This window comes from Williamsia sp. CHRR-6 (assembly GCF_018474015.1).
Taxonomy (GTDB): domain Bacteria; phylum Actinomycetota; class Actinomycetes; order Mycobacteriales; family Mycobacteriaceae; genus Williamsia_A.
This window is the reverse complement of sequence record NZ_JAHCSG010000003.1, coordinates 1-115,343: the sequence shown is the minus strand read 5'-3', so window position 1 is coordinate 115,343 and position 115,343 is coordinate 1. Positions and strand designations below refer to the sequence as shown.

Here is a 115,343-nt window from a genome sequence, read left to right as displayed (position 1 = left end):
AAGCAGGCGCAGAAGATCGCGGTCGACACCGCCAAGAAGGGCCTCATCGCCGAGGCCAAGCGTCGCGTGTCCTGATCGGTCGACGATGGCCTGCGTGGGGTTGCCGTCGTGGGCTGCTCGCGGGGAGTACCCTCGGCGGTGTTCGACGCTGATCGGCGTCGCATTCGCCGCTCTCACGCACTGGGGTTCATCATGATTCGCCGTCCTCGGCTTGTTTCCCGTTCTGTCGCTGCACTTCTCGCCGGAGTGGGGGCGGTGACGGTGATGTCGTTGTCGGGTGTGGGGGGCGCCTCGGCGGCCCCGGTGGTCTGTGACTCGACCAACGGCAAGGCGGCGTTTCGCACCACGCCGGATCAGGCGTGTGGGGCGCGCGGCGAGGGTGCGGCGCGTGCACATGCCGAGGAGCGCACCGGGGTCGGTACCGCCATCGCCTCGGCTCGCACCAACGGCAAGGCCAACGCCTACAACCTCGGCGCCAAGTCCACGGCGCTGGCCGGCGCGGCCACGCGGGGCACCAGTTACTCGGTGACCGCTGGGCCGGGCGGATATGCGTTGGCCCAGGCCCGTCGCGGTGGACTGACCGTGGCGATCGCCGGCATCGGGGGCACGGCGTTGGCCGGCGATCCCGGGGTCAAGTGCAGCGGTGGCTTCGCCATCGCCTACGACAGCACCACCGGAAAGTACTGCTTTGGCACCGGTCGCACCTACATCACCAACATGCGCTGAGGCGTCGCCCGCTGTTCACCCGGCAGACATGTCGGGGTCGCGGGTCGGTTCTAGCGTGAGCGGGTGAGTGAACTCAGTGATCGGCCCGCCACCACCGACCATTCCGACCTGCACGACGTGTTCGGGTCTGGTCTGCCGGTCGACCGTTTGGCCGACCTGAGCACAACCGTCGGACGGGAGAATTTGGCGCAGATGGTGTCGCTGCTGGACACCTCCGCGTTCACCGTCGACGACTCCGATGACGACGATCCGCGGCTGATCCTGCTGCCTGATCGCGCTGTGGTGGACACCTGGCGTGAGGACTATCCCTACGACGAGCGGATGACGCGGCACCGCTACGAGCTCGAAAAGCGGCTGCTGCAAATCGAATTGCTCAAGTTGCAGAAGTGGTCGAAGGAGACCGGAGCCCGGCACATCATCCTGTTCGAGGGTCGCGACGCTGCAGGAAAGGGTGGAACCATCAAGCGGTTCACCGAGCACCTCAACCCGCGCGGCGCTCGGGTGGTCGCCCTGGAGAAGCCGTCCGAGCGTGAATCGACCCAGTGGTATTTCCAGCGTTACGTGCAGCATTTCCCGGCGGCCGGGGAGATCGTGTTGTTCGACCGTTCTTGGTACAACCGCACCGGTGTCGAGCGGGTGATGGGGTTTTGCACCGATGCCGAACACGAGCGGTTCATCCGGCAGGTGCCGCTGTTCGAGCAGATGTTGATCGACGACGGCATCCACCTGGTGAAGTTCTGGTTCTCGGTGACCGCGCTGGAACAACGCACCCGGTTCGCCATCCGTCAGGTCGACCCGGTGCGCCAGTGGAAACTCTCGCCGATGGATCTGGCGTCGTTGGACAAGTGGGACAACTACACCGCCGCCAAACAGGAGATGTTCGCCGCCACCGACACCGACCTCGCGCCGTGGACGGTGGTGAAGAGCAACGACAAGAAGCGGGCTCGGGTGAACGCGATGCGGCACGTGCTGAGCCTGTTCGACTATGACGGCAAGGATCATGAGGTGGTGGGCACGCCGGATCCGTTGATCGTGGGTCGGGCCCGTGACCTGTTGGAGGAGTGAGGTCGGCCCGGTCAGGCCGGGTAGAGCGCGTGGCGTCGGTAGTCTGACCCGGTGCGCACCTTCGCTTCGTTGCTGGCCACCGTGGTGGCGATCATCGCGATGTGGGTGGCGGTGCCGTCGTTGTGGATGCAGTACCGGGTGATCGACCGCGACGGGTTCACCTCATTCGTCGAGCCCATGGCCCGCGACCAGCAGGTACGCACCGTGATCGGCGACGAGATCGCTCGGCAGATCGCCGCGCAGACCGATGTGGTCCCTGAGGCGGTGATCCGCCCGGCCACCTTGGCCTATACGCGCAGCGACCAATTCCCCGCCGACTTCGCCGACGTGCTGGGTCAACAGCACGACTTTCTGTTCGAACCACCGCGAGATGCCGCCGCGCGCAACGACATCCTGGAACTCGATCTGACGGCGATGGTGAACCGGGTGGTGCGACAGTTCGGGATCACCGGGGTGAGCGTCACCGGTCCCATTCGCATCCCGCTCAGCGAGACCCGGCGTAGTGGGTTGGAGGCGGGCCGCTATCACCAGGCGGCACAACAGATCACGCGGCTGGCCTATGGTTCGACGGCGCTGGCGGTGATCGCGGCGCTGGCGGCGCTGGCCTTGGCCCGCCGACGCGCGCTGTCACTGGCGGCATTGGGGGCAGGCGCCGTCATCGCAGGCGTGTGCAGCTATGTGGTGGCGTGGGTGCTGCGTGACCGCGCGGAGGCCGAGTTCTCCGGAGCTGTCAGTTCCCCCCGGCAGGTGGCACAGATCATCATCGAGAAAACCTCCGACGATCTGCAGAACACTGCCCTCGTCGTGGTGGTCGTCGGGTCGGCGCTGACGGTGGCCACCGTGCTGGTGTCGGCGTTGCGCATCGGCTTTCGTCGTTGATCATCGCATCGGCACAAGATCACCGGAAGTGTCGCCGTCAGGTCGCGGCGCACATCTGGCGTAGGCGATCCAGATCGGCGAGCCCGTCGAGCACCATCTGGCTGGGCATCCCGAAATCCACCAGGCATGCCAGCTCGCAGACCCCAGATTGAGACAACGAGCGCACCAGCTCGACGCCATCCTCGGGTTCACCGAACAGACCTGCTGAGGTGAGGAATCTCCGGACACTGATGTCGACCAGCTTGTCGATCTGCTCCGGTGTGTGTGCAGGTGAGTCCGGTGTGTTTCCCCCACGGCTGCGGAACAAGTCCATCGACGACATGACGTAGGTGCGTAACGCAGCTCGAGCTGCGGCCGCGGCCGACCCATCGCCACCGACGAAGGTGTGCAGCATGAGAGTGACATGCGGTTCGGGCATGGCGTCGCCGCAGGGGCGAAAGGCGTTGCGGTAGGCGGCGATGTTGCGCTCCAGGATGGGCCGGCCGGTGGTGACCATATGGGTGAGGATTCCAGCCCCCATCTCCCCGGCGGCCCGGAAGGTGGCCTCTGAGCCGGCACTGGTCAGCCACACCGGTAGGTCGGTGGAGATCGGTCGGGGATACAGCTCGATCTCGGTGGACTCGCCGGTGGCCGTGGTCCGCGTGAGTGGCTTGCCTGACCACAGTGTGCGGACCTGTCGAATGGTCTGCTCGGTGATGGCGGCGCGATCAGCAAAGTTCTGCGGGGCGAACGTGAAATCGGTCGGGTGCCAGCCCGACCCGAAGGAGATTCCGGCCCGGCCACCCGAGAGGTTGTCGACCACGGCCCACTCTTCGGCTATCCGCAACGGATCGTGCAGGGGCGCAACAACGCTCCCGGCGCGAACGGCGATTCGGTCTGTCACCGCTGCCACCGCCGCCGATGTGACCGACGGGTTCGGGTAGAGGCCGCCGAACCGGTTGAAGTGGCGCTCGGGGGTCCACACGGCGGTGAAGTCGTGGGAGTCGGCGAAGCGTGCGGCGTCGAGCAGCAGCGCGTATCCGTCACCGCGCGTACCCGTGCGTGGCGTCTCGGTGTCTGGCGCCGCCGCATCAGCGGCGAAGAAGAAGAGGCTGAACTGCATGGGTCATGTCCCTTGGTCTCGAGGTGTGCAGAGAGAACGGTGCGTCAGTTGGTCGCGCCGACGTACACCGTGTGTCCGGTCGGCTTGTCTCGGTCCAAGGCCGCGCCGGCGACGCCGGCGGCGAACTCGTTGATGGTGAGCGGGTCGTCACCGCGCGCGCGTCGTCGCGCAAAGGTGTCTGGATGAGCTCGCTCGAGCATGACCGCGGTGGCGGTCCGGGCGACCACATCGCCGCTGACGACCACCAGCGAGATGCCGCGACGGGCGAGTTCGGGGATCTGATCGCGGACGGCAGATTCCCCAGCGCGCTTGCTGGCTGCGATCGGCCGATACTCGGGCAGCGTCTCGACGGCGGGGTGGAAATGTGCATGATGGCTGGTGACGAACACGACACGGGAGCCCTCGGGCATCAGCGGAGTGATCGCGCGCAGGGTGGCCACCTGGGCGGTGACATTCATCCGAGTCGGGTAGTCGGCCCCATGACCTGGTTCCAGACCGCCGCTGGCGTTGAGGATCAACACGTTCACCGTGCGGGTGAGGGCGGCCACCTTCTCGGCCAGCGCCGCGGGTGCGCCTGGTTCAACCAGGTCCGCGGCTATGGGCCAGGCCCGCCGACCCCGGCCTTCGATGTCACGGACCACTTTGTGGGCCAGCACTTCTCGGCTCCGGTAGTGCACCACCACGTCGTGATCGGCATCTGCCATGAGGGCGGCAAGGCGGGCGCCGGTTCCCCGTGAGGCGCCGGTGATCAGTGCGGTCGCGTTCACCGGTCGCGGTCCGTGGGAGGTGGGGTGGACGTAGATGGCAGCCGTTGGGCGGCGAGATCGAACGTGAGGCCGTCGTCGTAGCGCCGATCGATCTCACCCATCACCGCGTCGTCGAGCGCGGCATCGCAGCCGACCCTGAGCCCGAGTCTGTGCAGTGTCCGGTTGACAACGCACTGCCGATACCAGTCAGGCGTCGCGGTCTCGGAATGGGTCGCCGCGGCAGACCAGGTCTGTAGAGCGCACGCCGCAGCCAACAGCACCACGTAGCGCTCAACGAGCCGGACGTGCGCGGCGGACATGTCGCCGGCCAGCGCCGACGGCGGCAGAGCCGCGGCCTCGGCGACGAAAGCCCGGAGTTGGCTGCGCAATTTGCGCGCACCGTCGATCTCTGTCGCGGCCGGCCCGCCCAGCCACGCGTCCAGACCTGGCAGGATGATGTCGGTTCCACCATGTGCGACTGCCAGGGTCGTGGGGTCCAGATCATCGAGATGCCCGCTGAGATCGAAGAGGTCGGCTGCCTGCTCGGCGGCGGCGGACTCGCCGTCGGAGGTCCACGATCGCCGCGCGACGAGTGGCAACTGGGGAAGAATGGTCTGCTGGCATGTCAACGCCGATGCGTGAACGAAGGCGGTTGGCCCGATGTCGCGCACCAGCTTCTGCATCAACGCGTTCTCGCCGTCGCGGAGATAGAACTGGGCGCCGAGAATTGCCGACAATTGCGTTGTGCCTGCGTGAAGTAGCTGTGGCACATGCAGTTTCACTGCAGCCGCGATCAGGCTCGCTTCTCTGGGGCGAAGGTGTAGCACGCGTGCGGCCACCGCCACCAACGCATCGGCGATCTGCAGATCAACGAACGTGGCCGCGATCTGACTGCGCACGAGTTCCAGATCGACCACGCGGTTGCCGTAGAGCCGTCGGCCCCGGGCGTAGCGAACCGCCACGCGTAGGGCGAGGTCAAGACTGCCCACGGCCATCGCCGGTATGACTATGCGAGTGATCTGGAAGGAGCGGACCGCCGCTTCCAATCCCTGACCGGTTCGGCCACACAGGGATTCGGCCGGCACGGGCGTGTCGAAGAATTCGATGCCGCCGAGCTGGACGCCACGCAGACCCGCCGCCGGGAACCGGGCGAGCATGCGGATGCTGCCGTTACGAGCTGTGCTCCGACGCAGCAGGAACAGTGAGTGTCCGCGGCTCGACGATGTCGAATCGGTACGGGCGTAGGCGACCAGCATGTCTGAGCGCGCGATGTTCGTCACCACCTCTTTGCGCCCGGTCAGGCGCCAGCCGGAGCCATCGATTCGCGCGTCGAGCGCCATGCCGGTGAGGTTGTTGCCGTGTGCGAGCTCGTGATACGCGCAGGCCACTCGCTCTCCGTCCAGTAACGCCTCGGCGAGGCGGCGGCACACGTGCTCCTCGCCCACGGTCCAGACGTTGACCGCTGCCATCAACGAACTGAGGCTGTGCCCGAAGCCCAGCACCGGATCGCGGCGACAGAGCGCGCGTAGCAAGGCGATCAGCTCGTCCATCCGCCGGAGCTCGCCGCCGAGCGATGCAGGAACATAGAAGCGGGACAGACCGAATTGATCGACCAGCGATTCAGCGGCCGCGAGTGGCTGCGCAGACTCGTCGGCGTCGAGTATCGCCGCGAAGCTGACCGGCCCGGTCTCGTCCCACGGGTTTCCCAGCAGCGCTTCCAAGGTCTGCAGAGCGGTAGGGGCTGCGGTGGTGGCGGCGCCGGTGATCGATGCGGTCATCGGTTGACTCCGAGCGTGTTGGTGGCGTCACCGTCGACGGTGGTGACGCCGGGCATGACAGCCTGCGGGGTGTCGGCCACCACCGCACCGACGTGAAGCATCAGCGCGTCGCCGATCGCCTGGGCCTCGGGGTCGGCTCGGTGCAATCGAAGGTTGATGCGGGCCAACACCGCTCGCAGCCAGAGGGCGTCTGACCAGAGCGCTCCGCCACCACCGTTGGCGTTGAAAAACGTGATGGCGGCAGCGGCCGCGACATGCAGCTCGAGCTGTTCGGCCAGGTCGAAGCTCTGGGCGGGCACGTTGCGCCCGGGCATCTGGGTTGCTGACATCGCCTCGACGAGCCCGTCGACCGACCGCGACAACCTGGCGCAGGTTGCGTGCAACTCTGGTGCGTGCTGCGCCACCGGGGAGTCGAGGAGACGATCCAGCAGGCCGGGCAGGCTGTTGAGCAGCGAGCACCCTGTGCGCGACATCAACGACAGGTGAGCGGGTTGCAATGTCGGGCACGGCACGTGGATGCTCGCGTGATCCGGGATGGACGAACCATCGAACGCGTGAAATGCGCGCGCGATTGTGCGGAACTGCGAGATGAGAACATTCCGGTTCACCACGGTGTTGCCGTCGAAGATCGCCACGATGCGGTGGTCGCGTGCGATCTTCTCGAAGAGCCCGTGGACGAACTCGTCCAGCAGGATTCCCCGCGCTCCGAGCATCGACGCCGCAGAGTGAATGATCTGATCGCCGAGCGTGGGAACGAGTGCCTTGGCCACCGCCGCCAGGATGCTGGCCTCGCCGGGGGTGGTGTGGACTCCCTGAGCGGTCACGTCTGCGGTGACCTCTCCGATCATCAGGTCGGCGAGCAGCGAGCCCAGTTCATGGCGCACCAGGCGACGATCGATCAGGGCCCGGTCACCGACGACCCGACCACTGACGAACTGTCGCACGATTCCGATCGCAGCGTCGGCAGCACCCAACGACAGTGAGGTGCAGGCAGTTCGAGTCAACTGCATAGTCCGCAGCACGGTTTCCACGCCGGTGCCCTCCGAACCGATCTGCGTGTCTGCACCGACGATGGCACCGTCGAAACGGATACCACTGATGTCGGCACCGCGGATGCCGTGCAGCAACTCCGGGGGCAGGCAGTGATGCGACTGCGGGCTCAACTGCTCTTTGTCCACCATGAACAGAGAAAAGCTCCGCGGGCCCGGGGTGGGCCGAGTCCGGGCGAGCAGACACACCAGCGGTGCGCGGGTCGCGTTGTTGATCAGCCACTTCTCGCCCGACAGCCGGTACCCGTCCGGTGTCGCCTCGGCCGACAGCTCACCGGAGAGCAGGTCGCTGCCGTGGCCCCGCTCGGTCAGCGCCCAGGTGACCAGGGACGGTCGATCCATGCGCGTCGCCAGCGCCTGCTGCTGCTCTGGACTACCGGCCACCCAGGTGGGCGCGGCACCCAAGAAGGTCTTGCCGTAGGCGATGGCGGTGGTCAGGTCGTGTCGAGACACCACCCGCAGCAAAGCGATGACGGTGGGGAGCTCGAACCGTCCCCCCACCGCCGGCGGCACGAACCACGAATACAGGCCTGCGTGATCGAGCAGTTGCATGGATTCTGCGGGAAAGGCCGAGTGACGATCTTTGGCGACGGTGTACGGCGCGGACAGGGCGCCGCCGCCAGACACTGAGGACGCGATGACCTGCTGCAGGTGGGCAACGGCGGCAACCCGATCGAGCTGTCCGAGGTCGGGCCGCAGTACAGGTGCTGAAACCTCGACGAGGTCGGCCAGCGCGCTCATCGCACACCCCCGGCGGTGGCCGCGTGCCGTAGATCCCCGCTGATCCGTTGCGCAACAGTCGAATCGAACCGAGCTGCCACCGGCCTCAGACGGCCGGCCAACAGTTCGGTACGCATGTCGGCTCGCCGGATCTTGCCCGACGTGGTGCGCAGTACCGTCCCGGGAGCAAGCAGGTACACGCCCGCGGCGTGCACCCCGAACTCACGGGTCACGGTCGCCCGGATGGCTTGAGTGAGCTCATCGAGAGCGTTGTCGCTGAGGTCGGAACGGATTTCGTGGGTTGCCACCACCACTTCTGCGGTCCCGGCGCCGTCGGACAGCAACGGGAACACCGCGCCCACCCCGCCGGCGAGTTCCGGGTGGTGTCGCCGCATCTCGTGTTCGATGTCATGCGGGTGCAAGACGCGTCCGCGCAGCACGATGGTCTCCTTGCGTCGGCCGACGACGTAGAGATGGCCGTCGAGAACCGCACCGAGGTCCCCGGTGCGCAAGAACGGGCCCTCGCCGTCGGGGGTGTACGCGGCGAAGTCGGCTGGGCTGGGCGGATGACCCCAGTAGCCGGCGGCAACGCTGGGCCCTCGCAGCCAGATCTCACCGATCGAGCCGTCGGGGCTCACCGCGTGGGTCTGTGTGTCGACGATTGCGAGGTCCTGCGGACGTAGCAGCGGGCCGCTGGCCGCCACGCGGGTGCCCGATGCCACGGGCTCCAGGCGGCCGGCCTCTCGCGCGTCGGCGTCGATGTCCACACTCATCGGAGCTGACCCCGATCGTCCCGAGACGATCAAGGTCGACTCGGCCAGACCGTATGCGGGTGCGAAGGAGCTCTCCAGGAATCCCGTCGTCTGGCACCGTTGAGCAAACGCACGCATCGTGCTCGACTGCACCGGTTCGGATCCGTTGACCGCAACCAGTAGACAGCTCAGGTCGATGCTGTCGAGCTGGTCATCGCGGACCCGATCGGCACAGAGGCGATACGCGAAATCCGGTGCTGCGGTCAGGCCGACTCGGAACTCGGACATGATCTGGAGCCACCTGATGGGCCGCTTGAGGAACGCGGTGGCCTCCAGCGCCACGTACCCAGCGCCATTGAGGATGCCGGGCAACACCAGCCCGATGAGACCCATGTCGTGGTGGTGCGGAATCCACCCGCCGCGTCGCACCGTGCCCGCTTGGGGATGCAGGTGAGTGTTTTGCAGATCGATGTTGGCAAACAGGTTCGCGATGCTCACCATCACGCCCTTGGGTGCGCTGGTCGACCCGGAGGTGTATTGCAACAGCACGGTCCGCGATGGCTCGTCGAGGAAATCCGAACGGGGCCCACCGACCTCGCTGAGGTGGGGTCGGGTCGGCGCATCCCTGACCGGATGATCGAGTGGTGAGAGTCCGTCGACGGCCAGCGACTGAAGATTCTCGCGCACAGCCCATTCGGTCACCTCGGCGCGCACCATGTCTGCGGTGATGATGGCAACTGCCTCGGCGTCTTGGGCGATGACCGCCATCCGATGTGAGGCGTAGCGGGAACGCCCGGGAACAGGCACCGGAACGGTCACCATGCCGGCCAGGCACGCGCCGAGGAAGACGGCCGGGAACTCCACACTGTGCGGATAGCTCAGCAGGAGGCGGGAGCCCACCGGATAGCGCTGCCCCAGTGCGTCTGCGATCTCGTGGACAGCGCGGTCGAGCTCGCGATAGGTCATCGTCGCGGTGGGGTCGGTCGCGGTGGCGCCGGCGACGATCACGGCAGGTTCGTCGCCCCGGACCTGGCGGTGGTGAGCCAGCCGCTCAGCCAGGGCACGAAGGGTTCCCGAGCTTGTCATACGCTCACCCCAGACAGGGTGAGACCACTTTTCGGCGACTCCAGATAGCCCACCTCGACCAGATGTTCGAGGTAGCGATTCCAGAGTGCCGCGTCCATCGGAGCGCACCGTGGTCCGGTGACGGCGGTGTCTGTTGCCGTCGTCTCGATCTCAGGTCTGTTGCCGTTCACCCCGAGCTCAGGGGCAGGGCCGTCCGGGGTCAGCAGCGGGGCGTAGGGCGCGAGTGCAGTCGACGCTCCGCGTGCGGAGAACAGTTCATGCCACTGCGAATACGGCAGCATCGGCACGTGGTAACCGGCCCCGGCCACCAAGTCGATGAGTTCACTCCACAGCAACCGCGACGCTCCCGGCAGGTTCACGAAGCCGTTGTCATGGTTGCCGTCGATGATGTGGGTGACCACGGTGGACGCCAGGAAGTCGACCGGGACCAGAAGTAGGACGACGTCGAACTCGAACGCTGCCCCGAGCTGAACGCACCCTTTGATCAGTGCGTTGATGATCGTGTCCTGGGCGCCGACCGCGGTCTGCTGGGAGCCCGTCACGTTGCCCGGCCGGAAGATCTTCGTCGGGACGCCACGCCGCCCCGCTTCCACCACGAGCCGCTCGGCCACCCACTTGGTCTGCCGGTATCCGCCGACCACGTCGGTGGGGTCGGTCATGGCAGCCTCTGGAACACTCTGGGTCCCAGGTCGCTCTGGCATCACGCCCATCGATGAGATCATGTTCACCGAGGTGGCTTTGCCCTGTGCGGCCATGCGCAGGATCTCCACAGTGCCCCCGACATTGGCGGCCCGCAGTCGCCGATAGGGCAACGCAAAGTTTACGGCCGCACCATTGTGGATGATGACATCGATAGTGTCAGCCAATTGCTTGAACATCACCTCGGTCAAGCCGAGCTGATCTCGCCCCAGATCTCCCGGAATTGCTTTAACCCGGGCGGCTGTCGCGTCGTTCCACAGGCCGTATGTAGTGAGATTCAGTCGGACACGGTCACGTGCTTCGCCTTCATCTCGGGCTCGCACCAGCGTGTACACGGTGTATTCGGTTCGAGCGATGAGTTCGGCGATCAGATAGGCCCCCGCGAAGCCGGTCGCACCGGTCAGGAAAACGTTGTCTGGTGCTGAGATCGGTTGTCCGTCCGGGCGGCGAATATCGTCGGGCAGGAATGCTTCGGCACTCAGTTCGGTCGCCGTGATGCCTCGGCTCACCTCGGCTTCGGTCGATGCTGCTTCTGGTTCGGCCATCAGTCCCGCGATTGCTGCCGACAGGGAGTCCAGTGTCGGATAGTCCCACATCAAGGTCGGGTCGAGGGCAATGCCAAGTCGATCTTCGACGTCGGCAGCGACGCTGAGTGCGTACACCGAGTCGAGGCCGTAATCAGCGAAGGGTGCTGCTGGATCGATCTTTTCCGCCGGAATCTGCAGATATCCGACGACGATTTCCGTCAGTACGTCGCGAACACGGAGAATCATCGCGGCGTCAGAATGGCCGATTTCGGGCATAAGTACTCCTTGGCAGTTTTGTGCTGTCAGCCGAATTTGCGAATGGCGGCGGAATCGGCGCCGAATGTACGGCGGATGACCGAACGGGTTTGCCGTACCAAAGTGCCGATGTGATGAAGGTATCAGCCGCTTCGTTGGCGACGGGAACTGCATGACTGAGTTCTGTCACACGTCACAAAAAGAGCGGTTGGGAAGGACCTGGGGTCTGTCACCTATACCAGCCGGAAAACGGCTGTACGCGAATCCTCAACCGTTGCTGATGACACTGGGCTCGAATAGGCGCATTTGGGGTGTTTGCACCGTTCGAGTACCTGTCACCGTTGACTGGCCGCGCCGATCGTCTGCCACAGGAATTCGTCGGCCAAGGCCATCTTGAATGCGGCCTGCTTGTTGTCGGCGGCGCCGCCGTGCCCGCCCTCGATGTTCTCGTAGTACCGCACTGGGTGGCCGTACTCCTCGAGACGGGCGGTGAACTTGCGCGCATGCCCCGGATGCACCCGATCGTCGCGGGTGGACGTGGTCACCAGAATGGCCGGATACGTCGCCTCGCGTGAGAGCCGTTGGTAGGGAGAGTATGTCGAGATGAACTCCCATTCGGCCGGGTCGTCTGGGTTGCCGTATTCAGCCACCCAGGACGCCCCTGCCAACAGCAGGTGGAATCGTTTCATGTCCAGCAGCGGCACCTGACACACGATGGCGCCGAAGAGCTCTGGGTAGGAAGTGGTCATCACGCCCATCAACAGCCCGCCGTTCGATCCGCCCATCGCGCCCAGCTGAGCCGGCGTGGTGAGGCCGCGGGCCACCAGATCGCGCGCCACCGAGGCGAAGTCCTCATATGCCAGGTGTCGGCCGGCCTTGAGTGCCTGGGTGTGCCAGGTGGGGCCGTACTCGCCGCCGCCCCGGATGTTGGCGATGGCGTAGATGCCCCCGCGGGCGATCCAGTTCTTCGCGGCCACCGGCATGTAGCCGGGTGTCTGGGACACCTCGAAGCCGCCGTATCCGTAGAGCAGGGTGGGTCCATCGGTCACGTCGTCGCGTTTGATGACGAAGTACGGCACTGATGTGCCGTCGTCAGAGGTGACGAAGTGTTGGTGTGCCGAGATGCCGTCGGCGTCGAAGAACGCCGGTGTCTGTTTGAGAACTGACACCCCGTCGGTGGTGGTGCCGTGAAGCAGTGACGGGGGCGTGGTGAATCCGCTTGCGGTCAGGAAGATCTCGTCGCCGTGATCTGGGTCGGTTCCCAGCACCGACACGGTGGCGAACTCGGGGACTCCGGCCAGCGCCGCCGATTCCCAGGTGCCCACGGTGAGTAGCCGCAGCTCGGTGGCCACGTCGTGCAGAGTGGTGAGCACCAGGTGGGTGTCGGTGAACGTCACGCTCTGCAGGCTGGTGTGGGCGTCCGGCGTGAACAGCACGGTGGCCGTGGCAGTGTGCGGTGCCGACAGGTAGCTCTCGTAGTCGAACGCGACCAGGGTGCCGCTGGCGAAGGTGTCGGTGCCGCGTTCCCAGTCCGATCGGGTGAGCACCAGCAGCCACTGCCGGTGGACCATCGTGTTGGCGTCGGTGGGCACCTCGATGAGGACGTGTCCCTCAGGGCGGATCTCGTAGGTGAGCTCGTTGAAGAAGTCCGTTGCGCGGACCACGAAGTCGCGCGCGAAGCCGACGGTGTCGTCGTGCACGGCGCTGACCGCGATGTCGGCGGGGTGCCCGGCCAACACCACCTCTGCCGATTCCAGTGGGGTGCCGCGGGTCCAGCGTTTGGCGATGCGCGGGTAGCCCGAGTCGGTCAGTGAGGAGAGCCCGTCGCTGTGGAGACCGAAGTCGGTGCCCACGTAGACGGTGTCCCGGTCGATCCAGCTGATCTGCGACTTGTTCTCCGGCAGGGTGAAACCGTGATCCGGGCCGTCCGGATCGACCCAGGTGCGGGTGGTCAGGTCGAACTCGCGGACCACTGCGGCGTCGGCTCCACCGCGCGACAGCGAGACCAGCGCGCGGTCGTGGTCGGGTCGGCGGACCGCGGCTCCACCCCACACCCAGTTCTCGCCTTCGGCCGCGGCCAGCGCGTCGAGGTCGATGATCACGTCCCACTCGGGGGTGTCGGTGCGGTAGGACTCCATCGTGGTGCGCCGCCACAGTCCGCGCGTGTTGGTGGCGTCGCGCCAGAAGTTGTAGAGGTACTCGCCGCGCCGCACCACGTACGGGATGCGGTCGTCGGTGTCGAGGATCTCGTGTGCGGCATCGCGCATCTCGGCGAACCGGGTGGTGCCGGTCAACGCCTCGACGGTGACGGCGTTGTGTTGCCGGACCCAGGCCAGAGCGTCGTCGCCGGTCACCTCCTCCAACCACAGGTACGGATCGTCGGTGGGCGCGGAGGCAGATACTTCGGTCACGTACTCAATTGTGACAGCGCCGCCTCGGTCGGCGCTCAGTGCTGGAACCGCTGCCGCAGCTGCGGGTCGTTCTCCCACCACAGGCCGGCTTGCGCAGTGTCGTCGACGACATCACCGGAGGCTGGGCTGTCTGGTGGCGTCGTGTCGGGATCGGGTAGGTGGGCGTCGAGTTGAGCGTCGATCGTCTGAGCCAGGTGCTGCTGTTCGGCCCGGAACCGGGCGAACAGGGTCAGCAGAAATGGCAGTCCCACCACGTCGCCCAGGATCCACAGCACCCGGCTTCGGTGGTCTGATCGGTGCGCAGCGAGGGACCCCAGGACCGGTTGAGGCTGCTGTAGTTGCCCGACGGGTCCGGCCCTTCGCGCTCCACTTTTCGACTCTCGCTCCGGATATACCCGGAGCCAACGGCAAAAGGTGGAGCGCGAACGGATGGGCGGTGGGAAGGTGGAGCGCGAACTGGTGGGGTGGGGCCGGTGGCGGCCACGTAGTCTGAGGATGTGGCTGAACACTTTGACACAGTTGTCCTCGGAGCAGGTCCGGGTGGATACGTCGCCGCGATCCGGTGCGCCCAACTCGGTCTGAAAACCGCCGTCATCGAAGAGAAGTACTGGGGCGGTGTGTGCCTCAACGTGGGATGTATCCCGTCGAAAGCGTTGCTGCGTAACGCCGAACTGGCGCACATCTTCCACACCAAGGCCAAGACGTTCGGTATCTCCGGTGAGGTGAGCTTCGACTTCGGGGCCGCGTTCGACCGCAGCCGCAAGGTCTCCGAGGGCATCGTCAAGGGTGTCCACTTCTTGATGAAGAAGAACAAGATCACCGAGATCGACGGCTACGGCGTGTTCACCGACGCCAAGACTCTTCGGGTCCGGCCGAGCAGCGGAGCGGATCCGGCCCAGACCACCGGCGACCGCACGATCACCTTCGACAACGTCATCATCGACACCGGTTCCACCGTGCGGCTGCTGCCCGGAGTGGAGTTGTCGGACAACGTGGTCACCTACGAGACGCAGATCCTCACCCGCGACCTCCCGAAGACGATGGCCATCGTCGGTGCCGGCGCGATCGGCATGGAGTTCGCCTACGTGCTGAGTAACTACGGCGTGGACGTGACGATCATCGAGTTCCTCGACCGTGTGCTGCCCAATGAGGACGCCGACTCGTCCAAGGAGATCGCCAAGCACTACAAGAAGCTCGGCGTCACGATCCTCACCTCCACCCGCGTCAACACCGTCGACGATCAGGGTTCGCAGGTGGTGGTGTCCTACACCGACGCCAAGGGTGTCGACGCCTCCATCACCGTGGACAAGGTGATGATGTCGGTCGGATTCGCCCCGCGCGTCGAGGGATTCGGCCTCGAGACCACCGGTGTGGAGCTGACCGAGCGGGGCGCCATCGCCATCGACGACCACATGCGCACCAACGTGCCCGGGATTTACGCCATCGGCGATGTGACCGCCAAGCTGCAGCTCGCCCACGTGGCCGAGGCCCAGGGCGTGGTGGCGGCCGAGACCATGGCCGGTGCGGAGACGATGACCCTCGGCGACTACCGGATGATGCCGCGCGCCACCTTCTGCCAACCGCAGGTCGCCTCGTTCGGGCTGACCGAGCAGCAGGCCCGGGACGAGGGTTTTGCGGTGAAGGCCACCACCTTCCCGTTCTCGGCCAACGGCAAGGCCCAGGGTCTCGGCGAGGCTGTCGGGTTCGTCAAGCTGATCACCGACACCACTCACGACGAGCTGCTGGGCGCGCATCTGGTGGGTGACAACGTCTCGGAGATGTTGCCGGAGTTGACGTTGGCGCAGAAGTGGGACCTGACTGCCAAGGAGCTGGCCCGCAACGTGCACACCCATCCCACGCTCAGCGAGGCCATGCAGGAAACGTTCCACGGCGCGATCGGGCACATGATCAATCTCTGATCTGCGTGCCCACGCGCTGACGACGCCCATCGGAGTTCCACACCGGAACCCGGTGGGCATTGTCGTATTTGCGGCTTATCACACGGAATATGCGAACCGCCCTGATTTCGGTCTTGTTTGTGAAGAATTCCAGGACGGCTGATGTGGCCACGCCGGGCGGATCGCAAGGCACGAAAATTAGCTTTGACCAGCACTTTTCATGTGATCCGTCCCAACCTGAACTCGCGATGCAGAATCGTTGCACAACCAGATTGCTCTTCCCGCACCCTGGCGCTAGCGTTTGGCCTGCAATCATCATCAGACCCGTTAAGGGGTCTGCACCGGGGGCCCTACCGCGGCTTCTAGGTGCGGAAACTAAGGAGATTACGTGGCGAATCGCTACGAGGCCGATGACCTGTCGCGGCGTATCGACTCAGGGGAGTCGACCCGCTCCGGTCTGCTCTCAGGCCGACGTCTGAAGGCCACCATCGCCCTGGCCACCGCGGCGGCCATCGCCGTGCCCGTCATGGCCGCATGTGGCAGCTCAGGCGGCGGTTCCAAGACCATCAACGTCTACGCTCCCGCCGACGGCGCCGAGCCGTTGGCCGCGGCAGGCAAGGTGTGCTCGGACAGCTCCAACGGTGACTACACCATCTCGATCAAGGAGCTCCCCAAGAACGCCGACGACCAGCGCACTCAGCTCGCGCGTCGTCTGTCCACCAAGGACAAGGGCATCGACGTGGTCTCCCTCGACGTGGTGTGGACCGCGGAGTTCGCCGATGCCGGATGGATCGCCCCGGTGCCCGATGCGCTGTCGAAGACCGCGCAGGCGTCGTCGCTGCCGGGCCCGCTGGCCTCGGCCGAGTGGAAGACCAAGTCGGACTCGGCCAAGCGCCTCTACGCCGTTCCCGCCTGGACCAACACCCAGCTGCTCTGGTACCGCAAGGACGTCCTCAAGAAGTACCTGGGCGCCAACGCAACTCCGCCGAAGACGTGGGATCAGCTGCTCAAGGACAATGAGACCATCCGCAAGGCGTGGACCGGTCCGGGTAAGGCCCCGAGCTACATCATGGTGCAGGCCAAGCAGTACGAGGGTCTGACCGTGTGGTTCAACACCCTGCTCGCCAGCGCCGGCGGTTCGGTCATCGACCCGAACGACCCGACCAAGGTGACCCTGGGCGACACCCCCGAGCACAAGGCAGCCACCGAGAAGGCCCTGGCGATCATCGCGGCCATCGGCAAGGCGCCGGGTGCGGCTCCCGACCTGAACCTCGCCGACGAGGGTGCGGCCAAGGACGCGGGCGAGAACGGCACCTCCACCTTCCAGCTCAACTACCCGTTCGTGTTCCCGAGCATGCGCTCCAATGCCGCCACCGGTGACGTCAAGTTCCTCACCGACGTGAAGGCCAAGTACGGCAAGCTCTTCGCCGACCCGAACAACCCGCCCAAGGACGCTGAGCTGGGTCCGGTCAACGAGCTGGTCCGCCAGAAGTTCGACTTCGCGCCGTACCCGTCGGTGGTTGCCGGCGATCCGGCCAAGGTCACCGTGGGTGGTATCAACTTCGGTGTCGCGGCGTACTCGACCAAGAAGGACAAGGCGTTCAAGGCTGTCGAGTGCTTGACCAACAAGGCGTCGCAGAAGGTGTACGCCATCTCCGGTGGTACCCCGCCGACCGATGCGTCGATCTACGACGACCCCGAGTTCAAGCAGACCTACCCCATGGGTGATCTGATCAAGGCTCAGCTGGAGGCCGACTCGTCGGCCGTGCGCCCGACCTCGCCTGTCTACCAGGCGATCTCGACCGCGCTGTCCACTGCGCTCAACCCGCCGGGCAAGGCTGTCGGCGCCAAGGGCGTCGACGACCTGACCGCAGTCGTTCAGAAGGCGCTGGATTCAGGGAAATCTGGATCGTGAACTACTCCGGACGCCATCGGGCGCCCGAACCCGAGCCCGCCGACGATTCCGTCGGCGGGCTCGGCCCTCGTATAGGCGAAAGCAACCGCATGGGTGAGAATGCACCAATGAGTGATCCAGCTGATTCGTCTCTGTCGATGCAGAAGACCGGTCGGATCCCCGTCGTCCCGGCCGCCACCGCCGTGGTCGACCGGGCGGGTGCCGAGCCTGACCCCCCACGCCGGGTGGTCATGAGCGATGACCGCAAAGCCCAACGCCGCCTGGCGTATTGGCTGATCGGCCCGGCCGCGTTGGTGATGCTGGCGGTCACCGCGTACCCGATCGTCTACGCGGCCTACCTGAGCTTCTTCGACTCCAAGCTCAGTGCGCCTGGTGATGACACCTTCATCGGTTTCGGCAACTACCGCACCGTGCTCAAAGACCACGTGTGGTGGTCGGCGGTGAGCACCACCGCGCTCATCACGGTGGTGTCGGTGATCATCGAGTTCGTGCTGGGTCTGGCGTTGGCCCTGGTGATGCACCGAACCCTGATCGGCCGCAACCTGGTTCGGACCACGGTCTTGATCCCCTACGGCATCGTGACCGTGGCCGCGGCCATCTCCTGGAAGTACGCGTGGACACCGGGCACCGGCTATCTGGCCCGGCTGCTGCCCGACTCCTCGGCACCCTTGGCCGAGCACTGGCCGGCCATCGGGGTGATCATCCTCGCCGAGGTGTGGAAGACGACGCCGTTCATGGCGTTGCTGTTGTTGGCTGGGCTCGCGTTGGTCCCCGACGACATCCTCAAAGCTGCGCAGGTCGACGGGGCCGGCGCCTGGACCCGGTTGATCAAGGTGACCCTGCCGCTGATGAAGTCGGCGATCCTGGTGGCCCTGCTGTTTCGCACCCTCGACGCCTTCCGCATCTTCGACAACATCCTCGTGTTGACCAACGGGCAGAACGGCACGGCCTCGGTCTCGAAGTACGGATACGACATCACCAAGAACCTCGACGTCGGATTGGGTTCGGCGGTCAGCATTCTCATCTTCGGGCTGGTCGCGGTGATCGTGGTGGTGTTCGTGTACGGGTTCGGTGCATCCGCCCCCGGTGCCGACAGCGACGAGAGAAAGTGACGACCACACATGGGTAACAAGACCAGCCGTCAAGCGGGCTGGGCGGTGATCAACATGGTGGTTGTCGTCTACGCGCTCATCCCGGTGTTGTGGATCGTGTCGCTGTCGCTGAAGACGTCCGGCTCGGTTCGTGACGGCAACTTCTTCCCGACGAAGCTGACCCTCGACAACTATTCGAAGATCCTCGACGACGACATCTTCAGCCGGGCGCTGGTCACCTCGCTAGGGGTGTGCCTCATCGCCACCCTCATCGCGGTACTGGTGGGCACCAGTGCGGCATATGCTGTGGCGCGCTTGGAGTTTCGCGGAAAAAAGGTGTTCGTCGGGATCGTGCTGCTGATCGCGATGTTCCCTGCGGTGTCATTGGCCACGCCGCTGTACAAGTTGGAGAACACCTTCGGCCTGCTCGACACCTGGCCCGGGTTGATCATCCCGTACGTGACGTTCGCGTTGCCGTTGGTGATCTACACCCTGTCGGCATTCTTCCGCGAGATCCCATGGGAGTTGGAGAAGGCGGCCCGCATCGACGGGGCCACCCCGATGCAGGCGTTCGTGAAAGTGATTGCACCCCTGGCCGCCCCAGGCGTGGTGACCGCAGCCATCCTGGCGTTCATCTTCGCCTGGAATGACCTGCTGTTCGCGGCCACCCTCACCACCGACTACGCCCAGACCGCACCGGTGGTGATGAACAACTTCACCGGCGCCAGCCAATTCGAGGAGCCCACCGGGTCGATCGCTGCGGCTGCGGTGGTCATCACCATTCCGATCATCATCTTCGCCATCGTCTTCCAACGGCGCATCGTCTCCGGGCTCACCTCAGGAGCAGTCAAGGGCTGAGGCCCCGCCCGGCGCAGACACGACGGACAGGATCGGCGCTCGGTGCGCCGATCCTGCCGTCGTCGCGGTCAGTGGATCGGGTCAGTAGGCCGTGCAGTCCCCGTCGCCACCAGCGTCGGCAGTGCTGTAGTAGTCGCGCATCGCACGCAGGAACCGGTCGAGGAGGCAGATGTTGGAATTGCCGGGAATCTTGTAGTGGTACGCGATGGCCTGAGTCACTCCACGTTGCCGCACCGCGCCCAGGGTGATGACGTCCTTGGACAAGTACACATCGATCTGATCGTTTTCCGTTCCGCCCGTCCATGCCCCGAGAATGCGGCCCTTGTACGGACTCGCAGTCCCCTCCCAGTTGTGGTAGACGATGTCCGGATTGTTCTTGTCGGCATAGACGACCTGGTAGTAGTAGTTGGTCTCACCCTTGTTGGTGATCGAGAAGAAGTGCGACCCCTTGGCGAATGCGTCGACCTCGGCGTGCGCCGGAGCGGCAAACAATCCCCCTGACAGGGCGATCAACCCGGACAGGAGAAGGGTCAGTAGTTGGGTTCGGATACGGCGTGAATGTTGTGTCATGAAATGAGGATAAGCGGAATGGTGTGGATGTGGGATCACGGATGTGTTGCTTGTTTCCGCGATGCCGTTCCTTTGGTAACGGAATACATTCCCGCCCGGCGTGATGTCGCATTCAGGAAGAATGCTTGATATCGGCTTTCTGCATATTTTTCGATATTTCTGATCAATGCTTCGAAGCACCTCGATCGAGGTGCTGCTGACCCTGGGCGTCTGCGATGACCGGCCTGCGGATCCTCCCTGCGACAGCGACAGCGACAGCGACAGCGGCAGTGGCTTCGGCTGCAACAGCGACAACAACAGCGAGGGGATAGGCGCACGAGTTGCGCCTATCCCCTCGCTGTTGTCGTCGGTCGGGTGCGGTCTGCTTGTCGTCAGTCGTGGGTCAGTAAGCGGTGCAGGGACTGGCCCCGCCGGAGTCGGCTGTGCTGAAGTCGACGGTGGCCTTCCTCAGGAAGCGGTCGAGGAAGCAGATGTTCGAGTTGCCGTCGATCGTGTAGTGATAGACGATCCGCTGGCCGACAGTCCGGGACTGCACAGCGCCCAGGCCGATATAGTCCTTCGACAGATACACATCGATCTGATCGTCGGCGGTGCCGCCGGTCCACGCTCCCAATTGTCGACCCTTGAACGCGGAGAGATAGCCTTCCCAGTTGTGGTAGACGTTGTTGGGGTCGTTCTTGGCAGAATAGACTACTTCGTAGTAGTAGGCAGTCTCGCCCTTGTTGGTGAGCAAGAAGAAGTGTGAGCCCTTGGCGAAGGCGTCCACTGCGGCGTTGGCTGACCCCGCGAAGAATGCACCTGAGATTGCGATCAGCGCAGTGGTGAGCAGGGTTATGGTGTGGATGGTGGTAGTTCGTACCGTATTTTTCATACTTAGAAGATAGCGCGGAGCCGCCACCCCTGCGGTGCACAGTTCTGTTACATCGGCCACCTCGTAGGGTTATTCGATAACAATCCGAGTACGCCCGAAAAAAATGAATAAGTGCATTTGTCTGATTTTTTCTGACCATTTTCTTCCCTTATTCGGTGACGACAAGATTGTTGAGCGCGGCACACCACCGCAGCACCTCACCGCGGCGAGGTGCCGGCGCGCTGGCGGCTCGATACGCTCGCACCGTGATCGAGGGTGACCAGACCCGCCAGTGGCGCCCGCCCTGGCCGCTGAACATCCGGGCCTGCCTGGCGCTGCACCGGCGGGGTCCCGGCGATCCGGCCATGCGGTTCGAGAACGACGGCTCGGTTTGGCGGACCAGCCACACCCCCGATGGACCCGGCACCCTGGCGATCACCCGCCGCGACGGGGTGGTCACCGGGCACGCCTGGGGTGCAGGGGGCTCGTGGTTGTTGGAGACGATGCCCGCGCTGTTGGGTGCTGACGATCATCCCGAGGAACTGGTGGCTCACGACGACGTGGTTGCCGGTCTGCAAAAGCGCGCCGCGGGTATCCGGCTGGGACGCACCGATCGGGTGTGGGAGGCGTTGGTGCCTGCAGTGCTGGAACAGAAGGTGGTCGGCAAGGAAGCGTGGCGGGCCTGGCGGCATCTTCTGATGACCTTCGGCACCCCCGCTCCAGGTGCGCCACATCTCAGAGTGCCCCCTCCGCAACAGAAGTGGCGGGAGATTCCCAGCTGGGAATGGCATCGGGCCGGCGCCGAGCCGGTGCGCATGCACACGGTGCGTGGTGCCGTGGCGATGAACGTGGAGGCCCATGCCGACCGGTTGACCACCCTGCGAGGTGTCGGACGGTGGACCGAGTCGGAGATCCGCTGTCGGGCCGTGGGCGATCCCGATGTGGTCCCGGTGGGCGACTACCACGTCTGCAAGAACGTTGGCTACACCCTCACCGGTGCGGTGACCGATGACAACGGGATGCTGGAACTACTCAAACCCTATGCTGGACAGCGCTATCGGGTGGTCCGGCTGATCGAGCTGTTCGGTTCGCGACCGCCGCGCCGCGGCGCCAAGATGTCGGTGCGCGACTACCGATCGTTCTGATGGCCGGGTGCCGGCGTCATTCCAGGTCCGCGGCGATGGGGGAGTCGCGAACCTCGGCGGTGCGCAGACGCTTCCACGAATACGACCGGGTCTGTGGATCCCACGCACGATGCAACGGCAGCAGGATGGTCAGCCGCACCACCGCGGTCAGTGAGGTGAACCAGGCGACGGCGGCCATGACACGTTTGCCGTGCAGGGCGTACGTGCGCGGCCCACACGCGGCGTAGCGCAGGAAGTCGCGTGGACCCGAGAGCAGGCGCCGACCCGAGACCGTGGCATCCATCCCCGGGATGACGGTGATGGTGTGCCCGGCTGTGCGCAGATGCAGGCTGCGGTCGAGGTCTTCGAACACGTCGCGGCGGTAGGTGACCTTCTCGCGGATCTGCTCCCACGCGCTGCGGCGAATGGCCGAGTTGGCTCCACTCAACGCAGGCAGCGGCGTCAGTTTGCCTGTGACCAACCGTGCGGCGGCCCGCGCCGAGAGCCGGGCATGACGTCGTGCGAAGCGGCCCTGCAGCGGTAGGTCGTGCATGATCATCGGCCCGGTACCGGCGGTGAGCTGAGGGTGCGCGGCGAAGGCGTGGTCGATGGCCTGGGCCCAACCGTCACCGACGATGGTGTCGGAGTCGACGCTGACGATCACGTCGTGGCGGGCGGCGGCGAAGCCGGTGTAGCGCGCGTAGGACACCCCGGCGCGCTTCTCCTCGACCAACCTGACGCGGGGGTCCTGGGCTGCCTTCGCCGCGACGATGTCAGCGGTGCGGTCGACACTGTTGTTGTCGACCACGATCACCTCGGCCACCGCATCGCCCTGGCGCAGGATGCGATCGAGGCACGCACCGATCACCGCCTCCTCGTTGTACGCGGGCATGACAACGGAGAGACTCACGGCCCGAGCCTAGGTCACTCACCCGGGAAAACCACATTCAGATCAGCGTGAGGGCCGGTGCCCGCAACTGCTCTCGGCCAACAGGGCCGATCGGATCAACACCATCGCCTCGGGCCGTGCGAGGTCCAGATCAAGGATCGAGGCGACGCGGATCATCCGGTTGTCGACGGTGTTGGGGTGCACGGCCAGCGCCTTGGCTGTGGCGCGACGGTCGAGTCCACTGGCCAGGTAGGTGCGCAGCGTGTGCAACAGCTCGGGTTCGGTTCCCAGCGGGGCGATCAGAGCGGTGAGTCGGTCCCGGCCCGGCCCCGGGCGAGTCATCTGGTACTCCACCGCAAGATCGTCGAGAGTGAACGACCCGGTCGTCACGCCCATGCCGCGGGTCAGGTCCACCAGCACGTCGCTCTGTTCGGCCATCGCCGGTAGCGTCTCGGCGGGCCCGACTGTCGAGGTGAAGACCAGGTCGATGCCTGCCCGTTCGGCGATCTCGGTGCGCTGGGCGTCGCCGACTATGTCGGCATCGCAGGAGATGGGGACCAGGATGCTGCCGCCGTTGTCGCTGAGCAGTGGCAACACGTGGTTACCCAGCACATCGTGCACGCATTCGGTGAGCGATCCCTTGACCCGACGCGGACCCACCAACGGTGTGGTCGACACCGCGATCACCTGCCACCGATCGGTGACGGGGATGTCGAAGGCGGCCACCTCCCGCACCTCGGCGCGGCCCAGCAGCAGGGCGTCGGCCAATGCGCGCCGTTGACAGCCGATGTCGTCGGGCGTGGAGTCGGCCGTGTGATCGGCATAGGAGATGGCGATCGCGCCCGACACCTGCGAATGCATGCTGAGCACGCGGGTGGTGCCCGCCCGCAGCGACCGGTTGTCGCGGCAGGTCGCCGACAAGTCGGCCAGCAGTGTGTCGAACCCGATGCTCAACTCGGCCAGCGCTCCCGTCAGAGGGATGTCGGCCCGCGCCCAGCGGCGGGCTGCGTCGGAGATCTCGGCGACGGTGGCGCGCAGATCGGCGGCGATGGTGTCGCCGTGCGCGTCGGGGCTCAGAGCCGCCCGCAGGGTGCGCAGCATGGTCGCGACGGTGTGCTGGACGTCGATGATGGTGATCGGCCGGTCTGCGCCGACCGCACGCAGCTCCCACCGCGGCCGAATCGGATCACCGAACGGGTCACCATTGATGGTGCGACCGGTGGTCCCGTACAGATCTGCTGTTGCAGTCGTGCTCAAAGCTACCCCCGAACCTCGCGCACCAGTCCTCCCCGACTGGCGACGTGCATCAGACTAGCCGACGAGTCAAATGTGGGTGATCGCGATTACAGATCGGCAGAAAATGTGTGCAGCCTCACATAAAGGCTACTTCGAAGGCTTGCGAGCGGTCACGAATTGGCCCTGGCCGGTGATGGTCTGCTCGATCCCGACCAGACCAGCCTCGGCGAACCGGCCGGTGATCTCGTGTCGACCGAAGAACCGGAAACCGCTGAGCCGCCGCACGATCGGCAGCCCTGCGGCCGCGTTCCATCCGGTGCGCACGGTGGTGAACACCGCCACCTCGCCACCCGGGGCCACCACCCGGGCCAACTCGTCGATGACCTGCAACGGATCTGACACCAGATAGAGCGCGGCCAGGCAGGCCACAGTGTCGAAGGTGTTGTCTGCGAACGGGATCGCGTGTGCGTCGCCACGAACGTAGACCACCCGTGGGCCGGTGTTGTCCAGTACCGCTCGTCCCAGCATCGGCGTGGAGAAGTCCAGTCCCACGGCCACCCCGTCGCCGCGCAGCGAGGCGCCGAAGCGGCGCGTGTAATTGCCTGGGCCGCAGGCCACGTCGAGGATCAGTCGGTCGCCGGCCCGACTGAGTCGGTTGGTCAGGGCGCGGTCGGCGTCGGCCGTGGCCGAGCCGCCGAAGCTGAACAAGCGGGTGAACACCGGTCGCCACGCCCGCTCGTAGACCTCGGCGAAGATCGGGTTCTGCATCACCCGCAGGCTCAGTGACTCGGCCGGGGCCGGGGCGTTGAGCACGTCGAGGTAGCCGTGGGACTCGTCGCGCACCGGCACGGTCAGCAGGTCGCGCACCCGCTCGCGAGCCGATGTCATCGGTCGGCCTGGATGCGCAGGGTGGTGATGGTGGTGGCCAACGAGTCGTACTGTCCCACCAACATCACCAGGCCGATCAGTTGACGTGGGCGCAGCGTCTGACTCAGCCGGGACCAGGTGGGGTCGGCGATGTCACGACGGGTGACCAACTCGTCGACTGCGGCCAGGATGGTGCGCTCGCGGGCGGTGAGGCGGGGCCCGGCGTGCGGTTCGCCCGGTGCGGGCGCCATGATCGCGGCGGCGGTGGCTGCGTCGATGCCTGCCCGCGATCCCAGCCGAAGGTGGTGTGCCAGTTCGTATTCGCACTGGCGGAGGTGGGCCACCCTGATGATGACCATCTCGGTGTCGCGGCGCGACAACGTCCCGAACGGCATGAGACGCGCCGAGTAGTAGAGCCACCCTCGGAACAGACCTCCGGTGCGACCCAGGGTGGAGAAGATGTGCATGTCCGACACGCCCATCACGCGGGCGGCCAGACGCGAGAACGCCCAGTTGAACGGACCGAGCTGGCGGAGCGTGCCGGGTTCGACACGTGGTTGCGTCATGCTCCAGAGGCTAGTCGCATGCGTGCGACTTGCGGTTCAGTCCACCAGGTATGGCGAGACGGTGCTGCGGTGCTCGTCCACCTGCAACGGCGCGCCGAGGGCCGGGAAGGCGCGCTGGGTGCAGTTCACCCGCTCACACACCCGGCAGCCCGCGCCGATCGGTGTGATGCGCGCCTGCGGCCCGATCTCCAGGCCATCGGCGTAGACCAGGCGCCCGGCGTGGCGCAGCTCGCAGCCCAGCCCGATGGCAAAAGTCTTGCCCGACTGGCCGTAGCGGGTGGCGCGGCGTTCCACTGTGCGCGCCACCCACAGATAGTTGTGGCCGTCGGGCATCTCGGCGATCTGGGTGAGGATCTTGCCGGGCGATGCGAACGTCTCGTAGACGTTCCACAGCGGACAGGTACCGCCGCTGGAGGAGAAGTGGAAACCGGTGGCGGACTGACGTTTCGACATGTTGCCCGCGCGGTCCACCCGCACGAACGAAAACGGCACCCCACGCATGTTTGGTCGCTGCAGGGTGGACAGGCGATGGCAGATCGTCTCGTAGGAGACCTGGTAGAACGCCGAGAGACGTTCGATGTCGTAGCGGAAATCCTCTGCTGCGCCATGGAATTGGGAGTAGGGCAGCACGGTGGCGGCCGCGAAGTAGTTCGCCAGACCCATGGTGGCCAACCGGCGCGCCTCCGGGGAGGTGAAGTTGCCCTCGTCGACCAGTCGGTCGATGAGATCGCCACACTCCAGGTAGGCCAACTCCGCAGCCAGCTTGAACGTGCGCTGCCCGGCCGACAGCGCCCGCGAGATCTCCAGGCGCCGTTCCACGGGGTCGTATCGGTGCAGCAGGGTGTCGCCCATGTCCACTCGGCGCACGATGGTCACTCCGTGCACCTCTTCTAGTCGCGTGGTGATCTCGCGCCGGATGTCGGCTGAGTGCATCCGCATGCGGGTGGTCAGTTCTTCTGCGGCGGTGTCGAGTTCGTGCAGATAGTTGTGGCGTTGATAGAAGTAGTCCCGCACTTCCTCGTGCGGTGCGGTGATGGAGCCGCGCAGGGTGGCGTCGCCGCGACCGTCGGTGGCCGCAGCCAACTGGTCGGTGACCATGCGGTAGCGGCGATGCAGGTTGACCATGGCGCGCGCGAGATCAGGAGTGCTGCGCACCATCTCGGTGATGGCGGCCGAGTCGAAGGAGGCGTCGAGATCGGGATCCATCATCACCTCGCGCAACTCGGCGACCAGTCGGATGGTGTCACCGGAGGTGAAGAAGCCCGGCTCGATGCCGAAGACCTCGCTGATCTTGAGCAACACCGGCACCGTCAACGGGCGGGCGTCGTGCTCGATCTGGTTGAGGTAGGACGCCGAGATCTCCAAGGTCTGGGCAAGATCCTTCTGCGAGAGCCCACGTTCGGACCGCAACTGACGCAGTCGCGAACCGATGTAGGCCTTGCCGGTGGTCGAGGACTTGCTCACCGCTTCAGGGTAGTGCCGCCCGACGGCGAGGCGCCCGACCCTGAACCCCTCAGCCCTGAACCCCTCAGCCCTGCGTCCCTCAGCCCTGGACCGCTCAGCCCTTGACCGCGCCCGAGGTGAGCCCGGCGACGATGCGCCGCTGGAACAGCAGCACCACGATGACCACCGGGATGGTGATGACCACCGCACCGGCGGCGATGGCGGCGGTCGGCTTCTCGAAGGTGGTGTCGCCCTGGAAGTACGACAGGGCTGCGGGCACCGTGCGCGAGTTGGTGGTGGAGGTGAGCGACAACGCGAACAGGAAGTCGTTCCAGCAGGTGATGAACGCCAAGATGGCGGTGGTGAACACACCCGGTGCCGCCAGCGGGGCGATGACGCGCCGGAACGCCTCGAACTGGGTGGCGCCGTCCATCATCGCCGCTTTCTCCAGATCCCACGGGATCTCGCGGAAGAACGCTGAGAGCGTGTAGATCGTCAGCGGCAACGCGAAGGTGACGTACGGCAGGATCAGCCCGGGCCACGTGTCGAACAGGCCCAGTGCTGTCTCGATCTTGAACAGCGGTGTCACCAGGGCGATCTGGGGGAACATCGAGATCAGCAGCGACAGGCCGACGATGACCTGCTTGCCGGGGAAGTCGAGTCGGGCGATGGCGTAGGCGGCCATGATGCCGAACACCAGGGCGATGGCCGTGGAGATGATGCAGATGCCGATCGAATTGCCCAGGGCGCGTAGGAAGTCGCTGTTGGCGAAGATCTTCGAGTAGTTGTCCCAGGTCCAGCTGCGCGGCCAGAAGTTGCCGTCGTTGAGGTTGCCGGCCGATTTCACCGACAGCGAGATGATCCAGATGACCGGGATGAACGCGTAGAGCAACACCACGATGCTCGCGCCGCCCCACCCCACCTTGCGTTGGGTGTCTATCGAGACCAGCGGTCGCTTGGCCGCGGGAGCAGGAGACGGGGCAGGGGCCGATGGACGTTCCGGTGCGATGGTCATCGCTTACCCTCTCCGCTGCCCGGTGCCGCGGCACCGAACAACTTGATGTACATGAACGCGATGACGGCGATGGTGAAGAAGATGAGAACCGCCATGGTGGAACCGATCCCGAGGTTGAGCCCGCGTATCAGGTTGTTGTAGGCCAGGATCGACACCGAGGCGGTCTTGTTGGAGCCTGAGGTCAAGATGAAGATGTTGTCGAAGATGCGGAACGCGTCCAGGCTGCGGAACAGTAGGGCCACCAGGATGGCCGGCTTCATCATCGGCACGATGATGCGCCAGAACCGTTGCCACGCACCGGCCCCGTCCAACGACGCAGCCTTGAGCAGGTCGTCGGGGATCAGTGCCAGACCACCCATCAGCAACAGGGCCATGAACGGCACCGTCTTCCACACCTCGGCCAGCACGATGATCCAGAACGACTCGGTGCGGTCGGTCAACGGGGCCGAATCGCCGGCGAGGTAGCCGATGTCCTGGGTCCAGGCGAAACGCCACGAGAACGCGGCCACCACGGTGACGATCGCGTAGGGCACCAGCGCGCTGGTGCGCACCAAGCCACGCCCGACGATGGTGCGGTGCATGACCAGCGCCAGCAACATGCCCAGCATCAGCTCCAACGCGGTGGTGACCACCATCAGCAGGAAGGTGAAACCGAAGGCGGTCCACCAGATGGGGCTCGAGAGCACAGTCTGGTAGTTGTCGAGCCCGATGAAGGTGTTGTTGTCCGGGGTCCGCAGATCAGCTCGGAACAGCGACAGGTAGAAGGCATACGCGATGGGATAGGCGGTGACCACCAGCATGATGATCACCGCCGGAGCGCACAGCATCAGGCCGAGTCGGCGCTCCGAACGCACCCGGTCACTGGACGGTTGCCCGGCCGCCGGGGCCGCCGATCCCGCGGCGCTCGGTGGAGCGGTGTCGATGGTGGTCACGGCAGGATCCCCTTGCCCTCCAACGCCTGTTGGATAGATTTCGCCAGTTTCCGTTCGGTGGATTCTGGATTGATCGACCTCGGCGGCGACAGCGTGGTGGAGATGACCGTCGAGATGTTCTGGTATAGCGGTGAGATGGGCCGCGCCACAGCGGTGTTCAGCTCCTGCAGGATGATCGGATACTGCGGGAACGCCTTTTGGACCTCGGGGTCGTCGAACAGCGACTTGAGCACCGGTACGTCGCCTGCGGCGGTGGCTTGGTTGCGCTGGGAGTCTGCGGAGGCCATGCAGAACGCCGCCTCGAAGGCCAGGTCCTTGTGCTTGCTGAACGCGCTGACCGCGAGGTTGCGTCCACCGAGGGTGACCTTGGCCGGGGTGCCCGGTACGGCCTGCGGGTAGCCGGTGGCCGCCATGTCATCGAGCACCTTCTTGCTCTGCGGGTCGGTCTCGGCGGCGGTGGTCATCGCGCTCTGCACGTAGGGCCAGTTGAGGATGAACGCCGCCTGGCCCTTCTGCAGCTGCGCGAACACCTCCGGTTCCTGACTGTTGGACAGCGAGGCGTTGGCCGAGCCAGAGGTGGCCAGCCGCTTGAGCAGCGAGAGTGCCTGCACTGCAGGCTTTCCCAGCGTGGTCCTGGTCGAGTCCGCGTTGACCACCGTGCCGCCGTAGGACGACAGCAGCGTGTTGAACGCCACCACATAACCCTCGTACTGGGCGGCGGTCAGCCCGATCTCGTGCGGCTTGCCTGCCTTGCGCAGCGCGTCGGCCTGGTCGAACATCTCGTCCCAGGTCTTGGGTGGGTTGGGCACCAACGACTTTCGGTACCAGAGCAGCTGCACGTTGGTGCTCTTGGGGATGGCGTAGAGCTTGCCCTTCCAGGTGGCGGTGTCGATGGGCGGCTGCAGCACCCCGGTGGTGGCGCGGGTGGCCCGTTCACCGGTCAGCGGTTCGATCCACTTGGCCTCGGCGAACTCCGCGGTCCAGGTGACGTCGGGGCCGATGATGTCGAGGCCGCTGTCCTTGGCGGCCAGCCGACGCACCAGCTGCTCGCGTTGACCGTCGGCATCGCTGGGCAGCAGGTTGCCACGGATCGTGTAGCGCCCGTTGGACGCTGCGCTGCAGCTGGCCAGCACCTTGTCCATGCCGAGGCTGGAGGCGTCGCCGTAGTAGTTGAGGGTGGGGGTACCCCCGTCGCCGGATGAACACGCCACCATCGACGCGGTCATCGCGACGCCGAGGGTCAGCACCGCGATTCGGGTTGTTGTTCGTGACACGACTTGGCTCCCGCCGACCTCGACTCACCCGCCCGGCTGTGACGGGTGTCACTGAAGCTCGAGGCTAGATCCGTGATCGTTCATCGCGCAGGCGAACGTCGGATTTGACCGCGTCGGCTGGGCGGAAAACGGCGTCGAGTGGGCGGAAGATGGCGTCGAGTGGGCGGAAGATGGCGTCGAGTGGGCGGCAATCCCGTTCGGCTGGGCGGTAATTCGCGTTGACTGCGGCGGTGGTCCGGGGCCTGGTGGACTTGAGTGCATTTCGGCACGGTGGGCGTCCTACTTTGGCACGGTGGACGCACTGTTTCGGCACGGTGGGCGCCCTATTTCGGCACGGTGGGCGGGTGTCAGGCCAGCCATACGGTGGTGTCGGTGGGGACCCGGCCGCCGTCGAGCGGACCGGACGCCACCAGTACCGTCACACCGTCAGGCAGCGCCACGGGTTCGGCCCCGAGGTTGGCCAGCACCGTCACCGCACCGGCACCGGCATCGACCTGGAAGCAGAGCACCGTCGGGCTGTTCTCGTCGAGCCAGGTGAGCGTGCCTCGACCGAGTCGATGGGTGCGACGCAACCGCAGCAGGGTGCGGTAGAGCTCCAACGTCGAACCCTCGACACCGGTCTGGGCGGCCACCGACAGCTCCCCGTAGACCGCTGGTTGCGGTAGCCACGCTGGTTCGGCATCCGGGCGGTCGGGTCCGAACCCGAACGTGGGGCCCTGCGGCGACCACGGCATCGGTACCCGACACCCGTCGCGACCGCGGTCGGTGCCCCCGGAGCGGGCGAACGTCGGATCCTGGCGAACCTCGTCGGCGAGATCGGTCACCTCGGGCAGGCCCAGCTCTTCGCCCTGCCACAGGTAGGCCGAGCCGGGCAGCGCCACCATCACCGCCGTGGCCGCGGTGGCGCGAGCCAGTCCCACCGCCGCGTCGGGCTGCGGGTCACCGATCCCGATGCCGCCCATCCGCACCAGCCCGTCGGCGACCTGGTCGAAACCGAGCCGGCTGGCGTGGCGCACCACATCGTGGTTCGACAACACCCAGGTCTGCGGCGCACCCACCTCGGCCGCGCTGGCCAGGGTGCGAGAAATGCTGTCGCGCTGACGTTCTGCCCGCCATGGGGTCATCAGGTACTCGAAGTTGAAGGACTGGTGCAACTCGTCGGGACGGGTGTAGCGGGCCAGTGCCGGGGCGGGAAGCACCCACGCCTCGCCGCACAGGATGCGGTCTCCGCTCGGCGAGCGGTAGGAGTCGGTCAGCTCGCGCCAGCTGCGATAGATCTCGTGCACGCCCGGCTGATCCCAGAACGGCATCGCATTGGTCGGACCTACGCTCTCGCTCCAGCCGTCGGGCGCATCGGGAAGACCGTCGGCCTTGATCAACCCGTGGGCCACGTCGATGCGGAACCCGTCCACACCGCGATCGAGCCAGAACGCCAACACGCTGAGCAACAGTTCGCGCACCTCGGGGTTGGTCCAGTCGAAGTCGGGTTGGGAGACGTCGAAGAGGTGCAGGTACCACTGGCCCGCAGTGCCGTCGGCCTCGGTGACCCGGGTCCATCCCGGCCCACCGAACACGCTGTTCCAGTTGTTGGGCGGCAACTCGCCGTCGGGGCCGCGTCCGTCGCGGAACAGGTAGCGCGCCCGCTCTGGGCTCCCTGGGCCTGCGGCCAAGGCGGCCTGGAACCACTCGTGATCCGACGACGAGTGGTTGGGAACGATGTCGACGATCACCCGCAGGCCCATGTCGTGGGCACGGTTCAACAGGGTGTCGAAGTCGGCCAGCGTCCCGAAGCGGGGATCGACATCGCAGTAGTCGGCCACGTCGTAGCCCGCGTCATGCTGCGGTGAGGTGTAGAAGGGCGAGAGCCAGACGGCGTCCACGCCCAGGTCACGCAGGTGTGGTAGCCGGTCGGTGATGCCGGGCAGATCACCGAGTCCGTCGCCGTTGCCGTCGGCCCACGACCGCGGATAGACCTGATAGATCACTGCGTCGCGCCACCAGGCGGCGTCAGCGGTCGATGTCGATGCGGAAGCGAGGTCGGGCATGAAGGCACACCTTTCGGGTGGGGCGTGAGGGGGCTCGCGGGATGATGCGAGCGGTGACGCTGCCCACACTGACAGCTTTGTCCCGGCGAGGACAGCCGGTTTCACAGGCGGTGTCGACACCGGCGTCGGCGGCGGTGTCGAGGGAGTCGTGGACCGGTGAATCGGCAGCATCGGGGCCATGCCGGGGGTTACCGGGCGGTAAGTTCGAGGGGCTGGCTCCGACAGCAAATTTGCAAACTTCGCAAATACGGGAATTGGACTGGCGGAAATTGGCTCCTGCGGCGCGTTGACCAGCTTGTTTCCCCTGTGGCAACCTGACTCCATCATCACCGGTCGATGTCACCGAGTTGCGAAGTCAACTCGCCGGGTGCGCGGGCGGTACCGAATGAGTCGAGAAGATGGAGTCGCTATGAGCAACGTCGGGCAGCCGAGGACGGCCCAGGAGATCCAGCAGGATTGGGACACCAACCCGCGCTGGAAGGGCGTGACCCGCAACTACACCGCCCAGCAGGTCGTCGACCTGCAGGGCACCGTCGTCGAGGAGGCCACCCTGGCCCGTCGCGGCTCGGAGATCCTGTGGGACCTGGTCAACAACGAGGACTACATCAACTCCCTGGGCGCCCTCACCGGCAACATGGCCGTGCAGCAGGTGCGCGCCGGCCTCAAGGCCATCTACCTGTCGGGCTGGCAGGTCGCCGGTGACGCCAACCTCTCCGGCCACACCTACCCCGACCAGAGCCTCTACCCGGCCAACTCGGTGCCGTCGGTGGTCCGTCGCATCAACAACGCACTGCTGCGCGCCGACGAGATCGCCAAGATCGAGGGCGACACCGCCGTTTCCAACTGGCTGGCCCCGATCGTGGCCGACGCCGAGGCCGGCTTCGGTGGTGCGCTCAACGCCTACGAGCTGCAGAAGGCCATGATCGTCGCCGGCGCCGCCGGTGTGCACTGGGAGGACCAGCTGGCCTCGGAGAAGAAGTGCGGCCACCTCGGTGGCAAGGTGCTCATCCCCACCCAGCAGCACATCCGCACCCTGACCTCCGCGCGTCTGGCGGCCGACGTCGCCGACGTCCCCTCGGTGATCATCGCCCGCACCGACGCCGAGGCCGCCACCCTGATCACCTCCGATGTGGACGAGCGTGACCGCGAGTTCCTCGACGGCACCCGCACCTCCGAGGGCTTCTTCGGCACCAAGAACGGCATCGATCCCTGCATCGCCCGGGCCAAGGCTTACGCCCCCTACGCCGACCTCATCTGGATGGAGACCGGCGTGCCGGACCTCGAGGTGGCCAAGAAGTTCGCCGAGTCCGTGCGCAGCGAGTTCCCCGACCAGCTGCTGGCCTACAACTGCAGCCCGTCGTTCAACTGGAAGGCACACCTGGACGACGCGACCATCGCCAAGTTCCAGAAGGAGCTCGGCGCGATGGGCTTCAAGTTCCAGTTCATCACCCTGGCCGGCTTCCACTCGCTCAACTACGGAATGTTCGACCTGGCCCACGGCTACGCGCGCGAGGGCATGACCGCCTTCGTGAACCTGCAGGAGCGCGAGTTCAAGGCCGCCGAGGAGCGTGGCTTCACCGCCATCAAGCACCAGCGTGAGGTGGGTGCCGGTTACTTCGACCGCATCGCCACCACGGTCGACCCCAACACCTCGACCGCCGCGCTCAAGGGCTCCACCGAAGAGGGTCAGTTCCACTAGGAAACGGTGGGGCGCTACGCCCGACCTGATCGATCGATGACCCGGAGGTGGGTGCGGCCGCGCGCTCGCACCCACCCCGGTCGTCGACTCTTCGGTATCGATCGCATCCGCCCGCACAAGGGCCTGTTGTCGCAGATGGTGTTGTGACAACCTGGGTAGAGCAGCCTCACGTGCCGCCCAATCTCAAGCTTTGACAAGAGTTTTCCCTCCAGCAGTCACGATTTTCCCAAGTCGAGGAGCCTTCTAATGGCAAGCGAGAAGATTTCGCGGGTCGGCGTCATCGGAGCCGGTCAGATGGGTGCCGGTATCGCCGAGGTGTGCGCCCGTGCCCATGTCGACGTTCTGGTGTACGAGTCCACCCGCGAGCTGGCTGCGGCCGGCCGCGCCCGCATCCTGCGGTCCCTCGACCGAGGCGTGAGCAGCGGCAAGCTGACCGAGCGTGAGCGTGAGCAAGCCTCGTGGCGGCTGCGTTTCACCTCCGATCTCGGCGACTTCGCCGACCGCCAGCTGGTGTGCGAGGCGGTCGTCGAGGACGAGGCCGTCAAGACCGGCATCTTCCAGCAGTTGGACAAGATCGTCACCGATCCCAACGCGGTGCTGGCCTCCAACACGTCGTCGATCCCGATCATGAAGTTGGGGATGACCACCGCCAACGCGGCACGCGTCATCGGCATGCACTTCTTCAACCCGGTGCCGGTGTTGCCGCTGGTCGAACTGGTCACCACGCTGATGACCTCCCCGGAGGTGACCGCACGCGCCGAGCAGTTCGCCGCCGACGTGCTGGGCAAGGAAGTCGTGCGCTCGGCCGACCGATCGGGCTTCGTGGTCAACGCCCTGCTGGTGCCCTACCTGCTGTCGTCGATCCGGATGGTCGAGAGCGGCTTTGCCACCGTCGAAGACATCGACAAGGCGATGGTGCTGGGCTGCGCGCACCCGATGGGTCCGCTCAAGCTGACCGATCTGGTGGGACTCGATACGGTCAAGGCGATCGCCGACAAGATGTACGAGGAGTTCAAAGAGCCGCTGTATTCGCCGCCGCCGCTGCTGCTGCGCATGGTGGAGGCCGGTCGACTGGGCAAGAAGGCCGGGCACGGCTTCTACCAGTACGAGGTTGCGGCCAAGAAGTAGCCGCAGCAGCCTCTTCGTGGGGCGGCCGCGTGCGACCGCCCCGACGACCACCCAGCGCCCGCCCTCGACCGTAGCGAGGAATGCAGATGACCAGCCCGGCAGACAAGATCGAATACGGGTCGTCGATCCTGGGGTATCCCCGGATCGGTGCCCGCCGCGAGCTCAAGCGCGCGCTCGAGGACTACTGGCACGGCAGTGCCGATCTCGACGATCTGCTGGCGGCCGGGCGAGAACTGCAGGACGGCACCTGGCGGGAGCTGGCGGCCACCGGTCTGGAGCAGGTGCCCGGCAACACGTTCTCCTTCTACGACCACGTGCTCGACGACGCTCTGCTGTTCGGCGCGGTGCCGCAGCGGTTCGCGCCGTTGGCCGACGAGCTGGCGCCGATGGACTTCTACTTCGCGATGGCCCGCGGCAAGCCGGATTTCCCGCCGCTGGAGTTGGTGAAGTTCTTCGGCACCAACTACCACTACCGGCAGCCCGAGATCTCGCCGGCGACGCAGTTCTCACTGCATGCGCAGGACCTGCTGGCCGAGCACGCCCGGGCTAAAGCCGAGGGCATCGAGTTGCGGCCGGTGGTGTTGGGGCCCCTGACGCTGCTGATGCTGTCCAAGCCGGGACCTGATGCGCCCGAGGGGTTCTCGCCCATCGACCGCATCGACGACCTGGTCGCGGTGTACCTCGACCTGTTCACCGCACTGGCCAAACAGGGTGCCAAATGCGTCCAGCTCGACGAGCCGGCGTTCACCTCCGACCGCACCGCGCAGGAGATAGCGTTGCTGGGCACGGTCTACGACCGGCTCTCGGCGGCTGCCCAGCGGCCGCGGCTGCTGGTGACCGGCCAGTACGGCGATCTCGGTCCCGCGTTGCCGGTGTTGGCAGCCACCAAGATCGAGGCGATCGGTCTGGACCTGGTCAGCGAACGCATCAGCCCGGCCACCCTCACCGAGATCCCCGGCATCAAACGCAAGCGCCTGTATGCGGGAGTCATCAACGGCCGCAACGTGTGGAAGGCCGACAAGACCCAGACGCTGGAATATCTGCTGGCGCTCAAGGCCGTGGTGCCCGACATCGTGGTGTCCACCTCGTGCAGCCTGATGCACGTGCCGATCGACCTGCTGATCGAATACGACATCCCCGGTGATGTCGCCGACCGTCTCGCCTTCGCCAAGCAGAAGGTGGGCGAGGTGGTGGCGTTGGCCAAGGCCGTCACCCACGGTGCGCCGCCGGAGTGGAGCAAACGTCCCGAGACGGTGCATTTCAAACTCAAACACGATGTGCGCCAACGGGTTGCCAACATCCGGCCCGAGCAGCGTGAGCGCGCCCCCTACGAGGAGCGCAAGGCCATCCAGGCGAAGGTCCTAGGGTTGCCGCCGGTGCCCACCTGCACGCTGGGGTCGTTTCCGCAGACCCCCGAGATGCGCAAGGCCCGTTACGATTACGGGCAGCAGCGGCTCACCTGGGATGAGTATGCCGAGCGGATCCGCGACGAGATCCGCCGGGTGATCGCCCTGCAGGAGGACATCGGGCTCGATGTCCTGGTACACGGCGAGCCCGAGCGCAACGACATGATCCAGTACTTTGCCGAGTTGATGGACGGTTACGCCGCAACACATTTCGGGTGGGTGCAGGTCTACGGCTCACGCTTTGTGCGGCCGCCGGTGCTCTATGGGGACATCAAACGCAAGCAGCCGATGACCGTCGAGTGGATCACCTTCGCCCAGTCCTTGACCGACAAGCCGGTCAAGGGCATCCTCACCGGACCGGTCACCATGTTGGCCAGATCCTTTGTGCGACAGGATCAGCCGCTATACGAGACGGCCGAGCAGCTGGCGTTGGCGGTGCGCGACGAGGTGGCTGATCTGGAGAAGGCCGGCATCAAGATCATCCAGGTCGACGAGCCGTCCATCCGGGAGCTGCTGCCGCTACGCGAACGGGGTCGTGAAGGCTACCTCGACTGGGCGGTGGCGGCGTTCAAGCTCAGCGTAGGCGGGGCCAAGCCGGAAACCCAGATCCACACCCACCTGGGCTACTCCAGCATCGCCAAAGTGGTCGAGGCCTTCGACGCTCTCGACGCCGACGTCACCTCCATCGTCGCCACCCGATCCATCGACTGGGTGCTCGACGAGATCGTGGCCAGCGGTACCGCCATCAAACGTGGGGTGGGCCCGGGGGTCTATGAGAGTCGCAGCGCGGCCATCCCCGACATCGACGAGATCGACGAACGGATCCAGCGCGCGGTGCAGGCCATCGACCCGGATCGGTTGTGGGTCAACCCCGATGGTGGTCTGAAGACCAGGCACTACTGGCAGCTGGAACCGTCGCTGCGCAACATGGTCGCCGCTGCGCGCCGCCAACGCCGCCGGGGTGGCCTTGCGCCCCGTGAGTGATTTGGTACCGCGGGAGGGCGTAATTCACTCACGGGTTGCCGCCAGGCGAGCCTTCTCCACCTCGACGTCGAAGTCGGCCGGTGGCCAATCCAGGTCGAGCCGTTCCAGCGCGTCGATCAACAATTCGGTGACGGCAAGGCGCGCATACCATTTGCGGTTCGCGGGCACCACATACCAGGGTGCGCCGGGGGTATCGGTGCGATCCAGCATCGCCTGATACGCCGCCTGATAATCCGACCAGAATCCGCGCTCGTCCACATCGCCGGGGTTGTACTTCCAGTACTTGTCCGGACGATCCAACCGTTCGGCCAGCCGCCGACCCTGCTCTTCAAACGACAGGGCAAGGGCCACCTTGATGATCACCGTGCCCGAGGCGATCAGCTCGTCCTCGAACTGGTTGATGATGTCGTACCGCGGCTCCCACACCGAGCGGGGCACCAGGTTGTGCACCCGCACCACCAACACGTCCTCGTAGTGCGAGCGGTCGAACACGCCGATGTGCCCGGCGGGCGGGATCTGCTTGTGGATCCGCCACAGGAAATCGTGCGACAACTCCTCCTCGGTGGGCTTGCCGAACGACGCGTGCGCGACTCCCTGCGGGTCGACCATCCCCATCACATTGCGCACGATCCCGCCCTTGCCTGCGGTGTCCATACCCTGCAACACCAGCAGCACCGACCGGGTGTCGCCGCTGCGACCGTTGGCGAACAACCGCTCCTGCAGCCCGGCCAGCACCACCCCGCGCTGCGCCAAGATCTCGGCGCCGTCGGCTTTCGACTTCGTGAAGCCAAGACAGCTCTCGTGGTCGATGTCTGCAAACGGTCCCATGGCGCTGGGCCGCAGCAGATCTCTGGGCGCGGCCGACCATCCCGGCGGTGTCATGGCTGCCAATCTAGCGCCGGTGGGCCCGGTTGCGGACCGCAACCGGTCAGGACGGCTTGCAGCCGTTGGGTATCGACTTGCCCCGGAACAGATCGTCCATCCACTGCAAGGCATCGGGGAACCCGTTGGGCGCGGCGTAGAGATGCTCGCCGGGCACCAGCCGGAACGAGGCGTTGACGCCGCGCCGGCACTGTTGACGCCACAGCTCACGGGCCGGACCGATCGGGATCCAGAACTCCTGAGCCCCGTGATAGATGTACATCGGCATCGCCGAGGTGCCCTCGGCGAAGGTGCCGATGCGATACACCTCGTTGGCGTTGCGCGAGTTCAACGGGTCGGCGTCCTTCGACAACGCCTGCAGCGGTAGGAAAGCCGCACCCGTGTAACCGAGTTCGGTGTTGCACGCGTTGCGGTAGATCTCAGAGGTACCCACCCACAACGCCGGGTTGTTGTACGTGCGTGCCAACAACTCCGGGTGTTCGCGGGTGATACCCATCACCGCTGCGGTCAGCACGCCGGTGGCCAGGTTGCCGTTCATGCTGCCGATGAGGGCCTTGAAGTTGGCGGGTGTGCCACCGAGGACCGCGCCGACGAACTGCTTCTTCAGTTCGGGCGCATAGGAATTGACCAACTTCACGGTGCCGTTGACCGCGATGGAACCGCCGGAGTAACCGGTCACCGCAATCTTGCGTTTGGCGAAATCGGTGGGCTCCAGGCGGGCCAGTGCCCGGACCGAGTCGAGGGTGATGTGACCGGCGACGACGGGTTCGCCGTAGGCCATCCGTGGGCCCTGATAGTCGGGCAGCACGACGGTGTAGCCCTTGGCCAACGCCATCTTGGTGGCCGGGGGCGTGTTGTCCAACTGCGAACCCGCCTGTGCCCCATGGGAGAACGAGTAGCCCGGGTTGCATTTGGTGCCCAGCGAGACGATCGGCTGGTCGTTGAGCAGGATGGGCCGCGGACCCGGACCGGCCCACGCGGTGGTGGGCGTCAGGACCGAGGCGGTGCCGAAACTCGGCAGGCCGAACGAGTCGGTGGTGCGAAACTTGAACTGCCGAACCGAGGTGACCGAGCCGTTGATGACGGTGCGCGCCACCTTGGTCACCTCACGCACGCCGATGATCTCGCCCGGCTTGTAGGAGGCCAGGTTGGCGGGCCAGACGTCAAAGAACGGATCGCCCACCGGCGGCGGCAGCATCGCCGCGCGCAGCTCCATCAGCGAATGGCTCAGGCCTGGTGTGTAAGCGATCGGCGGGATGGTCTTCAGTTTCGGGATGGGCGGCGGCCCCACGACAGCCTGCAGACCGTTGACGATCGGCGGCGGCAGCGGATCGATCGGCGCTGCCTGTGCAGGACCACCGTTGGGTGACAGCAGAGCCATCGGAGTGACGGCGGAAGCGATGAGGGCGAGCACGACCTGGCGCGCACGTGATTGCATGCGCTGAAAGTACCGTGGTCGGCGTACGAATGCGGCACCGGGCAGCCAACTTTGGACTGGTCGGACGCAACTCTTGTGACGCGTCAGCGCCTGATCCGGCTCCCGCTGTGAGCTCTCAGCGCTGAGGTCTGATGAGCGCTCAGCGCTCAGCGCTCGGTGTCGTCGGGGAGTTGCGCGAACGGCGGCGCCCCCACCCCGCGCACCACATGCCCGCCGAACGCATCCTGCGCGCTCATCGTCGCGTCGCCGGCACCGTGGGGGGTCTGGATCCGCACCGCGGTGCCCTCGGTGACCGGCGAATCGGTGGGGTCGGCCACGTCCGCCAACCCGCGGATCCGTCCCTGCCAGGTGTAGCGACCCGCGATCGGATCGAAATGCCCCACGAGCTGTACCGGGACCTGCACCGGGCGGCGTCCGGTCACCGTCACCGTTGCCGGACCCACGTACTCTCCGGCCCCCGCGTCCGGGTCGCAAGCGTCTGGGGAAGAAGCGTCCGGGTCGCAAGCGTGCGGGTCAGACGGGGTGGAAGCGTCCTCGCTCATGTCGGCCACCCTAGCCGCGGGCGGCGCGGCGCCGGCAGGTGTTGCGATCTCGGGCAGCGGATGATCCTGGCGGTTGAACTCGGCCACCGATCCACCCACCTGCGCGATGCCCACGAACGAGGTCCACACCAGCATCGTGAGGTGATCGATCAGCGACTCCTGGGTGATGCGCTGTTCGACCATCCACCAGTGGGTGGCCAGCTGCACACCGCCGACCAGCGCATACGACCACGTCTCGAAGCCGCTGGTGTCCAGGTCGCGCTCGCGCAGACGCTCGTTCATGGCGTATGCGACCACGGTGGCGATCAGCTTCTCGGAGTCGGCCAGCACCGCTGGGCTGGCGAATTGCGAGCTGGTGACGAAGGCGTAGACCTGCGGGTTCTCCGAGATGGTCTGCACGTAGGCGGCGATCACCGCGCGTGTCACGGTGAACTCGTCGACGTCATCGTGCAACGCCTCGGAGAGCCGGGGCAGCAGGATGGTCTCGATGAATCGGACCATCGCCGCCGTGCTGAGGTCGTTCTTGTCCGAGAAGTACCGGTAGAGAACGGTTTTCGACACTCCGATGTGGGTCGCGATCTCGTCCATGCCCACATCGGAGCCCAGCTCACGTACTGCGGTCAACGTCCCGTCCACCAGCTCGGTGCGCCGGTCCTCCTTGTGTTGACGCCACCGCGCCTTGCGGCCGTCGGTCTTGACGCCGGGGTCTGAGCCCACGCCGGCCACGCCACGCAAGGCCGACTCCAACGACTTGCTGGCATTGGCCGCGGCCAACACAGCCGCGCGGGCGGCAGCGGCGGTGGTGTCGCGGGCGGGCATCACCAGACACTATCGCCGCCACGTGAACAGCGGCGCGCGCAGACGCCCTCGACCGCGTTCGGTAAGACTGGTCGGGTGACTCGTACCCCGTTGTCTGACCGCAACCCACGCACCGCAGTGTCTGCGGTCGGGAACCCTGGGCCCTCGGTCGGGTTCGCCGTGCCCACGGCCGCCGACGCCGAGCGTCGATCGTCGCTGCGCCGGATGAAATACGTGGCCACCGGGATGCTGGTCGCAGCGGCGATCGTGTACCTGTTCACGCGGTGGCTGGAGAGTCGCGGCGATGCCGGCGCGTGGGTGCCCTTCGTGCGCGCCGCGGCCGAGGCCGGCATGGTGGGCGGCTTGGCCGACTGGTTCGCCGTGACCGCACTGTTCAAACAGCCTCTGGGACTGCCGATTCCGCACACCGCACTGATCCGTCGCAAGAAGGATCAGATCGGTGATCAGCTCGGTGGGTTCATCGAGGAGAACTTCATGACGCCGGCGGTCATCGAACATCAGGTGTCCAAGCTGCGGCTGCCCGGGCGGGTGTCGCATTGGCTGGCCGATCCAGCCAACGCCGATCGCATCTCGGCCGAGGCCTCGCGGATCATCAGCCTCGCCGGGGAGATGTTGCGCGACGAGGACATCGAACAGCTGATCATGGCCGGGGTGCAGTGGTTGGCGCGCCCGCAGTGGGGACCGCCGGCCGGGCGCATCCTCGAGCAGCTCATCGACGAAGACCGTCTCGAACCGGTGATCGCGCTGTTGTGTGACCGCGCCCATGAATGGTCGCTGGAGAGTCAACCGTTGATCGACCGGGTTATCGATCGTGACGGCCCCACGTGGGCACCCAAGTTCCTCACCGTGCTCGTCGGTGAGCGCATCCACCGTGAGCTCGTCGAGTTCACCTGGAAGGTCAAGACCGACCCCGAACACGAGGTCCGACGGGCGATGCGTGCATTCCTCGACACCTTCGCCGACGATCTGCAGCACGACGAGGCGACCATCGCCCGCTTCGAGTCGATCAAGGACGAGTTCCTCGGTCGCGACGAGGTGGCCGGTGCGGCGTCCACGGCGTGGAAGGCGGCCAAGGCGGTGCTGGAACAGGCCCTCGACGACCCGGACAGCTCGCTGCGTACCGGCCTGGCCGATGCGGTGATCACGGTGGCCACACGCATCGATTCTGATGAGGTGCTGCAGGCCAAGATGAACATGTGGACCGTGCGGGTGGCGCGTCACGTCGCCGACAACTACGCCGATGAGATCGTCTCGGTGATCACCGAGACCGTGCGCGCCTGGGACGCCGAGGACACCAGCCGCAAGATCGAACTGCAGGTGGGGCGCGACCTGCAGTTCATCCGGATCAACGGCACGGTGGTGGGCTCGCTGGCCGGCCTGGTCATCTACACCGTCTCGGTGTTGCTCTTCGGCGGCTGAGCATCGTGTGGTCGACGACCTGGCCTTTTGTGGTGTGCACCACATTTGACGTGCAGAGTTAGCAGACCGCTTGCATTAGCTAGCACCCCTGCCGATACTGGTCGCGAGACCTGAGGAGGGTGATCGATGGCCGAGTCCACCAGCTCACCGGACCGCGCGTCAGAGGCGTTGTCCGATGACGTTGCGGGGGTGGTCGCCGGAGTGGCGAACGCAGCCCAGGAGATCGGTACCGGTGTGGCCAGCGCCGCGCAGGACATCGGTGACTTCATCAGATCTCAGCGGATCGCCGCCGAGGTGTCGCTGCGTCAGTTGGCGGAGCGGGCCGGGGTCAGCAATCCGTACCTCAGCCAGATCGAACGGGGGCTGCGCAAGCCCTCCGCCGATGTGCTGGCGCAGATCGCCAAGGGTCTGCGTGTGTCGGCCGAAGTGCTCTACGTCCGGGCCGGCATTCTCGAACCCCGCGCGGCCAGTCCGGTGCGTGATGCGCTGCTGGCCGACTCGCAGATCAGTGAACGTCAGAAGCAGATGATGCTCGAGATCTACGAGACCTTCCGCAGGGAGAACAACGCTGCCGGGTCTTCCTCCAAGGAGTCTGGCTCGAGGACATCTGATCCACCCGGATCAGACGCCGAAGAGGTTGAGCCGTAAGCGGTTTGCCGAACCACGGTCGCGAGCACGCGATCGTTGCATCAACAGTTCACACACCGAGAGGGAAACAGATATGAGCAAGAACGATCGCGGGTTGGCCTCGCCGATCTACGCCGCTGTCGGAGTCACCGACCTCGCCCTGCAGCACGCGCAGGAGCTGCTCGGTCAGCTGCGTGAGGCCACCGAGACGGCGGCCGAGACCGCCCAGGCCCGTATCGAGGAGACCGTCGAGAAGATCAACGCTCTGCCCGAGGAGGTGCCCGCAGGCATCGAGGAGCTGCGGTCGAAGTTCACCTCCGAAGAACTGCGCAAGCTGGCCGAGGCCTACATCGAGGTGGCGACCAGCATCTACAACTCACTCGCTGAGCGTGGCGAGGAGGCCGTGGGCCGCCTGATCCAGACCCCCGAAGCGCAGGAGGCCGTCGAGGAGCTGGACGAGGCCTACAACGAGGCTGTCGACGTGACCCAGGAGACCCTGGGCACCATCTCTTCGCAGACCCGCGCGGTGGGCAAGAAGGCGGCCGAGCTGGCCAACTACGCCGCCGGTCAGATCGCCGGTGCCGCAGGCACTCTCGAGGCGAAGGCGCGTCGGTCCAAGGACTCGCCGGCCAAGGCCATCGCCGAGGTCAAGGACGCCACCGACCCCGCCAAGACCCCGGCCAAGAAGGCTCCGGCCGCGGTGAAGAAGGCTGTCGCCCCGGCCAAGAAGGCGCCGGCCAAGAAGGCGCCCGCGAAGAAGGCTCCGGCCAAGAAGGCCTGATCCACCCAGCAGTACACCTGTCGACCACCCCCGTTCGGGTCGCACCCGGGCGGGGGTGGTCTGTGTTCTAACGGGCCGATGGGACCGACCCGTTAGGCTCGTGGCGTGGCGATCATCAGCATCCTCGTATACGTGCTCTGGCTGGCCGGCGGTGCCGCGGCCCTGGCGGCCCTGGTGCATGCGGCCATCACCCGCCCCGACGCCTTTCCTGCGGTCGACCGACAGTCGAAGGTCATGTGGGTGTCCATCCTCGCGGTCGCCACCCTGCTCATCGGACTGACCGGGGTCATCTCGTTCTTCGGCATCTTCGGCGTGGTCGCGGTGCTGGTCTACATCGTCGATGTGCGCCCCCGTATCGACGCGATCCTCGGGCGCAAGTGGTTCCGTAAGGTCTGATCTTCCCGGCGGTCCGGTCGGGTGGGACGTCGGTTCACTGCGACGGCTGGGCCGAGGCGCACGTCGTACTCTCATTCCACTCAACACCAGCTCAGAACGGCCTTCATCGGTTCGTGACAATATGCGTTGGCACAAAAACCTTGACAACCACCGGTGTCATATCGCATCGTTTGTTGACACGTTCGTTGCCGACGAGGAGGCCGCTGTGGTCTTCGAAGGAGTGCCGAGATGACCATCGCCGCCGAACCGCTCACCCGTCTCGAGCGCGTGCAGGACCGCTCCGACGTGGCCCGCCGCTTGCTCGCCTCCTCGGCCCGCAAGTCTTATGACCCGTTGATCGAGGTCGACTGGGACGCCCCGATCGATCACTCCTACTACGGCATGACCCCGGAGTGGTGCTCGCTCTACGGCACCGACATGTGGGAGTCGATGACCACCGAGCAGCGCATCACGCTCACCGAGCACGAGGCGGCCAGCATCTCGGCCACCGGTATCTGGTTCGAGATCATCCTGATGCAGATGCTGATCCGCGATGCCTACAAGCAGGATCCGGCCTCGCCGCACTTCCAGTTCGCGCTCACCGAGATCGCCGACGAGTGCCGGCACTCGACGATGTTCGCCAAGGCGGCAACGTATTTCGGTATCCCCAACTACGAGCGGCCCAAGCTGATCAACTTCCTGGCGCGGCCGTTCAAGGCGTTGGCCTCGGGCACCCTGGCCTTCGGAGGCACGCTGGCCGCCGAAGAGATCCTCGACATGATGCAGCGGGACTTCATGAAAGACGACCGGGTGCAGCCGGTGACTCGCACCGTCAGCCGCATCCACGTGTTGGAGGAGGCGCGCCACATCCGCTTCGCCCGCGAGGAGACCGTGCGCGTGGCGGCCGAGATGAGCGCGTTCCGTCGGCACATGACGCGGATGCTGTTGGCGTTGACCGTCTACCTCGTGGTGGCCACGCTGGTGAACCCCCGCGTCTACGAGGCGGCCGGACTCGATCGCAAGGCCGCCAAGAAGGCCGCGCGCGCCAACGTCTACTACAACGATCGCAAGCGCAACGGGTGCGCCAAGACCATCGAGTTCCTCGACGAGTGTGGCCTGATCGGTGGCCCCGGCACCTGGCTGCTGCGGCGCGGCTCCATCATCTGAGCGTCGCAGCGGGCCCGCTCACCCGCACAGATAGACTCGGAGCGTGGCTGAATACCGGATCAACGAGCTCGCCGAGCAGTCGGGGGTGAGCGTGCGGAACATCCGGGTGTATCAGGACCGTGGGTTGTTGCCTCCGCCGAGGATCAAGGGTCGCACCGGGTGGTACTCCCAGGACCATCTCGTGCGACTCACCCTCATCTCGCGGCTGCTCGAGCGTGGCTACACCTTCGCCACGATCAGCGAACTGTTGCAGGCCGCGCACTACGGCATGAAGGTCGAGCACGTGCTGCACGGCGAGCCGCGCGGCGGTCGCTGGCGCACGTTCAAGCGGGCCGCCACCATCACCCTCACCGAGCTGCGGCGCACCCTCGGGGCCACCGACACCACCATCGCGTTGAGCCAGCGGCTGGGCTTGCTGGCCAAAGAAGGTGCGCAGTACGCGATCAAGCGCCCCGAGTTGTTGGAGGGCGCCGAGGTTCTGGTCAAGGCCGGCGTCGACCTGGAATCGCTGCTGCGACGCTGGGAGCGGGTGGAGTCCGACCTTGAAGACGTGGCCGACAGCTTCGTGTCCATCATCACCGACAAGTACTTCGTCGACGAGGGTGGACTGTTGGATCTCGAGGAGCGGGAGATGGCCAAGGTGGCCGAGCTGATCCAGACGGTGCGGCCGATGGCACACGAGATCGTGCAGACGGCATTCCGAAAAGCGTTGGACGAGAAGATCTCCGTCGCCATCGGGGAGGCCTCGCAGATCCTGGGCTCCGAGCGCGCCGACCTCTTCGGACCGCGCGAGACCGAGACACAGGATGTGACAGCAGGATTCGACCGTTCGAGTGCGCTCGACGAGAAGACAGAAGGATTCCGATGAGCTGGGTGCGACAGACGGTGACCGGGCTCGCGATCACCGGTGGCGTGGCGGCAGGCGGGGTGGCCCTCGGGGTGGGAACCACGCTGGGCGCCTTGGTGAAAGCGGCTACGTCGGCTCCCAGGCCGGTCGATGATGGACCCGACCCGCTGCTGCGGCGCCCGCCGTTGCCGGCGCATCGGGTGGATGTGCGCGGCGAGGACGGCACCCCGATCAACGTGTTGGCGTGGGGGCCGCCCGACGGCGACGTCCTGGTGTTCTCCCATGGCTGGACCTGCAGCACCAAACACTGGTGGGCGCAGGTGAATGCATTCGCCGATCGCTACCGGGTGGTCGCCTACGACCAGCGTGGCCACGGTGACACCCCGCTCGGGTCCACGCCATTGAGCACCACGCTGCTCGGATCAGATCTCGAGGCGGTGCTCTCGGCGGTGGTGCCCGACGGGCGGCGCGCACTGATCGCCGGTCACAGCATGGGCGGCATGTCGGTGATGGCATGGGCCAAGTGGCATCCCGACAGCGTGGCCCGATTCGCGCGTGCGGTGGTGCTCACCTCCACCGCGGCGGTGGAGGTGCTGCAGAACCTGGCCGTGGTGCCCGAGGAGTTGCCCCGATTCGCCGCACCGTTCGAGTTCGCGGTGGGTCGCCTCGTGGCCACCACGCCGCTGCCCATCCCGTCGACGCCGTTGTCGCCGAGGGTGGTTCAGTACATCGCGCTATGCGACAACGCCCGTAAGGCTCACGTCGAGTTCGTCGACGAGATGGTCACCGAATGCTCGGCGGTTGCGCGCGCCCGCTGGGGTGCGGCGATGCTGGACCTCGACGTGTGGCAGGGAGTGCTGAACCTCGCCGTCCCCACCGCGGTCGTGGTGGGGACCGAGGACAGGTTGACCCCGCAGGCGCACTCCGATGCGATCGCCGCCGAGCTGACCCGCACCGCCAACCTCACCGAATACCTGGTGCTGCCCGACACCGGCCACATGGCCAACATCGAACAGTCCGGCCCCTACAACCGGCTGCTCACCGATCTGCTCGAATCCACCAGCGACCGAGCCGAACTCATCACCACCTGACCGCCCACGCCCACCCGTCGACCGTGCCGAAATAGCGCGCCGACCGTGCCGAAATAGCGCGTCGACCGTGCCGAAATAGCGCGTCGACCGTGCCGAAATAGCGCGTCGACCGTGCCGAAATACGCTGTGCTGCCGCTGTTTCGGCACGATGGACGCCATTTTTCGGCACGGTCGATGTCTCGGTCAGTGGGTTGCCCGTCTGGGGTGGCGAGCTGTTTCCGGTGCCAGCTCGAATCAGGCTGACCCCGACCCCGTCGACCGTGCCGAAACAACCCGTCGACCGTGCCGAAAAGTCTTGTCGATAGTGCCGAAGTGCAGCCGTGACGCTCGTTTCGGCACGGTGGACGCCCACTTTCGGCACGGTCGACGCCCACTTTCGGCACGGTCGACGCCCACTTTCGGCACGTTCGACGGGTGCGTCAGGCGGGGAATCCGTCGAGGACCGCGCGCGAGCCGGACAGGCCTAGGCGGGTGGCGCCGGCGGCGATCAGTTCGGCGGCGAACTCGGCGGTGCGGATGCCGCCGGATGCCTTCACTCCGACGTGTGCGGGCACCGCCGCCCGCATGAGCGTCACCGCCTCCACGCTGGCGCCGCCGGCCGGATGAAAGCCGGTAGACGTTTTCACCAGTGTCGCACCGGCTTTCGCGGCCACCCGCGACACCTCGGTGACGGTGTCGGGGCCGGCCAGGGACAGCAGCGCCGCCGACTCGATGATCACCTTGAGCACCACCTCGGGTCCGATGGCTTCGCGCACGGTCAGCACGTCGCCGAACACCTCGTCGAACTTGCCGGCCACGGCGGCACCCACGTCGATCACCATGTCCACCTCCACCGCACCGGTGTCGACGGCCAACCGAGCCTCGGCCGCCTTCACCAACGAGTGGTGCTTGCCCGACGGGAATCCGGCCACCACACAGCTTTTCGCGGTCCCGGTGTCGATGGGCAGCATCGACGGTGACAGGCACACCGCGTACACCCCGAGGTCGATGGCCTCGGCCACGCACGCTTGCGCGTCGGCGCGGGTGGCTTCCGGCTTGAGCAGGGTGTGGTCGACCAACGCGGCTACGGCCGAGCGGGTCAGGGAACCGGTAGGAGCAGATGTCATGCCTACGAGGGTGACACACTCACTCGGCCGGTGTCCCCAGCGTCGCCGCCTCGGCGTCTCGGCGATCGAAGATGAACGCGTCTGCGGGGTCGCGCGGGCGCAGGAACAGCGCCCCGATCACCGATATGACCGCGGTGGCCACCAGATAGGTCGCAGCGCCCCAGGGACTGCCACCGCTGGAGTGGATGAGCGCGGTGAGGATCAGCGGAGTCAGACCCGAGGCGTACACCCCGGCGAAGTTGTAGATGAACGAGATGCCGGTGTAGCGGACCTCGGTCGGGTAGAGCAGCGCATACATGGTGCCCTGAGCCCCGTAGAACCACCCGTGGATGAGGCCGAACACGATGACCAAACCCACGGTGAACCAGACGATGTCGCCGGTGTTGAACAGCGCGAACACCGGGAAGACCGCCAGGCCGAACGCCGTGATCCCGCTGATGAAGATCCATTTCGGGGCGATCCGGTCGGCCATCAGGCCGGAGATCGGGATGACCGCGGCCATCACTGCGGTGGCCAGGGTGACCGACCACAGCACCGACACCTTGTCCATGGCCAGGGTGCCGGTGGCGTAGGTGATGGCGAAGACGCCCCAGGTGTTGAACGCCGCGCCCTCAGCCCACCGGGACAGCAGACCGAAGAAGGTCTGAGCGCCCAGTCGACGGTCGGCGAACAGGGCCCGGATCGGGGCGCGCGCCACGGCGGACTGGTTCTGCACCGCAGCGAACGCCGGCGTCTCGTCGACCACCAGACGCACCACGAAGCCCACGATCACCAGCAGCAGGCTCAGCCCGAAGGCGATGCGCCATCCAAACGCGAGGAAGTCGGCGCGGCTCAGCACCGTCTGCAGGGTGGCGAAAATGGCTGTGCCCAAACCCAACCCGAGGGCTAGGCCGATTTGGGGGATCGAGCCGAACAATCCGGTACGCCCGCGTGGGCCGTGTTCGACCGACATCAACACCGCACCGGCCCATTCGCCGCCGAGCGCGAAACCCTGGACGATGCGCAGCACCAGCAGCATGATCGGCGCGGCCACACCCACCTGCGCAGCGGTGGGCAGAACGGCCATCAGCGCAGTGGCCACACCCATCAACAGCATGGTCACCGCGAGGGTCTTCTTGCGGCCGATGCGGTCGCCGATGTGACCGAACACCAACCCGCCGATCGGTCGGACCAGGAAGCCGACGGCAAAGGTGGCCAGCGACAACATGGTTCCCACATATGAACTGGTGTCGGGGAAGAACAGTTTGTTGAACACCAGCGACGCCGCGGTGGCGTAGAGGAAGAAGTCGTACCACTCGATGGTGGTGCCCAGCAGGGCGGAGGCGACGATCACCCGCAGGCGGCGCCGCTCGAACGTCGGGTCGACAGTCACGTGGCCGCACGCTATGCACGCTGCGCCGACGGGTCGAGACTTCTACCCCCGCTGAACGAAACGTTCAGAAGTCGATCGCCCACGTCACACCACCCGGCGGTGCACCGTGCACCACGTCGTGAACACGTCGGTGCGCTGTGACCTTGGGCACAGGTGGCCGTGTGCACCACCGTGGTGGAGAGCCCGAACGACAGGAGATCGCAATGAGCACACCCACCCGCAAGGCCACCACCAGTAGGTCCTCGGCGGTCGATCATCTCGACATCGTCGTGATCGGCGCCGGCATCTCCGGCATCGGTGCAGCGCGCTACATCGCCACCGAACTTCCGTCCAAGACGTTCACCGTGCTCGAAGGCCGCAGCAACATCGGGGGCACCTGGGACCTGTTCCGTTACCCCGGTATTCGGTCGGACTCCGACCTGCACACCTTCGGCTACGAGTTCAAGGCGTGGAGGCACGAGTCCGCCATCGCCGACGCGCCGCTGATCCGCGAGTACCTCGCCGAGACCGTCGACGAGAACGCGCTGCGTTCCAAGATTCGCCTCAATCACAAGGTGGTGCACGCGTCCTGGTCCAGCGAGGACGCGCGCTGGACTCTCACCGTCGAGATCACCGATCCCGACACCGACGCCCGCCGTGAGAGCGTCATCACCGCCAATTGGGTCTTCGCCAGCACCGGCTACTACAACTACGAGCAGGGCTACCTACCTGAGTTCCCCGGCAGCGAGAAGTTCCAGGGCACCATCGTGCATCCGCAGCACTGGCCCGAAGGACTGGACTACGCGGACAAGAAGGTCGTCGTGATCGGCAGCGGCGCCACCGCGGTCACCATCGTGCCGTCGATGGCGCGCGGCGAGGGCGACCCGGCCAAGGCGGCAGCGCACGTGACGATGCTGCAGCGCACCCCGACCTACATCATGTCTCTTCCGCGTGTGGACGGCGTCGCGGTCAAGTTGACCAAGTACTTCGGTGAGCAGCGCGGATATGCGCTGACCCGATTCAAGAACGTCTGGACCGACTGGGCTGTCGTGCACGGTCTGCGTCGGTTCCCCAAGCTGGGCCGCAAGTTCCTGCGACGGGTCAACGCCAAGGCGCTGCCCGCCGGCTTCGAGGTGGACAAGCACTTCAACCCGCCGTACAACCCGTGGGATCAGCGCCTGTGCGTCGCCCCCGACGGTGACCTGTTCGCGGTGCTCAGCGACGGATCGGCGTCGGTGGTCACCGACACCATCGACACCTTCACCGAGAAGGGCATCCGGCTCTCCTCCGGTGAGGAGCTCGAGGCCGACATCATCGTCACCGCCACCGGGCTGAACCTGCGTCTGTTCGGCGGTATCGAACTCGACATCGACGGCCGACCCGTCGACGTCAGCGAGAGCATCTGCTACCGCGGCATGCTGCTCTCGGGAATCCCCAACTGGGCCATGGCCATCGGCTACACCACCTCGTCGTGGACGCTGAAGGTCTCGCTGATGTGCAAGTACTTTCTGAGCCTGGTCCAGCACATGGACGCGCACGGCTACGACACCGCGGTCGCCATCGCCGATCCCGGTATGCAGACGCGGCCGGTGATGGACATCAGCGCCGGCTACGCCCTGCGTGCGGCCGATCAGCTGCCCAAGCAGGGACAGACCAAGCCGTGGCGGATGGCCATGGGGTATCAGGAGGACGCCCGCCTGCTCAAGGGAGCCGTGGTGGACGAGAACCTGCATCTGAGCTCGAGTCGCGATCGGGTGCGCACCACCGTCGGAGCCGGCCGTGCATGAGCGGGCCGGGCACCACGAGGATCGCTTCCTCACCCTCTCGACCGGCATCCGACTGTGCTTCCGCGACAGCGCCGGCGACCATCGGTCCGGCTCGACATCGGACGCGGGCACCGAGACGGTCCTGCTGATCGGTGGTCTCGGTGAGGACCTGACCACCTGGTCGCAGAGCTACGTCAGCCGCCTGATCGCCGCGAACCATCGGGTGGTGCGCGCGGACAACCGCGACAGCGGCCGATCGACGTTTGCGAGCACCCGCCCACCCGCGTTGTGGCGGCAGGCGCTGGGGGTGGCGCGGTCGGATGCCTACACCCTTGCCGACATGGGCGCAGACCTCGTCGAGCTGCTCGACCTGCTCGACGTGGGCCGGGTGCATCTGATCGGCCGCTCGATGGGCGGGATGATCGCGCAGACCATCGCGCTGATGGCTCCACACCGGGTGGCGTCGTTGACGTCGGTGTACTCGACCACCGGCGCCAAGGACGTGGGGCGACCCGCGCTGTCGACGATGGCGCTGATGGCCGCACCGGCGCCGAGGACCCGGGTCGGGTTCGTCCGCAACCATCTGCGGATGACCGACCACCTCGCCGGCCGCGCGCATCCCATCGACGAGGTCGCCGAAGCGGCTCTGGCGGCGGGCATGTGGGACCGCTGCGGTGACGATCTCGCCGCCGGATCGGCGCGCCAGGTCGAGGCCATCTCCGCCTCGCCCGATCGCACCTCCGCCCTGCGTGGACTGCGCGTTCCCACCCTGGTGCTGCACGGTGACCGCGATCTGATCGTGCACCCCTCCGGGGGCCGTGCCACCGCCGATGCTGTGCCCGGCGCTCGGTTCGTCGAGTTGGTCGGCGCCGGGCACCACCTACCCGAATCGCTCGGCGACGAGTTCTTCGGCCATGTTCTTCCCCATCTGGAGGCCGCGTCCTCCCTCGCAACCCAGGAGTCGTCATGAGCAAAGTCGTGGAGTTCTCGGCCACCCGCCTTATCCCGGTGCCGCTGGAGGTGCTGTGGACCATCACGGGCAGCCCAGTGCGCAATGCCGAATGGGTCAACAATGTTCGCTCCGTGGACTTCCGGGCCGGCCCGGCGGAGGTGGGTGATCACTTCACCGAGCTCAGCGTGGTGATCGGGCCATGGACCTCCACCACCGAGTGGACCGTGGCGTCGGTGGAACCGAACCGCGAGCGGGTGTTCGTCGGGGGCGGGTTCCCCGGGGTCGGCCTGGTCCAGGCCTACACCCGCTTCGAGCCGCTGACCGACTCAGACGGCCGCGAACACACCAAGACCACCTACGGCTCGCAGCTGACGCTGCAGGTGGGCCCGCTGTCCCGGCTGTACGGTGCGGCGCTGCGCTCGATGGTGACCACAGAGTTCGCCACCTCGTTGGCCGAGTTGGAGAAGCTCGCCGTGCGTGAGCACCGGCTGAGCGCGAGCGCCTGACCCGCACACGACACCAGCAACGACCGAACAACGACCAGGAAAGGGACTGTCATGGACCAGATCAGCGCAGACGTGGTGGTCGTGGGAGCGGGGGTGAGTGGCCTGGTGGCGGCCGAACGGTTGGCGCGTTCGGGCTACGACGTGGTGGTGCTCGAGGGCCACGAACGGGTGGGCGGCCGCACGTTGAACGGCGAACTCGGCGGCACCACGGTGGATCTGGGTGCAGCCTTCGTCGGGCCGGCTCAGCACCGCGTCATCTCGATGCTCGACCGCTTCGGTCTGCAACTGCGGCCGGTCTACGACAAGGGCCGCAGCATCTCGGTGATCAACGGCCGCATGGGCACCTACCGTGGCACCATCCCCAAACTCAGGCCGCTGGAGATGCTCGACTACGGCCGGGTGGAACTCGCCTTTCGCAAGGTCATCAAGAAGACACGCGTGAGCGCGCCCTGGATGTCCGACGACGCGGAGAGCATCGACGGGATCTCACTGGGGGGATGGTTGGCCCGTCGGCGCGCGTCGACGACCACGCGGAAGCTGTTCGCGACCATCAGTCGCGTGTGTTACGGGGTGGAGCCCGAGGAGATCTCACTCATGCAGGCCGCCCGCTACTTTTCCGGCGCCGGCGGTCTGGACAAAGGCCTCGCAGTCGAGGGTGGCAGCCAGCAGGACGTGATCGTCGGTGGCTTCGGGTCGATCGCGCTGGCGCTGGCCCGTGAACTCGGCGGCCGGGTGCGTACACGACAGGTGGTGCGTCGCATCACCACCGACGCCGACGGCACGCTCGTCGAGACCGACGACATGGCGGTCCGCTGCTCGTTCGTCATCGTCGCCACCCAGGCCAACCAGCGCAAGGACATCGCGTTCCGACCTCAGCTGCCCGACAACCACCGGTTGCTCAGCCAGCGCTGGCGCCAGGGGGCGCTGACCAAGGCGATCGTCGCGTACCCGACGGCGTTCTGGCGGGAGGACGGGCTCTCGGGCAGTGTCGTCAACACCGACGGCCCGGTGTTCTTGGTGTTCGACGTCGGTGCCCAGGAGGGCCCGGGGGTGTTGATGTCGTTCGTCGACACCCGAAAGTTCGATCAGCTCGACGAGACCGCCCGTCGCGAGCTGGTGCTGAGCCAACTCGAGACGATGTTCGGGCCCCGGGCCCGGGTACCGCTGGACTACGTCGATCACCGGTGGGCCATGGAGGAGTTCGCGGCGGGTGCACCGTTTTCCATCGCACCACCGTTCGGACTCACCCAGCACGGCCGGTCGCTGCGTGAGCCGGTCGGTGTCATCCACTGGGCCGGTACCGACACCGGCGACGAGTACGTCGGGTATGTCGAGGGTGCCATCGCCGGCGGTGAGCGCGCCGCCGACGAGGTGCTCGAACGACTGTCCGCGGCGGCCGTGACCGCAGCGCGCGCGGGCGGCTGATCGGGGCCGGGCCCGCGCCACGCTAGTGGGGCTCGAACAATTCCAGGATCGACAGGGCGGCGGCGACCCGCACCGGGTCGTCGTCGACTCGGGTCGCCGACATCTCGTTGGCCCGCGCCAACCGTCGCTCCACGGTGTTGCGATGGGCATACATCTGCTGGGCCGCCTTGGACGCGGAGAACCCGCAACGGATGTAGGTGAGCACGGTGTCGCGTAGTTCACGGTCGGCAGCGGCGAGATCGCCGAGAGTTTCTCGCACCAGCGCCTCGGAGCTGGCTCGGTCGCGGGTGAGGGCGTCGACCAGCGCGAGGTCGGCATATGAGCCCGCGCGGTGGGGCGATCCGGTACGGGTGAGCACGTTGTGCGCGCTGACGGCATCGCGGTGGGTGGTGCGGAAACCCTCCAGACCCGATGCGGGCCGTCCGACGGTGACACGGACCCCGGGGTAGGGGCCGAGGTGGCGGACCAGGACCGGCAGACCGGGCAGGTCGGCCGTGGCGAACCACACCCACCGTGCCGCGGTGCTGGCCGTGGCCACCAGATGTCGCGGCGCCCCCACCGCGGCGGCCACAGCGTTGACGGCCGAGCTGAGATCGGCGCCGGCGCCGGTGATCCCGTCGTGCCAGACCACCGCACCGACGTGACTGCCGCCCAGCCGATAGCCCAGTCGGGCTTCGAGCATGGCCTCGCTCAGCGGTGCCTCAGCCATGATGAGGTCGATGGTGGCGAGCACTCTGGCCTCGGATGCGACATGCGTCGACTCGGCGAGGATGGCGTCCTGGATCGACCGGATCGACGCGTCGGCGAACAGCAGCATCGAGCGCAGCGACACGTCGAGTAGGTCCACGACGAGGTCGAGGTCGTTGCTCGCTCGGATGGCCACCTGCATCCAGCGGCGCCACGCCGCCGAGATCCCCTCACGCCAGGAGGCGGCGAGATCGAGCTCCAGCGACCGTCGTTGCAGGTCACGGGCGTACACCACCATCTGCTCGCCGACGAACGGCGCCACCGGCTCCCCGGGTCGGCTCACGTTCGAGGTGAGCCAGTGGATGACCTCGGCCTGCGCGAGGCCCGATTCCTCGGCCTGCAGGATCGGATCCTTCGACACTGCCGGGTTCTTCACCTCAGCTGACGACGCGGCGACGGTGACCACCAAGGCCGCCGAGTCCATCAGCAGCGTGCTCGCCACCTGCCGGAACAGCTCGGCCACCTCGGGCCGAAGTGCCGCTCCGAGCTGCGGTGTCGCCGGTGGGATCGCCTCGGCAGGCGTCGCGTCATCGGAGCTCGCCGTGGAGGTCACGACCGGTTGGGGATCGCCGGCACACCCATCATGAACCTCCCCTCGGCACCGCGACAACGCGTCGTGGTCCACATCGTAGGGGCCTGGCCAGTGCCGTGCCCCGGCATCGGCGGCCCCACCCCGGTGATCAGAACTGTTCGCGCACGGCTTCCTGTTCCAACAGCTCGTCGAGGTCTTTGAGTCGGTTCATCGTCGCGATCGAGCGGGCGGTGCGGTGATTGGCACCCAACATCTCCTGATGGCGATGGGTGAAGGCCCAGTACCCCGCGGTGAAGGGGCACGCGGTGGGGCCGACCCGCTTCTTCGGGTCGAAGGCACATCCCTTGCAGTGATCGCTCATGGTGTTGAGGTAGGCCCCACCGGAGGTGTACGGCTTGGTGGCCATCAGGCCTCCATCGGCGTGCTGGCTCATGCCGATCACGTTCACCGGCATCACCCACTCGAACCCGTCGACGAAGTTGGCGCGGAACCATTCGGTCAGCTCGGCCGGGTCGTAGCCGCGTTGCAGGGCGTGGCTGCCCAACACCATCAGCCGCGGGATGTGGTGCACCCACCCGCGGTCGCGCACCCCGGCCAACGCGTCGGACAGACATGCCGAGGTGACCGCGTCGGCGTCGAGGTCGCGGAACCAATCCGGAAGCGGCGTATGGGCATTCAACGAGTTGCGTGTCGTGTAGTCGGCTCCGTAATGCCAGTAGAGATGCCAGATGAACTCCCGCCACCCGATGATCTGGCGGATGAAACCCTCGGCCGAGGCCAGGGGGACGTCGCCGGCGCGGTAGGCGTCCTCGGCGGCGTGCACCACCTCGATCGGGTCGAGCAACGACAGGTTCAGCGGCACCGACAGCAGCGAATGGCTCATCGCCCAGTCGCCGCCCATGATCGCGTCTTCGTAGCGGCCGAACGTGGCCAGTCGGTGCTCGATGAACGTGCGCAGCGCCGCGTCGGCCTCGTCGGTGGTGACCGCGAACAGCCGTGGGCCGTCCACGCCGGAGAACTGCACATCCATCGCGTCGAGGTCGGCGCGTACCTGTTCGTCGATCTCGTCCTCGACTGGCCACCACGGTTCAGCAACGCCCAGAGTGGCTGTCTTGGGTGGTGATTCGCGGTTCTCGTGGTCGAGGTTCCATGTGCCGCCGGTCGGCTGCTCGCCGTCCATCAGCACACGCAACCGCTTGCGTTGCTCCCGGTAGAACGTCTCCAGCCGGAACTTCTCGCCGTCGCCGGCCCACGCGCTGAAATCGTTGCGCGACAACGCAAACGACGGGTTGGGCAGGATCTGTGACACCAGACCTTCGGCGGCCAGGCGCTGCACCAGCGCCAACGCGGGTCGAGTGGAGGGTTCGTGCACCACTACCGGGCGGCCGAGTTCTACCAACGCATCACGGTAACTCTCGGCCTGCCACAGGGCCGCGCGCTCGCCGAGTTCGGCGGCCAGGTGCCGCATCCCCGACAGCAGCAGGTGCGCCTTCTGGCGGTGGCCTGCGCGTCGGCGAAACGCCCCGGACGACTCGATCAGGACCACGTCGCGGTCGGCGTGCTCAGGGCCTGAATGGATGTGGGCGCCCAGTTGATCGCCGAACAGCCACAACGGATCTCGATCAGTCGTCACGACCTCCACCGTACCCAGGTGGCTACAGGATGGTGCAGGTCGAGTTCGATTGGGTGCTCTGCTCGGTGGAGTTCATCGATTGCTCGTCGAGTGTCACGTCGCGCCCGTTGACGGCGAAGTCGATCCCGGCCGAGGTGACGTCGAAGGTGGTGAAGGTCAGCTGGTCGAACAACGGCGGGAACAGCGACTTCGACACCCCGTCGACCAACGTCTGGGCGAAGTCGGTGGGCACGCCGAACACCAGCGCGCTGGCCTTGACCGCCTGGAACGAGATCTTTCCCGCGGTGAGCACCGGTTTGAGCTCCACACTGACCGGGACGGGGAAGATGGCCACCGTCACCGTCGCGTCGACCTTGATCGTCTTGGCGGTCTGATCACCGGTCACCTGGTTGAGGGTGAACCCGCCGAACAGTCCGCCCAGCCCATTGTTCTGGGTGGGGTTCTGCTGTTGCTGCGCTGCGGCGTCCTGGGCGCCCTGTTTGCTCAGCTCCACAATCCGTGCGAACGACACCTTGCCCGAGGCGTCGAGCGTGCCCACCGTCGAGCTCTTGGACTGGGTCTTGATCTGTTCGGCCCGACCGTGCAACTCGATCGACGAGGCGGTGTCGCCGGTGGTGTCGATCTGCACGTAGGGGATCTCCTTGCTGAAGTACTGCAGCAGGATCGGTTTCTTGCTCAGCGACGCCGTGGTCGGCGATCCGGTGATCTGGGTGAACGTCTTCTGCACGCAGTCACGGGCGGCACTGCGTAGGTACAGCTCGCTGCCGACACCGGAGATCAGCAGCACCAAGATCACCACCAGCGACGAGACCGCGATGGTCAAGCCCAGCGATCGTTTGCGGGGTGACCGGGCGGGTCCGCCGGTCGGGATCGGTCGGGTCGGCGGCGTGGGCGGAACATTCTGTGGGCGCATCGCGTCGTTCATCGCATTCGATTGTGCCCCGACTTCATGAGGTAATCGTGAGACTTCTCTGAAGGTCGGTCGTCGGCGCGGACGAGGTTCAGCGCCACGACACCCGGTTGTCGAGGACTGCGATGCTCTCGCGTGCGCGCCTCACCTGGGCGAACGGGATGTCGTTGACGACCAACTGTTCCTGCGGCCCGCACTCGGTGACCACCACACCGAACGGATCGACCAGCATCGAATGTCCCACCCCGGTGGGGGCAGGCGCATCGATCGCCGCCTGATCGGTGGGAACCGGTTGGCCCACGGCGGCCACCACCGTGGAACTGTCCAGGGCGCGGGCGCGGGCCAGGACCTGCCACTGGTCCACTTTGCCTGGGCCGTCACCCCACGATGCGGGCACCACGATCATTTCGGCACCCTGGTCGGCCAGCGCGGTGAACAACCCCGGGAATCGGATGTCGTAGCAGGTGGCCACCCCCACCCGATGGCCGGCGATCTCGGTGACCAACGGCGTGGAACCCGCTGCGACCGTGTCGGATTCGCGAAACCCGTAGGCGTCGTAGAGGTGGATCTTGTGGTAGCCCTCGCGCCGTTGGTCGGGGTGAGCGATGAGCAGGGTGTTGAACACGCGCTCGCTGCCGTCGGGTGCGGGTGTGAACATGCCCGCGATCACCGTCACCCCGTGCTGGCCGGCCACCGTCGACACCGCGGTGGCCCACGCCCCGTCGAGAGGCTGGGCGACGGGGTGCAGCGCCACTCCGAAGCGACACATCATGGCCTCGCCGAACACGACGAGGTCGGCGTCGGCGGCTGCGGCCCGGGCGGTCCAGTCACCGATCAGCCCGAGGTTGGCCTCGGGATCGGTTCCCGACGACACCTGGGCCAGAGCAACGCGCATGGCGATCACCCTACGACGATGCCCGGCTCAGGGGCGCGCAGAACCTCCACTCGGGTGCGCTCCGAACCGCCACGGCGTCGGCTGGGCGGTAACCGGCGTCGACTGGGCGGTAACTGGCGTCGGCTGGGCGGTAACTGGCGTCGACTGGGCGGTAACTGGCGTCGGCTGGGCGGTAACCGGCGTCGGCTGGGCAGCACACAGCCGCGCACACTCGACGTCGCTGTTCCACCCACTCGACACAGCGCTGAGTCGACGTCCCGTGAGGTATCCGCCGATCACCGTGCCACGTGGTCCCACGGCACCGTCAGCACGTTGTCTCGGGTGCGGCGGCGGGGTTGTTCCACGGGGACCCCGAGATCGGCCAGAGCTGCGCGGGCGTGTAACCACCGGATGCGAGGCCCATAGGGCGCGTACGGCGCGGCAGAGTCCCAACAGCGATCGGCTGCGCGCAGCAGTGCAAAGATCGCGCGGCCGTCCACGTTGTGGTGGATCAGCGCCTTGGGCAGGCGCGGGGCCAGCTCGGAGGGCCGGTCGGTGTGTCCTGGTGCCCAGGCCAGGGTCAACGATCGGGGCCGGTGTTCGTCGAGCAGCACCCAGGTGCAGCGGCGGCCGATCTCGTCGCAGGTGCCTTCGACGATCAGTCCGCCCGGCGCCAACGCGGCCTGCATCTGCGCCCACGATCCGAGCACCTCGCTCTCGTCGTACTGACGTAGCACGTTGAAGGCGCGCACCAGATGTGGTCGCAGACCGGCCAATTCGAAGCCGCCCAGCCCGAAGCGCACGCCGTCGCGGTCGGCGACCACCCGCTGCGGGTCAATCTCCAAGCCCACCAACGAGATCCGAGGTTCCACCGCGCGCAGGCGGGCGGCCATCTCCACGGCGGTGTCAGGCCGATTGCCGTAGCCGAGGTCGACCGCCAGCGGGTCGGGTGCGGCCGCCAGCACCTCGACGATCTCTGCGCGCCCGGCCATCCACCGATCCACTCGGCGCAGACGATTGGGATTGGTTGTGCCCCTGGTTATCTGGCCCTGCACGGCCGTCGCACTCGGCATGACCGACACACCCTGGGCGGTTGCCCCACCGCGTGTGCTGGACACCCCGTGTACAGGCACAGATCGCCCCTCTGAGGGCTCAGCCGTGTGCCTTGATCCAGTCGCCGGTGAACTCCGCTTCGCCGCGGAACAGATCCACCAGGTGCACCAGGACCAGTTGCTCGAGCTTGCCGTTGACGAACGGGATGAAGACCTTGACCTCCGAGGTGCGGCGCAGGGTGCAGCCGGTCTCGGTGGGCAGCAGCTCCTGCACGCCGGTGAGGTTGCCAGGGCCGGCGGGGATGGCGGCGCTGTAGGTGCCCTCGGTCTTGGTCGCATCGAACGGACCGAGGAACTCCTTGCGGGTGATCACCAGGTCCTTCTTGATCACCGCGGCAGCAATCGCCGGCAGATCGGTCTTGGGGATGGTCTGGATGAGCACCACGTCGATGCCGTTGTCGTCGACGGTGAACGACTCGATGTCCGAGCGCGGGGTGAGCTTGCGGAACTCCGTCATCTGGTCCTCCCAGAACTGGCGTTCCTTCAGCGCGGAGTAGACCGTTTCCGGGGCGACCTCGTGCCGGGCCGAGTAGCTGAGACGACGTGCCATGCCCGGTACGCTACCTGCCACCCATCCCAGCGCCGCCCCGGCGGCCTACGCTCAGTACTTCTCTTGGACCCACTTCACGACGTGGTCGCGCTCGCCGGTCACCAGCTCCTGCAGGCTTTGGGCGATCATCTTCTCGATCTTGCCGCCGATCAGGGGGACCTTGACCTCCACGGCCACGTTGGTCGACAAGTCCAACTCGTCGGCGCCGTCGACGCTGAGGGCGCCGGTGATGTTCGCGGGCGAGTTGGCGACGTCGGCGTCGAAGGTGCCGTCGACGTGGGTGTCGGTGATGTAGTTCCAGCTCATCTTGCGGTTGATGACCAGGTCGCCGGAGATGACCGCGGTGACCACCGACGGCAGCTGGGAGGCCGGAATCTTCTGGATCATCTCGATGGCGACGCCGGTCTCCTCGACGGTGTGCGAGACGACCTCGCCGGGGGCGTCTTCGTGCCCTTTGGCGAGGTCGGCCCAGTAGGCGGGATCGGCGAGCGCCTGGCGGTACTGCGCCATGGACAGGGGACAGGTGGTGGACTGCTCAAACTTCGTGGCCATGACGCGAGACGTTACCGTTGCCCGGTGCATCCCCGTTCGCGTCCCGCCCCGACGTTGGCCGAGCTGACCACGCTGCGTGTCGGCGGACCTGCCCACGCGGTGCTGCGGGTGCGCACCAGCGCTGAGTTGATCGACACCATCACCCGGCTCGACGACGTCGGTGAGCCGGTGCTGCTGGTGGGCGGCGGGTCGAACCTGGTGGTCGGTGACGATGGGTTCGCCGGCACCGTGGTGGTGCTCGCCAACTCCGAGATCTCGTTCGGGGACAACGCTTCTGACGTATCGGGTGTTGCTCGGGCATCTGGCACCGTGCGCGTGGAGGTCGGCGCGGGGATGGTGTGGGACGAGTTGGTGGCCCAGACCGTCGCCCGTGGACTCGGTGGATTGGAGTGTCTGTCCGGTATTCCCGGCGCGGTCGGAGCCACCCCGGTGCAGAACGTGGGTGCCTACGGAGTGGAGATCGCCGACGTCCTCGACGGGGTGCAACTGTTGGACCGCCGCGATCACTCGGTGCGGTGGGTGGACCCCGCGGCGCTGGAGCTGAGCTATCGCAGCAGTGTGCTCAAGGGTCGCGACGATCGGGTGGTGGTGGCGGTGGCGCTGCGGTGCACCACCGACGCCACCAGCGCCCCCATCCGCTATCGCGAACTGGCACTTGCCTTGGGTGTGGAGCCGAACGGGCGCGTCGACGCGGCCCAGGCGCGTGAGCAGGTTCTGGCGCTGCGTCGCAGCAAGGGGATGGTGCTCGACCCGATCGATCACGACACCTGGAGTGTCGGCTCGTTCTTCACCAATCCCGTTGTGGCCGATGATGATCTCCCTCACATCCTGGCTGCGGTGGCCGCGCGGTTGGGCGCGGTGGAGGTACCCCGCCATCCCGCCCGCGACGGGGTGAAGCTCTCGGCCGGCTGGTTGATAGAGAAGGCCGGGTTCGGGCGCGGACACCCCGGAGCCCATGCGCCGGTCCGGTTGTCCACCAAGCATTCTCTGGCGGTGACCAATCGCGGCACCGCCCGCACCGAGGATGTGCTGGCGCTGGCCCGTGAGGTGCGCGACGGGGTGCGGGCCGCGTTCGGGGTCCAGCTGGAGCCTGAACCGGTGATGGTGGGCTGCTCCCTGTGAGGTCGTCTCGGTGAGGTCGTCTCGGTGCCCTCGGTCGGCAACCGAGGGCAGGGTGATCGGATGTCCGGGTAGCCTCAGGTGCCATGGAGGACAGTCATGCCAAGGCTCAGCTGACGCGGCGGGGCGCGTTGGCCACCCTGGCCGCCGGCGCGCTCGGCGTGACCGCCGCAGCATGTAGCAGCGGCGGTACCTCGTCAGAGCCCAAGAAATCGACACCACCGCCGAAGCCGAGCGCCGAGATCACGTTCACCCCGGCTCTGGCCGACGGCGCGCAGCCCAGCCCCACCGCCGGTTTCGCCGTGTCGGTCAGCAAGGGCAAGCTCAACGCCGACGTGAAGCTGACCAACGCGCGCGGCACCGTCGTCAAGGGGGCGCTGGCCGCCGACGGCACCACCTACCGCATCGCCGAGCCCCTGGGATACGGCGTGGCCTACACCTGGTCGGGTACCGCAGTCGGCGACGACGGCAAGACCGTCCCCGTGCAGGGCACCTTCACCACCATCACCCCCAAAGACCAGATCAACGTCGTCATCAACATCGCCGACGGCCAGGAAGTGGGTATCGCGGCGCCCCTGATCCTCAAGTTCGACGCCGAGGTGACCGACAAGAAGGCTGTCGAGCGGGCGCTGACCGTCACCACCACGCCACCCACCGAGGGCAGCTGGGGCTGGTTGCCCGAGGACAACGGTTCGCGCGTGCACTGGCGGCCGGCGGAGTATTTCGCGCCGGGCACCAAGTTTTCCATGGTCGGCAAGCTCTACGGGCTCGACCACGGTGACGGCGTCTACGGCGCGGCCGATGTGACCAGCGATTTCACCATCGGCCGGTCGCAGATCGTGAAGGCCGACGCCACCTCGTTCAAGATCGACGTGATCCGCGACGGATCGCTGCTGATGTCGTTGCCGTGCAGTTACGGCTCAGGCGACCTCGACCGCAACGTGACCCGCTCGGGTATCCATGTGGTGAGCGAGAAGCACGAGGACTTCTACATGTCCAACCCTGCCGCCGGCTACTTCAACGTGCGCGAGCGGTGGGCGGTGCGCATCTCCAACAACGGCGAATTCATCCACGCCAACCCGCAGACCACCGGGGTCCAGGGCTCGTCGAACGTGACCAACGGGTGCATCAACCTGTCGCTGGAGAACGCGCAGCGCTACTACGAGACCGCGATCTACGGCGATCCGGTCGAGGTGACCAACACTCGCCTGCAGTTGTCGCAGGCCGACGGTGACATCTACGACTGGACGTTCTCCTACGCCCAATGGAAGTCGATGTCGGCGCTCGACGGGGAGGCGCCGACGTCCTCGGCGCCGGCCACCCCGTCGGACGCTCCGCAGCTCTCGGGCACGTCCACCACCCCGTCGCCGTCGGCGCGGCGTCAGCCGACCGGCTGATCGCGGCGATGAGGCCCGCGGGGGTGGGCGTTATCGGTCGATCACTGGTCGGGAGATGTCTATCTGATCAGCGGGCAGCGTTCACCAATCGGTAACCCTGTCCGCGCACGCTTCGCCGGTGATGGCCGGTTCCACCGAGTTGGTGACTCCCACGTCGAGGCGTGGGATCCGTGCGCACCTGACCGCGCGCGAGAACGTCTTGTTCCTGGCGTTCGTGCTGCCCAACCTGGTGCTGTTGACGGTGTTCACCTACCGCCCGCTGCTCGACAACATCCGACTGTCGTTCACCCAGTGGGAGATCGGTGGCCGCGACGCCGCCAAGTGGATCGGGTTGTCGAACTACCGCGAGTGGTTCTCTGACCCCACCACCGCCACGGTGGTCACCAACACAGTGGTGTTCACCGTCGCCGCGGTGGTCATCTCCATGGTGCTGGGGTTGGCGCTGGCCCTGTTGCTGGACCGAGCTCTCAAGGGCCGCAACATCGTCCGGACGGTGGTGTTCGCGCCGTTCGTGCTCTCCGGTGCCGCCATCGGGGTGGCCTTCCAGTTCGTGTTCCACCCCAACTTCGGTCTGGTCGAGTCGATGCTGCACTCGATCGGTATGAAAAGCCCTGATTTCTATCAGGATCCGAACTGGGCGCTGTTCATGGTCACCTTCACCTACATCTGGAAGAACCTGGGCTACACCTTCGTGATCTACCTGGCTGCGCTGCAGGCCACCAATCGTGATCTGGACGAGGCGGCCGCCATCGACGGCACCCGGGCATGGACGAAGCTGACCCGGGTCACCCTGCCCCAGTTGCGACCGGCCACCTATTTCCTGTCGATCACGGTGCTGCTCAACACTCTTCAGGTCTTCGACATCATCAACGTGATGACCCGCGGCGGCCCGAACAACGGCACCACCACGATGATCTACGAGGTGTACGACCAGACCTTCCAGGCTTCGCGCGCCGGATACGGGGCCACCATCGCCACGGTCATGTTCCTCGCCCTGCTGATCGTCACCGCGATCCAGGTCTACCTGATGGATCGGGAGCGGTCATGACGATCACCGACGAGCGGCGCGCAGCCGGGCGGACCGCAGGTCGCAACCCGCTCGGCACCGCCGGGGGATATGTGGCGATGATCGCGGTGCTGCTGTTCATCGGTATCCCCGTGTACTTCATGATCATCACCTCCCTCAAGACCCAGCCCGACGTGTACACCTCGCCCGCCACCTGGTGGCCGCCGAAGCTGCACCCGCGCAACTACTCCGACGTCAACGACCGCATCCAGTTCTGGACCTATCTGCGCAACTCGCTGATCATCACCTTCGCCACCGGGGGCATCAAGTTCGTCCTGGGCATCACCACCGCCTACGCGCTGGTGTTCCTGCGTTTCCCGTTCAAGAAGGTCATCTTCTTCGTCATCATCTCGGCGCTGATGGTGCCCAACCAGATCACTGTCATCTCCAACTACGCGTTGATGGTCAACTTCCGCAACACATTCCTGGGCATCATCGTGCCGCTGGCCGGGGTGGCGTTCGGAACCTTCCTGCTGCGCAACCACTTCCTGTCGCTGCCCCGCGAGATCATCGAGGCCGCACGCATGGACGGCGCCGGGCACTGGAAGCTGCTGCTGCGGGTCATCCTGCCCATCTCCATCCCCACGATGGTGGCGTTCGCGATGATCACCCTGGTCAACGAGTGGAACGAATACCTGTGGCCGTTCCTGATGTCGGACAACTCGTCGGTGGCGCCGCTGCCCATCGGCCTGACTCTGTTGCAGAACAACGAGAATGGCAACAACTGGGGTCAGGTGATGGCAGGCACCATCCTCACCGCACTACCCATGCTCATCGTGTTCCTGTTCCTGCAGCGGCAGATGATCAAGGGTCTGACCACCGGCGCGGTCAAAGGCTGACCGACGCTGCCACCGCACTACACCCACCACCGGCGAACACCGAAAAGCGAAGGACACCCACCATGGTTGAACTGAACAGGCGAGGATTCCTCGGTCTCGGCGCCGCCGCCGCGGTCGCAGTCGGGGCGTCGGCGTGTGCAGGCACCGGCAGCTCCAGCTCGGGCTCGGGCTCGAGTGCCGCAGGCACACTGCCCACCAAACCGGTCACCCTGGAGTTCTGGAGTAACCACCCCGGTAGCTCGAAGCCGTTGGAGCAGAAGCTGATCACCGACTTCCAGGCCAAGTTCCCCACCATCAAGGTCAACCTGGTGGACGCGGGCAAGAACTACCAGGAGGTGGCCACCAAGTTCCAGGCCGCCTTGGCCGGCAACAAGGTGCCCGATCTGGTGGTCGTGTCCGACACCACCTGGTTCAACTTCGCGCTCAACAAGCGGCTGGAGCCGTTGGACGGCCTGTTCGCCGCGGCCAAGGTCGATCTCAGCGACTACGTCGACAGCCTGGCCGCCGACTACATCTTCGACAAGCAGCACTATGCGTTGCCGTACTCGCGGTCGACGCCGCTGTTCTACTACAACAGGGACGTCTTCGCCAAGGCCGGGCTGCCCGACCGTGGTCCTGAAACCTGGGACGAATTCGCCACGTGGGCACCGAAACTCAATGAGGCGATCGGTGGCGACCGCAAGGCCATCCTGCTGCCTGACGGCACCGACTACATCGACTGGGGTTGGCAGGGTGCGGTGTGGAGCTTCGGTGGCCGCTACTCCAAGGAGTGGGACTTCACCTTCACCTCCGACGAGACCGTGAAGGCGGCGACCTTCCTCAAGCGGATCGTCAAGGACGAGGGCTGGGGCCGCATCACCGCCGACCCGGCCAGCGATTTCGGTGCCGGCCTGGGCGCGTGCGCGATGGAGTCGACCGGATCGCTGTCGACCATCACCAAGGCCGCGAAGTTCGGTGTGGGGACGGCGTTCCTGCCTGGCCCGCGTCCGTCGTGCCCCACCGGTGGCGCGGGCATCGCCGTCCCGTCCGACGTCAGCGACCCCGACCGCAAGGTGGCGGCGTTGGCGTTCATCGAGTTCGTCACCAACCCGGCCAACACGTCGTACTTCTCGCAGAACACCGGGTACATGCCGGTGCGCAAGTCGGCGCTGGAAGATCCCTCGCTGAAGGCGTTCATCGAGAAGAACCCCAACTACAACACCGCGGTTCGTCAGCTCTCGGCCACCCGCTCGCAGGACTACGCTCGCGTGTTCATCCCCAACGGCGCCAAGATCATCGGTGACGGGCTGGCTTCGATCGCCCAGGGTGCAGACCCGAAGGCGACGCTGGGCACCGTCCAGAAGTCCATCGAGTCGGTGTACAACGCCCAGATCAAGTCGAAGCTGCCCCGCTGATGGCTACGGTCTCCTTCCGCAATGCCAGCCTGAGATACCCGGGCGCCGAACGTCCGTCGGTGCGAGGTCTCGATCTTGACATCGCCGACGGTGAGTTCTTGGTGCTGGTGGGTCCGTCGGGCTGTGGCAAGTCCACCAGCCTGCGCATGCTGGCCGGGTTGGAGGCCGTCACCGAGGGAAGCATTCACATCGGCGACACCGACGTCACCGATGTGGAACCGCAGCGGCGCGATGTGGCGATGGTGTTTCAGAACTACGCGCTGTATCCGAACATGACGGTGGCAGCCAACATGGGGTTCGCGTTGCGTAACGCACGGGTACCCAAGGACGAGATCGCCACCCGGGTGGCGCAAGCGGCCTCGATGTTGGAGTTGACCGAGTTGCTCGACCGTAAGCCGGCCAAGCTCTCTGGTGGGCAGCGGCAGCGAGTTGCCATGGGGCGAGCCATCGTTCGGCGTCCCCAGGTGTTCGCCATGGACGAGCCGCTGTCGAATCTCGATGCGCGCCTGCGGGTGTCCACCCGAGCGCAGATCTCGGCGCTGCAGCGGTCTTTGGGTGTCACCACCATCTACGTCACCCACGATCAGGTGGAGGCGATGACGATGGGTGACCGGGTGGCGGTGATGCTCGACGGTGAATTGCAACAGCTCGCCGCGCCGCGGGAGCTCTACGACGACCCGGTCAACGCCTTCGTGGCCGGCTTCGTCGGATCGCCCGGGATGAATCTGGTCACCGCGAAGGTCACCGCCGATGGTGCCCAGATCGGCACCGGCACAGTAGAAATGGCGCCCGCAGTGCGCTCTGCGGCGGCTGGGGGCACCGTCACGGTCGGTATTCGTCCCGAGTCGGTGACGCTGGCCGGTGCCGAGGTGGCCAACGCCATCGAGGGGAAGGTGCGGCTGCTCGAAGAGCTCGGTGCCGACTCACTGCTCCACGTCACCCTCGACGGCACCGACGCCGCGATGGTGGCCCGGGTGCCGCGGACGGTGAGCGCCGAGATCGGCGCGACCGTCCGGCTGCGCACCGATCCGGCCGAGTTGTTGTTTTTCAACGCCGACTCCGGAGTCCGCCTGCGCCCCTGAGAACTCAGGGGTTCTTGATGTTGCGGCGGGCGCTGGCCTGATCGCGCGGTTTGATCAAGATGGTGTCGAGGTTGACGTGCGGGGGTCGTGAGGCGACGAACCCGATGACCTCGGCGATGTCGTCCGCGGTCAGCGGGGTCAGACCCTCGTAGACCGACGCGGCGCGCTGGGCGTCGCCGTCGAAGCGCACCAGGGAGAACTCGGTTTCCACCATGCCAGGCTGGATCTCGGTGAGCCGGATCGGTTTACCCAGCAGTTCGAAACGCAGCGTGCGGTGCATGACGCCCTGGGCGTGTTTGGCCGCGGTGTAGCCCGACCCGTTGTCGTAAGGCTCGATGGCCGCGATCGAGGTGATCGTCACGATCAGTCCGTCGCCGGATGCCTCCAGCGCAGGCAGCAACGCGCGGGTCATCCGGACTGTCCCCATCACGTTGGTCTCCCACATCCAGCGCCAGTCCTCGAGGTCGGCCTGGGCCACGGTGGCCAGCCCACGAGCGCCACCGGCGTTGTTGACCAGGATGTCGACCCGATCGAGGTGCGCGCAGAACGCGGCCACCGATTCGTCATCGGTGACGTCGAGGGGGATTGCGCGCCCACCGATCTCGTCGGCGACCGCGGTGAGCCGATCGAGCCGTCGAGCTCCGATCACCACGTCATAGCCCTGCGCGGCAAGGGTTCTCGCCGTGGCTTCGCCGATACCGGAACTGGCTCCGGTGACGACGGCCACCTTGCGGTTCGATGACGTCTGCACAGTGTTCATACGCCCGAGTTTACGGCTGTGGTCTCCGAGGCCTACGCTCGGCGTACACCATGACAACGATCAAACGTGACGTCTCGTCGATGATGGACATCAGAATCGACGCCCCCACCGAACTCGAACTACAGGTGACCGTGGCGTACGCGCCGGGGTCACATGTGACCGAGTCGCTGGTGGTGTCGGTCAACGGTTCGACCGTGCAGCCCGAGGAGATCATCGGGGCCTGTGGCACACGGATCCACAGGTTGCAGGCGCCCGTCGGCAACGTTGCGGTGGACTACTCGGCTTCGATCCTGGCCCCATCCGATCCGGTCACGGTGGAGATCACCGATCGGTCGTTGTACCTGCGGCCCAGCCGGTACGCCGAGGCCGACAAGTTCTTCGGCTATGTCACAGCGGAATTCGATCTGTCCGCGGCGCCCGAACGATTGTTGGGCGAGGTGGCCCGGTTCGTCTCGCGGAGATTGAACTACCTGCCCGGTGCCAGTGATCCCATCGACGGGGCGGCCGACACTCTGCTGGCCGGGGCGGGGGTGTGCCGCGATTTCGCGCACCTGGCGGTGGCGCTGTTGCGCGCGTTGAACATCCCGGCGCGGCTGGTGGCTGTCTATGCGCCCGGATGCGTGCCGATGGACTTTCATGCGGTGGCCGAGGCGCTGATCGACGACCGCTGGCTGGTGATCGATCCCACCGGACTGGCACCGCGACAAGCATTGGTGCGCATCGCAACCGGGCGCGATGCTGCCGACACCGCCTTCCTCGACAACCATGGTGGCGCGGTGAACCTCAACAGCTACCAGGTGATGGCCACCGTCGACGGGGCTCTGCCCACTGACGACGGCATCGAGCCGGTCCCCATCCGCTAGGCGTCGACCGTGCCGAAATAGGGCGTCGACCGTGCCGAAATAGGGCGTCGACCGTGCCGAAATGGGGCGTCGACCGTGCCGAAAACGGCTGTGGTTGAGGTCAGTTCGCCAACAGGGTGGCGCAGCGCAGCAATCCGAGATGGCTGTAGGCCTGGGGGTGGTTGCCCAGCGCACGTTCGGCCACCGGGTCGTACTCCTCAGACAGCAGCCCGGTAGGACCTGCCGCCTTCACCAGCTGCGCGAACAGGGCTTCGGCGTCGGTGCGGCGACCGATCAACAGGTAGGCCTCCACCAGCCATGCCGCGCACAGGTGGAATCCGCCCTCTTCGCCGGGTAGGCCGTCGTCGCTGAAGTAGCGGTACACCGTTGCGCCGCTGCGCAATTCGGACTCGGTGGCCTTGACGGTCTGCGCGAACCGGGGATCGGCCGGATCGATCAACCCTGACAATCCGATGTGCAGGGTGGCCGCGTCGAGGTCAGTGCCCTCATACGCCGAGGTGTAGGACGACACCTCATCGTTCCAGCCCTTCTCGATCACCTGGGCGGCGATGACGTCGCGCAGCACCGACCAGCCCGGCTCCACCTGGCGGCCGAACTTCTCGCCGAGGGTGACCGCGCGGTCGGCGGTCAGCCAACACATCACCTTCGAGTACACGTGGTGGCGCGGGTTGTTGCGGATCTCCCAGATGCCGTGATCGGGTTCGAACCAGCGACGTTCCACCGCGTAGACCATCTTGACCACGAGGTCCCAGTCGGCGTCGGGCAGTGCATCGGCGATGCCTGCAGCGGCGCGGGCATCGGCGAGTTGGGCGATGAGGTCGACGATCGGCCCGAACACGTCGAGCTGTACCTGCTGGTTGGCGGCGTTGCCCACCCGCACCGGTCGTGAACCGGCGTACCCGGGCAGCGAGTCGATGATGGCCTCCGGCGGCAGCGACCCTCCGGCCAGCGTGTACAGCGGGTGCAGCCATTCGGGGCCGCTGACGGTCTCCAACACCCGATGCAGCCAGGCCAGATAATCCTGCGCCTCGGTCAGCGACCCCACCGACACCAACGCCGACGCGGTGAGCGCGGCATCACGCAGCCAGCAGTATCGGTAGTCCCAGTTGCGTACGCCGCCGATGTCCTCAGGCAGCGAGGTGGTGGCTGCGGCCATGATCGACCCAGAGTCGGCGTGTACCAACCCCTTCAGCGTCAGCGCTGAGCGCTTCATCAGCTCGGGCTTCAGTGCGGGCAGGGTGAGTCCGGCCGCCCAATCCCGCCAGTACGACTCGGATTCGCTGCGTCGCTGCTGCTCTGAGACCTCTGATGACGCGATGTCGCTGGTGCCGCAACGCAATTCCAGCACGATCGGCCCTTGCCTGGGATCGACCACGGCGGTGGCGCGTTGATAGAAGCGGTCGGTGTCGATCTGCCAGCTGATGCCCGGTGCCCGCAACACGATGGGGTCGTTGGTGCCGGTGACTCGCAGGCCGTCGTCGACGACCTCGATGCCCACACTGGTCTGACCGAACTCTGGGCGCGGACAGAACTCGATGAGCGCCGGGATGTCGCCGGTGACCACGCGCGTCAGGTCCGTGCGACCCGCCGGCACGTCGTGAGGCATGTAATCGAGCACTTCCAAACCAGCCCAACGCGTTTCGACGGTCATGGTGCCGTCCACGTATCGCTGGCTCTGGGGTAGCGGCGGCTTCTCGCCGCCGTCGATGAACGGGCGGACGCCGAACTCGCCGGCATCGATGGTGCCCAGCAGGCTGGCGAACAGGGCCGCTGAATCGGGTTCGGGATGACACATCCAACACACGCGCGCATCGGGGGTGACCAGGGAGATGGTGCGCGGGGTGGCCAACATGGTCAGCCGCTCGATGGGAACCGCCCCCTCCCCGCGCAACCACGCCCGGCGCTCCTCGTAGAGAAACGCCAACGAGGTGGCCACCTGGTCGGTGTCGGCGACGCGGTAGGTGGCCAGGCTCTCGCCGTCGCCCACCTTCACCCCGAAGTCGGGTCCGTGCAGACGTCGAAACGCCTTCTCGTCGGTCACGTCGTCGCCGAAGAAGATTGCCGCGCCAGCACCTGCCTGATGGCGCAGGATGTCGAGCGCATGACCCTTGTCGGTCTGGATGACGGCCAACTCGATGACGGACTTGCCCTCGGTGACCTGCACCCCGTCCCAGGTGGCAGCGCCCGCACGGACCGTCTCCAACGCGGCGACCGCATCGTCGGCCGAAGCGTTGCGGGTGTGCAGAGCAGCGCTGGCGGGCTTGGACTCCACTGTGGTGCCCGGATACCGCTGGGACACCGACTGCAGTTCGGCGATGATGCGGCCCAACAGGGCGGTGGCCTCAGCGCTGATCTCGTGGACGAACCCGATGTCGAACTCGCTGCCGTGACTGCCGACGAGGTGGACCTCGGCGGGCAGTCGCGACAGGGTCGCCAGGTCGCGCAGTGCGCGCCCGGAGATGACCGCAGCGGTGGTCGAGTCGAGGTCGGCCAGGGCCCGCATCGCGCGCACCGACTCGGGGTTCGGTTTGGCGTCTTGCGGTCGCGACACGATGGGTGCCATGCAGCCGTCGTAGTCCGAGGCGACGAGAAGGCGGGGGATGCGCGCGATGGTCTTCAACGCGCGGCGCAGATCAGGATCGAGGTCTCGGGCGCTCACCGTTGAAGTCTAGAACCCGCGCCGGTGCCCGGGTGCAACCCAGTCAGTCGTCGCCGCCGATGGGTGCATCCTCGACCAGGTCGACCCGGCGGTTCGCCGACGCGGTCACCTCGTCTTGCGTGGAGGCCAACACGTCAAGGAAGCTCGCGGCCCACCGCGCCACGTCGTGGGCCAGCACCTGCCGACGCATCGACCGCATGCGGCGGCGGCCCTCTTCCTTGTCCTGGGTGATGGCCTCTTCGATGGCATCCTTGACGCGGTCGAGGTCATACGGGTTGGCCTGATACGCCGAGCGCAATTCCGCTGCGGCACCGGTGAACTCGCTGAGAACCAAAGCACCGCCCAGGTCGCCACGGCATGCGACGTATTCCTTTGCGACCAGGTTCATCCCGTCGCGCAGTGCGGTGACCAACATGACGTCGGCGGCGACGAAGAACGCGATCAGCTCGTCACGGTCGACCGGTCGGTGCATGTAATGCACCACCTGATGACCCACTTGGCTGAAGCGGCCGTTGATGTTTCCCACCAGCTGCTCGATGTCGGCGCGCATCTGGATGTAGCTCTGCACCCGGTCACGGCTGGGCGTGGCCAGTTGGATCATCGCCAGGTCGGACGGCTCGATACGGCCTTCGAGCAGCAACTCCTGTAGGGCGCGCAGGCGGACATCGATGCCTTTGGTGTAGTCGAGGCGGTCGACGCCGAGCATGATGATGCGCGGATTGCCCAGCTCGCGGCGGATCTCGTCCGCGCGGGCGCGGATCGTGCGGGACCGCGCCGCGGCGTCCAGGGCGCTGGAGTCGATGGAGATGGGGAAAGCCCCCACCCGAACGTGGCGGAAACCGACTTGCACCACACCGAATTTCGAGCGAACACCGACCGAGCCCTTGGACGTGGCCTGTCCGGCCAGGCGCCGCGCGAGGTAGAGGAAGTTCTGTGCGCCGCCAGGAAGATGGAAGCCGATGAGGTCGGCGCCCAGCAGTCCCTCCACGATCTCGGTGCGCCAGGGCAACTGCATGAACAGTTCCACCGGTGGGAACGGGATGTGGAGGAAGAAGCCGATTCTCAGGTCCGGACGCAGCATGCGCAGCATCTTGGGCACCAACTGCAACTGGTAGTCCTGAATCCAGACCAGTGCGCCTTGCGACGCCACCGCCGAGGCGGCTTCGGCGAAACGCCGGTTCACATCGACGTAGGCGTTCCACCACTCGCGGTGATACTCGGGCTTGACCAGCACATCGTGATAGAGCGGCCACAGCGTGGCGTTGGAAAAGCCCTCGTAGTAGTCGCGGATCTCATCGGCGCTGAGCGGGACCGAAACGAGCTGCAGACCCTTGATCCGTGGGTTGTCGTGCGAGTCGGGAACCCCCGACCAGCCGACCCACGCCCCGGTCCGCGACCTCAGGATGGGTTCGAGCGCGGTGACCAGGCCGCCGGGTGACCGTTTCCACCGAACGGTCCCATCGGCCAGCACCTCTTTGTCGACCGGCAGCCGGTTGGCGACCACAACGAAGTCGGCTGCGGCCACGTCATCGGACTCATTGGCCGCGACGTCATCGGTGCTGAGCTCGAGTGGACTCACCTATCAGGCTTCGCCGGGTGCGATCCCGAGCATGTTGAGCAACATCCGGCATTCGTCGGCGTCGGTTGCGTAGGCGGCGACCACCCGGCGGGCGGACGCGGCGGTCTCGTCGGCGACGGTGGCGAGATCGTCTTCGCCGAGTTCGTCGACCCTGTCGCTGGTTTTTGCTGGCATGACCCGCAGTTTACCTGCTCGGGACGGCGCGTCCGACGCGTCGGGGGACCGCCGATATACTCGGCGCTGGCTCGAGCTGGTGCGAGCCACGCCTCCTTAGCTCAGTGGTAGAGCACTCGCCTTGTAAGCGAAAGGTCGTCAGTTCAATCCTGACAGGGGGCTCTCGTGGTCTCCGTGCTGGCGCGCGCACCGCCACCAACATGTGCAGCAGCGCGAGCCTCAGATTGGTGGCGTCGGCGACCCGTCCCATCCAGCACGCTCACCGTGTGCTTGGCAACTGTGCCGCGAGGGAGCTGGACCCCCACCACCGTCACCAAGTACACCGACGAGATCCAGATTCTCCGCCCACTCGGGGCACGTTTCTGCCCACTCGACGCACGTTTTCTGCCCAATCGACGCGGTTTTGTGCCCACTCGACGGGCGCGTTTGCGTCGGTCGCCGACCGCATGCGCCCCGGCAGTTCCACCAGGTGCGGCCGGCTCGCGTGCGGGACCAGTGTCGGTGGATCCCGCTACCGTCGTGGTGAGGTCGAGGTGTTCGCGACCGATGACAGTAGCGGGTTCACAAGAGATCGGGTGGCGTGATGATGTTCGGGGACAACGGGTTCAACAGCGCCGCGAGCGCCGGCTCTACGACCGGGCGACGAGTGGTGGTGTTCGCGCGCAGCACTGACGCCGCCGACTACGCCGCTGCGCTGCGTCAGGTGGCGGGCTTGACCGAAGTGGCCTCGACCCTCGACTTCTCGGGTCGCGCGCTCGACCTCGATCAGGTGGGCAGCGCCCAGGCGACCATCTTCGCCCAGCTGGGTGTGGCGGTGGTCGACGCCGACCCCGATCAGGTCGCCTCACTGGAGGGCATGTGCGCGGCTGACGGAGCGATCCGCACCGTAGAACACGAGCGTATCCATCACATCCGCGCAGGTGGCCGCGGGTCCGACTACATCGCTGGGTTTCGCGATGGCGTGGACGCGCTGTCGGCCCAGCTGCTCGACACGTCGGCATCGGTGGCCGCCGCCCCCTCCTTCGTCGACACCGACGCCGCGACCTGGGGACTGCAGGCCACCGGTGTCGTCTCCTCGAGCGCGACCGGTGCCGGGGTGACGGTAGCGGTGCTCGACACCGGATTCGATCTCTCGCACCCGGACTTCACCGGGCGTGACATCACCGACCGGTCGTTCGTCGCGGGGCAGACCGTCGCCGACGGGGTGGGTCACGGCACCCACTGCATCGGCACCTCCTGCGGACCGCTGGCGCCGGGCACCGGCCGTCGCTACGGCGTGGCCCACGAGGCCACGATCTTGGTCGGGAAAGTGCTCGACAACTCCGGTAGTGGGTCCGACCAGCAAATCCTCGCCGGATTGGACTGGGCGTTGAGCAATTCCGCGCACGTGGTGTCGATGTCGCTCGGCGCCGATGTGCGTGAGGTGTCGGCCGCCTACGAGACGGTGGGCCGCCGTGCCCTCAACCGCGGGACGCTGATTGTCGCCGCAGCCGGCAACAACGCACGTCGCCCGGCCGATCCCGGTTTCGTCGGGGTGCCCGCCAACAGTCCGTCGATCGCCGCGGTCGCTGCCGTCGACTCCTCGCTGGCCATCGCCCCGTTCTCCGCCCGCAGCCTCGGCATCGAGGGCGGCAACATCGACGTCGCTGGTCCGGGTGTGGACGTCTACTCCTCGTGGCCGGTGCAGGACATCGACGGTGCGTCGCGTTACAACACCATCAGCGGCACCAGCATGGCCACCCCGCATGTGGCCGGTATCGCGGCGCTGTGGGCGCAGGTCACCGGCCGCCGCGGCCGCGATCTGTGGACCACGCTCACCCAGCAGAGCAGCCGATTGCAGCTACCTGCCTCCGACGTCGGGTCCGGCTTGGTGCAGGCTCCGCAGTAGCCCGCCGGGAGCGGTCGGCGCGCAGGTCGCGCGCGTAGCATCACCTCATGGGCGAGGTCACGATCACTGTCGACGACGAGCACCTCGGTGCCATCGATCAGGTGGTTGCGGCGCTCGAAAAACGTGGTGTGCACGTCACCGCCGTTCATTCGACGATAGGGATCATCTCAGGAACCGCCGACGCGCAGCGCGCCTCGGCGCTGTCCGAGATCGCCGGCGTGATCTCGGTCGAGCAGGCCGCCACCTTCGGCACCCGCCCACATCTGGGCGACGCGACCTGAGTCTGTTTCAGGCTGACCGCGATGCGGCCGACCAGGCGGGGTCTCGGCCCGACAGGCCGAGGAGTCGATCCAACGGTCGGGCGTCGTCGGCGACGGCGACGGGAGGTCCGAACATGGCGTCCGCACCCCCGGCGCCGTCTCCGAGCATCATGGGTGCGAACAACAGGGACGCCTCGATCCCGCGTTCGTCAGGCGACCACGGATGCCCGATCGCGGCGGCGAGATCCCACCCGTGCATCTGGTACTCCCACAGCATCATCGACAACGCCATCGCTGTCGGCAGCCCCTGCTCGCCGATCAGCACCTGTTCGGCAAGCGCAGCATCATCGATGGCATCGAGGCGGTCGGCGACCGAACGGGCCTGCGCCGCACCAGAACCCGCCACCGTCACCGCATCAGGGTCGGAGCAGGAGCCGCCCGGATCGGTCAGGCCGTCGGCGAATGCGGTCAACCAGCCGACGACGTGGCTGCGAAGTGCGGTGAGGTCGAATTCGGTACATGGCGTGGACACGTGGGCGTCGGCGGGGTCGACCGCGTCGAGTATGTCGGCGAGCTGCCGGATCACGGCTACGAGGTCGGTTCGGGTGGATGGATCGTGGCTGTCGTTCATGAGACCGACGGTAGGAGTGCTGGTGCCGCCGGATCTTGAAGATGTGCGACAAGAATCGCAGGCTGCGCGGCTAGCATCGCGGGTATGCAGACGACGTCGGGCGACACCCGGGGCATCGTCTCGCCCAGCCGGATGTTTCAACACGTCCGCCTCGAGCGCCACCCGACTCCGTCCGAGCTGACCGGTCTCCTCGACTGGTTCTGGTCGGTGCGCTGGGATCTGCCTGCGGGGCTCACCCATCGACAGGATGTGGTTTCTCAGCCAGGGGTGAATGTGAGCGTCGGGACCGCGCCGCCGCCCGGTTTCGCTCCGGGTGTCGGGCCATATCCTTTGCGCTGCAACATCTGTGGGGTTGCGACGGGAGTTGTCACCCGGATGCTGGCGGGCTGTGCATGGAATCTCGCCGCGAAGACGACCACCGGCGGATTCGGGGCCTGGTGCGATGACGTCAGCGCTCTGACCGATGCGGTCTGCGACCCCTCGGGGTTGATCGACGTCGACGATTCCGCGGTGGCATCGGCGTTTGCCGACGGCGGGATAGAGGCCGCCGCACCGGTCCTCGGTCAGGCGATGATCCGGTCACTTGAGGTGCGTCCCGCCGGGCGGATCCGACTCGCCCGACAGGTGGCGGCGGTGGCCGGCTGTGCGGAGCGCGATCGTTCGATCACCCGGATCGAGCAGCTGGCCACGAACTCCGGCGTGACCCCCCGGACGTTGCAGCGGATGTTCGCGTCGTGTGCCGGTGTCTCGCCTACCTGGGTGATTCGCAGGTGGCGGCTGATCGACGCTGCTGAACTGGTCTCGCGGGGTCAGCAGGTCGATTGGGCGAGCGTGGCGAGCGATCTCGGCTACAGCGACCAGGCGCACCTGACCCGCGACTTCACCACCACCCTGGGGATCGCCCCAGCCGCGTACGCCAGAGCTCAGCGGCAGGTCCAACCCTGATCGGTTGCCGCGACTCCAGCCGCAGGTGACGATGGCCGGGTGCGGGATGTCCTCGATGCGCTGATCGACGTAACCGACCGAGGACCCGCGGTCCTCGCGCGGGTGATTGCCACGACCGGGTCGTCCCCGCGCGCGGTGGGGTCGGCGATGGTGATCGGCTCCGATGGGTGCGTGCACGGCTCCCTGTCGGGTGGATGCGTGGAAGCTGAGGTGCTCGCCGTGGCCGTCGAGGTGTTCGCCGACGGTGCCACTCGGATCGAACGCTTCGCGAGTGTGGCCGCCGATCCGCTTGCGGTCGGGTTGCCCTGCGGCGGCGAGATCGACGTGATGATCGAGCGGGTGGACGACGCCGCAGAGTTCACGAGGTTGCGTGCGCACATTGCGGCCGGGGTGGGATGCGCTCTGCTCACCACCACCTCAGCCGAGGTGGCCCAGCGTGTCGCGATCGACGCCGACACCGAATCGCTGTCGCCACCGTTTGACCGGATGGTCGGCGACGCTCGGGCGTTGCTGGCGGCAGGCACCAATGCGGTGCTGGGTGCTGAGGTGAATGCCTGTCGCGCAGAGGTTTTCGTCCAGACGTTCGCGGCTGCGCCGCGGATGATCCTGGCCGGTGCCAACGATTTCGTCCGTGCCCTTCTCGACGTGGGTGTGCTGCTGGGCTATCGGGTGAGCGTGGTCGACGCCCGCGCCACGTTCGTCTCACCTGCCCGTTTCCCCACCGCCCACGACGCCGTGGTCGACTGGCCCGACCGGTATCTCGCGCGCGAACACGCCGCCGGGCGCCTGGATGCACGCACGGTGATCTGCGTGATGACCCACGACGACAAGTTCGATGTCCCAGCCCTGCAGGCGGCGCTGACCCTGGACCGGTTCGCGTTCGTGGGCGCGATGGGATCGCGGCGCACTACCGCCGACCGAGTCCAGCGGCTGGTCGACGGCGGCATCGCACCGGCCGATCTGGCCCGGCTGGTGGCCCCGGTGGGCCTCGACATCGACGCCCACACTCCCGCTGAGACCGCCATCTCGATCGCTGCTCAGGTCATCGCCGCACGCTCCGCCGCAGATGGCGGCGCCTTGTCCGACCGATCGGGACCCATCCACCGCGCTGTGTGATCGAGGTCACCCCGGTGGATCCGTGCAATCTGGGCACCCCGGTCGACTCATCTCCCGAAGAACCGAGGCGATTCGCGTCGCGGACCGATCTGAGAGGAAGACACCATGGGCAACGACTTCATCGACAAGGCCAAGAACGCCGTCGAGGGCGCGATCGGCGAGGCCAAAGAGTTCGTCGGGAACCTGGTCGACGACAAGGACCTGGAGAACGAAGGCAAGAAGGACCAGGCCGAGGCCAAGGTCAACGACGCCGCGCAGAACGTGAAGGAGTCGGCCGAGGACGCCGTCGCCGACGCCAAGGGTGCCGTCGAGGACGCCAAGAGCGCCGTGGCCGACAAGGTCAACGACATCACCAAGTGATCCATCAGGCGCCTGCCGGTGCACCTCTCTCCACCGGCTGATGCCATCGAGCCGCCTTGGCTGTGAACCTGGCCGCTCGTCCCAGAGGAACCCCGTCGCTCCCTCCCCCGGGCCGGCGGGGTTCTTCATGTCTGCACCTGAGGTCTGCACCCTGGCAAGCCGCGCTCGACGACTGCCTACGATGAGCGGCATGGCTGCCATCGAACCCAACACATCGTCCTCGTTGTACTCGCCTGTCGGATACGTCCCCAGCGTCACCGTCGCTGCAGGCTCGACGATCTACACCGCGGCCATCGCGCCGACCGACGCCGACGGCGCCACCGTGGGCGGCGGTGACGTGCAAGCCCAAGCTCGTCGATGCGTGGCCAACCTGGCCGTCGCATTGTCCGAGGTGGGGGCAAGGCTCCAGGACGTGGCCAAGGTGACGATCTGTGTGGCCGAGCGGCTGCAGGCCGACCTGACTGTCGCCTGGGACGCCGTACACGAGAGTTTCGGCGATCACCGACCGGCCGCTGTGCTGTTGGGCGTCACCGTGCTCCCGTTCGACGAGCAGCTGGTGCAGATCGACGCCGTCGCCGTACTGCCTGCCTGACCGCACCCTCTCGTGAGCACTGCCCGACCGCTCATCACCGTCGGGCAGCGGCGCGCCCGCCTCCAGCGACGACATCTGCTGCTCGGCGAGCCGGTCGGCTCAGTGCAGGACGTGGTGTCGTCGGTGGTGGCCCTGCACGCCACCTGCCCACCGACGGTGTACCTGTCGATGTGGGCGCGCCGACCGGGCTCGAGCGTCGCTGACCTAGACGACGCTCTCTACCGCCGACGCTCCCTGATTCGGCAGTTGGCCATGCGGCGCACCATGTTCGTCGTCGACCGTGCCACCCTCACCGACGCGGTCAGTTGCGTCGGGGCCCGAGTGGCGGCATCCGAGCGGACCAACATCCTTCGTGACCTGCGCCGCGATCCCACCTACCCCGACCCCGACGGCTGGCTGGATGCGGCGGCAACGGCAGTGGTCACCGCACTGGCGGCCGGACTGGAGGGCACCTCGACCCAGCTGCGGGAGGCGATTGTCGAAATCGGCGGACGGGTGGCGACGGGGTCGGACTCGAGCATGCCGATCGGGCCACGAGTACTCAACATGCTCAGCGCGGCCGGAGCGATCGTGCGCGGCACCAACACCGTCGGCTGGCATCAGTTCCGGCCCTGCTGGGCTGCGATGGACCGCTGGTTGCCCTCGCCGTTGCAGCTGCGCGACCCCGCGACTGGACATCGGGAGATGGTGCGCAGGTGGTTGCAGACGTTCGGACCCGGCACCGAGACCGACATCGTCTGGTGGTTGGGGTCGACCAAGACTGCAGTGCGGGCCGCTCTGGCCGAGGTGCAGGCGGTGGCGGTGGACGTCGAAACCGGTGACGCGACAACCCCGGTGGCGACCGGATATCTGCTGCCCGATGATCTGGACCCGGTCGAGCCGGTGCCGCCGCGCGCGGTGCTGCTACCCGAACTCGATCCGGCGACGATGGGGTGGAAACAGCGCGACTTCTACCTCGCCCCGCACGCCGGGCACCTGTTCGACCGCAACGGCAACGGCGGTCAGACCGCGTGGTGGGACGGGCGCGTCGTCGGCGGTTGGTACCTACGTCCCGGCGGGGGAGTGGCCTTACATCTGCTGGAGCCGCTGCCCGCGGCGGCGGTGGCGCAGTTGCGTTCGCGTGCAGCACAACTCGACGAATGGCTGGGTGACATACGGCCCAAACCAGGGTACCCGGCACCGTTTCACGCCACCGTGTCATGACGCGCGCAGGCGTGGATCACCACGATTTCGACACCGCGATCGGGCGGTGCACCATCGTCTGGAACGCCGATGACGCCGTGGTCGCGATGCTGCTACCGGACGAATCCGATTGCTCACGTTTCGAATTGGGCACACCAGGAGTGCCGAGTGAGTCGGTGGCCGACATCGCCGCGGCGGTCACGCTGTTGCTGGCAGGTGGCGATCCGGGGCACCGGCTCGCCACGGCGACGATCGACCTCGCCGCCTGCACCGACTTCGACCGGCGGGTCTACGGGGTCACCCGTTCCATCAAGCGTGGGGACACGCTGACCTATGGCGAGGTTGCCGCCCGCCTCGCAGCGCCCGGGGCTGCGCAGGCGGTGGGACTGGCATTGGGCCGCAACCCGATCCCGATCCTGGTCCCATGTCACAGGGTGGTGGGCGCCGATGCGCTCGGGGGCTTCTCCGCCGGTGGCGGCCCGGCGACCAAAGCGATGTTGTTGGGCATCGAAGGCGCACCCGGTTTCGGCGAGCCCACCCTGTTCTGACCTGCTCGGACATCGACCATGAGACCCTGGCAGGGGTTCACAGCCAGCTGCCAGGAAACTCCCAGGGCAGGCCAAGTGAGTTCACGGAAGGTAGGCACCATGACTGATTCCGGTGCGCGAGTGCTCGTGGTCGACGACGAGCCGAACATCCTCGAACTGCTGTCGGTGTCGCTGAAGTTCCAGAACTTCGACGTGGCGACGGCCGCGAACGGCCCTGCGGCGCTGGACAAGGCCCGAACCTTCCGGCCCGACGCGCTGGTGCTGGATGTGATGATGCCCGGGATGGACGGGTTCGGGCTGCTGCGTCGGCTGCGGGCCGACGGCATCGAAGCGCCCGCACTGTTCCTCACTGCGCGGGACTCGGTGGAGGACAAGGTCAACGGTCTGACCATCGGCGGCGACGATTACGTGACCAAGCCGTTCAGCCTGGAAGAGGTGGTCGCGCGACTGCGGGTGATACTGCGCCGCAACGGTTTCGGTGAGAAGGAGGCTGAGCCAAGCCGGATCACGTTCGCCGACATCGAACTCGACGACGACACCCATGAGGTGTGGAAGGCCGGCGAGCTGGTGTCGTTGTCGCCGACGGAGTTCACGCTGTTGCGCTATTTCATGATCAACGCGGGCACCGTGCTGTCCAAGCCGCGCATCCTCGACCACGTGTGGAACTACGACTTCGGTGGCGAGGTGAACGTGGTCGAGTCCTACGTCTCCTACCTGCGGCGCAAGGTCGACACCGGCGACACCCGATTGATCCACACCCTGCGCGGTGTGGGGTACGTGATGCGCGAACCCCGATGACCACCGGCGTGCCGGTCCAGACGACCCGACGTCGGCGCGGGATCCCGCTTCGGGTGTCGCTGGTGGCGCTGATGTTGGTGCTGGTCGCGGTGGGTCTGCTGGTGTCCGGGGTGGCGGTCACCTCCGCGATGGAGAAACAACTGCTCAACCGCACCGACAACGGTCTGCGCAATGCGGCTCAGGGGTGGGCGCGGCCGCACGTCGACCGCGACAACCCGGGCGCCCAGCCCACGTTGCCGCGGCCTCCGCAGGACGAACGCCGCCCACCGTCGCCGTACTTCGTGCAGGTCAGTCGCACCGACGGCATCTCGTTCATCATCAACGACGTCGGTGGTGCCCCCGACATCTCGTCACCGAATTCGCTGTCCCCCCAACCGAAGACGGTGGGCTCGGCCAACGGATCAGACACCCGGTGGCGGGTGGTGAAGGTGACCTCCACCTACGGCAGCTCCATCCTCGCGGTGAAACTCACCGACGTCGACGACACCGTCACCCGGTTGATCTGGCTGCAGTTCGGGGTGGGCCTGGCCGTGGTCGCCGTGGTCGGGGGCGTGGGATATCTGCTGGTGCACAACAGTCTTCGACCGTTGCGCCGAGTGGAGGCCACCGCGCGGGCCATTGCCGACGGCGATCTCGATCAGCGGGTTCCCACCTCGGCGTCGGGCACCGAGGTGGGCCGGCTCGCAGAGTCGCTGAACGTGATGCTGCATCAGATCCAGGAGGCGTTCGCCGCCACCGAGCAGTCCGAGGAACAGGCGCGGGCCTCAGAGGACCGGATGCGGCAGTTCGTGGCCGACGCCAGCCACGAGCTGCGGACGCCGCTGACATCGATTCGCGGGTTCGCCGAGCTGTACCGCCAGGGCGCGATGACCGACCCCGAACAGTTGATGTCACGGATCGAGTCCGAAGCCGGACGCATGGGTTTGCTGGTGGAGGAGCTGCTGATGCTGGCACGCCTCGACGCCCACCGACCGCTGGAACGCACGCATGTGGATCTGCTTGCGCTCGCCTCGGATTCGGTACACAGCGCGCGGGCGATGGCGCCGGACCGGCGTATCGACCTGCGGGTGCTCGACGGCCCGGGGGTACCGGCGGTGATGGGCGACGCCGCGCGGTTGACGCAGGTGTTGGGCAACCTGATCACCAACGCCGTCAAACACACCCCCGCCGATGCCTCGATCAGCGTGGAGGTGGGCACCGACGACACCGACGCGGTGCTGCGCGTGGTCGACACCGGCCCCGGCCTGGCGCCTGAAGACCGGGCGAAGGTCTTCGAACGCTTCTATCGCGGCGACGACTCCCGCACCCGCGCAACAGGATCGGGCGGCAGCGGGTTGGGTCTGTCCATCGTCTCGGCGCTGGTCACCGCGCACGACGGCACGGTGACCGCGCAGGACACCCCCGGTGGTGGCGCCACGTTCGTGGTGCGGCTTCCACGCTCGCAGTAGTCGGCGGCGCCTACCATCGGTGGCATGGCATCTGTGTTCAGCATGATCATCAACGGCGACCTCCCGGGACGGTTCGTGTGGACCGATGACACGGTGGTCGCCTTCCTCACCATCAACCCCGTCACGCCCGGTCACGTGCTGGTGGTGCCGCGCGCGGAGGTGGACCACTGGGAGCAGGTCGATCCGGAGCTGTTCGCGCAGGTGATCTCGGTCGCGCAGACGGTCGGTCAGGCCACTCGCACGGCGTTCGACGCACCCCGGATGGGTCTGCTGATCGCCGGCCTGGAGGTTCCGCACCTGCACGTCCATGTGTTCCCGGCGCACTCGTTGCAGACATTCGACCTGGCGCTGGCCGACAAGAACCCCGATCCGGCTGCCCTCGACGACGCCGCCGCGCGGATCCGCGCTGCGCTACGCGAAGCCGGCCATGAAGCGCACGTAGCCGACTGATCGTGGCCCTCACAGGAAGCTGACAGCGTCGCCGCAGAATCGCGGCAGCTTGGCCCAGCAGAGTCTGGGTCATGACAGCAGACACGATCGACCGGTCGGGGAAACCGACGTCACCGGATCCGACCGCCGCCCCGCAGATGACGGTGGTCATCGACCCGACTCCGGCTCACCCGCAGCTCGATGTGGTGGTGCCGGTGTTCAACGAACAGTCCGATCTGGCTGATTGCATCGAACGGCTGGCCGAGCATGTGCGCACGCGGGTGCCGTATTCGGCGCGGATCACCATCGCAGACAACGCCAGTACCGACTCGACGCTGGCGGTGGCCATCGAGTTGGCGCAGACGATCAGCGGTGTGCGGGTGGTGCACCTGGACGAGAAGGGTCGCGGTCGCGCATTGAACGCCACCTGGATGCACAGTGATGCAGCCGTGGTCGCCTACTGCGATGTAGATCTGTCGACCGATCTGAATGCGTTGCTGCCGTTGGTCGCTCCGCTGCTCTCCGGTCATTCGGACGTGGCCATCGGGTCACGGCTGAACCGGTCGGCGCGGGTGGTACGAGGTGCCAAACGCGAATTCATCTCGCGCAGTTACAACCTCATCCTGCGCGCTGCGATGGGTGCGAAGTTCTCCGACGCCCAGTGTGGGTTCAAGGCGATCCGTGCCGATGTGGCGCGGGCGTTGCTGCCGCATGTGCACGACACCGGCTGGTTCTTCGACACCGAGCTGCTGGTGTTGGCCGAGCGGATCGGGCTGCGGATCGCCGAGGTGCCGGTGGATTGGGTGGACGACCCCAACAGCAAGGTCGACATCGTGCACACCGCGATCGAGGACATCAAGGGGTGCTGGCGGGTGGGTCGAGCGTTGGCCGAGGGCGAGCTGCCGGTCGCGCAGCTGCGAGCGAGCCTGGGCCGCAGGCGATTACCCGACCCGACGGTGAGCGGTGTGCCGCGCGGAATGGTGGGCCAGCTGGTGCGGTTCGCGGCCATCGGTGTGGTGTCCACCATCGCCTTCGCGGCGCTCTACCTGCTGGCACATCCGATGGTGGGGGCGCAGGCAGCCAACTTCGCGGCCCTGCTGATCACCGCGGTGGGCAACACCGCGGCCAACCGCGCCTTCACCTTCGGGGTGCGCGGTCGTGCGGGTGCGGCACGCCACCACCTGCAGGGGATCGGGGTGTTCGTGTTCGGCTGGGCGCTGACCGCTGGATCGCTGTGGGCACTGCACGAATGGGCGCCGCAGACCTCCAGGCATATCGAGCTGCTGGTGCTGATCCTGGCCAACCTGGTGGCCACCCTCACCCGATTCATCGCGCTGCGATGGGTTTTCCGTTCTCATGACACCGATTCCCAGGGGGCCTTCGCATGACCTCGCTGCTCGACACCCCACCCAGTGATGCCGTCACTGCGCCACCGGTGCGCCACCGCATCGCCCACCCGCAACGGTGGGGTCTCGGTGCCCTGCTGGGTGTCACCGCCGCGCTGTACCTGTGGAACCTGAGCATCAACGGCTACGCCAACTCGTTCTACTCGGCGGCCATGCAGGCGGGTTCGGTGTCGTGGAAGGCGTGGTTCTTCGGATCCTCGGACGCCGCGAACTCCATCACCGTCGACAAGCCGCCGATGTCGTTGTGGTTGCCCAGCATTGCGATTCGCATCTTCGGGCTCAACTCGTGGTCCATCCTGGTGCCGCAGGTCCTGATGGGTGTGGCCTCGGTGGCGTTGCTTTATCTCGTCATCAAGCGGCAGGTCGGCTGGCAGGCCGGACTGCTGGCCGGAGCGGTGCTGGCGTTGACGCCCGTGGCGGCGTTGATGTTCCGGTTCAACAACCCCGACGCACTGTTGGTGCTGTTGATGATTGCTGCCGTGTGGGCCACGATGCGCGGCATCGAGGACGGCCGAATTCGCTGGATGCTGCTGACCGGCATGTTCGTCGGGTTCGGGTTCCTCACCAAACAACTGCAGGTGTTCCTGGTCATTCCGCCATTGGCGGTGGCCTACCTCGCGTTCGGGCAGCACACCTGGATCAAACGGATGGGTCACCTGTTTGCGGCATTGGGTGCATTGATCGTCAGCGCCGGCTGGTGGGTGTTGGCGGTCACGCTGTGGCCCAAAGACTCGCGGCCATACATCGGTGGCTCCCAACACAACTCGATTCTGGAACTGACGTTGGGCTACAACGGCTTCGGCCGGCTGACGGGCAACGAGACCGGAAGCACCGGAGGCGGTCCGCGCGCAGGCGCCTTCGCTGAGTTCCTCAGCAGCCGGGGAGCGGTCGGCGGGCCCGGACGGCCCGGCGGGCGCGGCGGTATGTGGGGGGAGACCGGATTCTTCCGGATGTTCCAGCCGGAGCAGGGCGGTCAGATCGCCTGGCTGATCCCCACCGCGTTGCTGCTCGGCGTGGCGGCGGTGGTTCTGACCTGGCGGGCGCCGCGTACCTCGCCGATCCGCGCGCTGATCGTCGTGATGGGAGTGTGGCTGCTGACCACCGCCGCAGTGTTCAGCTACATGTCGGGAATCTTTCACTCCTACTACACGATTGCCCTGGCGCCTGCGATCGCAGGATTGCTCGCAGCAGGTGGGGTGGTGTGTTGGAGGCAGCGTGAGCTGCTCTGGGTGCGGGCGGTGCTCGCCGCGGCGTCGGTGACCACCGGTGTGATGGCCTATCTGCTGCTCAACCGTTCACCGGACTTCGTGCCGTGGCTGCGGTGGGTGGTGGTGGTCGGCGCCGTGATCGCTGCGGTGGGGCTGCTCGTGCCCGGCGTTCGGCGCACCGGCCCGGTCACCGGTGTGGCCGCGGCGGTTGCGATCATCGCCGGATTAGCCGGTCCCACAGCCTATGTCGTCGATACCCTGCATACCTCCAAGCAGGGATCGATCATCACCGCGGGCCCGCAGGTCAACGGCGGTGGCTTCGGTGGCCCCGGTGGTCTGCGTCGCGGCGCGTTCGGTCCCCGCCTCGGGCCGGGCGTCGGTCCCGGCCAGAACGGATTCGGACCCGGTGGTGCAGTGCCGGGCCAGGGTCCTGGGCAGGGCATTCCTGGCGCGGCGGGCACACCCGTTCAGAACCAACGTGGTTTCACCGCTGGCGGTCCGGGCGGCAACCTGTTGATGGGGTCGCGACCCACCGCCGAGATGGTGTCGTTGTTGGAGAGGAACTCCGGTTCCTACACCTGGGTGGCTGCGGCCGTCGGGTCCAACGAGGCCTCGGGTTATCAGCTGGCCACGCAGAAGCCGGTCATGCCGATCGGTGGCTTCAACGGCAGCGATCCTTCGCCCACGCTGGCGCAGTTCCAGAAGTACGTGCGCGAGGGCAAGATCCACTACTTCATCGGTGGTGGACGCCTGGGCGGCGGGATGAACGCGCAGAGCACGGCAACGGCTATCAGCGAGTGGGTACAGGCGAACTACTCGGCGATCACCGTCGGGTCGGTGACGCTCTACGACCTGACCGCACCCGTGACCTAGCCCGCCTGCCCCACCGACCGAGCCGAGAGATCGGCTCACCTGAGGCCACCGGCCGACGTCCCCCGATCGTCGACCGGTGGCCTCGCCCATATTTCGGTTGCCCGTGACCGGCGGGCCGCCCTAGCCTGGGGCGTCCCCCGCCCTGCGAACGATGGAAACCTCATGTTGCCGTTGACCGAGACCCAGATCCGGTCGTCCTTCGTCAATTGCACTCAGGGTGAGGTGAAGCGGATCACCGTGCCGCGCGACCTCGCCGACCAGCGGTGGGACGACCTGGACTTCTTCGGGTGGAACGACCCGACGTATGCCGGTCGGGCGTATCTGGTCGCGCCGGGTTCGGACGATCAGCTGATCGGGGTGGCCCTGCGCTATGAGACTGGAGGCACCCGCAAAGCCCAGATGTGCAAGATCTGTCTGACCACCCATCCATCCGGTGGGGTGTCGCTGATGACCGCGCGTAAGCCGGGGGCGGCCGGTCGCAACGGCAACACCGTCGGCACCTACATCTGCACCGACCTCGACTGCTCCCTCTACGCCCGCGGTGAGAAGACGCCGGCGCTGGGCAGGCAGTACCGCGAAGACCTCGACGTCGGGTCGAAAATCGACCGCGTGCGGGCAAACGTGGCTGCGTTTCTCGCGCGCGTATCGGACTGAGCCATGCCCGAGCAGACACTCGACACCGACCTGTTCGGCGATGTTGTACTGCGCAGCGGAGACGGCGTGGTCGAGGCCGTCAGTGTCGACGAACCGGCGTGCCGTGTGACACTCCGGCGCCGTGGAGAAGTGACCCACGAGCGGACGCCGCTGGGGACTCGCGATCCCGAGGCGGTCGAAATCGACCTGCCCGGTGCCAAGGTGACGGTCCGGCCGCGGCGCGCCCGGTTCACGAAACGGTCCTATCGCGTCGACATCGAGGTCGACGGTGTCGCCCTGGATCTCTCGCCACGAGACGACGTCTGCTGCGAGTTCCGATTGTCGACCCTCGACGTCGCGCACAACGTGTTCGCCGAACTCACCCGCCACGGCGACGGGACCGTCGAGCTCATCTGGTCGCCCCCGGTTCGGTTGGGACACCGTACGTTCGACCCTCCGGTGCCCTCGCGTGAACAACTGCTGGTGGCGCTGACTGTCGCCGCAGCGTTTGGCACCGGCGGACTGTCCCTGCTGACGATCGCGTCGAACGCGGTGGACGCGATGCTGCCCTGACGACGGCATCATCGAGTGGGCGCTAATCCCCGTCGGTTGGGCGCTAAACCCCGTCGGTTGGGCGCTAATCCCCGTCGGTTGGGCGCTAATCCCCGTCGAGTGGGCGCTAAACCCCGTCGGTTGGGCGCTAAGGCCAGATCCTGACACGTGAGGCGATGCTGCCCTGACGGCGCGATCAGCGCGCGGCGAGGCTGTCCAATGCTTCGACAAGGTGCTTGCCGAGCGTCGCCGAGCCAGCGTCGCGGATCAGGGCACCCTCGGCAAGCCAGCCGTAGTGGGAGAAGAAGTGTGTACGGATCGGCACCAGTGCGATCCGTTCGTTCGATGGACGTCCCCCGAAGGCACTTCTCTTCTGCGACGGTTCACGGGACAGGACAGCGTCCACCCACCGGCACCATGCCTCAACGGCGGCAAGGCGGACGGGGTGGTGCACCGCTATTGCAACGGTGCCAGGCCAAGATGTGAACGCAGCGTGCTGCCTTCATAGGCGGTTCGATACACCCCGAGTTCTTGCAGCTGCGGCACCACCGTGTCTACGAAGAGGTCCAGCCCGCCAGGGGTGATGTGCGGCACCAGGATGAAGCCGTCGGCCCAATCCTGTTGCACCGCATCGTTGATGGCATTGGCCACCGTCTGCGGTGATCCGACGAAGTTCTGTCGCCCGGTCAACTCCACCACCACCTCGCGGCTGGTGAGTTTCTTGGCGGCAGCCAGTTCCCGCCACTCGTTCGCCGTCGCGATGGGGTCCCGATACATCCGGGTCTGGGCGCGCCCCTTGGACACGGTGTTCTCGCCGATCACCGGGTCGACGCTGGGCAGCGGACCGTCTGGGTCGTGGTCGGAGAGGTCGCGGTTCCACAGCACCTCGAGGAACGTGATGGCGGTGGGCCCGCTGACCTGCGCCGAGCGGACCTCCCGGGCGGCATCAGCGGCCTGCGCGTCGGTGTCGGCCACCACAAAGGTGGCAGCAGGCAGGATGAGCAACTCCTGCGGCGCTCGACCGTGCGCGGCCATCCGACCCTTGACGTCGGCGTAAAAGTTTTGTGCCACCTCGCCGGTGCCGTGCCGCGAGAATATGGCGTCGGCCTCGGCGGCAGCGAACTCTCGGCCCTCGTCGGAATCCCCGGCCTGGAAGATCACCGGACGGCCCTGCGGGCTGCGGGGAACCGTGAATCGGCCACCGATGTCGAAGTGGTTGTCGCGGTGGGTGAATCGACCGGCCTCCGCCCGCGCAAGAAACTCGCCGGAGTCGACGTCGGCCAGCACGTCCCCGGGCCGCCACGAGTCCCACAGCTCACGCGCGGTGGCCAGGAACTGTTTGGCCCGCTCGTAGCGCTGCTCTTCGGGCAGGAAACTGCCGCGTCGAAAGTTCTCGCCGGTGAACGCATCCCAGGAGGTGACGACGTTCCAGGCGGCGCGTCCGCCGCTGAGATGATCCAACGTCGCGAACGCCCGGGCCACCTCGTAGGGCTCGTTGAAGGTGGAATTGATGGTGCCCGCCAACCCGATTCGGTCGGTCACCGCGGCCAGCGCCGCAAGCACCGCGAAGGTGTCCGGGCGGCCCACCACGTCGAGATCGTGGATGTGCCCGCGTTGTTCACGCAGACGCAGACCCTCGGCCAGGAACAGGAAGTCGAACAGACCGCGTTCGGCGGAGGCGGTGAAGTGTTGGAACGAGGAGAACTCGATGTGGCTGCCCGCGGCCGGGTCACTCCACACTGTGGTGTTGTTGACGCCGGGGAAGTGGGCGGCCAGGTGCACCTGTTTGCGGGGTCGACTCATCGGGTGGCCCCGGCCCGGGCGAAGACGTTCTGCGGTCGAGCCCAGCCCAGCCGGCCGCGTGCCGTCGCCGACCACGCCGAACCAGCGACCGGTGTGAACAGTTGTCGCCGAATCATTTCCGGCACCACCGATGTCGCGATGGCGGGGGCGTCGACCGAGGTGCTGGCCGGGAGCAGACGCACCCCGTCGGCACCGGCCTCGCGCAGTCGGGCCATCTGCTCGGCCACGGCAGCCGCATCGCCGATGACGACCTGAGCTGCCGGGCGGGTCGCGGTGTCGGCCCACCCGTCCAGCCGTGCGATGCGTTGTTCGGCGTCGCCACCGACCGCGACGGCAAGGTCAACGATGAGCCGCACCGGCTCGTCGACCGGGCGGTCGGCGGCACGATGTGCCGCATCGATGGCGGCGCGGGCACTCGACACATCGGCAGCATCGGCCACAAAGACGATGTCACCAACCTGGCCGGCGGCCGTCCACGCCGCCTGCGAGTGGGCCAGTACGGCCACCAGCGGTTGACCCTGCGGCGGTCGGGGCGTGATGGACGGCCCGCGCACCGCGAAGTTCTCACCGTGAAAGTCGATGTAGTGCAACTTGTCTCGGTCGATGAACCGACCGGTGGCCACGTCGCGGATCTCGGCGTCGTCTTCCCATGAATCCCACAGCGCACGCACCACGGTGACGTACTCGGTCAGTTCATCCACCAGTGCCGGGTCGGCGGGATCGTCGATGGAGCGTCGGCCCACCACTGCGGCTTCCTCGCCGCCGAGGCTGGTGCGCACCACCAACCCGGCCCGACCGGTCGACACGTAGTCGAGGGTGGCGATGGCTTTGGACGTGTGGAACGGCTCGGTGTGGGTGGCCACGACCGTCGGCAGGATGGCCACCTGACCGGTGGTGGGGGCCAGCCGCGACGCCAGCACGATCGCGTCGAGTCGGATGACGGCCCGGTCGGTGCGACCGTCTGATCCGGGGGGACCACCGAATCCGTCGGACAGGGTGACCAGGTCGATCCCCGACTCGTCCAGTGCGCCCACGGTACGCACCCAGAACGCGGGGTCGGCCAGGTCACGACCCGAGGATCGGCTTTCGCGCCACGCGGCCGGATGCCAGCCCGCCCCGTCGAGATCGACCGCAACCAGGTAAGGAGAAATCGCGTTCACCCCAGGTGCAACGCCGCGCGGGCGTGGCATCCATCCGCGCCGAGTTCTTCGGTTCAGGGTGAGTCGAAGTCTGTTGCCGGGACTGTCTGGGGTGTGCAGCATCGTTGAACAGGTCACCGGTCACCGTCAGGAGGTACTCGCATGGCATCCGCCGAGCCGACCGCCCGTCCGCCGTTGTCGGTTCTGGACATCTCGCCGATCGCCAGTGGATCCAGCGCTGCGGCAGCATTGCGCGCCACAATCGACCTCGCGGTACGGGCCGAGGAGCTGGGGTATCGCCGGTTCTGGATCGCTGAGCATCACTTTGCCAAAGTGGCCGGATCGTCCCCGGCGACGCAGGTGGCCTTGGTTGCGGCGGCCACGCGGCGCATCCGGGTGGGTGCAGCAGCTGTGCAAATCGGTCTGCATCAACCCGCCGCCATCGTCGAAGCGTTCGGCATGGTGGACGCGCTGTATCCGGGCCGTCTCGACCTCGGCGTGGGTCGCTCACCGCAACGCCTCAGCGAAGCGGTCCGTGCGGCGGGCCGGGGCGGGCCGTCCAGCCCGCCGCCGGCGATGGCGACCCAGGATCGGGTGATCGACGGACTGCTGATCCCGGCTCCACCGCGGCCGGTTGCCGCCGCCGCCGCGCATCACATCGCCATCCAGCGCGCACTGATCCCCGAGGGAGCGCAGCTACCCGATTTTGGTGACGCGGTGGATGAGGTGCGGTCGCTGATCGGCGGGACGTTCGGTGTCGACGGGCGTGAGCTGACGGTGAGTCCAGGCCAGGGCGCCGACGTCGAACTGTGGGTGTTGGGCAGCAGCGCCGGGCAGAGCGCGCAGGTGGCTGGGGAGCGTGGCCTGCCGTTCGTGGCGGCCTATCACATCGCGCCAGCCACCACGTTGGCTGCAGTTGAGGCCTACCGCAATGCTTTTCGGCCGTCGGAACAGTATTCGCGACCGTATGTGGTGGTGTCGGCGGATGCGGTGGTGGCCGATGACGATGCGACCGCCCGTGAGTTGGCGTCGGGATTCGGCCGCTGGGTGTACGGCATCCGCAGCACCGGCGCGGCCCCGTTCTACCCGGCGCCGGGCGAGGCTGCGCCGCTGACCGACGACGAGTTACCCGTGGTGGCCGACCGCATCGCCACCCAGTTCGTGGGCGCGCCGCAGACGGTGGTGGCCGGGTTGGAGGCCCTGGCGCGGGCGACCGGGGCCGACGAGATCGTGGTGACCACCGCAACGCACGACCCGGCCGATCGGGTGCGGTCCTATGAGCTGTTGGCCACAGCATGGCCGGTGTGACCGGCTGAATTGTCCTGCACCAGAACCGTTGAGATCGCCTTGGGCGCAACCCTTCTCGTGTCCTCGGGGTGATGGCTGACTGGTGAGGTGACTGACATCGATGACCGTCCGAGCCGTACGTGGTGGCAGGCCATCGCCGAGGCATTCACCTCACCGTGGTCGGCGCTCGCCGCTCACCCCGAGGCGTGTTTGCCGGCCTCGCTGCCCGACGTGGGTATCGCCGCCGAGCGGTGATCAGGCCACCGTGCCCCAGCGCGGATCGCGATCCGAACCTGTGGAGCTGCACCTGCATCCAATGAGGCGCGAGACGATCAGGTTGTCCTCCTAGTCGCGAACTCCGTGATCGCGGTCGATGGGTTCGATCACGGCCCCGCCGGAGAACTCACACATTTCGACAATCAGTTCGACGAATCTGTTCGTCGTTTCCGTCGACTGCCCCCAGCGTCACGGCAGGCTCGCTGCGTCAGGGAGTTGCTGCTGGATGGTAGGCCCGACAAACAGCAGCGAGATGGCGTAGTCGAGGATCTGGTCCTCCGACCGGATGCGGGCGGCGTCGTTCGGCAGCGCTCGTGCAATGGAGAGCCCGTCGAGGACTGCGCCGAGGTACGCCGCGCGTTCGGAGTTGTTCCCGGGCGGCAGCGCACCTTCGCGATCGAGCACAGCCAGCCACCGCTCGATGCGGCGAGTACCGGCGCGGTTGAAGGCCAAGAATGCCTGTGTGGCTTCGATATTCGGTTCGGAGTCGATATAGGACTCGAACGCCGTACGCCATGTGTGCCGCGCGCTGTCGCCGGTTCCGGTCGCGGCGAGGACGCTTCGCGCGCACATCGTCAGACGCTCCCTGGCCGGGATCGTGGTGTCGTCGATGACGTCCTCGGTCACCACGAGTCCGGTGATCCTTGCCGCGACCTCGTCCATCAGCAGCTGCTGCGTCGGGAAGAAGTGACGGAGCGAGCCGGTGCTCACCCCGGCGCGGGCGGCCACCGCGCGCACGCTGAGCCTCGCACTCGGGTTCTCGGTGACCATCGTCGCGGCGGCAACCAGAATCCGATCCCGCGTGCCGAGTTCGCCCTCGTCCGCCATGGTCACCATCCTCCTGCACCTTGTGCCGACGTTTGTTGCACCCCTGTCTAGCACAGTGTGCTAACGTTCGTGACTATCACACTGTGCTAGATCAATCGTTCCGGGAGATTTCATGTCCACCACCACCACCGAGCCGATCGCGGCCAGCGGCGCCCCGTACCACCGCGCCTATGCCGGGCAGCGGCGTCCCGCGCTCCGCGGCATCGTGGCGATCGTGTTGCTGCTCGTGGGCTTCGTGGGGCTCGCGCAGCTGTTCCTCGTCGTCGGCGGATACGTCGACCGGGAAGTGTTCGGGCGCTCGGGCACCACGCCCATTACGCAGGCCGCGGGTGCGCTCGCGCTGGCCGCGCTGATCCCGTACTGCATGGTGCTCCAGCGCGTGCTCTACGGGGTGCCGGCCGGATCGCTGCACTCGGTGGCCGGGCGGTTCCGGCTCGACGTCTTCGCACGCGCCCTGCTCATGTTCGGCCCGCTGGTGCTGGTGGCGGTGTCGGTCGGGTCGCTGCTCGAGCCGGGTGAGCAGGTGCCCTGGACCACCGGCGACCTCATCGCCTACTTCGTGATCGGGATGCTGCTGACCCCGCTCGCCGCAGCAGGTGAGGAGTACGGCTTCCGTGGATTCCTGTTCCGCGTGCTCGGCGGGTGGACTCGTGGCGCACGCTCAGGTGCGCTGGTCGGCATCGTGGTCACAACCGTCGGGTTCTCCCTGATCCACGGTTCGCTCGACCCCTACATCCTCACCTCGTACCTGGTGCTGTTCGGATCCCTGGGAATCATGACCTGGCGCACCGGCGGGCTCGAGACGGCCGTCGTCGTTCACGCCGTCTACAACGTTGCCGGGCTCGTCCTGGCCACCGCGCTGCGCAGCGACTTCACCTCCGCACTCGACGACCGCGGGGCGGTGGTGGGATCGCCGGTGTTCCTCATCCCGAGCGCCGCGCTCGTCGTCGTCACGGCCGTGGTGTGGTGGCGCACGCGCCGCGCCGCGCCAACCAGCGCAGCGGCCAACCAGGCGTCGCTCGTTGGACTGCACCAGGTTCGTTGAGCTTGCACTGCGCGCAACCCTTCACATACTCACGGGGTGAATGGCTGACTGGTGAGGTGACCGACATTGATGACCGTCCGGTCGATCGCGTTCGCTTCTTGCAGCTGTCCGGCGGACACGATCTGGGAGATGATTCGCTTCGATGCGTGCTTGCCGAGTGCCGGCGCGATACCTGACGCAATCTGTGGGGTGGTGGCAGGGAAGGTAGAACTGGGAAACTAGACGGAGCAACGGGAAGAAAACTATGCTAGATATTGAACTTGCCGTGGAGGCCGCACTCGGTGAGATTGTCCGGCTTGCGGTTAGCTTAGATACGGACAGCGACGAAGTGCGGGATGGCTTCCCTTGCATCTACGCGAAGGATGACCCGGATCTGCTGATTGCGGAGACAATATGCATCTTTGAGAATTATCCGTCTATCGTTAATGAGGAAGAAGTTTTTCCAGAATTCGTGTCTCGAAACGGGTATGAGTTGGTTTACTACGGCCAAGCATTCATAGACGTTGTCGATGCTGCTCGTGTCCAGTTGGATGGTGACAGCGTTGCTCCATATATTGAGGCATTGAATTACTATCGCGCAAATGATGATTTCATTGATTTCTAGCTGGACCTGCACGATCCGGCCAGTGGCCTGACCCATCCGTTCGTTGCACAGCCCTGCGCAACTCGCGCCGCCCGGCCACATGTCGGTTCGACGCGCACGCCCAACCCAGGCGATCTGCGATGGTCTCCGCGCTGCAACGCTGAGACGGGATGAGCCACCCAAGCCTTGCCTGTGGAGCTTCAACGGGGTGGCGTCTCTTGTCAATACCCGGGGGGCTGTCCGTACGTGCACCCGCCGGGACTGGAACAAAATCACCCCCCTTGTGCAGGATACGATGATCAAAGTTGTTGAAGAAGTGCGACAAGGCCCCGCGGCAACAAGTCGTCAATCTTATGCCGACGATCTCGTGCGATGCGTCGATGTTGTCAAAGGGATGAACGGTCTTGATCGAACGTTTGGCAGGTCCCCGATAGTCGGTCCTCTCTGAGTTAGAGGCCTATGGGTGATTGTTTTCAGTCGATCTCGCACGCCACGGGGTGATAGGTGTGGGTGCATTGGGCAGCGTACTCGGCCGGGGTGAGGTATCCCAGGGATGAGTGGCGGTGCCGGTGGTTGTGGTCGTCTTTGAAGTCGGCGATGACCACGCGGGCTTCGAGCAGGCTGGTCCAGTGGTTGCGGTTGAGGCACTCCTTTCGAAGCCGGTTGTTGAACGACTCGATGTGCCCGTTGTTCCAGGGTGTCCCTGGTCGAATGTATGCGATGCCGATCTTCGTTCCGCAGAACTGTTGCAGCGCATGCGATATGAACTCCGGGCCATTGTCCAGACGCAGTACTCGCGGCGGGCCACCCCACACGGCGAACGTCTTATCGAGCTCGGCGGTCAACTTCTCAGCGGTGATGGACCGGTCGACGATGTTCAGGACTGACAGTCGGGTGTGTTCGTCGATCATCGACGCGATCGTGACGGCCTTGCCGTCGATGGTGGAATCGAATTGAAAGTCCAGTGCCCACACTGTCTTCGGGGCATCGGCCTCGATCTGAGGAACCGAACTCTGTCCGGCACGTTTACGGGGGTGGTAGATCCGGACCTGTAGGCCCTTCCTCCACCCACAGGCGGTGGATCTTCTTCTTGTTGACCACCACCGCCCGGTCATGGCGCAGATGCGCCCAGGCGCGACGAAACCCGTGCACCGGATTGGCCCGCGCATAGGCGCGCAGAGACTCGCGCAGATCGGCGTCAGGATCAGCCGGGGTCTGCGCGATCGGGGTCCGGGCATAGGTGGAACGGGAAAGCCCAACCGCTCTGCACGCCAACCGTTTCGACATACCCAATCGTTCGACGAGCATATCCACGGCACGACGTTTCGCGGCTGGGCTCAGAATCCTCCCTTTGCGACCTCGCGCAGGGCGTCCATTTCCAGTTCGGCATCAGCGAGGAGCCGTTTGAGCCGGCCGTTCTGCTCACGCAGCTCCTTCAACTCCTTCGCCGCGTCGGTGTCCATGCCACCGTAGGAGCGTCGCCAGTTGTACAACGTCGCCGAGGACACCTCCAACTCGGCAGCGACCTCCTCAGACGTCTTACCCGCTGCGCTGAGTTCATCGGCCCGGCGCAGCTTGCGCACAATGTCCTCCGCAGAATGCCGTTTCCGTCCAGCCATCGTCATCGTCCTATCCGCCCAGGTCACGGGCAACACGACTCTAAACCAGACTGGACCCGCTCACGGGGAACATGCCACGCACAGGTGTCCCCGCCGGGCTCGAGGAACTCGCTCAGCTCGGTCGGACTCTGCACTGGCGCCGATTCGACGTCCTCGCATACTTCACCCACCGGGCATCGAACGGGGCATCGGAGGCGATCAACGGGAGGTTGGAAGCGCTACGCCGCAACGCTCTCGGCTTCCGCAACCTCACCCACTACCGCATCCGATCACTGCTGCACTGCGGCAACCTCACCCGAGCACTCGATGCACTCTAAAACCGGAAGAGCCGGTTTACCGGGGACATCCTGGATTCTGACTCTCGCATTGGATGCGAACGTGTCGATTTTGGGCCCCACCTGGGGTTTTGCAGCGAATTTTGGACAGACTTGTCCCTCCCACAGAAGTCAGGTTTTTTTGCTCCGGCCTACTTGCTCTTCTTCTTCGCCTTGGCGAGACGGGCCGCGCGGTTGTTCGCGCGATCCGACACCAAGGGAAGAAGTCGCAACACGAATTGTTGGGTTGCGAGGAGCGAAGCAAGGATGGTCACGTGATGGTTCGCGATAGTCGCTAGCATCGTGGGAACCTCCGCTTCTGGGGGATGGCCCACCAACGGATGTGGTGGGTATGGGCCGCAACGTGGTTCGCTGCGGAGTTCGGGATGCCACTTGGGCATGAAAAAACCCGCTCCGGCGGAGCGGGTTGGTTTTTTTGTCCGGTCAGTCCGGGTAGACGAATCTTCGGGAACGAAAGAGTTCATCTCGACGGTCGGAGGCGGCGATCAGCACGAGCCCGATCTTGAAGAGCTGGCCGCGGGGTCCACGACGGGCCGGCGCCAGATGGCCGCGGCGGACCCAACTGCGGACGGTCGAAGGTGCAACGTCGAAGAGCCGAGCCACCTCGTTAGTGGTGATGAGCCGGTTGTAGTAGGAGTGACGCACGTACAGTTCCGACGACACCGCAGGATCGATCGTTCTGCTACGGGTTTCGTCGCGGACTCTCAACAGGTCGTCGCGATCGTAAAGTGCAGCCCGGTCGCGTTTCCCTTTGCTTTGCAGGTGGCCACGTGAGGCCCACTTCCGGACCGTTTCGGGCCTGACACCCACGATCGCGTAAGCCTCAGATGCGGTGACCAGCTGAGTCGAGGGCAGCGCGGCTGGTACGCGAGGACGTGATTTCGGGGCGGGTCGCGGTGGAACCGGTCGAGGTTGTCCCAGGATGGTGCGGGGTGGAGGAGGTCGAAGTGGTGGACCCTCCCTCAGGGTATCCAAGCGGCACGTCTGTGGGGGTGGCGCGGGACGGACTGCGAACGATCCCCGCAGGTGACGTGCGACTGGCGTTTCGACTGTCGAGGACGCGGACTTCACGAACTCGCCTTGCGCCTTGAGTGCTGCGAGCACCGTCTTGCGGCTGACGCCGAGTTCCTTCGCCAGCTCGTGCACCCGGAACTTGCGTGTCACTGGAACTCCTCACCCAATACGGAAAGTGTGACAGTGCATCGCATGCTGGCCAACGTGAATCGGATCGGCGAACCGTCTAGCCTGCTCAGGGCATAAAAAATCCCACCTAGATCTGAGAGGATTGCATTTTGGACGCACGAAAGCCGCCAACACAACGTTACCGTCAACAGCGGCCGTGGTCAAGCGGCGCTGATGGCGAGCCGCCGGCGCGATCGGAAGATGCCCAGGTCGTGGGCCATGCTCGAGGTGAGGTCGGGTGCGCTGTCACCTGACATGAATGGCGGTTACCGGTGGCTCGCCAGTGCCGGGTCCGGCCCGAACCGCGTCGCCGGGGGCGCCGGCGCATAGGCTGCCGCCCATGCGGGCTCCCTTCGAAGTGGCTTAGGACCTGGCGGAGCACGTCCGGCCCGGTGTCGACGCCTATCGGATGGCGATTATCGACGAGTCCATGGAGGCCGATGGGCATACCCTCGCGATGGAGATCGCCGTCGACGCCGCGGCGACCACCGGTTTGGCGGTGACCCCGGACCTGACCGCCGACATCACCCGGATCAGTGCAGCGCACGCGAGCATTCAAACCAAGCTGTCAAACACGTCGCGGTCCGGACATCCGCGGTGGCCTCGATTCCTGGGGCTCCCCGGGCTTCCGGGATTTCCTGGGCTACCAGGTTTCAGATATTGCCGATATTTTTGTCGACGACCTGCTGGTCGTGCAGTTCGCCCACATACTGCCCGATCAGGCGATGCACTCGACCCGATGAACTGATTTGGCCGACTGTGTCCCCCCATAGGTCATGAATGAAGCGCCCGAGAACGAAGCCAGCGGGGCTGCCGTCGACGCGATATAGGAAGTCAGTCATGCATGGAACATGACGCGTGGATACGACACTTTGATCCAATAAAATTGACCTTTCTGACGGGCGAAGGCAGCTCCCAACGAGCCGAAACCGGAGCCGGAGTAGTAAGGACCCCCAGGAGTAGCCGGGGATACCTAACATGGCTTGGCGCGGCCTACCCGAGGTGCCACGACGCTACGAGGTCTTCCCGGACCACTGGGCAAGCGCAGCCCAGTTGTTCGGGAATCCCATCTCCTCGACCGTTCGGTGTTCGAAGCGAGAGAAACTGCGGTGGACGAGGGTCCCGACTTTCTGTAGCCAGGTGTTGCCCGGGGAGGTCGTGTCGAGGAGGAACGCGATGATGCAGATTGTCATGTAGACGTGTTCGGCCTGATCGGGCGGGATCCCTTCGAACCCGGGTAGGTGGGTGATGACCCGTGTGCCGACGGGGGTGAGCTGGCGGTTCCACAGCCTGCCGTGATGGGCGCAGATGTTGCGGACGACGGTCAGGTGCTCGAGCCAGTTGGCGAGCGGTGGACGGCTGTTCCACTTCTTCTTCTGGTTGTTCGAGATACCCGGATCTCTGGTGATGCCGAACCAGTCTGAGATCCTTCGCTGGTCGGTGGCCCGCATGCCTTCGAACAGCTTCGAGATGTCAGCGAAGTCGAGGACGTCGGTGAGCACCCAGATCGGGAGCTGCCCGCCGTACTTCACGTCGTGGTGGTCGACGAAGTTGTCGCGGCCGCGGGCACGGGCAACTCTGCCGTCCGCTGTGTGGTTCCATCCGTCGTGGTTGAAGGTCGACCGGAACAGTGCGCTGTTCCTGTACGCCTGGGGGTCGTATGCGCCGAGGGTGTAGCCGATCTGGCTGCGCATGGCGACTTCGACCCGTTCCATGCCGCTCAGGATCAGCGTCTTGAGGTGGCGGTCGAACTCGTAGAGCCCGATGACCTCGGTGAATGAGCTGTCGGTCAAGAACCGGTCCGAGCGAACGAGGGTGGCCGGGTCCCGAACGCGGAAGGGATACCAGTAGCCACTGAGGCGGTAGTACCCGACAGCCGCGAGCCAGCGACGGGCCTCGTCCGCGTCGTCGACGGTCATCCCGCGACCCTTGATGCGTGCAAGTTGGTCGTCGAGTGAGAGGAACGGCTTCATCGGTGTGGACACGCCCTGAATATAAATCCGGCCCGCTCCCGGAAGCCGGGGCGGGCCGAACGATTGCACTTAGTATAGGGACACGCCCGATGCGTCGGCAAATCTGCATGTCAGGCCGGGTTCTCGGTGATTCGACTGCGGCAGGCAGCGGCAGCCGTGACATATCGGCTGCTACCGGCCGTCGCGCCGGTGGTGAATCTGAATCATGAACAGCCGCATTGCCGTCAAACCGCCTGAGTCTCCCTGAAGGGTTTAGACGAACTGCGGGTGCACGTGCCGAGGCGCAACTCGTCCATGTGGGATCAGGCCAGTGGGGTGTTGCGCCGCCGCGAGGTTGCTGCCCCCGGGCTCCCGTTTCTCCGGAGGCGAAGGTCTCGGGGAGACCAGGCAGCGGGAGATCGCACGCCTTGCTGAGTTCCTCGAGCGGTTCTTCGGGTTGAGTGGTGGTGGGGACGACACCGGCGAGCCTCGGGCTTTCACGCCGGTGGGTCGACACGGCGAGGATGTTCGGAAGAATGGTGCCCTGAACTGGGAAGATTGAACTTGCGAAGGAAACAATCCAGCGAGTTCGAGGAGCGCCATTCTGGTGAGCGAGTCTACGTCGTCGTACCCACACCTGACCGCCGATGCCACCGGAACCGGTCTCGTGCCGCAAACCGGAGCCGTCACACTCCTTCGCACCGCGGAGGTCACCGGTCTGGGCGCCGCGTTGTCGGAAGCGCTGTCGCCGTGACGGAAACCGTTGGCGCAGTTCGAGCCCGCCGAGATCGTCCTTGACCCCGCGGTGTCGGTGGCGCTCGGCGGTGACTGCCTCGCCGACATCGCCACTCTCGACGAGGCTGGCGCGCACCCGCACACTGATGAACGACGCGATCCGCGACGGTACGGTGGCTGGCTTCGAACCGCTCGTTGATGCCGTGGAGCTACCCGATCCGGGCGATCGGCACGTGCTCGCCGCTGCGATCAAGGCTCGCGCGCAGGTGATAGTCACCCGGAATCTGAGGGACTTTCCCGCTGACGCCCTTACGCCCTGGGACCTGGAGGCCAAGTCGCCCGACGACTTCATCCTCGATCAGATCGACCTGGACAGGACCGCCGTGTACGGCGCGATACAGCGCATCGCCGACTCCAACATGAAGGAGCCGAGGACGGTTGCAGCGGTCCTGCCGAGACTGGAGCGCGATGGACTCATCGAGTCTTTTGCTGCTCTCCGTTTAGGCGGCTGATTCCCCAACGCCACCGTGCCTTGTCGCAGCGCAAATGCGGCTTGCCAGCCAGTAGGAGCGTGTCGCCGCCACACATGTCGTACCCAACTGCGAAGGTAGTCCCGACCGCCCGGTTGGGCGGGCGAGGAGAGCCGCCGCAGCGGGACGAGGAGAGGTATGTCGCCGACCACCAAGGAAGCCCAGCGGGCCGAGGTGCACAAGACGATCTGGCGTATCGCCAACGATCTGCGCGGCAGTGTCGACGGGTGGGATTTCAAGACCTACGTGCTCGGAATGCTGTTCTACCGCTTCATCTCCGAGAACCTCACGGCGTACCTGAACAAGCTCGAGCACGAGGCGGGCGACGTCGATTTCGACTACCCGAAGCTCAGTGATGCCGATGCGGAGTTCGGGCGCCGGGACACCGTGGACGAGAAGGGCTTCTACATCCTGCCGTCCGAGCTGTTCACCAACGTGCGCGCCCGCGCCGCGCGCGATGCGAACCTCAACGAGACGCTCGAGCGGGTGTTCCGCAACATCGAGGGCTCCGCAGTGGGCACCGAGAGCGAGCCGGACCTCAAGGGCCTGTTCGACGATCTCGACGTCAACAGCTCCAAGCTGGGCAACACCGTGGCCAAGCGCAACGAGAAGCTGGTCAAGCTGCTCGATGCGATCGGTGACCTGCCGCTGGGCAACTTCGAGGACAACTCGATCGACCTGTTCGGTGATGCCTACGAGTACCTGATGCAGATGTACGCCTCGCAGGCCGGTAAGTCCGGCGGTGAGTATTACACGCCGCAGGAGGTCTCGGAGGTGCTCACCAAGATCACCGTGGCGGGCAAGACGCGGGTGAACCGGGTGTACGACCCGGCGGCGGGGTCGGGGTCGTTGCTGCTGACGTTCGTGAAGGTGCTGGGCAAGGACAACGTCGGCGGGTTCTACGGCCAGGAGATCAACCTGACCACCTACAACCTGGCCCGCATCAACATGTTCCTGCACGATGTGAACTACGAGAAGTTCGACATCGCCCACGGCGACACCCTGGCCGATCCGCAGCACTGGGACGACGAGCCGTTCGAGGCCATCGTCTCCAACCCGCCGTACTCGATCAAGTGGGAGGGCGACGCCAACCCGCTGCTGATCAACGACGAGCGGTTCGCCCCCGCCGGGGTGCTGGCCCCGAAGTCGAAGGCGGACTTGGCCTTCACGCTGCACATTCTGGCGTGGTTGGCGGTGAACGGTACCGCGGCGATCGTCGAGTTCCCCGGTGTGCTGTACCGCGGGGGTGCGGAGGCGAAGATCCGCAAGTACCTGATCGACAACAACTACGTGGACGCGGTGATCCAGCTGCCGCCCGATCTGTTCTTCGGCACCACCATCGCCACCTGCATCGTGGTGCTCAAGAAGTCGAAGAGGGACAACGGGGTGTTCTTCATCGACGCCTCGGCCGAGTTCACCCGCCAGGGCAACAAGAACAAGCTGCTGCCGGCGAATCAGAACCGCATCCTCGACACCCTCACCGCGCGGGAGGATGTCGAGCACTTCGCCAAGCTGGTGTCGAACGACGCGATCGCGGAGAACGCCTACAACATCGCGGTGTCGAGCTACGTGGAGCAGGAGGACCTGCGCGAGGTTGTCGACATCACCGAGTTGAACAAGGAGATCGCGAGGATCGTGGCGCGCCAGCAGGAGTTGCGTGTGGCGATCGATGAGATTGTGGCGGACTTGGAGGGGGCGGGGTGAGCCGGGTTGATGAGTTAATTAGTGAGTTGTGTCCGGACGGTGTACCGACCGAGCCTCTCAGTTCTATCGGGAAGTGGTTCGGCGGAGGGACGCCCACAAAGGATAGAGCGGATTTTTGGGACGGCGGTAATATACCGTGGGTATCCCCAAAAGACATGGGGCGACGGGTTGTAAATACGACAATCGACACCATCACGGAATTAGCGGTTGCGAATTCATCAACGAACCTTATTCCCGCTCCGTCAGTTGCCGTCGTCGTTCGATCAAGCATCCTTGACCGTGTGTTTCCCACTGCCCTCGTTCCAATTCCAGTAGCGCTCAACCAGGACATGAAGGCGGTTTTCCCTCGGGATGGGATTTTGGCAGGTTTCATTGCTCACATCCTGAGTTCCCGCGGCGGAGATATCTTGAGGAGCTGTAGCAAGTCGGGCGGTTCAGTGACTTCGATCAACAGTGCGCAGCTCTACAGTTTCCGAATTCCTGTGCCACCTCTCGAAGTCCAGCGCGAAATCGTGCAAATATTGGACCAGTTCACTCAGCTGGAAGCAGAGCTGGAAGCAGAGCTGGAAGCGCGGCGGCGGCAGTATCGGCATTATCGAGCGCAGATCGTGTCACGCTCACAGAGCGGTGACCGATTGTCATTGGGCGAACTTGAGAATCGCGGGACTGTCAAGCTCGGCCGCGGAAAAGTCATTTCGAAGATAGATATCGCTAATAGCCCTGGACGATATCCTGTTTACTCATCCTCCGGTTCCGGTACCGGCGAATTTGGTCGATACGGGCTGTACATGTTCAATGATGAACGGATCACCTGGTCCGTGGATGGTGGCGGACGATTCTTTTACCGCCATCCGCACCGTTTCTCGGTCACCAACGTTAGTGGTTGGATGACTATCGACAGCTCGGTTTTGCGTGTGAAGTACCTCTATTACGTTCTGACAGTGCAATGGGAAAGTCAAGTATTTGATTACACGCGCAAAGCTCATCCCTCTGTGATCCGGGACGTGTACGAGCTTTCGGTTCCTCCACTGCACGAGCAAGACAAAGTCGTTGCACAACTGGATGGCTTTGATGCACTCGTCAACGACCTCAGCGTCGGCCTCCCCGCCGAACTCGCAGCCCGGCGCAAGCAGTACGAGTACTACCGGGACAAGTTGCTGACCTTCGACGAGGCGCCGTCGTGACGGAGGCCGCACCGCGCAAATTCGACCCCATCGCCGTCTCGGCGGAGAGCACGGTCGTGGCCGAGTACGTCGCCGATTCATCAGATCAGGCGGCATATCAGTCGGAGTCGGCGCTGGAGAACGAGTTGCTGGCGCTGCTGCAGTCCCAGGCGTACGAGTACCTGCCCATTACGTCCGAGGCGCAGCTGGTGGCCAACCTTCGGGCGCAGCTTGAAGCGCTCAACGCCATCACCTTCAGCGACGCCGAGTGGGCGGCGTTCTTCGGCACCAAGGTGGCGGGGAAGAACGACGGCATCACCGAGAAGACGGTGCGCATCCAGGAGGATCACGTCCAGACCCTCAAGCGCGACGACGGCACCACCAAGAACATCACGCTGCTGGACAAGCAGAACATCCACAACAACAGGCTGCAGGTGATCAACCAGTACGAGGTCGCCGCCGCCGACCCCACGGACGACCAGAGCGCCGGGGGCCGCTACGCCAACCGCTACGACGTCACCATTCTGGTGAACGGCCTGCCGATGGTGCACATCGAACTCAAGCGGCGCGGCGTCGACATCCGCGAGGCGTTCAACCAGATCGACCGCTACCAGCGCGACAGCTTCTGGGCCGGATCGGGCCTGTTCGAATACGTGCAGTTGTTCGTGATCAGCAACGGCACCCTCACCAAGTACTACTCCAACACCACCCGCAGCCAGCACCTCAAGGAGGGGCAGAAGGCGACCAAGGCACGCAAGACGTCCAATTCCTTCGAGTTCACCTCGTGGTGGGCCGATGCGCAGAACAAGCCGATCCAAGACCTCACGTCGTTCGCCAAGACGTTCTTCGCCAAACACGCACTGTTGAGCATCCTTACCCGCTACTGCGTGCTCACCGCCGACCGTCTGCTGCTGGTGATGCGGCCTTACCAGATCGTGGCGACGGAGCGGATTCTCCAGCGCATCGACATCGCTACCAACTACAAGCACCTCGGCACCGTCGCCGGCGGCGGCTACGTATGGCACACCACCGGTTCCGGCAAGACGCTCACCTCGTTCAAGACCGCGCAACTCGCGTCGAAGTTGGCGAGTGTGCAGAAGGTGCTCTTCGTCGTCGACCGCAAGGACCTGGACTACCAGACCATGCGCGAGTACGACCGCTTCGAGAAAGGTGCGGCCAACTCCAACACCTCCACCGCGGTGCTCAAGCAGCAGCTCGAGAACCCAGCTGCGCGGATCATCATCACCACCATTCAGAAGCTCTCGACGTTCATCAAGGCCAACCCCAAACACCCCGTCACCGGGGAGCACGTGGTGATCATCTTCGACGAATGCCACCGCTCGCAGTTCGGCGACATGCATACCGACATCACCCGAGCGTTCAAGCGCTACAACCTGTTCGGGTTCACCGGCACTCCCATCTTCGCCGAGAACAGCGGCAGCGGCGGCAACCCCCAGTTCAAGACCACCGAGCAGGCGTTCGGCGAGAAGCTGCACACCTACACCATCGTCGATGCCATCACCGACAAGAACGTGCTGCCGTTCCGCATCGACTACATCAACACCATCAAGGTCGGCTCTCCTGACGACAAGCAGGTCTCGTCCATCGACCGCGAGAAGGCGCTGCTGGACGACCGCCGCATTGGGTTGATCGCGACATACGTGCTCGACCACTTCGACCAGAAGACCAAACGGTCGTCGAGCTACGAGCACTCGGTGGTCACCAACGTCGCCCAAGCCACCCGCACCCGCCGACAGGCCGAGGCCGTGCGCGCCCGTAAACGGGTGCGCGGGTTCAATGCCATCTTCGCCACCGCCTCCATTCACGCTGCGCGCGTCTACTACAGCGTGCTCAAGTGGGAGCAGGAGAAGCTGCCCGCCCATCGGCGGCTGAAAATCGGGCTCATCTACTCCTACGGCGCCAACGAGGCCGTCGATGACAGCACCGCCGACGGCGGGATACTCGACGATGAAGGCTTCGACACCACCGACCTGCCCACCGATGCCCGCGCCGCCCTCGACGACGCGATCCTCGACTACAACGAGATGTTCGGCACCAGCTACGACACCAGCGCCGACAAGTTCGGCAACTACTACAAGGACCTGTCGCAGCGGCTCAAGAACCGGGAACTCGACCTGGTGATCGTGGTCAACATGTTCCTCACCGGCTTCGACGCCACCACGTTGAACACCCTGTTCGTGGACAAGAACCTGCGCGCCCACGGGTTGATCCAGGCGTACTCGCGCACCAACCGCATCCTCAACTCGGTGAAGACCTACGGCAACATCGTCGCCTTCCGCGACCTCGAGGACGCCACCAACAAGGCGTTGGAGTTGTTCGGCAACAAGGACGCCCGCGGTGTGGTGATCCTGGCGCCCTACGCCGAGTACTACGGCACCTACGCCGAGAAGGTAGCCGAGATGCTCGCGCAGTTCCCGCTGGGTCAGCCGATTGTGGGGGAGGAGGCGCAGAAGGAGTTCATCGCGATGTTCGGGCAGATCCTGCGGCTGGAGAACATTCTCACCTCGTTCGACGACTTCGCCGGCAACGAGATCCTCACCGAACGCCAGGGACAGGACTACCGCAGCGTGTACCTCGATCTGTACGCCGAGTTCCGGGCGGGCAGCGACGCGGAGAAGGAGCTTATCAACGACGACATCGTCTTCGAGGTCGAGCTGATCAAGCAGGTCGAGATCAACGTCGACTACATCCTGATGCTCGTCGCCAAGTACCGCGACAAGCACGGCGGTGATGGTCAGGACAAGGAGATTCGCGCCGAGATCTCCCGCGCCGTCGATGCCAGCCCCAGCTTGCGCAACAAGAAGGATCTGATCGAGGACTTCGTGGACTCGGTGTCCGTGGACGGTGCGGTCGATGACGAGTGGCAGGCCTTCGTCGCCGCCAAACGTGAGGCGGAGCTGGCCACGATCATCGCCGAGGAGAACCTGCGCGCCGACAACACTCGCGAGTTCGTCGAATCGGCGTTCCGCGAGGGCGCCCTGCGTACCTCCGGCACCGAGATCACCAGGGTGCTGCCCCCGGCCTCCCGATTTTCTGCTAGCGGTGGCCATGGGGACGCAAAGCAGCGGGTGATCGCCCGGTTGGCTGAATTCTTCGAGCGATACTTCGGGCTGGCCGGCGGTAGCGCGGACTGATCAGCGCGCCGTCGTGCCTCGCTATCGGTGATCCCGGTCCTGCCGTGCAGGCCGGCGAGTACGTAGTCCAGCTCGAACAGGATCCCAGACCCCCACAGCGGCGAGTACGCCTTCTCAGCGGCCAGCTGCAACAGAAAATCTCGCTGAAGGTTCGGCACAAGAGCACAGGTGTCGAGGACCGCGCGATACACGTTGGCGAGTCTTTCAGACGCCGTGGATGATCAACGCTTTCGCTTCGCCTCGGCGAGCAACTGGGCGACGTCGTCGGCGTCTGCATCCGCGAACTCCTCCGAGCTCTCGGCGATGAACCGGTTGCGCCTGGCGTGCAGCTCCTCGCGGTAAGCGAGAACGTCGGCAAGCCGCAGCTTACGTCGGACCGAGCCGGGCACGTGCGCGTCCAACTCGCCGTCATCGATGAGGCGCACCACCGTAGGGCGGCTGAGACCAAGGATCTCGGCGGCCTGCTGGGTTGAGATTTCCTGGTCGCGGGTCAGGATGCTGATCGACTGGCCGTTGCTGAGGGCGTGGGCGGCACGCTTGAGGACCTCGTGTAGCTGTTCGGTCAGTTCAACGCGGTCGTGTTCGCTCGCGCCGGACAGGAAGAAGGCAGGTTCAGGAGAGGTCCCGTGACGAGCCTCATGGGCTTCGATGAAGCTGAGCACGTCGGCAAGCCCAGTGGCATCGGCCGGAACTGGGCTGACGATGTCCGCAGACGCGCTGCTCATGAGTCTCACTTCCTTCCATCCGAGGCGTGCCGGAATCACCACACTAGCGCAGTTACGAAAGTTACGAAAGTGCCGGTGGTGGCGCTCAGTCGGCCAGGAGTGCCGGTGCCTGCCGGTAGAGTCACGCGCGTGCGAGTACTGGTGATCGGATCCGGCGGCCGCGAACACGCGCTGTTGGTGGGACTCTCAGCTGATCCGCAGGTCAGCGAACTGCATGTAGCCCCTGGCAACGCTGGTACTGCTGCGGTGGCCACCAACCACCCGGTCGATGCGAGCAACGCCGACGCGGTGGTGGCGTTGGCCCGACACGTGGCTGCCGATCTGGTGGTCATCGGGCCTGAGGTTCCGTTGGTGCTTGGTGTGGCCGATGCGTTGCGTGCTGCGGGGTTCGCGACGTTCGGGCCCAGCGCTGCTGCCGCCCGAATAGAAGGTTCCAAAGCGTTCGCCAAAGATGTGATGGCCGCGGCCGGGGTGCGCACCGCCCACAGCGAAGTCGTCGACACCCCCGCCCGCCTCGACGCCGCGCTGGACCGGTTCGGTCCCACCTGGGTGGTCAAGGACGACGGGTTGGCCGCAGGCAAGGGCGTGGTGGTCACCCCCGACCGCGACGCCGCCCGCGCGCACGCCGCCGACCTCCTCGAAGGCGGGCATCCAGTACTGCTGGAGTCGTTCCTCGACGGCCCCGAGGTGTCGCTGTTTTGCCTGGTGGACGGCACTACCGTGGTGCCGCTGCTACCGGCCCAAGACCACAAACGCGTCGGCGACGGCGACCGCGGCCCCAACACCGGCGGTATGGGCGCCTACACCCCGCTGCCGTGGCTACCCGACGGCATGGTGGCGCGCATCGTGGACGAGGTGGTGTCACCGGTGGTAGCGGAGATGTCCTCTCGCGCAACCCCGTTCACCGGACTGCTGTACGCAGGCCTGGCCATCGGGGCGCACGGTCCAGCGGTGGTGGAGTTCAACTGCCGCTTCGGCGACCCCGAAACCCAGGCCGTGCTGGCGCTGCTGGAATCGCCACTGGGACTAGCCCTGCACGCCGCCGCCACCGGCACCCTCGCGGACTTCGGGCCGCTGTCGTGGCGGGCCGGTGCCGCGGTGACCGTGGTGGTGGCCGCCGAGAACTACCCGGGCACCCCCCGCACCGGCGACGTCATCACCGGCGCGGACACCCCCGGCATCCTGCACGCGGGCACTGCGCTCAACGCTGAAGGGGCGGTGGTGTCGGCCGGCGGTCGGGTACTCAGCGTCGTCGGCGTGGGTGCCGACCTGGCCGCTGCCCGCGCGCAGGCTTACGATCGCATCGCAGCGGTGAAACTGCCTGGCTCCCATCATCGTTCGGACATCGGGCTGGCCGCGCTCGAAGGTCGCATCACCATCCCGAGCTGACCGCGATGTTGCGGCGTCTCATCTTTCTCCCGCCACCACCCGAGGCCGCCGCGCAAGCGCCGTTGGCCGGGTCGCCCACCATCACCACCGCGACCGGGCGCGCCCTGGTCCTCGGCGCCGACACCGCGCCGGCGACCATGGTGTTCTTGCACGGCAACGCCGAAGACGCACGAGAGTTGATCGGGCTGATCCCGTTCCTGCGGGCGGGTTTTCGGGTGGTCATTCCCGAGTACCCCGGCTACGGCATCGCCGCCGACCTACCCCGACCCACCGAACGCAGCGTCTACACCGCGGTTGAGGAGATCCTGAACCACATGGCACCGGTCACCGGGCCACTGGTGATCGTCGGACATTCGTTGGGCTCGGCGGTGGCCACCGAGATGGCCGTGCGCGGCCACGGCACCCACCTGGTGCTCACCGCCCCCTTCACCAGCGTCAACGGCATCGCCCGCACCGTGTTTCGGTTCACCCCGGCGTGGATCTCGCGCGACCGGTTCGACACCCTCGGCAAGGCCCACCGGGTGACCCAACCCGCGCTGTTGATCCGCGGGGCCCAGGACGAGATGCTGCCACAGTCGATGACCGATGCTGTGGCGCAACGCATTCCGAACTCGCAGACGGCGTCGGTGGCGGGGCGTGGACACAACGACCTGTGGTCGCCGCCGTCGCCGGTCACCGAGCTGATCACCCGCTTCGTCTTCGGCTGACGGTGGGGCCCAGAGCTACTGTGAGACCCATGGCACGCGCAGCATCGCACCGATCCGACATCGAGATGTTCCACGTAATGGACGTCCTCGCTGCCGCTGCAGCCCGCCGCGAGCAGGGCTTGGAGGTGGTGTCGCTGGCCGCTGGACAACCGTCCACGCCCGCCCCGGCGCCGGTGCTGGCCGCAGTACGGGCGGCTCTGGACGCCGACCCGCTGGGATACACCGAATCTTTGGGCACCAGCGCATTACGTGAAGCGATCGCCGGTCATCACCGCCGCCTGCACGGCATCGACGTGAGCGCATCCGACGTGGTGGTCACCACCGGCTCATCGGGTGCGTTCACGCTGATCTTCCTGGCCGCCTTCGACATCGGCGACCAGGTGGCCATGGCGCGCCCCGGATACCCCGCCTACCGCAACACGTTGGCCGCCCTGGGCTGCGAGGTGATCGAACTCGACTGCGGTCCCGCCACCCGATACGCGCCCACCCCGGCGATGCTCGATGCGCTCGACTCACCGCCGGCCGGGCTGATCGTGGCCAGCCCGGCCAACCCCACCGGAACCGTGTTGGCCCCTGACGAGTTGGCCGCGCTGGCTCGCTGGTGCGACGCGCACGGCACCCTGTTGATCTCCGACGAGATCTACCATGGCATTGAATACGGAATCGAATACGGTTCTGCCGGTGACGATTCGCCCATACCGGCCACCTCTTCCGCGTGGTCCACCTCGCGTGAATCGGTGGTGGTCGGGTCGGTGTCGAAGTACTTCTCCATGACCGGGTGGCGGCTGGGCTGGATGCTGGTGCCGGCGCGCTATCGGCGCGCGGTGGAGCGGCTCACCGCGAACATGACCATCTGCCCACCGGCCATCGCCCAGGCCGGGGCGCTGGCCGCGTTCGGACCGGAGTCAATTGCCGAGTGCAACAGTCACGTTCGGCGTTACGCCACGAACCGGCGGCTGCTGCTCGACGGTCTGGCCGGCCTCGGGGTGACCGACATCGCCCCGCCCGACGGCGCGTTCTACCTCTACGCCGACATCGCCCATCTCACCGACGACTCGTTGACGTGGTGTCGAGATGTGTTGGCCGAAACCGGGGTGGCCGTCACGCCTGGCGTCGACTTCGACTCGGTTGCCGGTGGCCACACGGTGCGGATGAGTTTCGCCGGCAGTACCGCCGAGGTGGACCGCGCATTGGACTTGTTGCAACCTGTGCTGCGTCGGTCCTGAAATCCCCAATTTCTCAGAAATCCCTGTCGTCTGCGCGACGGTTTGGCACCATGGGCCCGATGACGTCGGCACCCACCCCCAAAGGTGAGCGGCGGCGGATGAAGCTCATCGCCGCCGCCGGGGACCTGTTGTTGGAGAATGGGTTCGACGCGGTTCGGCACCGGGCGGTGGCCGAGCGGGCGGGGCTGCCCTTGGCATCGACGACTTACTATTTCGCATCACTCGAAGAGCTGATCGTGGAGGCTGTCCGCCACGTGTGCGAGCGCGATCAGTTGGCCATCGCGGCCCGGTCGGAGTCGGTGACCCGGCGTCGGCGGGGCTGCGAGGCCACCGCCGAGGCGTTGGCGGATGTGTTCATCGGCGACCGCACTCGGCGCGACGCACTGGCAGCCCGCTACGAGATGGTGGTGGCGGCGGCCCGCACGCCCCGGCTGCAACCGCTGGTGGCCGAGCATCGCAGCAAACTGGCAGGCTGGCACTGCGCGGTGCTGGCCAAATCAGGACGCGCCGGTGACCCGGGTGCGGTGAGTGCCCTGATGGCCGTGGAGGACGGAGTGGTGGTGGGGGCGCTGGCCGCCGACACCGGTGATGTGGTGGGTGCCGCCCGCCACGCGCTGGCCGAGGTGCTCGACGTGCTGGCGCCGCCGCAGAACGCAGGGGTTGCGATCATCTGATCGGCGCGGGAGGGGACAATGGGCGCCGTGACCACCACACCGCAGATCGCCAATGTCCTGGCCAGTCGCTACGCCTCGGCCGACCTCGTCGACCTGTGGTCGCCGCGCCACAAGATCGTGTTGGAGCGTCAACTGTGGATCGCGGTGCTGCGCGCCCAACGCGACCTCGGGGTGGACGTCCCCGACGGTGTGATCGAGGACTACGAGCGGGTGGTCGACGAGATCGACCTGGCCTCGATCGCCAATCGTGAGCGCGTCACCCGTCATGACGTGAAGGCTCGCATCGAGGAGTTCAATGCACTCGCCGGACATGAACACGTCCACAAGGGGATGACAAGCCGCGACCTCACCGAGAACGTCGAGCAGTTGCAGATCCTGCGGTCGCTGCAGCATGTGCACTCCCACGGGGTGGCGGTGGCCGCGCGGTTGGCGCAGCGGGCCGCCGAGTACTCGTCGGTGGTGATGGCCGGGCGCAGCCACAACGTGGCCGCACAAGCCACCACGCTGGGTAAGCGATTCGCCTCTGCTGCAGAGGAAGTGGTGATCGCGCTCAGCCGCCTGGCCGAGCTGATCGACCGATATCCGTTGCGCGGCATCAAGGGTCCGATGGGTACGTCGCAGGACATGCTGGACCTGTTGGACGGTGACGCCGTCAAACTGTCGCAGTTGGAGGCGAAAGTAGCTGAGCACCTCGGCTTCTCGCGATCTCTGACGTCGGTGGGGCAGGTGTATCCCCGGTCCTTGGATCACGATGTGCTCTCGGCCCTGGTGCAGGTGGCGGCGGGTCCGTCGTCGCTGGCGCACACCATCCGGCTGATGGCCGGCCACGAGTTGGTGACCGAGGGTTTCCAACCAGGGCAGGTCGGCAGTTCGGCCATGCCGCACAAGATGAACACCCGCAGCTGCGAACGGGTCAACGGGTTGGCGGTCATCCTGCGTGGCTACGGGTCGATGGCCGCGGAACTGGCTGGGGCGCAATGGAATGAAGGCGACGTCTTCTGTTCGGTGGTGCGCCGCGTGGCGTTGCCCGACGCCTTCTTCGCCATCGACGGGTTGATGGAAACCTTCCTGACTGTGCTTGCGGAGTTCGGTGCGTATCCGGCGGTGATCGCCAAGGAACTCGACCGGTATCTGCCGTTTTTGGCCACCACCAAGGTGCTGATCGCGGCGGTGCGCGCCGGGGTGGGGCGCGAGACTGCGCATGAGGCCATCAAAGAGAACGCGGTGGCCGTGGCGTTGGCGATGCGTGAGCAGGGCCGTGAGCCGGACCTGATCGACCGGTTGGCTGCCGATGAGCGGCTACCGCTGGACCGGGATGCGCTCGAAGCAGCACTTGCTGACAAGCACGCCTTCATCGGGGCGGCGGAGCAGCAGGTGGCCGACGTGGTGGCGATGGTCGATGAGTTGGTCGCCCGCTACCCCGAGGCGGCCGCCTACGCCCCGGCGCCGATTCTCTGACCGATCAGGGTCTGATCGGCGATCGGTAGTCGATGACGCGGATGATGATCGGTTCGGGATCGGGTGGCCGCGCCGCGTGTTCGGCGAGTACCAGTTCAAGGCGGTGCTCGATGTCGGACCAGTCAGGGTCCACTGGCGCGTTCTCTTCGAGTATTCGGTGGGGTTGGTGGAGGTGGTTGGTGCAGGGTGGGTTGGTGGTGCCGTTGGCGGTCCAGCCGTAGCGGCCGCGGTCGGGTCCGGTGGTGATTTTGACGGTCTGCCAGCCGCCGGGGTTGTTGTGGACGGCGCGGTTGTGGGGTCCGCAGGCGGGGGCGAGGTGGGTGGAGTTGGTGAGTCCGCCTGCGGCCCAGTCGGTTTCGGCGTGGTGGGCTTCGGTGTGGGTGAAGGGTGCGGGGCAGGCCGGCGTCGAGCAGCCGCCGTACATTGTGAACAGCAGGA

General features: G+C 66.1%; 101 protein-coding genes, 1 tRNA gene and 7 pseudogenes (1 of these 109 running past the window's edge). 61 read left to right on the top strand and 48 right to left on the bottom strand.

Annotated features, from left to right (window positions below):
- From KIK15_RS09395 to KIK15_RS09380, 4 genes are all read left to right on the top strand, one after another.
- Positions 1 to 75 carry the end of an SRPBCC family protein gene (locus KIK15_RS09395; RefSeq protein WP_214243961.1) on the top strand. The gene continues 363 nt to the left of window position 1, outside the view, so the window shows 75 of its 438 coding nt (coding positions 364-438); the start codon falls outside the window, past its left edge; it ends in the stop codon at positions 73 to 75.
- A gap of 117 nt (positions 76 to 192) precedes the next feature.
- Positions 193 to 726: a DUF6764 family protein gene (locus tag KIK15_RS09390; RefSeq protein WP_307851809.1), complete on the top strand. Its 534-nt coding sequence runs from the start codon at positions 193 to 195 to the stop codon at positions 724 to 726.
- Between the two features lie 108 nt (positions 727 to 834).
- Positions 835 to 1,791 (top strand): polyphosphate kinase 2, encoded by a 957-nt coding sequence (ppk2, locus tag KIK15_RS09385; protein WP_374222848.1) that lies wholly within the window; start codon positions 835 to 837, stop codon positions 1,789 to 1,791.
- A gap of 51 nt (positions 1,792 to 1,842) precedes the next feature.
- A complete protein-coding gene (locus tag KIK15_RS09380) occupies positions 1,843 to 2,670 on the top strand; it encodes a hypothetical protein (protein ID WP_214243959.1) in 828 nt (275 codons plus the stop codon).
- A 37-nt stretch (positions 2,671 to 2,707) separates the two neighbouring features.
- On the opposite strand, the gene KIK15_RS09375 is transcribed toward KIK15_RS09380, so the two are convergent.
- The 8 genes from KIK15_RS09375 to KIK15_RS09340 form a co-directional block, all read right to left on the bottom strand.
- Positions 2,708 to 3,772 carry a MupA/Atu3671 family FMN-dependent luciferase-like monooxygenase gene (locus tag KIK15_RS09375; protein WP_214243958.1) on the bottom strand — a complete coding sequence of 355 codons (1,065 nt, stop codon included), beginning with the start codon at positions 3,770 to 3,772 and terminating at the stop codon, positions 2,708 to 2,710.
- A 44-nt stretch (positions 3,773 to 3,816) separates the two neighbouring features.
- Positions 3,817 to 4,539 carry an SDR family oxidoreductase gene (locus tag KIK15_RS09370; protein WP_214243957.1) on the bottom strand — a complete coding sequence of 241 codons (723 nt, stop codon included), beginning with the start codon at positions 4,537 to 4,539 and terminating at the stop codon, positions 3,817 to 3,819.
- The gene (locus tag KIK15_RS09365) at positions 4,536 to 6,296 is read right to left on the bottom strand and encodes an acyl-CoA dehydrogenase (protein WP_214243956.1); all 1,761 of its coding nucleotides are present in this window, start codon (positions 6,294 to 6,296) and stop codon (positions 4,536 to 4,538) included. The genes KIK15_RS09370 and KIK15_RS09365 overlap by 4 nt, the downstream gene beginning before the upstream one ends.
- A complete protein-coding gene (locus KIK15_RS09360) occupies positions 6,293 to 8,086 on the bottom strand; it encodes an acyl-CoA dehydrogenase family protein (RefSeq protein ID WP_214243955.1) in 1,794 nt (597 codons plus the stop codon). Before KIK15_RS09360 ends, KIK15_RS09365 begins: the two co-directional genes overlap by 4 nt.
- The gene (locus tag KIK15_RS09355; protein WP_214243954.1) at positions 8,083 to 9,903 is read right to left on the bottom strand and encodes a fatty acyl-AMP ligase; all 1,821 of its coding nucleotides are present in this window, start codon (positions 9,901 to 9,903) and stop codon (positions 8,083 to 8,085) included. The genes KIK15_RS09360 and KIK15_RS09355 overlap by 4 nt, the downstream gene beginning before the upstream one ends.
- Positions 9,900 to 11,405 (bottom strand): thioester reductase domain-containing protein, encoded by a 1,506-nt coding sequence (locus KIK15_RS09350; RefSeq protein ID WP_214243953.1) that lies wholly within the window; start codon positions 11,403 to 11,405, stop codon positions 9,900 to 9,902. Before KIK15_RS09350 ends, KIK15_RS09355 begins: the two co-directional genes overlap by 4 nt.
- A 314-nt stretch (positions 11,406 to 11,719) precedes the next feature.
- Positions 11,720 to 13,795: a prolyl oligopeptidase family protein gene (locus KIK15_RS09345; RefSeq protein WP_214243952.1), complete on the bottom strand. Its 2,076-nt coding sequence runs from the start codon at positions 13,793 to 13,795 to the stop codon at positions 11,720 to 11,722.
- A 35-nt stretch (positions 13,796 to 13,830) separates the two neighbouring features.
- Positions 13,831 to 14,070 carry a hypothetical protein gene (locus tag KIK15_RS09340; protein ID WP_214243951.1) on the bottom strand — a complete coding sequence of 80 codons (240 nt, stop codon included), beginning with the start codon at positions 14,068 to 14,070 and terminating at the stop codon, positions 13,831 to 13,833.
- 222 nt (positions 14,071 to 14,292) lie between these two features.
- On the opposite strand from KIK15_RS09340, the gene lpdA reads away from it, so the two are divergent.
- The 4 genes from lpdA (at position 14,293) to KIK15_RS09320 (ending at position 19,557) form a co-directional block, all read left to right on the top strand.
- Positions 14,293 to 15,714: a dihydrolipoyl dehydrogenase gene (gene lpdA, locus KIK15_RS09335; protein ID WP_214243950.1), complete on the top strand. Its 1,422-nt coding sequence runs from the start codon at positions 14,293 to 14,295 to the stop codon at positions 15,712 to 15,714.
- Between the two features lie 367 nt (positions 15,715 to 16,081).
- Positions 16,082 to 17,608 carry an extracellular solute-binding protein gene (locus tag KIK15_RS09330; protein WP_307851808.1) on the top strand — a complete coding sequence of 509 codons (1,527 nt, stop codon included), beginning with the start codon at positions 16,082 to 16,084 and terminating at the stop codon, positions 17,606 to 17,608.
- 107 nt (positions 17,609 to 17,715) lie between these two features.
- Entirely contained in the window at positions 17,716 to 18,720 is a 1,005-nt protein-coding gene (locus KIK15_RS09325) for a carbohydrate ABC transporter permease (RefSeq protein WP_284149978.1), read from the top strand.
- Positions 18,721 to 18,729: 9 nt separating this feature from the next.
- Positions 18,730 to 19,557, top strand: a complete 828-nt coding sequence (locus KIK15_RS09320; RefSeq protein WP_214243949.1) for a carbohydrate ABC transporter permease — start codon at positions 18,730 to 18,732, stop codon at positions 19,555 to 19,557.
- Positions 19,558 to 19,638: 81 nt separating this feature from the next.
- Here KIK15_RS09320 and KIK15_RS09315 read toward each other — a convergent pair whose 3' ends face one another.
- Together KIK15_RS09315 and KIK15_RS09310 are read right to left on the bottom strand one after the other, a co-directional pair.
- Positions 19,639 to 20,127: a hypothetical protein gene (locus KIK15_RS09315; RefSeq protein WP_214243948.1), complete on the bottom strand. Its 489-nt coding sequence runs from the start codon at positions 20,125 to 20,127 to the stop codon at positions 19,639 to 19,641.
- A 382-nt stretch (positions 20,128 to 20,509) separates the two neighbouring features.
- On the bottom strand, positions 20,510 to 21,058 hold the full coding sequence (locus KIK15_RS09310) for a hypothetical protein (protein WP_214243947.1): 549 nt from the start codon (positions 21,056 to 21,058) through the stop codon (positions 20,510 to 20,512).
- Between the two features lie 185 nt (positions 21,059 to 21,243).
- Here KIK15_RS09310 and KIK15_RS09305 point away from each other — a divergent pair, with 185 nt between their 5' ends.
- Positions 21,244 to 22,122 (top strand): DNA-3-methyladenine glycosylase, encoded by an 879-nt coding sequence (locus KIK15_RS09305; protein WP_214243946.1) that lies wholly within the window; start codon positions 21,244 to 21,246, stop codon positions 22,120 to 22,122.
- Between the two features lie 16 nt (positions 22,123 to 22,138).
- Here the strand turns inward: KIK15_RS09305 and KIK15_RS09300 are convergent, their stop codons facing one another.
- The 9 genes from KIK15_RS09300 to KIK15_RS09260 all read right to left on the bottom strand — a co-directional run bounded on the left by KIK15_RS09300 (position 22,139) and on the right by KIK15_RS09260 (position 32,368).
- The gene (locus KIK15_RS09300) at positions 22,139 to 23,011 is read right to left on the bottom strand and encodes a glycosyltransferase family 2 protein (RefSeq protein WP_214243945.1); all 873 of its coding nucleotides are present in this window, start codon (positions 23,009 to 23,011) and stop codon (positions 22,139 to 22,141) included.
- Positions 23,012 to 23,053: 42 nt separating this feature from the next.
- Entirely contained in the window at positions 23,054 to 24,247 is a 1,194-nt protein-coding gene (locus KIK15_RS09295; RefSeq protein ID WP_214243944.1) for a CdaR family transcriptional regulator, read from the bottom strand.
- Positions 24,248 to 24,373: 126 nt separating this feature from the next.
- The gene (locus KIK15_RS09290; protein ID WP_214243943.1) at positions 24,374 to 25,114 is read right to left on the bottom strand and encodes a class I SAM-dependent methyltransferase; all 741 of its coding nucleotides are present in this window, start codon (positions 25,112 to 25,114) and stop codon (positions 24,374 to 24,376) included.
- Positions 25,111 to 25,659, bottom strand: coding sequence for a carboxymuconolactone decarboxylase family protein (locus tag KIK15_RS09285; RefSeq protein WP_214243942.1), 549 nt, complete (start codon positions 25,657 to 25,659; stop codon positions 25,111 to 25,113). The genes KIK15_RS09290 and KIK15_RS09285 overlap by 4 nt, the downstream gene beginning before the upstream one ends.
- Before the next feature lie 36 nt (positions 25,660 to 25,695).
- Positions 25,696 to 27,123: an acetate metabolism transcriptional regulator RamB gene (gene ramB, locus KIK15_RS09280; protein WP_214243941.1), complete on the bottom strand. Its 1,428-nt coding sequence runs from the start codon at positions 27,121 to 27,123 to the stop codon at positions 25,696 to 25,698.
- A 94-nt stretch (positions 27,124 to 27,217) separates the two neighbouring features.
- Positions 27,218 to 28,051, bottom strand: coding sequence for a carbohydrate ABC transporter permease (locus tag KIK15_RS09275; RefSeq protein WP_250324464.1), 834 nt, complete (start codon positions 28,049 to 28,051; stop codon positions 27,218 to 27,220).
- 62 nt (positions 28,052 to 28,113) lie between these two features.
- Entirely contained in the window at positions 28,114 to 29,049 is a 936-nt protein-coding gene (locus KIK15_RS09270; protein ID WP_374222841.1) for a carbohydrate ABC transporter permease, read from the bottom strand.
- Positions 29,046 to 30,323, bottom strand: coding sequence for an ABC transporter substrate-binding protein (locus KIK15_RS09265; RefSeq protein ID WP_214243939.1), 1,278 nt, complete (start codon positions 30,321 to 30,323; stop codon positions 29,046 to 29,048). The genes KIK15_RS09270 and KIK15_RS09265 overlap by 4 nt, the downstream gene beginning before the upstream one ends.
- Before the next feature lie 347 nt (positions 30,324 to 30,670).
- Positions 30,671 to 32,368, bottom strand: coding sequence for an alpha-amylase family glycosyl hydrolase (locus KIK15_RS09260; protein WP_214243938.1), 1,698 nt, complete (start codon positions 32,366 to 32,368; stop codon positions 30,671 to 30,673).
- A gap of 409 nt (positions 32,369 to 32,777) precedes the next feature.
- Between KIK15_RS09260 and aceA the strand changes: the two genes are divergently transcribed.
- The 3 genes from aceA (at position 32,778) to metE (ending at position 37,585) form a co-directional block, all read left to right on the top strand.
- A complete protein-coding gene (gene aceA / locus KIK15_RS09255; protein WP_214243937.1) occupies positions 32,778 to 34,067 on the top strand; it encodes an isocitrate lyase in 1,290 nt (429 codons plus the stop codon).
- A gap of 246 nt (positions 34,068 to 34,313) precedes the next feature.
- Positions 34,314 to 35,195, top strand: coding sequence for a 3-hydroxybutyryl-CoA dehydrogenase (locus tag KIK15_RS09250; protein WP_214243936.1), 882 nt, complete (start codon positions 34,314 to 34,316; stop codon positions 35,193 to 35,195).
- Between the two features lie 86 nt (positions 35,196 to 35,281).
- Complete coding sequence (gene metE / locus KIK15_RS09245) at positions 35,282 to 37,585, top strand: 5-methyltetrahydropteroyltriglutamate--homocysteine S-methyltransferase (RefSeq protein WP_214243935.1); 2,304 nt, start codon at positions 35,282 to 35,284, stop codon at positions 37,583 to 37,585.
- Between the two features lie 24 nt (positions 37,586 to 37,609).
- On the opposite strand, the gene KIK15_RS09240 is transcribed toward metE, so the two are convergent.
- The 3 genes from KIK15_RS09240 to KIK15_RS09230 all read right to left on the bottom strand — a co-directional run bounded on the left by KIK15_RS09240 (position 37,610) and on the right by KIK15_RS09230 (position 41,266).
- The gene (locus KIK15_RS09240) at positions 37,610 to 38,467 is read right to left on the bottom strand and encodes a polyphosphate kinase 2 family protein (protein ID WP_214243934.1); all 858 of its coding nucleotides are present in this window, start codon (positions 38,465 to 38,467) and stop codon (positions 37,610 to 37,612) included.
- Positions 38,468 to 38,513: 46 nt separating this feature from the next.
- On the bottom strand, positions 38,514 to 39,905 hold the full coding sequence (locus KIK15_RS09235; protein WP_214243933.1) for a lipase family protein: 1,392 nt from the start codon (positions 39,903 to 39,905) through the stop codon (positions 38,514 to 38,516).
- A 146-nt stretch (positions 39,906 to 40,051) separates the two neighbouring features.
- Complete coding sequence (locus KIK15_RS09230) at positions 40,052 to 41,266, bottom strand: DUF4873 domain-containing protein (protein ID WP_214243932.1); 1,215 nt, start codon at positions 41,264 to 41,266, stop codon at positions 40,052 to 40,054.
- 204 nt (positions 41,267 to 41,470) lie between these two features.
- Here KIK15_RS09230 and KIK15_RS09225 point away from each other — a divergent pair, with 204 nt between their 5' ends.
- From KIK15_RS09225 to KIK15_RS09195, 7 genes are all read left to right on the top strand, one after another.
- Positions 41,471 to 42,685 carry a DUF445 domain-containing protein gene (locus KIK15_RS09225; protein WP_214244526.1) on the top strand — a complete coding sequence of 405 codons (1,215 nt, stop codon included), beginning with the start codon at positions 41,471 to 41,473 and terminating at the stop codon, positions 42,683 to 42,685.
- 126 nt (positions 42,686 to 42,811) lie between these two features.
- A complete protein-coding gene (locus KIK15_RS09220; protein WP_250324426.1) occupies positions 42,812 to 43,333 on the top strand; it encodes a helix-turn-helix domain-containing protein in 522 nt (173 codons plus the stop codon).
- Between the two features lie 73 nt (positions 43,334 to 43,406).
- Entirely contained in the window at positions 43,407 to 44,093 is a 687-nt protein-coding gene (locus tag KIK15_RS09215; protein WP_214243931.1) for a heparin-binding hemagglutinin, read from the top strand.
- Positions 44,094 to 44,198: 105 nt separating this feature from the next.
- Entirely contained in the window at positions 44,199 to 44,489 is a 291-nt protein-coding gene (locus KIK15_RS09210; protein WP_374222840.1) for a DUF2516 family protein, read from the top strand.
- 228 nt (positions 44,490 to 44,717) lie between these two features.
- Positions 44,718 to 45,635: a diiron oxygenase gene (locus KIK15_RS09205; RefSeq protein ID WP_214243930.1), complete on the top strand. Its 918-nt coding sequence runs from the start codon at positions 44,718 to 44,720 to the stop codon at positions 45,633 to 45,635.
- A 43-nt stretch (positions 45,636 to 45,678) separates the two neighbouring features.
- Positions 45,679 to 46,503 carry a MerR family transcriptional regulator gene (locus KIK15_RS09200; protein WP_214243929.1) on the top strand — a complete coding sequence of 275 codons (825 nt, stop codon included), beginning with the start codon at positions 45,679 to 45,681 and terminating at the stop codon, positions 46,501 to 46,503.
- Positions 46,500 to 47,573, top strand: coding sequence for an alpha/beta fold hydrolase (locus KIK15_RS09195; RefSeq protein ID WP_214243928.1), 1,074 nt, complete (start codon positions 46,500 to 46,502; stop codon positions 47,571 to 47,573). Before KIK15_RS09200 ends, KIK15_RS09195 begins: the two co-directional genes overlap by 4 nt.
- 419 nt (positions 47,574 to 47,992) lie before the next feature.
- Here the strand turns inward: KIK15_RS09195 and deoC are convergent, their stop codons facing one another.
- Both deoC and KIK15_RS09185 read right to left on the bottom strand, forming a co-directional pair.
- Positions 47,993 to 48,679 carry a deoxyribose-phosphate aldolase gene (gene deoC, locus KIK15_RS09190; protein ID WP_214243927.1) on the bottom strand — a complete coding sequence of 229 codons (687 nt, stop codon included), beginning with the start codon at positions 48,677 to 48,679 and terminating at the stop codon, positions 47,993 to 47,995.
- 19 nt (positions 48,680 to 48,698) lie between these two features.
- The gene (locus KIK15_RS09185; RefSeq protein WP_307851807.1) at positions 48,699 to 50,051 is read right to left on the bottom strand and encodes an MFS transporter; all 1,353 of its coding nucleotides are present in this window, start codon (positions 50,049 to 50,051) and stop codon (positions 48,699 to 48,701) included.
- Between the two features lie 203 nt (positions 50,052 to 50,254).
- On the opposite strand from KIK15_RS09185, the gene KIK15_RS09180 reads away from it, so the two are divergent.
- Genes KIK15_RS09180 through KIK15_RS09165 form a run of 4 tightly spaced genes read left to right on the top strand, consistent with a single transcriptional unit; the run spans position 50,255 to position 54,679 of the window.
- Complete coding sequence (locus tag KIK15_RS09180; protein WP_214243926.1) at positions 50,255 to 51,817, top strand: NAD(P)/FAD-dependent oxidoreductase; 1,563 nt, start codon at positions 50,255 to 50,257, stop codon at positions 51,815 to 51,817.
- The gene (locus KIK15_RS09175; RefSeq protein WP_214243925.1) at positions 51,810 to 52,766 is read left to right on the top strand and encodes an alpha/beta fold hydrolase; all 957 of its coding nucleotides are present in this window, start codon (positions 51,810 to 51,812) and stop codon (positions 52,764 to 52,766) included. Before KIK15_RS09180 ends, KIK15_RS09175 begins: the two co-directional genes overlap by 8 nt.
- Positions 52,763 to 53,254, top strand: a complete 492-nt coding sequence (locus KIK15_RS09170) for an SRPBCC family protein (protein ID WP_214243924.1) — start codon at positions 52,763 to 52,765, stop codon at positions 53,252 to 53,254. Before KIK15_RS09175 ends, KIK15_RS09170 begins: the two co-directional genes overlap by 4 nt.
- A gap of 51 nt (positions 53,255 to 53,305) precedes the next feature.
- Complete coding sequence (locus KIK15_RS09165; RefSeq protein WP_214243923.1) at positions 53,306 to 54,679, top strand: FAD-dependent oxidoreductase; 1,374 nt, start codon at positions 53,306 to 53,308, stop codon at positions 54,677 to 54,679.
- Between the two features lie 22 nt (positions 54,680 to 54,701).
- On the opposite strand, the gene KIK15_RS18735 is transcribed toward KIK15_RS09165, so the two are convergent.
- The 7 genes from KIK15_RS18735 to KIK15_RS09130 all read right to left on the bottom strand — a co-directional run bounded on the left by KIK15_RS18735 (position 54,702) and on the right by KIK15_RS09130 (position 61,589).
- Positions 54,702 to 55,979 (bottom strand): CdaR family transcriptional regulator, encoded by a 1,278-nt coding sequence (locus KIK15_RS18735; protein WP_214243922.1) that lies wholly within the window; start codon positions 55,977 to 55,979, stop codon positions 54,702 to 54,704.
- A gap of 127 nt (positions 55,980 to 56,106) precedes the next feature.
- Positions 56,107 to 57,591: a cryptochrome/photolyase family protein gene (locus tag KIK15_RS09155; RefSeq protein WP_214243921.1), complete on the bottom strand. Its 1,485-nt coding sequence runs from the start codon at positions 57,589 to 57,591 to the stop codon at positions 56,107 to 56,109.
- A 22-nt stretch (positions 57,592 to 57,613) separates the two neighbouring features.
- Positions 57,614 to 58,516 carry an LmeA family phospholipid-binding protein gene (locus KIK15_RS09150; protein ID WP_214243920.1) on the bottom strand — a complete coding sequence of 301 codons (903 nt, stop codon included), beginning with the start codon at positions 58,514 to 58,516 and terminating at the stop codon, positions 57,614 to 57,616.
- Between the two features lie 76 nt (positions 58,517 to 58,592).
- Complete coding sequence (locus tag KIK15_RS09145; RefSeq protein ID WP_214243919.1) at positions 58,593 to 59,396, bottom strand: carbon-nitrogen hydrolase family protein; 804 nt, start codon at positions 59,394 to 59,396, stop codon at positions 58,593 to 58,595.
- Between the two features lie 275 nt (positions 59,397 to 59,671).
- Positions 59,672 to 60,448, bottom strand: a complete 777-nt coding sequence (locus KIK15_RS09140; RefSeq protein ID WP_214243918.1) for a class I SAM-dependent methyltransferase — start codon at positions 60,446 to 60,448, stop codon at positions 59,672 to 59,674.
- Between the two features lie 79 nt (positions 60,449 to 60,527).
- Positions 60,528 to 61,037, bottom strand: coding sequence for a DUF2505 domain-containing protein (locus tag KIK15_RS09135; protein ID WP_214243917.1), 510 nt, complete (start codon positions 61,035 to 61,037; stop codon positions 60,528 to 60,530).
- Between the two features lie 51 nt (positions 61,038 to 61,088).
- On the bottom strand, positions 61,089 to 61,589 hold the full coding sequence (locus tag KIK15_RS09130; RefSeq protein ID WP_214243916.1) for a DUF2505 domain-containing protein: 501 nt from the start codon (positions 61,587 to 61,589) through the stop codon (positions 61,089 to 61,091).
- A 24-nt stretch (positions 61,590 to 61,613) separates the two neighbouring features.
- On the opposite strand from KIK15_RS09130, the gene KIK15_RS09125 reads away from it, so the two are divergent.
- The 6 genes from KIK15_RS09125 (at position 61,614) to KIK15_RS09100 (ending at position 68,486) form a co-directional block, all read left to right on the top strand.
- Positions 61,614 to 62,711 carry a UDP-N-acetylmuramate dehydrogenase gene (locus tag KIK15_RS09125; RefSeq protein WP_214243915.1) on the top strand — a complete coding sequence of 366 codons (1,098 nt, stop codon included), beginning with the start codon at positions 61,614 to 61,616 and terminating at the stop codon, positions 62,709 to 62,711.
- A gap of 83 nt (positions 62,712 to 62,794) precedes the next feature.
- The gene (locus KIK15_RS09120) at positions 62,795 to 64,105 is read left to right on the top strand and encodes an Ig-like domain-containing protein (protein WP_214243914.1); all 1,311 of its coding nucleotides are present in this window, start codon (positions 62,795 to 62,797) and stop codon (positions 64,103 to 64,105) included.
- A 121-nt stretch (positions 64,106 to 64,226) separates the two neighbouring features.
- On the top strand, positions 64,227 to 65,153 hold the full coding sequence (locus KIK15_RS09115; protein WP_214243913.1) for a carbohydrate ABC transporter permease: 927 nt from the start codon (positions 64,227 to 64,229) through the stop codon (positions 65,151 to 65,153).
- Entirely contained in the window at positions 65,150 to 66,010 is an 861-nt protein-coding gene (locus tag KIK15_RS09110) for a carbohydrate ABC transporter permease (RefSeq protein WP_214243912.1), read from the top strand. Before KIK15_RS09115 ends, KIK15_RS09110 begins: the two co-directional genes overlap by 4 nt.
- Before the next feature lie 62 nt (positions 66,011 to 66,072).
- Positions 66,073 to 67,404, top strand: coding sequence for an ABC transporter substrate-binding protein (locus KIK15_RS09105; RefSeq protein WP_214243911.1), 1,332 nt, complete (start codon positions 66,073 to 66,075; stop codon positions 67,402 to 67,404).
- Entirely contained in the window at positions 67,404 to 68,486 is a 1,083-nt protein-coding gene (locus tag KIK15_RS09100; RefSeq protein ID WP_214243910.1) for an ABC transporter ATP-binding protein, read from the top strand. Before KIK15_RS09105 ends, KIK15_RS09100 begins: the two co-directional genes overlap by 1 nt.
- Positions 68,487 to 68,490: 4 nt before the next feature.
- Here KIK15_RS09100 and KIK15_RS09095 read toward each other — a convergent pair whose 3' ends face one another.
- Positions 68,491 to 69,246, bottom strand: coding sequence for an SDR family NAD(P)-dependent oxidoreductase (locus KIK15_RS09095; RefSeq protein ID WP_214243909.1), 756 nt, complete (start codon positions 69,244 to 69,246; stop codon positions 68,491 to 68,493).
- 50 nt (positions 69,247 to 69,296) lie between these two features.
- Between KIK15_RS09095 and KIK15_RS09090 the strand changes: the two genes are divergently transcribed.
- Positions 69,297 to 70,109, top strand: a complete 813-nt coding sequence (locus KIK15_RS09090) for a transglutaminase family protein (protein WP_214243908.1) — start codon at positions 69,297 to 69,299, stop codon at positions 70,107 to 70,109.
- A 100-nt stretch (positions 70,110 to 70,209) separates the two neighbouring features.
- Here KIK15_RS09090 and otsB read toward each other — a convergent pair whose 3' ends face one another.
- From otsB to KIK15_RS09075, 3 genes are read right to left on the bottom strand one after another with little or no spacing between them, the layout of a single operon-like run.
- On the bottom strand, positions 70,210 to 72,768 hold the full coding sequence (otsB, locus tag KIK15_RS09085) for a trehalose-phosphatase (protein WP_214243907.1): 2,559 nt from the start codon (positions 72,766 to 72,768) through the stop codon (positions 70,210 to 70,212).
- A 43-nt stretch (positions 72,769 to 72,811) separates the two neighbouring features.
- Positions 72,812 to 74,293, bottom strand: a complete 1,482-nt coding sequence (locus tag KIK15_RS09080) for a trehalose-6-phosphate synthase (RefSeq protein WP_214244518.1) — start codon at positions 74,291 to 74,293, stop codon at positions 72,812 to 72,814.
- A 57-nt stretch (positions 74,294 to 74,350) separates the two neighbouring features.
- The gene (locus KIK15_RS09075; protein WP_214243906.1) at positions 74,351 to 74,521 is read right to left on the bottom strand and encodes a hypothetical protein; all 171 of its coding nucleotides are present in this window, start codon (positions 74,519 to 74,521) and stop codon (positions 74,351 to 74,353) included.
- 90 nt (positions 74,522 to 74,611) lie between these two features.
- On the opposite strand from KIK15_RS09075, the gene KIK15_RS09070 reads away from it, so the two are divergent.
- The 3 genes from KIK15_RS09070 (at position 74,612) to KIK15_RS09060 (ending at position 76,690) form a co-directional block, all read left to right on the top strand.
- Positions 74,612 to 74,683, top strand: a tRNA-Thr gene (locus tag KIK15_RS09070).
- Positions 74,684 to 75,104: 421 nt separating this feature from the next.
- Positions 75,105 to 76,409 (top strand): S8 family serine peptidase, encoded by a 1,305-nt coding sequence (locus tag KIK15_RS09065; RefSeq protein ID WP_250324425.1) that lies wholly within the window; start codon positions 75,105 to 75,107, stop codon positions 76,407 to 76,409.
- Positions 76,410 to 76,456: 47 nt separating this feature from the next.
- Entirely contained in the window at positions 76,457 to 76,690 is a 234-nt protein-coding gene (locus tag KIK15_RS09060; RefSeq protein WP_214243905.1) for a hypothetical protein, read from the top strand.
- A 7-nt stretch (positions 76,691 to 76,697) separates the two neighbouring features.
- On the opposite strand, the gene KIK15_RS09055 is transcribed toward KIK15_RS09060, so the two are convergent.
- A complete protein-coding gene (locus tag KIK15_RS09055) occupies positions 76,698 to 77,300 on the bottom strand; it encodes a TIGR03086 family metal-binding protein (protein WP_214243904.1) in 603 nt (200 codons plus the stop codon).
- Between the two features lie 84 nt (positions 77,301 to 77,384).
- On the opposite strand from KIK15_RS09055, the gene KIK15_RS09050 reads away from it, so the two are divergent.
- From KIK15_RS09050 to KIK15_RS08990, 13 genes are all read left to right on the top strand, one after another.
- Positions 77,385 to 78,245 (top strand): AraC family transcriptional regulator, encoded by an 861-nt coding sequence (locus KIK15_RS09050; RefSeq protein WP_214243903.1) that lies wholly within the window; start codon positions 77,385 to 77,387, stop codon positions 78,243 to 78,245.
- A 39-nt stretch (positions 78,246 to 78,284) separates the two neighbouring features.
- Positions 78,285 to 79,361 carry an XdhC family protein gene (locus tag KIK15_RS09045; RefSeq protein WP_214243902.1) on the top strand — a complete coding sequence of 359 codons (1,077 nt, stop codon included), beginning with the start codon at positions 78,285 to 78,287 and terminating at the stop codon, positions 79,359 to 79,361.
- A gap of 105 nt (positions 79,362 to 79,466) precedes the next feature.
- Entirely contained in the window at positions 79,467 to 79,721 is a 255-nt protein-coding gene (locus KIK15_RS09040) for a CsbD family protein (protein WP_214243901.1), read from the top strand.
- Positions 79,722 to 79,911: 190 nt separating this feature from the next.
- The gene (locus KIK15_RS09035; protein ID WP_214243900.1) at positions 79,912 to 80,313 is read left to right on the top strand and encodes a RidA family protein; all 402 of its coding nucleotides are present in this window, start codon (positions 79,912 to 79,914) and stop codon (positions 80,311 to 80,313) included.
- Positions 80,314 to 80,325: 12 nt separating this feature from the next.
- Positions 80,326 to 81,516 (top strand): winged helix DNA-binding domain-containing protein, encoded by a 1,191-nt coding sequence (locus tag KIK15_RS09030; protein WP_214243899.1) that lies wholly within the window; start codon positions 80,326 to 80,328, stop codon positions 81,514 to 81,516.
- A complete protein-coding gene (locus KIK15_RS09025) occupies positions 81,513 to 82,043 on the top strand; it encodes a methylated-DNA--[protein]-cysteine S-methyltransferase (protein ID WP_214243898.1) in 531 nt (176 codons plus the stop codon). The genes KIK15_RS09030 and KIK15_RS09025 overlap by 4 nt, the downstream gene beginning before the upstream one ends.
- A gap of 99 nt (positions 82,044 to 82,142) precedes the next feature.
- Entirely contained in the window at positions 82,143 to 82,841 is a 699-nt protein-coding gene (locus KIK15_RS09020; RefSeq protein ID WP_214243897.1) for a response regulator transcription factor, read from the top strand.
- Complete coding sequence (locus tag KIK15_RS09015) at positions 82,838 to 84,289, top strand: cell wall metabolism sensor histidine kinase WalK (protein ID WP_214243896.1); 1,452 nt, start codon at positions 82,838 to 82,840, stop codon at positions 84,287 to 84,289. The genes KIK15_RS09020 and KIK15_RS09015 overlap by 4 nt, the downstream gene beginning before the upstream one ends.
- 24 nt (positions 84,290 to 84,313) lie before the next feature.
- On the top strand, positions 84,314 to 84,739 hold the full coding sequence (locus KIK15_RS09010; RefSeq protein ID WP_214243895.1) for an HIT family protein: 426 nt from the start codon (positions 84,314 to 84,316) through the stop codon (positions 84,737 to 84,739).
- Between the two features lie 71 nt (positions 84,740 to 84,810).
- Positions 84,811 to 86,106 (top strand): bifunctional glycosyltransferase family 2/GtrA family protein, encoded by a 1,296-nt coding sequence (locus tag KIK15_RS09005; RefSeq protein WP_214243894.1) that lies wholly within the window; start codon positions 84,811 to 84,813, stop codon positions 86,104 to 86,106.
- Positions 86,103 to 88,205, top strand: a complete 2,103-nt coding sequence (locus KIK15_RS09000; RefSeq protein ID WP_214243893.1) for a glycosyltransferase family 39 protein — start codon at positions 86,103 to 86,105, stop codon at positions 88,203 to 88,205. The genes KIK15_RS09005 and KIK15_RS09000 overlap by 4 nt, the downstream gene beginning before the upstream one ends.
- Positions 88,206 to 88,367: 162 nt before the next feature.
- The gene (locus tag KIK15_RS08995; RefSeq protein ID WP_214243892.1) at positions 88,368 to 88,859 is read left to right on the top strand and encodes an FBP domain-containing protein; all 492 of its coding nucleotides are present in this window, start codon (positions 88,368 to 88,370) and stop codon (positions 88,857 to 88,859) included.
- Between the two features lie 3 nt (positions 88,860 to 88,862).
- Positions 88,863 to 89,411 carry a hypothetical protein gene (locus KIK15_RS08990; RefSeq protein WP_214243891.1) on the top strand — a complete coding sequence of 183 codons (549 nt, stop codon included), beginning with the start codon at positions 88,863 to 88,865 and terminating at the stop codon, positions 89,409 to 89,411.
- Between the two features lie 39 nt (positions 89,412 to 89,450).
- On the opposite strand, the pseudogene KIK15_RS18890 reads toward KIK15_RS08990, so the two are convergent.
- The 4 genes and pseudogenes from KIK15_RS18890 to KIK15_RS08975 form a co-directional block, all read right to left on the bottom strand.
- A pseudogene (locus KIK15_RS18890) lies at positions 89,451 to 89,558 on the bottom strand (DUF1720 domain-containing protein); the annotation flags it as partial.
- A gap of 28 nt (positions 89,559 to 89,586) precedes the next feature.
- Positions 89,587 to 89,715, bottom strand: coding sequence for a hypothetical protein (locus KIK15_RS18580; protein ID WP_284149977.1), 129 nt, complete (start codon positions 89,713 to 89,715; stop codon positions 89,587 to 89,589).
- A 131-nt stretch (positions 89,716 to 89,846) separates the two neighbouring features.
- On the bottom strand, positions 89,847 to 91,193 hold the full coding sequence (locus tag KIK15_RS08980; RefSeq protein ID WP_214243890.1) for an NtaA/DmoA family FMN-dependent monooxygenase: 1,347 nt from the start codon (positions 91,191 to 91,193) through the stop codon (positions 89,847 to 89,849).
- The gene (locus KIK15_RS08975) at positions 91,190 to 92,353 is read right to left on the bottom strand and encodes an LLM class flavin-dependent oxidoreductase (protein ID WP_307851806.1); all 1,164 of its coding nucleotides are present in this window, start codon (positions 92,351 to 92,353) and stop codon (positions 91,190 to 91,192) included. The genes KIK15_RS08980 and KIK15_RS08975 overlap by 4 nt, the downstream gene beginning before the upstream one ends.
- 141 nt (positions 92,354 to 92,494) lie before the next feature.
- On the opposite strand from KIK15_RS08975, the gene KIK15_RS08970 reads away from it, so the two are divergent.
- Both KIK15_RS08970 and KIK15_RS08965 read left to right on the top strand, forming a co-directional pair.
- Positions 92,495 to 93,640 carry an LLM class flavin-dependent oxidoreductase gene (locus KIK15_RS08970; protein WP_214243888.1) on the top strand — a complete coding sequence of 382 codons (1,146 nt, stop codon included), beginning with the start codon at positions 92,495 to 92,497 and terminating at the stop codon, positions 93,638 to 93,640.
- A gap of 87 nt (positions 93,641 to 93,727) precedes the next feature.
- Positions 93,728 to 93,874, top strand: a complete 147-nt coding sequence (locus tag KIK15_RS08965) for a hypothetical protein (protein WP_214243887.1) — start codon at positions 93,728 to 93,730, stop codon at positions 93,872 to 93,874.
- A 210-nt stretch (positions 93,875 to 94,084) separates the two neighbouring features.
- On the opposite strand, the gene KIK15_RS08960 is transcribed toward KIK15_RS08965, so the two are convergent.
- Positions 94,085 to 94,723 carry a TetR/AcrR family transcriptional regulator gene (locus KIK15_RS08960; RefSeq protein WP_214243886.1) on the bottom strand — a complete coding sequence of 213 codons (639 nt, stop codon included), beginning with the start codon at positions 94,721 to 94,723 and terminating at the stop codon, positions 94,085 to 94,087.
- 112 nt (positions 94,724 to 94,835) lie between these two features.
- Here KIK15_RS08960 and KIK15_RS08955 point away from each other — a divergent pair, with 112 nt between their 5' ends.
- Entirely contained in the window at positions 94,836 to 95,768 is a 933-nt protein-coding gene (locus KIK15_RS08955; RefSeq protein WP_214243885.1) for a CPBP family intramembrane glutamic endopeptidase, read from the top strand.
- A 265-nt stretch (positions 95,769 to 96,033) separates the two neighbouring features.
- A complete protein-coding gene (locus KIK15_RS08950) occupies positions 96,034 to 96,372 on the top strand; it encodes a hypothetical protein (protein WP_214243884.1) in 339 nt (112 codons plus the stop codon).
- 452 nt (positions 96,373 to 96,824) lie between these two features.
- On the opposite strand, the pseudogene KIK15_RS08945 reads toward KIK15_RS08950, so the two are convergent.
- Positions 96,825 to 97,970: pseudogene (locus KIK15_RS08945) on the bottom strand (IS3 family transposase).
- Positions 97,971 to 98,050: 80 nt separating this feature from the next.
- Between KIK15_RS08945 and KIK15_RS08940 the strand changes: the two are divergent.
- A pseudogene (locus tag KIK15_RS08940) lies at positions 98,051 to 98,287 on the top strand (transposase); the annotation flags it as partial.
- 441 nt (positions 98,288 to 98,728) lie between these two features.
- On the opposite strand, the pseudogene KIK15_RS18370 reads toward KIK15_RS08940, so the two are convergent.
- The 4 genes and pseudogenes from KIK15_RS18370 to KIK15_RS08925 all read right to left on the bottom strand — a co-directional run.
- A pseudogene (locus KIK15_RS18370) lies at positions 98,729 to 98,914 on the bottom strand (MerR family DNA-binding transcriptional regulator); the annotation flags it as partial.
- Between the two features lie 246 nt (positions 98,915 to 99,160).
- Positions 99,161 to 99,469: pseudogene (locus KIK15_RS18885) on the bottom strand (translation initiation factor IF-2 N-terminal domain-containing protein); the annotation flags it as partial.
- A 671-nt stretch (positions 99,470 to 100,140) separates the two neighbouring features.
- Positions 100,141 to 100,329, bottom strand: a complete 189-nt coding sequence (locus KIK15_RS08930; protein WP_214243882.1) for a hypothetical protein — start codon at positions 100,327 to 100,329, stop codon at positions 100,141 to 100,143.
- A 171-nt stretch (positions 100,330 to 100,500) separates the two neighbouring features.
- Entirely contained in the window at positions 100,501 to 101,472 is a 972-nt protein-coding gene (locus KIK15_RS08925; RefSeq protein ID WP_214243881.1) for an Abi family protein, read from the bottom strand.
- Between the two features lie 574 nt (positions 101,473 to 102,046).
- On the opposite strand from KIK15_RS08925, the pseudogene KIK15_RS18360 reads away from it, so the two are divergent.
- The 5 genes and pseudogenes from KIK15_RS18360 to KIK15_RS08900 form a co-directional block, all read left to right on the top strand.
- Positions 102,047 to 102,313: pseudogene (locus KIK15_RS18360) on the top strand (IS1380 family transposase); the annotation flags it as partial.
- Positions 102,314 to 102,320: 7 nt separating this feature from the next.
- Positions 102,321 to 102,686, top strand: a complete 366-nt coding sequence (locus tag KIK15_RS08915) for a PIN domain-containing protein (protein ID WP_214243879.1) — start codon at positions 102,321 to 102,323, stop codon at positions 102,684 to 102,686.
- A 156-nt stretch (positions 102,687 to 102,842) separates the two neighbouring features.
- Positions 102,843 to 104,408 (top strand): type I restriction-modification system subunit M, encoded by a 1,566-nt coding sequence (locus tag KIK15_RS08910; RefSeq protein WP_214243878.1) that lies wholly within the window; start codon positions 102,843 to 102,845, stop codon positions 104,406 to 104,408.
- Complete coding sequence (locus KIK15_RS08905) at positions 104,405 to 105,592, top strand: restriction endonuclease subunit S (RefSeq protein WP_214243877.1); 1,188 nt, start codon at positions 104,405 to 104,407, stop codon at positions 105,590 to 105,592. Before KIK15_RS08910 ends, KIK15_RS08905 begins: the two co-directional genes overlap by 4 nt.
- Entirely contained in the window at positions 105,589 to 108,726 is a 3,138-nt protein-coding gene (locus tag KIK15_RS08900) for a type I restriction endonuclease subunit R (protein WP_214243876.1), read from the top strand. Before KIK15_RS08905 ends, KIK15_RS08900 begins: the two co-directional genes overlap by 4 nt.
- A 221-nt stretch (positions 108,727 to 108,947) precedes the next feature.
- Here the strand turns inward: KIK15_RS08900 and KIK15_RS08895 are convergent, their stop codons facing one another.
- Positions 108,948 to 109,451, bottom strand: coding sequence for an excisionase family DNA-binding protein (locus tag KIK15_RS08895; protein WP_214243875.1), 504 nt, complete (start codon positions 109,449 to 109,451; stop codon positions 108,948 to 108,950).
- 129 nt (positions 109,452 to 109,580) lie between these two features.
- Between KIK15_RS08895 and purD the strand changes: the two genes are divergently transcribed.
- Genes purD through purB form a run of 5 tightly spaced genes read left to right on the top strand, consistent with a single transcriptional unit; the run spans position 109,581 to position 114,905 of the window.
- Positions 109,581 to 110,840, top strand: a complete 1,260-nt coding sequence (gene purD, locus KIK15_RS08890; protein WP_214243874.1) for a phosphoribosylamine--glycine ligase — start codon at positions 109,581 to 109,583, stop codon at positions 110,838 to 110,840.
- Between the two features lie 5 nt (positions 110,841 to 110,845).
- The gene (locus tag KIK15_RS08885) at positions 110,846 to 111,547 is read left to right on the top strand and encodes an alpha/beta fold hydrolase (protein WP_214243873.1); all 702 of its coding nucleotides are present in this window, start codon (positions 110,846 to 110,848) and stop codon (positions 111,545 to 111,547) included.
- Between the two features lie 29 nt (positions 111,548 to 111,576).
- A complete protein-coding gene (locus KIK15_RS08880) occupies positions 111,577 to 112,773 on the top strand; it encodes an aminotransferase class I/II-fold pyridoxal phosphate-dependent enzyme (protein WP_214243872.1) in 1,197 nt (398 codons plus the stop codon).
- 50 nt (positions 112,774 to 112,823) lie between these two features.
- Positions 112,824 to 113,447 (top strand): TetR/AcrR family transcriptional regulator, encoded by a 624-nt coding sequence (locus KIK15_RS08875; protein WP_214243871.1) that lies wholly within the window; start codon positions 112,824 to 112,826, stop codon positions 113,445 to 113,447.
- 27 nt (positions 113,448 to 113,474) lie between these two features.
- The gene (gene purB, locus KIK15_RS08870; protein ID WP_374222839.1) at positions 113,475 to 114,905 is read left to right on the top strand and encodes an adenylosuccinate lyase; all 1,431 of its coding nucleotides are present in this window, start codon (positions 113,475 to 113,477) and stop codon (positions 114,903 to 114,905) included.
- A 4-nt stretch (positions 114,906 to 114,909) separates the two neighbouring features.
- On the opposite strand, the pseudogene KIK15_RS08865 reads toward purB, so the two are convergent.
- Positions 114,910 to 115,343: pseudogene (locus tag KIK15_RS08865) on the bottom strand (hypothetical protein); the annotation flags it as partial.

Bases quoted from the DNA above. Each gene is read 5' to 3' on its own strand.
- KIK15_RS08930 (WP_214243882.1), bottom strand. From the start codon at position 100,329: ATGACTGACTTCCTATATCGCGTCGACGGCAGCCCCGCTGGCTTCGTT.
- KIK15_RS09235 (WP_214243933.1), bottom strand. From the start codon at position 39,905: ATGCAATCACGTGCGCGCCAGGTCGTGCTCGCCCTCATCGCTTCCGCC.
- KIK15_RS09135 (WP_214243917.1), bottom strand. From the start codon at position 61,037: ATGGCACGTCGTCTCAGCTACTCGGCCCGGCACGAGGTCGCCCCGGAA.
- KIK15_RS09365 (WP_214243956.1), bottom strand. From the start codon at position 6,296: ATGACCGCATCGATCACCGGCGCCGCCACCACCGCAGCCCCTACCGCT.
- KIK15_RS09285 (WP_214243942.1), bottom strand. From the start codon at position 25,659: ATGACGCAACCACGTGTCGAACCCGGCACGCTCCGCCAGCTCGGTCCG.
- KIK15_RS09390 (WP_307851809.1), top strand. From the start codon at position 193: ATGATTCGCCGTCCTCGGCTTGTTTCCCGTTCTGTCGCTGCACTTCTC.
- KIK15_RS09130 (WP_214243916.1), bottom strand. From the start codon at position 61,589: ATGGCCACGAAGTTTGAGCAGTCCACCACCTGTCCCCTGTCCATGGCG.
- KIK15_RS08910 (WP_214243878.1), top strand. From the start codon at position 102,843: ATGTCGCCGACCACCAAGGAAGCCCAGCGGGCCGAGGTGCACAAGACG.
- KIK15_RS09025 (WP_214243898.1), top strand. From the start codon at position 81,513: ATGACGCGCGCAGGCGTGGATCACCACGATTTCGACACCGCGATCGGG.
- KIK15_RS09065 (WP_250324425.1), top strand. From the start codon at position 75,105: ATGATGTTCGGGGACAACGGGTTCAACAGCGCCGCGAGCGCCGGCTCT.
- KIK15_RS09220 (WP_250324426.1), top strand. From the start codon at position 42,812: ATGGCCGAGTCCACCAGCTCACCGGACCGCGCGTCAGAGGCGTTGTCC.
- KIK15_RS08875 (WP_214243871.1), top strand. From the start codon at position 112,824: ATGGGCCCGATGACGTCGGCACCCACCCCCAAAGGTGAGCGGCGGCGG.
- KIK15_RS09290 (WP_214243943.1), bottom strand. From the start codon at position 25,114: ATGACATCGGCTCGCGAGCGGGTGCGCGACCTGCTGACCGTGCCGGTG.
- KIK15_RS08980 (WP_214243890.1), bottom strand. From the start codon at position 91,193: ATGAGTCGACCCCGCAAACAGGTGCACCTGGCCGCCCACTTCCCCGGC.
- KIK15_RS08880 (WP_214243872.1), top strand. From the start codon at position 111,577: ATGGCACGCGCAGCATCGCACCGATCCGACATCGAGATGTTCCACGTA.
- KIK15_RS09250 (WP_214243936.1), top strand. From the start codon at position 34,314: ATGGCAAGCGAGAAGATTTCGCGGGTCGGCGTCATCGGAGCCGGTCAG.
- KIK15_RS09075 (WP_214243906.1), bottom strand. From the start codon at position 74,521: ATGCCAGCAAAAACCAGCGACAGGGTCGACGAACTCGGCGAAGACGAT.
- KIK15_RS08990 (WP_214243891.1), top strand. From the start codon at position 88,863: ATGCCCGAGCAGACACTCGACACCGACCTGTTCGGCGATGTTGTACTG.
- KIK15_RS09315 (WP_214243948.1), bottom strand. From the start codon at position 20,127: ATGACACAACATTCACGCCGTATCCGAACCCAACTACTGACCCTTCTC.
- KIK15_RS08955 (WP_214243885.1), top strand. From the start codon at position 94,836: ATGTCCACCACCACCACCGAGCCGATCGCGGCCAGCGGCGCCCCGTAC.
- KIK15_RS09230 (WP_214243932.1), bottom strand. From the start codon at position 41,266: ATGCCCGCCCGCGACACCACCGCCGCTGCCGCCCGCGCGGCTGTGTTG.
- aceA (WP_214243937.1), top strand. From the start codon at position 32,778: ATGAGCAACGTCGGGCAGCCGAGGACGGCCCAGGAGATCCAGCAGGAT.
- KIK15_RS09060 (WP_214243905.1), top strand. From the start codon at position 76,457: ATGGGCGAGGTCACGATCACTGTCGACGACGAGCACCTCGGTGCCATC.
- KIK15_RS09115 (WP_214243913.1), top strand. From the start codon at position 64,227: ATGGCCGGTTCCACCGAGTTGGTGACTCCCACGTCGAGGCGTGGGATC.
- KIK15_RS09170 (WP_214243924.1), top strand. From the start codon at position 52,763: ATGAGCAAAGTCGTGGAGTTCTCGGCCACCCGCCTTATCCCGGTGCCG.
- KIK15_RS09375 (WP_214243958.1), bottom strand. From the start codon at position 3,772: ATGCAGTTCAGCCTCTTCTTCTTCGCCGCTGATGCGGCGGCGCCAGAC.
- KIK15_RS09320 (WP_214243949.1), top strand. From the start codon at position 18,730: ATGGGTAACAAGACCAGCCGTCAAGCGGGCTGGGCGGTGATCAACATG.
- KIK15_RS09205 (WP_214243930.1), top strand. From the start codon at position 44,718: ATGACCATCGCCGCCGAACCGCTCACCCGTCTCGAGCGCGTGCAGGAC.
- KIK15_RS09010 (WP_214243895.1), top strand. From the start codon at position 84,314: ATGGCATCTGTGTTCAGCATGATCATCAACGGCGACCTCCCGGGACGG.
- KIK15_RS09090 (WP_214243908.1), top strand. From the start codon at position 69,297: ATGACAACGATCAAACGTGACGTCTCGTCGATGATGGACATCAGAATC.
- KIK15_RS09150 (WP_214243920.1), bottom strand. From the start codon at position 58,516: ATGAACGACGCGATGCGCCCACAGAATGTTCCGCCCACGCCGCCGACC.
- metE (WP_214243935.1), top strand. From the start codon at position 35,282: ATGACCAGCCCGGCAGACAAGATCGAATACGGGTCGTCGATCCTGGGG.
- KIK15_RS09325 (WP_284149978.1), top strand. From the start codon at position 17,716: ATGAGTGATCCAGCTGATTCGTCTCTGTCGATGCAGAAGACCGGTCGG.
- KIK15_RS08960 (WP_214243886.1), bottom strand. From the start codon at position 94,723: ATGGCGGACGAGGGCGAACTCGGCACGCGGGATCGGATTCTGGTTGCC.
- KIK15_RS09195 (WP_214243928.1), top strand. From the start codon at position 46,500: ATGAGCTGGGTGCGACAGACGGTGACCGGGCTCGCGATCACCGGTGGC.
- KIK15_RS09105 (WP_214243911.1), top strand. From the start codon at position 66,073: ATGGTTGAACTGAACAGGCGAGGATTCCTCGGTCTCGGCGCCGCCGCC.
- KIK15_RS09040 (WP_214243901.1), top strand. From the start codon at position 79,467: ATGGGCAACGACTTCATCGACAAGGCCAAGAACGCCGTCGAGGGCGCG.
- KIK15_RS09165 (WP_214243923.1), top strand. From the start codon at position 53,306: ATGGACCAGATCAGCGCAGACGTGGTGGTCGTGGGAGCGGGGGTGAGT.
- KIK15_RS09110 (WP_214243912.1), top strand. From the start codon at position 65,150: ATGACGATCACCGACGAGCGGCGCGCAGCCGGGCGGACCGCAGGTCGC.
- KIK15_RS09180 (WP_214243926.1), top strand. From the start codon at position 50,255: ATGAGCACACCCACCCGCAAGGCCACCACCAGTAGGTCCTCGGCGGTC.
- KIK15_RS09100 (WP_214243910.1), top strand. From the start codon at position 67,404: ATGGCTACGGTCTCCTTCCGCAATGCCAGCCTGAGATACCCGGGCGCC.
- KIK15_RS09015 (WP_214243896.1), top strand. From the start codon at position 82,838: ATGACCACCGGCGTGCCGGTCCAGACGACCCGACGTCGGCGCGGGATC.
- KIK15_RS09035 (WP_214243900.1), top strand. From the start codon at position 79,912: ATGGCTGCCATCGAACCCAACACATCGTCCTCGTTGTACTCGCCTGTC.
- KIK15_RS09000 (WP_214243893.1), top strand. From the start codon at position 86,103: ATGACCTCGCTGCTCGACACCCCACCCAGTGATGCCGTCACTGCGCCA.
- KIK15_RS09140 (WP_214243918.1), bottom strand. From the start codon at position 60,448: ATGCCGAGTGCGACGGCCGTGCAGGGCCAGATAACCAGGGGCACAACC.
- KIK15_RS09260 (WP_214243938.1), bottom strand. From the start codon at position 32,368: ATGCCCGACCTCGCTTCCGCATCGACATCGACCGCTGACGCCGCCTGG.
- KIK15_RS09020 (WP_214243897.1), top strand. From the start codon at position 82,143: ATGACTGATTCCGGTGCGCGAGTGCTCGTGGTCGACGACGAGCCGAAC.
- KIK15_RS09145 (WP_214243919.1), bottom strand. From the start codon at position 59,396: ATGCGCGTTGCTCTGGCCCAGGTGTCGTCGGGAACCGATCCCGAGGCC.
- KIK15_RS09360 (WP_214243955.1), bottom strand. From the start codon at position 8,086: ATGAGCGCGCTGGCCGACCTCGTCGAGGTTTCAGCACCTGTACTGCGG.
- KIK15_RS09005 (WP_214243894.1), top strand. From the start codon at position 84,811: ATGACAGCAGACACGATCGACCGGTCGGGGAAACCGACGTCACCGGAT.
- KIK15_RS09050 (WP_214243903.1), top strand. From the start codon at position 77,385: ATGCAGACGACGTCGGGCGACACCCGGGGCATCGTCTCGCCCAGCCGG.
- KIK15_RS08895 (WP_214243875.1), bottom strand. From the start codon at position 109,451: ATGAGCAGCGCGTCTGCGGACATCGTCAGCCCAGTTCCGGCCGATGCC.
- KIK15_RS09055 (WP_214243904.1), bottom strand. From the start codon at position 77,300: ATGAACGACAGCCACGATCCATCCACCCGAACCGACCTCGTAGCCGTG.
- KIK15_RS08915 (WP_214243879.1), top strand. From the start codon at position 102,321: ATGAACGACGCGATCCGCGACGGTACGGTGGCTGGCTTCGAACCGCTC.
- KIK15_RS09355 (WP_214243954.1), bottom strand. From the start codon at position 9,903: ATGACAAGCTCGGGAACCCTTCGTGCCCTGGCTGAGCGGCTGGCTCAC.
- KIK15_RS09120 (WP_214243914.1), top strand. From the start codon at position 62,795: ATGGAGGACAGTCATGCCAAGGCTCAGCTGACGCGGCGGGGCGCGTTG.
- KIK15_RS08885 (WP_214243873.1), top strand. From the start codon at position 110,846: ATGTTGCGGCGTCTCATCTTTCTCCCGCCACCACCCGAGGCCGCCGCG.
- KIK15_RS09350 (WP_214243953.1), bottom strand. From the start codon at position 11,405: ATGCCCGAAATCGGCCATTCTGACGCCGCGATGATTCTCCGTGTTCGC.
- KIK15_RS09225 (WP_214244526.1), top strand. From the start codon at position 41,471: ATGAAATACGTGGCCACCGGGATGCTGGTCGCAGCGGCGATCGTGTAC.
- KIK15_RS09215 (WP_214243931.1), top strand. From the start codon at position 43,407: ATGAGCAAGAACGATCGCGGGTTGGCCTCGCCGATCTACGCCGCTGTC.
- KIK15_RS08995 (WP_214243892.1), top strand. From the start codon at position 88,368: ATGTTGCCGTTGACCGAGACCCAGATCCGGTCGTCCTTCGTCAATTGC.
- deoC (WP_214243927.1), bottom strand. From the start codon at position 48,679: ATGACATCTGCTCCTACCGGTTCCCTGACCCGCTCGGCCGTAGCCGCG.
- KIK15_RS08970 (WP_214243888.1), top strand. From the start codon at position 92,495: ATGGCATCCGCCGAGCCGACCGCCCGTCCGCCGTTGTCGGTTCTGGAC.
- KIK15_RS09240 (WP_214243934.1), bottom strand. From the start codon at position 38,467: ATGACACCGCCGGGATGGTCGGCCGCGCCCAGAGATCTGCTGCGGCCC.
- KIK15_RS09095 (WP_214243909.1), bottom strand. From the start codon at position 69,246: ATGAACACTGTGCAGACGTCATCGAACCGCAAGGTGGCCGTCGTCACC.